At 70.0% G+C, this 111,481-nt stretch carries 103 protein-coding genes, 1 tRNA gene and 2 riboswitches (2 of these 106 cut by a window edge); of the genes, 69 read left to right on the top strand and 35 right to left on the bottom strand.

Features of this window, described 5'->3' with window-relative positions:
* From ubiH to PC39_RS07110, 9 genes are all read left to right on the top strand, one after another.
* Window positions 1-316, top strand: partial view of a 2-octaprenyl-6-methoxyphenyl hydroxylase gene (gene ubiH / locus PC39_RS07150; protein WP_353252682.1) — the end only. Its footprint begins 917 nt before the window's first position; 316 of the gene's 1,233 nt are visible here — the last part of the coding sequence; its start codon lies beyond the left edge, outside the window; it ends in the stop codon at window positions 314-316.
* Between the two features lie 236 nt (window positions 317-552).
* A complete protein-coding gene (locus PC39_RS07145; protein ID WP_353252681.1) occupies window positions 553-1,743 on the top strand; it encodes a UbiH/UbiF/VisC/COQ6 family ubiquinone biosynthesis hydroxylase in 1,191 nt (396 codons plus the stop codon).
* 60 nt (window positions 1,744-1,803) lie between these two features.
* Window positions 1,804-1,903, top strand: a riboswitch (glycine riboswitch).
* A 17-nt stretch (window positions 1,904-1,920) separates the two neighbouring features.
* A riboswitch (glycine riboswitch) is annotated at window positions 1,921-2,003 on the top strand.
* Between the two features lie 41 nt (window positions 2,004-2,044).
* Entirely contained in the window at window positions 2,045-3,133 is a 1,089-nt protein-coding gene (gene gcvT / locus PC39_RS07140) for a glycine cleavage system aminomethyltransferase GcvT (protein ID WP_353252680.1), read from the top strand.
* 43 nt (window positions 3,134-3,176) lie between these two features.
* Window positions 3,177-3,572 (top strand): glycine cleavage system protein GcvH, encoded by a 396-nt coding sequence (gcvH, locus tag PC39_RS07135; RefSeq protein WP_353252679.1) that lies wholly within the window; start codon window positions 3,177-3,179, stop codon window positions 3,570-3,572.
* Between the two features lie 102 nt (window positions 3,573-3,674).
* A complete protein-coding gene (gene gcvPA / locus PC39_RS07130) occupies window positions 3,675-5,060 on the top strand; it encodes an aminomethyl-transferring glycine dehydrogenase subunit GcvPA (RefSeq protein WP_353252678.1) in 1,386 nt (461 codons plus the stop codon).
* A gap of 19 nt (window positions 5,061-5,079) precedes the next feature.
* Entirely contained in the window at window positions 5,080-5,580 is a 501-nt protein-coding gene (tpx, locus tag PC39_RS07125) for a thiol peroxidase (RefSeq protein ID WP_353252677.1), read from the top strand.
* A 197-nt stretch (window positions 5,581-5,777) separates the two neighbouring features.
* On the top strand, window positions 5,778-7,241 hold the full coding sequence (gene gcvPB, locus PC39_RS07120; protein WP_502950860.1) for an aminomethyl-transferring glycine dehydrogenase subunit GcvPB: 1,464 nt from the start codon (window positions 5,778-5,780) through the stop codon (window positions 7,239-7,241).
* Between the two features lie 26 nt (window positions 7,242-7,267).
* A complete protein-coding gene (locus PC39_RS07115) occupies window positions 7,268-7,627 on the top strand; it encodes a diacylglycerol kinase (protein WP_353252676.1) in 360 nt (119 codons plus the stop codon).
* A gap of 65 nt (window positions 7,628-7,692) precedes the next feature.
* Window positions 7,693-8,625 (top strand): carbohydrate kinase family protein, encoded by a 933-nt coding sequence (locus tag PC39_RS07110; RefSeq protein ID WP_353252675.1) that lies wholly within the window; start codon window positions 7,693-7,695, stop codon window positions 8,623-8,625.
* 153 nt (window positions 8,626-8,778) lie between these two features.
* Here PC39_RS07110 and PC39_RS07105 read toward each other — a convergent pair whose 3' ends face one another.
* On the bottom strand, window positions 8,779-10,749 hold the full coding sequence (locus PC39_RS07105) for a thioredoxin domain-containing protein (RefSeq protein WP_353252674.1): 1,971 nt from the start codon (window positions 10,747-10,749) through the stop codon (window positions 8,779-8,781).
* Window positions 10,750-10,867: 118 nt separating this feature from the next.
* On the opposite strand from PC39_RS07105, the gene PC39_RS07100 reads away from it, so the two are divergent.
* The 6 genes from PC39_RS07100 to PC39_RS07075 all read left to right on the top strand — a co-directional run bounded on the left by PC39_RS07100 (window position 10,868) and on the right by PC39_RS07075 (window position 15,332).
* Window positions 10,868-11,869: a Vgb family protein gene (locus tag PC39_RS07100; protein ID WP_353252673.1), complete on the top strand. Its 1,002-nt coding sequence runs from the start codon at window positions 10,868-10,870 to the stop codon at window positions 11,867-11,869.
* Window positions 11,870-11,905: 36 nt separating this feature from the next.
* A complete protein-coding gene (gene lgt / locus PC39_RS07095) occupies window positions 11,906-12,706 on the top strand; it encodes a prolipoprotein diacylglyceryl transferase (protein ID WP_353252672.1) in 801 nt (266 codons plus the stop codon).
* Complete coding sequence (locus tag PC39_RS07090; RefSeq protein ID WP_353252671.1) at window positions 12,703-13,497, top strand: thymidylate synthase; 795 nt, start codon at window positions 12,703-12,705, stop codon at window positions 13,495-13,497. The genes lgt and PC39_RS07090 overlap by 4 nt, the downstream gene beginning before the upstream one ends.
* Window positions 13,498-13,524: 27 nt before the next feature.
* Window positions 13,525-14,019 carry a dihydrofolate reductase gene (locus PC39_RS07085; RefSeq protein WP_353252670.1) on the top strand — a complete coding sequence of 165 codons (495 nt, stop codon included), beginning with the start codon at window positions 13,525-13,527 and terminating at the stop codon, window positions 14,017-14,019.
* 44 nt (window positions 14,020-14,063) lie between these two features.
* Complete coding sequence (locus PC39_RS07080; protein ID WP_353252669.1) at window positions 14,064-14,333, top strand: acyl-CoA-binding protein; 270 nt, start codon at window positions 14,064-14,066, stop codon at window positions 14,331-14,333.
* Between the two features lie 165 nt (window positions 14,334-14,498).
* Window positions 14,499-15,332 carry an NAD-dependent protein deacetylase gene (locus PC39_RS07075; protein ID WP_502950863.1) on the top strand — a complete coding sequence of 278 codons (834 nt, stop codon included), beginning with the start codon at window positions 14,499-14,501 and terminating at the stop codon, window positions 15,330-15,332.
* 1 nt (window position 15,333) lies between these two features.
* Here the strand turns inward: PC39_RS07075 and PC39_RS07070 are convergent, their stop codons facing one another.
* Both PC39_RS07070 and PC39_RS07065 read right to left on the bottom strand, forming a co-directional pair.
* Complete coding sequence (locus PC39_RS07070; protein WP_353252667.1) at window positions 15,334-15,471, bottom strand: hypothetical protein; 138 nt, start codon at window positions 15,469-15,471, stop codon at window positions 15,334-15,336.
* A gap of 71 nt (window positions 15,472-15,542) precedes the next feature.
* On the bottom strand, window positions 15,543-16,178 hold the full coding sequence (locus PC39_RS07065) for an ABC transporter substrate-binding protein (protein WP_353252666.1): 636 nt from the start codon (window positions 16,176-16,178) through the stop codon (window positions 15,543-15,545).
* Between the two features lie 89 nt (window positions 16,179-16,267).
* On the opposite strand from PC39_RS07065, the gene PC39_RS07060 reads away from it, so the two are divergent.
* From PC39_RS07060 to PC39_RS07050, 3 genes are all read left to right on the top strand, one after another.
* Window positions 16,268-17,194 carry an ROK family protein gene (locus PC39_RS07060; protein WP_353252665.1) on the top strand — a complete coding sequence of 309 codons (927 nt, stop codon included), beginning with the start codon at window positions 16,268-16,270 and terminating at the stop codon, window positions 17,192-17,194.
* A 72-nt stretch (window positions 17,195-17,266) separates the two neighbouring features.
* A complete protein-coding gene (gene maiA / locus PC39_RS07055; RefSeq protein WP_353252664.1) occupies window positions 17,267-17,926 on the top strand; it encodes a maleylacetoacetate isomerase in 660 nt (219 codons plus the stop codon).
* A gap of 92 nt (window positions 17,927-18,018) precedes the next feature.
* Window positions 18,019-22,815 carry an NAD-glutamate dehydrogenase gene (locus PC39_RS07050; protein WP_353252663.1) on the top strand — a complete coding sequence of 1,599 codons (4,797 nt, stop codon included), beginning with the start codon at window positions 18,019-18,021 and terminating at the stop codon, window positions 22,813-22,815.
* A gap of 574 nt (window positions 22,816-23,389) precedes the next feature.
* Here the strand turns inward: PC39_RS07050 and PC39_RS07045 are convergent.
* Window positions 23,390-24,409: an AraC family transcriptional regulator gene (locus PC39_RS07045; protein ID WP_353252662.1), complete on the bottom strand. Its 1,020-nt coding sequence runs from the start codon at window positions 24,407-24,409 to the stop codon at window positions 23,390-23,392.
* Window positions 24,410-24,592: 183 nt separating this feature from the next.
* Here PC39_RS07045 and PC39_RS07040 point away from each other — a divergent pair, with 183 nt between their 5' ends.
* The 3 genes from PC39_RS07040 to PC39_RS07030 all read left to right on the top strand — a co-directional run bounded on the left by PC39_RS07040 (window position 24,593) and on the right by PC39_RS07030 (window position 29,537).
* Entirely contained in the window at window positions 24,593-26,185 is a 1,593-nt protein-coding gene (locus tag PC39_RS07040) for an FAD-binding oxidoreductase (RefSeq protein WP_353252661.1), read from the top strand.
* A gap of 234 nt (window positions 26,186-26,419) precedes the next feature.
* Window positions 26,420-27,988, top strand: a complete 1,569-nt coding sequence (locus PC39_RS07035) for a glycerol-3-phosphate dehydrogenase/oxidase (protein WP_353252660.1) — start codon at window positions 26,420-26,422, stop codon at window positions 27,986-27,988.
* On the top strand, window positions 27,978-29,537 hold the full coding sequence (locus PC39_RS07030) for an FGGY-family carbohydrate kinase (protein WP_353252659.1): 1,560 nt from the start codon (window positions 27,978-27,980) through the stop codon (window positions 29,535-29,537). The genes PC39_RS07035 and PC39_RS07030 overlap by 11 nt, the downstream gene beginning before the upstream one ends.
* A gap of 18 nt (window positions 29,538-29,555) precedes the next feature.
* Here the strand turns inward: PC39_RS07030 and PC39_RS07025 are convergent, their stop codons facing one another.
* Window positions 29,556-31,031 (bottom strand): pyridoxal-phosphate dependent enzyme, encoded by a 1,476-nt coding sequence (locus PC39_RS07025; RefSeq protein WP_353252658.1) that lies wholly within the window; start codon window positions 31,029-31,031, stop codon window positions 29,556-29,558.
* A gap of 94 nt (window positions 31,032-31,125) precedes the next feature.
* Window positions 31,126-32,235, bottom strand: coding sequence for a cell division protein ZapE (gene zapE, locus PC39_RS07020; protein WP_353252657.1), 1,110 nt, complete (start codon window positions 32,233-32,235; stop codon window positions 31,126-31,128).
* 25 nt (window positions 32,236-32,260) lie between these two features.
* Between zapE and xerD the strand changes: the two genes are divergently transcribed.
* Both xerD and PC39_RS07010 read left to right on the top strand, forming a co-directional pair.
* Window positions 32,261-33,172, top strand: coding sequence for a site-specific tyrosine recombinase XerD (xerD, locus tag PC39_RS07015; protein WP_353252656.1), 912 nt, complete (start codon window positions 32,261-32,263; stop codon window positions 33,170-33,172).
* A complete protein-coding gene (locus tag PC39_RS07010; protein ID WP_353252655.1) occupies window positions 33,165-33,920 on the top strand; it encodes a DsbC family protein in 756 nt (251 codons plus the stop codon). The genes xerD and PC39_RS07010 overlap by 8 nt, the downstream gene beginning before the upstream one ends.
* Here PC39_RS07010 and fdxA read toward each other — a convergent pair.
* The gene (gene fdxA, locus PC39_RS07005) at window positions 33,917-34,240 is read right to left on the bottom strand and encodes a ferredoxin FdxA (RefSeq protein ID WP_353252654.1); all 324 of its coding nucleotides are present in this window, start codon (window positions 34,238-34,240) and stop codon (window positions 33,917-33,919) included. The genes PC39_RS07010 and fdxA overlap by 4 nt on opposite strands.
* 94 nt (window positions 34,241-34,334) lie before the next feature.
* Window positions 34,335-34,934, bottom strand: coding sequence for an NUDIX hydrolase (locus PC39_RS07000; protein WP_353252653.1), 600 nt, complete (start codon window positions 34,932-34,934; stop codon window positions 34,335-34,337).
* Between the two features lie 68 nt (window positions 34,935-35,002).
* On the opposite strand from PC39_RS07000, the gene ppc reads away from it, so the two are divergent.
* Window positions 35,003-37,789: a phosphoenolpyruvate carboxylase gene (gene ppc, locus PC39_RS06995; RefSeq protein ID WP_353252652.1), complete on the top strand. Its 2,787-nt coding sequence runs from the start codon at window positions 35,003-35,005 to the stop codon at window positions 37,787-37,789.
* Between the two features lie 36 nt (window positions 37,790-37,825).
* Here ppc and PC39_RS06990 read toward each other — a convergent pair whose 3' ends face one another.
* Window positions 37,826-38,743, bottom strand: coding sequence for a LysR family transcriptional regulator (locus PC39_RS06990; protein WP_353252651.1), 918 nt, complete (start codon window positions 38,741-38,743; stop codon window positions 37,826-37,828).
* Between the two features lie 106 nt (window positions 38,744-38,849).
* Between PC39_RS06990 and metE the strand changes: the two genes are divergently transcribed.
* The 5 genes from metE (at window position 38,850) to PC39_RS06965 (ending at window position 44,282) form a co-directional block, all read left to right on the top strand.
* Window positions 38,850-41,129, top strand: a complete 2,280-nt coding sequence (metE, locus tag PC39_RS06985; protein ID WP_353252697.1) for a 5-methyltetrahydropteroyltriglutamate--homocysteine S-methyltransferase — start codon at window positions 38,850-38,852, stop codon at window positions 41,127-41,129.
* Window positions 41,130-41,231: 102 nt separating this feature from the next.
* On the top strand, window positions 41,232-41,798 hold the full coding sequence (locus PC39_RS06980) for an RNA polymerase sigma factor (RefSeq protein ID WP_353252650.1): 567 nt from the start codon (window positions 41,232-41,234) through the stop codon (window positions 41,796-41,798).
* Window positions 41,799-41,834: 36 nt separating this feature from the next.
* On the top strand, window positions 41,835-42,512 hold the full coding sequence (locus tag PC39_RS06975; RefSeq protein ID WP_353252649.1) for an anti-sigma factor family protein: 678 nt from the start codon (window positions 41,835-41,837) through the stop codon (window positions 42,510-42,512).
* Window positions 42,513-42,528: 16 nt separating this feature from the next.
* On the top strand, window positions 42,529-42,936 hold the full coding sequence (locus tag PC39_RS06970) for a hypothetical protein (protein ID WP_353252648.1): 408 nt from the start codon (window positions 42,529-42,531) through the stop codon (window positions 42,934-42,936).
* 50 nt (window positions 42,937-42,986) lie between these two features.
* Window positions 42,987-44,282 (top strand): tetratricopeptide repeat protein, encoded by a 1,296-nt coding sequence (locus PC39_RS06965; RefSeq protein WP_353252647.1) that lies wholly within the window; start codon window positions 42,987-42,989, stop codon window positions 44,280-44,282.
* 204 nt (window positions 44,283-44,486) lie between these two features.
* Here PC39_RS06965 and PC39_RS06960 read toward each other — a convergent pair whose 3' ends face one another.
* Together PC39_RS06960 and PC39_RS06955 are read right to left on the bottom strand one after the other, a co-directional pair.
* Complete coding sequence (locus PC39_RS06960; RefSeq protein ID WP_353252646.1) at window positions 44,487-45,545, bottom strand: DUF4382 domain-containing protein; 1,059 nt, start codon at window positions 45,543-45,545, stop codon at window positions 44,487-44,489.
* A 214-nt stretch (window positions 45,546-45,759) separates the two neighbouring features.
* Window positions 45,760-45,846 (bottom strand) — tRNA-Leu (locus PC39_RS06955).
* Between the two features lie 90 nt (window positions 45,847-45,936).
* On the opposite strand from PC39_RS06955, the gene tgt reads away from it, so the two are divergent.
* From tgt to secF, 4 genes are all read left to right on the top strand, one after another.
* Window positions 45,937-47,028, top strand: coding sequence for a tRNA guanosine(34) transglycosylase Tgt (tgt, locus tag PC39_RS06950; protein WP_353252645.1), 1,092 nt, complete (start codon window positions 45,937-45,939; stop codon window positions 47,026-47,028).
* Window positions 47,029-47,154: 126 nt separating this feature from the next.
* Complete coding sequence (gene yajC, locus PC39_RS06945; RefSeq protein WP_353252696.1) at window positions 47,155-47,487, top strand: preprotein translocase subunit YajC; 333 nt, start codon at window positions 47,155-47,157, stop codon at window positions 47,485-47,487.
* 7 nt (window positions 47,488-47,494) lie between these two features.
* The gene (gene secD, locus PC39_RS06940; protein WP_353252644.1) at window positions 47,495-49,348 is read left to right on the top strand and encodes a protein translocase subunit SecD; all 1,854 of its coding nucleotides are present in this window, start codon (window positions 47,495-47,497) and stop codon (window positions 49,346-49,348) included.
* Window positions 49,348-50,286: a protein translocase subunit SecF gene (gene secF, locus PC39_RS06935; protein WP_353252643.1), complete on the top strand. Its 939-nt coding sequence runs from the start codon at window positions 49,348-49,350 to the stop codon at window positions 50,284-50,286. The genes secD and secF overlap by 1 nt, the downstream gene beginning before the upstream one ends.
* 84 nt (window positions 50,287-50,370) lie before the next feature.
* Here the strand turns inward: secF and PC39_RS06930 are convergent, their stop codons facing one another.
* Window positions 50,371-51,165 carry an inositol monophosphatase family protein gene (locus PC39_RS06930; protein WP_353252642.1) on the bottom strand — a complete coding sequence of 265 codons (795 nt, stop codon included), beginning with the start codon at window positions 51,163-51,165 and terminating at the stop codon, window positions 50,371-50,373.
* A 145-nt stretch (window positions 51,166-51,310) separates the two neighbouring features.
* Here PC39_RS06930 and PC39_RS06925 point away from each other — a divergent pair, with 145 nt between their 5' ends.
* From PC39_RS06925 to der, 15 genes are all read left to right on the top strand, one after another.
* On the top strand, window positions 51,311-52,039 hold the full coding sequence (locus PC39_RS06925; protein WP_353252641.1) for an RNA methyltransferase: 729 nt from the start codon (window positions 51,311-51,313) through the stop codon (window positions 52,037-52,039).
* Between the two features lie 113 nt (window positions 52,040-52,152).
* Window positions 52,153-52,896 carry a serine O-acetyltransferase gene (cysE, locus tag PC39_RS06920; RefSeq protein ID WP_353252640.1) on the top strand — a complete coding sequence of 248 codons (744 nt, stop codon included), beginning with the start codon at window positions 52,153-52,155 and terminating at the stop codon, window positions 52,894-52,896.
* Entirely contained in the window at window positions 52,893-53,315 is a 423-nt protein-coding gene (locus PC39_RS06915; protein WP_353252639.1) for an Rrf2 family transcriptional regulator, read from the top strand. The genes cysE and PC39_RS06915 overlap by 4 nt, the downstream gene beginning before the upstream one ends.
* Complete coding sequence (locus PC39_RS06910) at window positions 53,312-54,475, top strand: cysteine desulfurase family protein (RefSeq protein WP_353252638.1); 1,164 nt, start codon at window positions 53,312-53,314, stop codon at window positions 54,473-54,475. The genes PC39_RS06915 and PC39_RS06910 overlap by 4 nt, the downstream gene beginning before the upstream one ends.
* Before the next feature lie 21 nt (window positions 54,476-54,496).
* Window positions 54,497-55,684, top strand: coding sequence for a cysteine desulfurase family protein (locus PC39_RS06905; RefSeq protein ID WP_353252637.1), 1,188 nt, complete (start codon window positions 54,497-54,499; stop codon window positions 55,682-55,684).
* Between the two features lie 220 nt (window positions 55,685-55,904).
* Window positions 55,905-56,285, top strand: a complete 381-nt coding sequence (locus PC39_RS06900) for an iron-sulfur cluster assembly scaffold protein (protein ID WP_353252636.1) — start codon at window positions 55,905-55,907, stop codon at window positions 56,283-56,285.
* A 44-nt stretch (window positions 56,286-56,329) separates the two neighbouring features.
* Window positions 56,330-56,653, top strand: coding sequence for a HesB/IscA family protein (locus PC39_RS06895; RefSeq protein WP_353252635.1), 324 nt, complete (start codon window positions 56,330-56,332; stop codon window positions 56,651-56,653).
* Window positions 56,654-56,783: 130 nt separating this feature from the next.
* On the top strand, window positions 56,784-57,209 hold the full coding sequence (gene ndk / locus PC39_RS06890) for a nucleoside-diphosphate kinase (protein ID WP_353252634.1): 426 nt from the start codon (window positions 56,784-56,786) through the stop codon (window positions 57,207-57,209).
* Window positions 57,210-57,216: 7 nt separating this feature from the next.
* Window positions 57,217-58,350, top strand: coding sequence for a dual-specificity RNA methyltransferase RlmN (rlmN, locus tag PC39_RS06885; RefSeq protein WP_353252633.1), 1,134 nt, complete (start codon window positions 57,217-57,219; stop codon window positions 58,348-58,350).
* Window positions 58,347-59,108 carry a type IV pilus biogenesis/stability protein PilW gene (pilW, locus tag PC39_RS06880; protein WP_353252632.1) on the top strand — a complete coding sequence of 254 codons (762 nt, stop codon included), beginning with the start codon at window positions 58,347-58,349 and terminating at the stop codon, window positions 59,106-59,108. The genes rlmN and pilW overlap by 4 nt, the downstream gene beginning before the upstream one ends.
* Window positions 59,105-60,022, top strand: coding sequence for a RodZ domain-containing protein (locus PC39_RS06875; RefSeq protein ID WP_353252631.1), 918 nt, complete (start codon window positions 59,105-59,107; stop codon window positions 60,020-60,022). Before pilW ends, PC39_RS06875 begins: the two co-directional genes overlap by 4 nt.
* Complete coding sequence (hisS, locus tag PC39_RS06870) at window positions 60,019-61,311, top strand: histidine--tRNA ligase (RefSeq protein WP_353252630.1); 1,293 nt, start codon at window positions 60,019-60,021, stop codon at window positions 61,309-61,311. The genes PC39_RS06875 and hisS overlap by 4 nt, the downstream gene beginning before the upstream one ends.
* A 16-nt stretch (window positions 61,312-61,327) precedes the next feature.
* The gene (locus PC39_RS06865) at window positions 61,328-61,987 is read left to right on the top strand and encodes a YfgM family protein (RefSeq protein ID WP_353252629.1); all 660 of its coding nucleotides are present in this window, start codon (window positions 61,328-61,330) and stop codon (window positions 61,985-61,987) included.
* Window positions 61,984-63,162 carry an outer membrane protein assembly factor BamB gene (gene bamB / locus PC39_RS06860; RefSeq protein WP_353252628.1) on the top strand — a complete coding sequence of 393 codons (1,179 nt, stop codon included), beginning with the start codon at window positions 61,984-61,986 and terminating at the stop codon, window positions 63,160-63,162. The genes PC39_RS06865 and bamB overlap by 4 nt, the downstream gene beginning before the upstream one ends.
* Window positions 63,163-63,205: 43 nt before the next feature.
* A complete protein-coding gene (gene der / locus PC39_RS06855; protein WP_353252627.1) occupies window positions 63,206-64,549 on the top strand; it encodes a ribosome biogenesis GTPase Der in 1,344 nt (447 codons plus the stop codon).
* Window positions 64,550-64,565: 16 nt separating this feature from the next.
* Here the strand turns inward: der and PC39_RS06850 are convergent, their stop codons facing one another.
* Both PC39_RS06850 and xseA read right to left on the bottom strand, forming a co-directional pair.
* A complete protein-coding gene (locus PC39_RS06850) occupies window positions 64,566-65,180 on the bottom strand; it encodes a hypothetical protein (RefSeq protein ID WP_353252626.1) in 615 nt (204 codons plus the stop codon).
* 97 nt (window positions 65,181-65,277) lie between these two features.
* On the bottom strand, window positions 65,278-66,660 hold the full coding sequence (xseA, locus tag PC39_RS06845) for an exodeoxyribonuclease VII large subunit (RefSeq protein ID WP_353252625.1): 1,383 nt from the start codon (window positions 66,658-66,660) through the stop codon (window positions 65,278-65,280).
* Window positions 66,661-66,803: 143 nt separating this feature from the next.
* Here xseA and guaB point away from each other — a divergent pair, with 143 nt between their 5' ends.
* Both guaB and guaA read left to right on the top strand, forming a co-directional pair.
* Window positions 66,804-68,270, top strand: coding sequence for an IMP dehydrogenase (gene guaB, locus PC39_RS06840; RefSeq protein WP_353252624.1), 1,467 nt, complete (start codon window positions 66,804-66,806; stop codon window positions 68,268-68,270).
* Window positions 68,271-68,352: 82 nt separating this feature from the next.
* Entirely contained in the window at window positions 68,353-69,927 is a 1,575-nt protein-coding gene (guaA, locus tag PC39_RS06835; RefSeq protein ID WP_353252623.1) for a glutamine-hydrolyzing GMP synthase, read from the top strand.
* Here guaA and trhA read toward each other — a convergent pair.
* Entirely contained in the window at window positions 69,882-70,580 is a 699-nt protein-coding gene (gene trhA / locus PC39_RS06830) for a PAQR family membrane homeostasis protein TrhA (protein ID WP_353252622.1), read from the bottom strand. The two genes, guaA and trhA, sit on opposite strands and share 46 nt — an antisense overlap.
* Before the next feature lie 151 nt (window positions 70,581-70,731).
* Between trhA and PC39_RS06825 the strand changes: the two genes are divergently transcribed.
* The 6 genes from PC39_RS06825 (at window position 70,732) to PC39_RS06800 (ending at window position 75,473) form a co-directional block, all read left to right on the top strand.
* Window positions 70,732-71,982, top strand: coding sequence for an FAD binding domain-containing protein (locus PC39_RS06825; protein ID WP_353252621.1), 1,251 nt, complete (start codon window positions 70,732-70,734; stop codon window positions 71,980-71,982).
* 57 nt (window positions 71,983-72,039) lie between these two features.
* On the top strand, window positions 72,040-72,783 hold the full coding sequence (locus tag PC39_RS06820; protein WP_353252620.1) for an MBL fold metallo-hydrolase: 744 nt from the start codon (window positions 72,040-72,042) through the stop codon (window positions 72,781-72,783).
* A complete protein-coding gene (locus PC39_RS06815; protein ID WP_353252619.1) occupies window positions 72,780-73,412 on the top strand; it encodes a hypothetical protein in 633 nt (210 codons plus the stop codon). Before PC39_RS06820 ends, PC39_RS06815 begins: the two co-directional genes overlap by 4 nt.
* Before the next feature lie 101 nt (window positions 73,413-73,513).
* A complete protein-coding gene (locus PC39_RS06810) occupies window positions 73,514-74,482 on the top strand; it encodes a zinc-binding metallopeptidase family protein (RefSeq protein ID WP_353252618.1) in 969 nt (322 codons plus the stop codon).
* A 98-nt stretch (window positions 74,483-74,580) separates the two neighbouring features.
* On the top strand, window positions 74,581-75,039 hold the full coding sequence (locus PC39_RS06805) for a YybH family protein (protein WP_353252617.1): 459 nt from the start codon (window positions 74,581-74,583) through the stop codon (window positions 75,037-75,039).
* Between the two features lie 47 nt (window positions 75,040-75,086).
* Window positions 75,087-75,473, top strand: a complete 387-nt coding sequence (locus PC39_RS06800; protein WP_353252616.1) for a DUF6632 domain-containing protein — start codon at window positions 75,087-75,089, stop codon at window positions 75,471-75,473.
* Window positions 75,474-75,805: 332 nt separating this feature from the next.
* Here PC39_RS06800 and PC39_RS06795 read toward each other — a convergent pair whose 3' ends face one another.
* Entirely contained in the window at window positions 75,806-77,218 is a 1,413-nt protein-coding gene (locus tag PC39_RS06795; RefSeq protein WP_353252615.1) for a DUF1329 domain-containing protein, read from the bottom strand.
* Between the two features lie 661 nt (window positions 77,219-77,879).
* Here PC39_RS06795 and PC39_RS06790 point away from each other — a divergent pair.
* The 4 genes from PC39_RS06790 to PC39_RS06775 all read left to right on the top strand — a co-directional run bounded on the left by PC39_RS06790 (window position 77,880) and on the right by PC39_RS06775 (window position 81,346).
* The gene (locus PC39_RS06790) at window positions 77,880-78,524 is read left to right on the top strand and encodes an outer membrane beta-barrel protein (RefSeq protein WP_353252614.1); all 645 of its coding nucleotides are present in this window, start codon (window positions 77,880-77,882) and stop codon (window positions 78,522-78,524) included.
* A gap of 115 nt (window positions 78,525-78,639) precedes the next feature.
* Entirely contained in the window at window positions 78,640-78,819 is a 180-nt protein-coding gene (hemP, locus tag PC39_RS06785; protein WP_353252613.1) for a hemin uptake protein HemP, read from the top strand.
* Between the two features lie 48 nt (window positions 78,820-78,867).
* Window positions 78,868-80,016 carry an isocitrate/isopropylmalate dehydrogenase family protein gene (locus PC39_RS06780; RefSeq protein ID WP_353252612.1) on the top strand — a complete coding sequence of 383 codons (1,149 nt, stop codon included), beginning with the start codon at window positions 78,868-78,870 and terminating at the stop codon, window positions 80,014-80,016.
* 61 nt (window positions 80,017-80,077) lie between these two features.
* Window positions 80,078-81,346, top strand: coding sequence for an aspartate aminotransferase family protein (locus PC39_RS06775; RefSeq protein WP_353252611.1), 1,269 nt, complete (start codon window positions 80,078-80,080; stop codon window positions 81,344-81,346).
* Between the two features lie 19 nt (window positions 81,347-81,365).
* Here PC39_RS06775 and PC39_RS06770 read toward each other — a convergent pair whose 3' ends face one another.
* The 6 genes from PC39_RS06770 to PC39_RS06745 form a co-directional block, all read right to left on the bottom strand.
* Window positions 81,366-81,566, bottom strand: coding sequence for a DUF2905 domain-containing protein (locus tag PC39_RS06770; protein ID WP_353252610.1), 201 nt, complete (start codon window positions 81,564-81,566; stop codon window positions 81,366-81,368).
* A gap of 8 nt (window positions 81,567-81,574) precedes the next feature.
* The gene (locus PC39_RS06765; RefSeq protein ID WP_353252609.1) at window positions 81,575-82,264 is read right to left on the bottom strand and encodes a TetR/AcrR family transcriptional regulator; all 690 of its coding nucleotides are present in this window, start codon (window positions 82,262-82,264) and stop codon (window positions 81,575-81,577) included.
* A 101-nt stretch (window positions 82,265-82,365) separates the two neighbouring features.
* A complete protein-coding gene (locus tag PC39_RS06760) occupies window positions 82,366-83,112 on the bottom strand; it encodes a DsbC family protein (protein ID WP_353252608.1) in 747 nt (248 codons plus the stop codon).
* 71 nt (window positions 83,113-83,183) lie between these two features.
* Window positions 83,184-84,641 (bottom strand): aldehyde dehydrogenase family protein, encoded by a 1,458-nt coding sequence (locus PC39_RS06755; RefSeq protein ID WP_353252607.1) that lies wholly within the window; start codon window positions 84,639-84,641, stop codon window positions 83,184-83,186.
* Window positions 84,638-86,080: an amidase gene (locus PC39_RS06750; protein ID WP_353252606.1), complete on the bottom strand. Its 1,443-nt coding sequence runs from the start codon at window positions 86,078-86,080 to the stop codon at window positions 84,638-84,640. The genes PC39_RS06755 and PC39_RS06750 overlap by 4 nt, the downstream gene beginning before the upstream one ends.
* 48 nt (window positions 86,081-86,128) lie before the next feature.
* Entirely contained in the window at window positions 86,129-87,109 is a 981-nt protein-coding gene (locus tag PC39_RS06745; RefSeq protein ID WP_353252605.1) for a D-2-hydroxyacid dehydrogenase, read from the bottom strand.
* 187 nt (window positions 87,110-87,296) lie between these two features.
* Here PC39_RS06745 and PC39_RS06740 point away from each other — a divergent pair, with 187 nt between their 5' ends.
* Entirely contained in the window at window positions 87,297-88,550 is a 1,254-nt protein-coding gene (locus PC39_RS06740) for a pyridoxal phosphate-dependent aminotransferase (RefSeq protein WP_502950858.1), read from the top strand.
* A 1,379-nt stretch (window positions 88,551-89,929) separates the two neighbouring features.
* Here the strand turns inward: PC39_RS06740 and PC39_RS06735 are convergent.
* The 5 genes from PC39_RS06735 to PC39_RS06715 all read right to left on the bottom strand — a co-directional run bounded on the left by PC39_RS06735 (window position 89,930) and on the right by PC39_RS06715 (window position 94,294).
* Entirely contained in the window at window positions 89,930-90,697 is a 768-nt protein-coding gene (locus PC39_RS06735) for a hypothetical protein (protein WP_353252604.1), read from the bottom strand.
* Between the two features lie 21 nt (window positions 90,698-90,718).
* Window positions 90,719-91,762, bottom strand: a complete 1,044-nt coding sequence (locus tag PC39_RS06730) for an SAM-dependent methyltransferase (protein ID WP_353252603.1) — start codon at window positions 91,760-91,762, stop codon at window positions 90,719-90,721.
* Window positions 91,763-91,765: 3 nt separating this feature from the next.
* On the bottom strand, window positions 91,766-92,548 hold the full coding sequence (locus tag PC39_RS06725; RefSeq protein ID WP_353252602.1) for a DUF1295 domain-containing protein: 783 nt from the start codon (window positions 92,546-92,548) through the stop codon (window positions 91,766-91,768).
* A gap of 80 nt (window positions 92,549-92,628) precedes the next feature.
* Entirely contained in the window at window positions 92,629-93,468 is an 840-nt protein-coding gene (locus PC39_RS06720) for an MmyB family transcriptional regulator (protein WP_353252601.1), read from the bottom strand.
* Window positions 93,461-94,294, bottom strand: a complete 834-nt coding sequence (locus tag PC39_RS06715; protein ID WP_353252600.1) for an alpha/beta hydrolase family protein — start codon at window positions 94,292-94,294, stop codon at window positions 93,461-93,463. Before PC39_RS06715 ends, PC39_RS06720 begins: the two co-directional genes overlap by 8 nt.
* Before the next feature lie 140 nt (window positions 94,295-94,434).
* Between PC39_RS06715 and PC39_RS06710 the strand changes: the two genes are divergently transcribed.
* Window positions 94,435-94,758: a DUF2834 domain-containing protein gene (locus PC39_RS06710; RefSeq protein WP_353252599.1), complete on the top strand. Its 324-nt coding sequence runs from the start codon at window positions 94,435-94,437 to the stop codon at window positions 94,756-94,758.
* Window positions 94,759-94,839: 81 nt separating this feature from the next.
* The gene (locus PC39_RS06705) at window positions 94,840-95,838 is read left to right on the top strand and encodes a hypothetical protein (protein ID WP_353252598.1); all 999 of its coding nucleotides are present in this window, start codon (window positions 94,840-94,842) and stop codon (window positions 95,836-95,838) included.
* Between the two features lie 5 nt (window positions 95,839-95,843).
* Here the strand turns inward: PC39_RS06705 and PC39_RS06700 are convergent, their stop codons facing one another.
* A complete protein-coding gene (locus PC39_RS06700; RefSeq protein ID WP_353252597.1) occupies window positions 95,844-96,512 on the bottom strand; it encodes a lysophospholipid acyltransferase family protein in 669 nt (222 codons plus the stop codon).
* A 146-nt stretch (window positions 96,513-96,658) separates the two neighbouring features.
* On the opposite strand from PC39_RS06700, the gene PC39_RS06695 reads away from it, so the two are divergent.
* Window positions 96,659-97,873: a DNA polymerase Y family protein gene (locus tag PC39_RS06695; RefSeq protein WP_353252596.1), complete on the top strand. Its 1,215-nt coding sequence runs from the start codon at window positions 96,659-96,661 to the stop codon at window positions 97,871-97,873.
* A 163-nt stretch (window positions 97,874-98,036) separates the two neighbouring features.
* On the opposite strand, the gene PC39_RS06690 is transcribed toward PC39_RS06695, so the two are convergent.
* The 7 genes from PC39_RS06690 to ilvB form a co-directional block, all read right to left on the bottom strand.
* A complete protein-coding gene (locus PC39_RS06690; protein ID WP_353252595.1) occupies window positions 98,037-98,474 on the bottom strand; it encodes an acyl-CoA thioesterase in 438 nt (145 codons plus the stop codon).
* A gap of 153 nt (window positions 98,475-98,627) precedes the next feature.
* Window positions 98,628-99,935 carry a hydroxyacid-oxoacid transhydrogenase gene (locus PC39_RS06685; RefSeq protein ID WP_353252594.1) on the bottom strand — a complete coding sequence of 436 codons (1,308 nt, stop codon included), beginning with the start codon at window positions 99,933-99,935 and terminating at the stop codon, window positions 98,628-98,630.
* 45 nt (window positions 99,936-99,980) lie between these two features.
* The gene (locus PC39_RS06680) at window positions 99,981-101,195 is read right to left on the bottom strand and encodes a class I SAM-dependent rRNA methyltransferase (protein ID WP_353252593.1); all 1,215 of its coding nucleotides are present in this window, start codon (window positions 101,193-101,195) and stop codon (window positions 99,981-99,983) included.
* Between the two features lie 52 nt (window positions 101,196-101,247).
* Window positions 101,248-102,033: an alpha/beta hydrolase gene (locus PC39_RS06675; protein ID WP_353252592.1), complete on the bottom strand. Its 786-nt coding sequence runs from the start codon at window positions 102,031-102,033 to the stop codon at window positions 101,248-101,250.
* Between the two features lie 61 nt (window positions 102,034-102,094).
* Window positions 102,095-103,513, bottom strand: coding sequence for a pyruvate kinase (gene pyk, locus PC39_RS06670; protein WP_353252591.1), 1,419 nt, complete (start codon window positions 103,511-103,513; stop codon window positions 102,095-102,097).
* A 145-nt stretch (window positions 103,514-103,658) separates the two neighbouring features.
* On the bottom strand, window positions 103,659-104,642 hold the full coding sequence (locus tag PC39_RS06665) for a cyclodeaminase (protein ID WP_353252590.1): 984 nt from the start codon (window positions 104,640-104,642) through the stop codon (window positions 103,659-103,661).
* A 54-nt stretch (window positions 104,643-104,696) separates the two neighbouring features.
* Entirely contained in the window at window positions 104,697-106,538 is a 1,842-nt protein-coding gene (ilvB, locus tag PC39_RS06660; protein ID WP_353252589.1) for a biosynthetic-type acetolactate synthase large subunit, read from the bottom strand.
* A gap of 346 nt (window positions 106,539-106,884) precedes the next feature.
* Between ilvB and ilvN the strand changes: the two genes are divergently transcribed.
* The 5 genes from ilvN to leuA form a co-directional block, all read left to right on the top strand.
* Window positions 106,885-107,394, top strand: a complete 510-nt coding sequence (gene ilvN / locus PC39_RS06655; RefSeq protein ID WP_353252588.1) for an acetolactate synthase small subunit — start codon at window positions 106,885-106,887, stop codon at window positions 107,392-107,394.
* Window positions 107,395-107,396: 2 nt separating this feature from the next.
* On the top strand, window positions 107,397-108,413 hold the full coding sequence (gene ilvC / locus PC39_RS06650; RefSeq protein ID WP_353252694.1) for a ketol-acid reductoisomerase: 1,017 nt from the start codon (window positions 107,397-107,399) through the stop codon (window positions 108,411-108,413).
* A 48-nt stretch (window positions 108,414-108,461) separates the two neighbouring features.
* The gene (locus tag PC39_RS06645) at window positions 108,462-109,115 is read left to right on the top strand and encodes a phosphatidylserine decarboxylase (protein WP_353252587.1); all 654 of its coding nucleotides are present in this window, start codon (window positions 108,462-108,464) and stop codon (window positions 109,113-109,115) included.
* Window positions 109,116-109,143: 28 nt separating this feature from the next.
* Window positions 109,144-109,911: a CDP-diacylglycerol--serine O-phosphatidyltransferase gene (gene pssA / locus PC39_RS06640; protein WP_353252586.1), complete on the top strand. Its 768-nt coding sequence runs from the start codon at window positions 109,144-109,146 to the stop codon at window positions 109,909-109,911.
* A gap of 302 nt (window positions 109,912-110,213) precedes the next feature.
* Window positions 110,214-111,481, top strand: partial view of a 2-isopropylmalate synthase gene (leuA, locus tag PC39_RS06635; RefSeq protein WP_353252585.1) — the 5' portion only. 448 nt of this gene lie beyond the right edge of the window; 1,268 of the gene's 1,716 nt are visible here — the first part of the coding sequence; its start codon is at window positions 110,214-110,216; its stop codon lies beyond the right edge, outside the window.

Raw genomic sequence — 111,481 nt, 5'->3', positions numbered from 1 at the left:
GGCGATGCGGGATGTCGCGGTATTGGCGCGCGAGCTGCGCCACGCGGCCGCCGCCGGCATCGACCCCGGCGACGCCGACGTGCTGACAGTGTGGCGCGAGGCCCGGGCCGCCGACCAGCGCCGCGTGAGCGATTTCACCGATCGCATCGTGCGCCTGTTCTCCAACCGGGTGCCGGGTCTCGGCGCCGCACGCTCGCTGGGCCTGGTGGGTCTGGAGCTATTGCCGGCGGTCAAGGACGATATGGCGCGGCGGAGCATGGGCCTGGCGGCGGCGGGGACGTTGTCGGCGGGGCAGGGTGCGGGGTCATCGAAATGAATGATCATTTCGATGTATTGGTCGGGCCCTCATCCGGCTTCTCCCACAGGGCGGGAGAAGGGACGGAGTCATCGAAATGAGTGATCATTTCGATGTATTGGTTGGGGCCCTCATCCGGCTTCTCCCGCTCGCGGGAGAAGGGACGGGGTCATCGAAATGACGGATCATTTCGATGTATTGGTTGGGCCCTCATCCGGCTTCTCCCACAGGGCGGGAGAAGGGACGGAGTCATCGAAATGAGTGATCATTTCGATGTATTGGTTATTGGTGGCGGCATGGTGGGGGCGGTGCTTGCCGTGGCCCTGGAGCGTGCGGGTTTCCGCATCGGTCTGGTCGAGGCCCGGCGGCCGCCGCCGTTCGACGCCACCGGCGACTACGATCTGCGGGTCTCGGCCGTGGCGCCGGGGCCGCGGACCCTTCTGGACGAGTTGGGTCTGTGGGAGCGTATCGCCGCGCGCCGGGTCAGCCCCTACCGGGGGATGCGGGTCTGGGACGCCGGCGGCCGCTCGCTGCTGGAGTTCGAGCACACCGCGCTGGGTCTGCCGGAGCTGGGCCATATCGTCGAGAACAACCTGATCGTGGACGAGGCCTGGGCGGCGCTGGGCAGCGTGCGGGTGTTCTGCCCCGCGATGCTGACCTCGCTGGACGTGGATGCGGAGGCCGCGAGGGTCGAGCTGGACGACGGCCGCAGCCTGTCGGCCTCGCTGGTGATCGGGGCGGAGGGCGCCAACTCGCCGGTACGGCGGATGGCTGGCATCCGTACGGTCGGCTGGCCCTATCACCAGCGCTGCACGGTGGGCACGGTCACCCCCGAGAAGCCTCACCAGGCGGTGGCGTGGCAACGTTTTACGCCTACCGGACCGGTGGCCTTCCTGCCCCTGGCGGACGGACGCTGCTCCCTTGCCTGGCACGCGGACGAACCGTTGGCCGACACCCTCGCGGACCTGGACGACGAGACCTTCTGCGAGCGTCTGACCGAGGCCTCCGGCGGGGTGCTCGGCCGGATCCGCGCGGTGGGCAGGCGCGGGGCCTTCCCCCTGCGGTTGCTGCATGCCGTGGACTACGTTCGCGAACGCGTGGCCCTGGTCGGCGACGCCGCGCACGTGGTGCACCCGATGGCGGGGCAGGGCGTGAACCTGGGCCTGCTGGACGCCGCCTCGCTGTCGCGGGTGCTGGCCGAGGGGCGTGACGCCGGCCGCGATCCGGGCGACGCCGCGCTGTTGCGGCGCTACCAGCGCAGCCGCAAGACCGAGAACCTGGCGATGCTGGCCGCGACCGATACCTTCAAGCACGTGTTCGGCAGCCGCCATCCCGTGCTCGCCCGCCTGCGGGACCGCGCCATCGCCGCCGCCGACGGCATCGGTCCCGTCAAGCGCCTCATGATCCGGCACGCCACCGGCGTGGGGAAGACCGGCCGTAGGGACTAGGGCCCGGTAACCCGGCTTTTATCTTTGTCCGCTTCTTCGGTATAGTCGGACCCTCAACCGAAAGCGTGCGTGGGAGAGCGCGGCCGGCAAACGCCGGGTCCGCCGCCGAAGACGCAACATCCGCCCGGAAACGCTCAGGCACCAGGACCGCGCGCGCAGGACGGCCGATCGGCCGCCCCGGTTGACTCTGGAGAGAAGTCGGTACGCCGACTCACCGACGGGGCTTCAAATCTCTCAGGTGTCCGGACAGAGGGGCGGCGGGGCAATAGCCCGGCCACCTTTTTTGGAAACGGACAACGCGATGGGAAAGAGAACGCCCCTGTACGCCGAACACGAGGCGCTCGGTGCGCGAATGGTCGATTTCGCGGGCTGGGACATGCCCGTGAACTACGGCTCCCAGATCGACGAGCACCACGCCGTGCGCCGCGCCGCGGGCATGTTCGACGTCTCGCACATGTCCGTCGTGGACTTTGGCGGCCCCGGCGCCCGCGATTTCCTGCGCCGCCTGCTGGCCAACGACGTCGCCAAGACCGACGGCAAGCCCGGCAAGGCCATCTATACCTGCATGCTCAACACCCGCGGCGGCGTGGTCGACGACCTGATCGTCTATCACCTGGACGACGGTGATTACCGTGCCGTGGTCAACGCCGGCACCACCGACAAGGACCTGGCCTGGATGCGCGGGCAGTCCGAGGGCTTCGACGTCGCCATCGAGCCGCGTGCCGACCTGGGCATCATCGCCGTCCAGGGGCCCAAGGCGCGTGCCAGCGCCAGCGCCGCGCTCGATCCCGACCTGGCGGAAAGCGCCCGCCAACTCAAGCCCTTCAACGCCGCCGTCCAGGGCGACTGGATGGTCGGCCGCACCGGCTATACCGGCGAGGACGGCTACGAGCTGGTCCTGCCCCACGACGCCATGGTCGAGACCTGGCGCTCGCTGCGCGAGTCCGGGGTCGCGCCCTGCGGCCTGGGGGCGCGCGACACGCTGCGCCTGGAGGCCGGCCTGAACCTGTACGGCCAGGACATGGACGAGGATACCCACCCGCTGGAGTCGGGGCTGGGCTGGACGGTTGCCTGGAAGCCCGAGGACCGCGATTTCGTGGGCCGCGAGGCCCTGGAGGCCGTGCGCGGCCGGGTCGAGCGCAAGATGGTCGGCCTGTTGCTGGAGGATCGCGGCGTCATGCGGACGGGCCAGACCCTGCGGCACCCGGAGGCCGGCGGCGAGGGCGTGATCACCAGCGGCGGCTACGCGCCGACCCTGGAGCGTTCCATCGCGCTGGCGCGGGTGCCCGCGGATTGGGAGGGAACGGTGGAGGTCGCGGTGCGCAAGCGCTGGCTGCGCGCGCGCATCGTCGGCTACCCGTTCGTGCGTAACGGTGAGAGCGCCCTGTGAGGCGCCGCCGTATCGAGGTGGATCAGCAAGGGGAGAGAGGTCGATGAGCGACGTGCCGAGCGAACTGAAATACACCAAGTCCCACGAGTGGGTCGACGCGGCCGGCGACGGCACCGTGACCATCGGCGTCACGGACTACGCCCAGCAGGCCCTTGGCGACCTGGTGTTCGTGGAACTGCCGGAGGCCGGCGAGACCCTCGACGCGGGCGACGCCTGCGCGGTGGTCGAGTCGGTGAAGGCCGCATCCGATGTCTACGCCCCGCTGGCCGGGGAAGTGGTCGAGGTCAACGAGCAACTGGCGGAGTCCCCGGAGCTCGTGAACGAGGACCCGTACGGCCAGGGTTGGCTGTTCAAGCTGTCCCTGACCGACGAGGGTGCCCTGGACGACCTCCTGGACGCCGAGGCCTACCAGGCCGTGGTGGACGAGGAGGAGGGCTAGCGCCCGCGCGCCGCGTTTCGCAGGGCGCGCACCGTGCCCGTGGCCGCGGCGGCCGGGACGCGTGGCCGGGCCGGAACCTGACACTCGAAACCGAGGACGATCATGCCATTCATTCCGCATACCGAGGACGACGTCCGCGTGATGCTCGACGCCATCGGCGTCGACTCCGTCGAGTCGCTGTTCGACGAGATTCCGTCGAGCCTGCGCGGCGTGGACCTGTCGTCGATCCCGGAGGGCGCCTCCGAGATGGCCGTGACCCGCCTGATGCGCGAGCGCGCGGCGCGGGACGAGGGCGGTCTCTGCTTCATCGGCGCCGGGGCCTACGAACACCACATCCCCGCCGCGGTATGGGAACTGACCACCCGCGGCGAGTATTACAGCGCGTACACGCCATACCAGGCCGAGGCCAGCCAGGGCACGCTGCAGCTCATCTACGAATACCAGACCATGATGTGCGGTCTCACCGGCATGGACGTGGCCAACGCCTCGCTTTACGACGGCGCGTCCGCGTTGGCCGAATCGGTGCTGATGGCGGTGCGCGGCAATCGCAAGTCCAAGTCCGGCCGCATCCTGATGCCGGCCACCGTGCATCCGGAGTACCGCGCGGTGGTGGACGCCATCTGCAGCAACCAGGGCATCGCCGCCGAGTCCGTGGCCTACGACCCCGATACCGGCACGATCTCGCCGGAGTCCCTGGCACCCTGGCGCGGTGAGGACGTCACCGCCGTGGTGATCCCCCAGCCCAACTTCTTCGGCCGCCTCGAGGACGTGGACGCCCTGACCGACTGGGCGCACGAACAGGGCGCCCAGGTGATCGCGGTGGTCAATCCGCTCAGCCTCGCCCTGGTCAAGCCGCCGGGCGAATGGGGCGGGCAGGGCGCGGACATCGTCTGCGGCGAGGGCCAGCCCCTGGGTGCGCCGTTGTCCTCGGGCGGTCCGTACTTCGGGATCATGGCCTGCCGCCAGAAGCACGTGCGGCAGATGCCGGGCCGCATCGTCGGACGCACGTTCGACCTCGACGGCCGGCCGGGCTACACCCTGACCCTGCAGCCGCGCGAGCAGCACATCCGCCGTTCCAAGGCGACCTCCAACATCTGCACCAACCAGGGGCTGCTGGTCACGGCCGCGACCATCCACATGAGCCTGCTGGGACCCGAGGGCCTGGCGCGCACGGCCGCCGCCTGCGCCGCCAACACCCGTGCCCTGGTGGACAAGCTGACCGCGTTGCACGACGTGAACGAGGTGTTCGCGGGCGCCGGCTTCCACGAGGCCGTCATCCGTCTGCCCCAGCCGGTGCAGCCGGTGCTGAAGGGACTGGCCGAGCGCGGCATCCTCGGCGGCTACGACCTGGGTGCGCGCTATCCCGAGCTGTCCGATTGCATCCTGGTTTGCGCCACCGAGACCAAGACCGAGGCCGACATCGACGCCTACGCCGACGCCCTCGCCGAGGTGCTGGAGCGCCTGGGCAGCACGTCGGCGGTGGCCTGATATCCGAAAGGAGGACGAGATGGCCGAGATCACACTGCAAGGCAACCCGGTACATACCAGCGGCGATATTCCCGCTCCGGGGGACAAGGCGCCGGACTTCAAGCTGACCACCGGTGACCTCCAGGACAAGAGCCTGGCCGACTACACCGGCCGCAAGAAGCTGCTCAACATCTTCCCGAGCGTCGATACCGGTGTGTGCGCGACGTCGGTGCGCAAGTTCAACGACTACGCCGGCAAGCACCCGGACGTGGTGATGCTGCAGGTCTCCGCGGACCTGCCGTTCGCGCACGGCCGCTTCTGCAGCCAGGAGGGGCTGGACAACGTCGAGACCCTGTCCATGCTTCGGGACAAGTCGTTCGCCGAGGACTACGGCCTGCTCATGGTCGACGGGCCGCTGGCCGGGCTCTGCGCCCGCGCCGTGGTGGTGCTGGACGAGGACGGCAAGGTCGTCCACAGCCAGCTCGTGCCCGAGATCGCCGAGGAGCCGGACTACGACGCGGCCCTGGCGGCGCTCTCGTAGGCGAACCTACAAAGCCCCCAAGAAGGGCATAACCACAGAGACACAGAGCGCACAGAGAATATGAGCTAAAACACGAGTAGCCGGACCGAGCATCAAGGCAATAAACGACGATGCGTCGTCTTTCCCGTGCTTTGTAGTGTTCTGCTCTGTGTCCTTTGTGTCTCTGTGGTTCGTATTCTTCCCGAGGGAAAATACTCATGACCGAGAAACTGATCTTCGAGCACAGCCGTCCCGGCCGCCGCGCCGCCGCGCAGGCGCCGCGCGAGATGGCGACGGTGGCGGGTATTCCCGACCACCTGCGGCGCAGCAGCCCCACCGGTCTGCCCGAGGTGTCGGAGTTGGACGTGGTGCGCCACTACACGCGGCTGTCGCAGACCAACTTCGCGATCGACACCCACTTCTACCCGCTGGGGTCGTGCACCATGAAGTACAACCCGCGGGCCTGCAATTCGTTGGCGATGCTGCCGGGTTTCCTCGGCCGCCACCCGCTGGCCCCGGTCTCGCACAGCCAGGGGTTCCTGAGCTGCGCCCACGACCTGCAGGAGATGCTCAAGGCCGTCACCGGCATGCGCGCGGTGTCGCTCACGCCCATGGCCGGGGCCCAGGGCGAATTCGCCGGCGTGGCCATGATCAAGGCCTATCACGAGTCCCGCGGCGATCACGATCGCGACGAGATCCTGGTGCCGGACGCGGCCCACGGCACCAACCCGGCGACCGCCACCATGTGCGGCTGCAAGGTGCGCGAGCTGCCCACCGACGCCGACGGCGACGTCGATATCGAGGCCCTGAAGGAGGCCGTCGGGCCGAAGACCGCGGGCATCATGCTCACCAACCCGTCCACCCTGGGCGTGTTCGAGCAGGACATCCTGGACATCGCGCGGATCGTGCACGAGGCGGGCGGCCTGCTGTATTACGATGGCGCCAACCTCAACGCCATCCTCGGCAAGGTCCGGCCGGGCGACATGGGCTTCGACGTCATCCACATGAACCTGCACAAGACCTTCTCCACGCCGCACGGCGGCGGTGGCCCCGGCTCCGGCGCGGTGGGCGTCGGCGAGCGGCTGCAGCCGTTCCTGCCGGTGCCCTACGTGGTCGCGGACGGCGACGGCGGCTACCGCTGGGCCGACGAGGACGACGTGCCGCAGACCATCGGCCGGTTGTCGGCGTTCATGGGCAACGCCGGGGTGCTGTTGCGCGCCTATGTCTATGCCCGCCTGCTGGGCCGCGAGGGCATGGAGCGTGTGGCCGAATACGCCACCCTCAACGCCAACTACCTGATGCGGCGCCTGGAGGCCAAGGGCTTCGAGCTGGCCTTCCCGGAGCGCCGGGCCGGCCACGAGTTCATCGTCACCCTCAAGCGCCAGAAGAAGGAGCTGGAGGTGACCGCCGCGGATTTCGCCAAGCGTCTGCTGGACTACGGCATGCACGCGCCCACCATCTATTTCCCGATGCTGGTGCCGGAGTGCTTCCTGATCGAGCCGACGGAGACCGAGTCCCGGGAGACCCTGGACGCCTTCGCCGACGTGATGGAGACCATCTGGAATGAGGCCCGGGAGGACGCGGCGATGGTGCGGGGCGCGCCCCACACCACGCCGGTGCGGCGCCTGGACGAGGTGCGGGCGGCCAAGGAGCTGGACCTGCGCTGGCAGGGCGCCGCCTGACGGCCGTCGGCTGAGACGGGGCGGCCATGGCGGACGGTCTCCGGGGCTGGCCGCGCCTGTGGCGCGCCACGCGGGTCTCCTACCAGGGGCTCGCCTGGGTGCTCCGCCACGAAGAGGCGTTCCGCATCGAGGCCGCGCTGTTCTGCCTGCTCCTGCCGGCCGCGTTCTGGTGGGGGCAGACCGGCGCCGAGCGGGCGCTGTGCGTGCTGTCGCTGGTGCTGGTGCTGGTGGTCGAGCTGCTCAATACCGGCATCGAGGTGGCGATCGACCGGATCGGCACCGAGCGTCACGAGCTGTCGGGGGTGGCCAAGGACGTCGCCTCGGCGGCGGTGCACCTGTCGTTGCTGCAGGTGCCCCTGGTCTGGGCGATCGTTCGCTTCGCCTGACCCCGGCCGCCTGGCGGCGGCCGGCAGCAACGGATCGATACTGGGTTTGAACGGATAGGAGACACATGTCTGCACTCATCTGCGGTTCCTTCGCGTACGACACCATCATGGTCTTCCAGGGCCAGTTCCGGAACGAGATCCTCCCGGACAAGGTGCACATGCTCAACGTCGCCTTCCTGGTGCCGGACATGCGCCGCGAGTTCGGCGGCACCGCCGGCAACATCGCCTACAACCTGAAGCTGCTGGGCGGTGACGGCAAGCCCATGGGCACGGTCGGCAGCGACTTCGACGATTACGCCGCCTGGATGGACGAGCTGGGCATCACGCGCGAGCACCTCAAGCGCATCGATAGCGCCTACACGGCCCAGGCCTACATCACCACCGATCTGGAGGACAACCAGATCACGGCCTTCCATCCCGGCGCCATGAACCACGCCCACGAGCAGTCCGTGCCCGACGACGGCGTCACCCTGGGCATCGTCGCCCCGGACGGCCGCGACGGCATGATCCAGCATGCCGAGGAATTCGCGGAGAAGGGCATCCCCTTCATCTTCGATCCGGGCCAGGGCCTGCCGATGTTCGACGGCGACGACCTCAACCACTTCCTGGACCTGGCGACCTACGTCACCGTCAACGACTACGAGTCCGAGTTGATGCGCGACCGCACCGGCCTGAGCGTCGACGAAGTCGCCGACCGGGTCGAGGCCTACATCGTCACCCGCGGCGGGGAAGGCTCGCGCATCCGCACCAAGGGCAAGACCTACGAGGTGCCCGCGGCCCGGCCGCAGAGCCTGTCCGATCCCACCGGCTGCGGTGACGCCTACCGCGCCGGCCTGATCTTCGCCCTGCAGCGGGGCATGGACTGGGAGACCGCCGGGCGCGTGGCTGCGCTGATGGGCGGGATCAAGATCGAGCACCACGGCACCCAGAACCACCGCTTCACGCTCGACGAGTTCAAGAACCGCTTCAAGGACGAATTCGGCTACGGGCTCGATTAAGAAAATCTAACCACAGAGGCACAGAGGACACAGAGAAAGCACAGGGGTTGTGAACAGTGTGTGTTCACCAGGCTTCATGTACGGCTTGGAGCACGCAATCAAAACCCACTCTTCGCTCTGTGGTCTCTGTGTCTCTGTGGTTGATTTCCGGGGTCAGTCGAAGGCGGTGATTGGCTCCGAGCAGGTCATGCCGCGGCAGCGGTAGGCCACGATATCGCCTCGGGGCGTCTTCGCCGCCAGTGCCGGCGGCAGGTCGGCGTCCGCGGGGATCGCGTAGACCGCCGTGCCCGCCGCGGCGAACCGCTCGCGGGCGTCCGCCATCGCGCCGGGCTCGCCGCGGAGAATCACGATCTCCGGCGGCTCGTGGTAGTCCGCCAGGGTGGCGAGCAAGCCGGCGTGGGCCATCGGGTACTGGCGCATGGGCTCGGCGGCCAAGCACAGGGTACGTTCCGCCGCCCGCAGGTAGCGCGGCTCCCCCGCCAGCCAGCCCAGGTGCAGCAGGGCGTGCGCGGCGACGCCGTTGCCGGCGGGTGTGGACTCGTCGGCCAGTGGCTTGGGCCGGTGCAGCAGCGTCTCGTGATCATGGGCGGTGAGATAGAAGCCGCCGCGTTCCCCGTCCTCGAAATCCGCGAGCAGGGTGTCGGCCAGCGTCAGCGCCCAGGCCAGGTCGGCGTCCCGCCACTCGTCTTCCAATGCGGTCAACAGGGCACGCAGCACCAGGGCGTGGTCGTCCAGGTAGCCACCGATGCGGGCGCGCTCGCCATCGTGCACGGCGCACAGGCGACGGCCGTCCCACAGGGCATCGCGGATGAAGTCCAGGCACTCGCGCGCCGCGCTGGTCGCGTCGGCGCGGCCGAGGTGGCGGCCGGCGGCCAGCAGGCCCTCCGCCATCAGGGCGTTCCAGGCGGTCAGCCGCTTGTGGTCGAGCCCCGGCCGCGGCCGCGCGCGCCGGATCGTCAGCAGGGTCTCGCGGGCGCGGGCGATCGCCGCCGGCTCCTCGTCGGCCGCGTCGCGGGCCAGGCGCAGGTGCCAGCGCGCGGCCCCGTCGGCCCGGAAATTGGGCGGGCTATCCAGGCCGAAGCGCGCCGCGAAAACGTCGAAGTCCCCGCCCAGGGCGGCGCGCACCTCGTCGGCATCCCAGATGTAATAGCCGCCCTCGACGCCGCCGCTGTCGGCGTCCAGGCTGGCGTAAAAACCGCCCTCCGGGGACCGCATCTCCGCCAGGGCCCAATCCACCGTGGCCGTCGCGGCGCGGTGCATCAGGGCGTCGCCGTGATCGACGGCGGCCGGCGCGTACAGCGCGAGCAGGGCGCCGTTGTCGTAGAGCATCTTCTCGAAGTGCGGGATTTCCCAGCGCTCGTCCACGCAATAGCGGAAGAAACCGCCCCCGAGATGATCGAATAGGCCGCCGGCGGCCATGCCGCGGAGTGTGAACCGTGCCATTTCCCCGGTGCCGCCGCCGCGCGTCGCGAGCCGGCGCGCCAGCGCCAGGCTGCCGGGGTGCGGGAACTTGGGGGCGCCGGTGAAGCCGCCGTGCTCGGCGTCGAACGAGACGGCAAGGGCCTCGGCGGCGCGGTCCAGGGCGTCACCTTCCGGCGGTGTCGCCGCCGGGTCCGGCGCCAGGCGGGCGAAGACTTCGTCCAGGCGCGCCTTCTGGTCGCGGAGCTTGTGGCTGTTGCCGGCATACCACTCGGCCACCTGGGTGAGCACGTCGCGGAACGCCGGCAGCCCGTGCGCGGCCTCGCCCGGGAAATAGGTGCCGGCCATGAACGGCGCCAGGCTGTGCGGGTCCAGCACCACGGTCAGGGGCCAGCCGCCGGGGCGACGGGTCAGGATCTGGTGGGCGAGCTGGTAGACCTGGTCCAGGTCGGGACGCTCCTCGCGGTCCACCTTGATGTTCACGAAGGCGGCGTTCATGCGCGCCGCCGTGTCCTCGTCCTCGAAGGACTCGTGGGCCATCACGTGGCACCAGTGGCAGGCGGCATAGCCGATCGACAGCAGGATCGGCTTGTCCGCCGCGCGCGCGGCCGCCAGGGCCTCGTCGCACCACGGCCACCAGTCGACGGGGTTGTCGGCGTGCTGGCGCAGGTAGGGACTGGTCTCGTCGGCGAGTCGATTGCTCATGCGGCCATTCTAGGGGACGCGGCGGGGTGTGCCCCAACCGCGGCCGGGTGAATCACGTCCTCGGCCTGCGCTATGGTCGGGGCTCACAGACGGCTATCCGATATCCGGAGGCGCGGCGATGCGCGTATTGACGGCAATCCTGCTGGGGCTGATTACGGCGCCGCTCTGGGCCGGCGACGGTCGTGGCGTCGAGGTCACGATCCACGAATGGAACGTGCCCTGGCCGCACTCACGGCCGCGCGACCCGGCGGTCGCGGCGGACGGGCGTGTCTGGTTCGTTGGGCAGGGCGACGACTACCTGGCCGTGATGATGCCCGGCGAGGGCGGGGACCGCGAGGCCCGGTTCCGCCGCCACGACCTGCCGGAGGGCACGGGGCCGCACAACGTCGTGGTCGGGCCCGAGGGCGATCTCTGGGTGGCGGGCAACCGCAACCAGCGTCTGATCCGGGTGTCCCCGGCGTCGGGCGACATGACGCACCACGCCATCGAGCGCGAGGGGGCCGATCCCCATACCCAGCAGTTCGGGTCCGACGGCGATCTCTGGTTCACGCTCCAGCACTACAACGCCATCGGCCGCCTGGCGCCCGACAGCGGCGATATCCGCCTGATCCGGCTGCCGACCGACAACGCCCGGCCCTACGGCCTGGACATCGGGCCGGCCGGCGATATCTGGTTCACCGAGTTCGGCAGCAACAAGCTGGCGCGGCTGGACCGGGAGACCCGCGAGGTCACGGAATATATCCTGCCGCGCGAGGAGGCACGGCCGCGGCGGCTCGAGGTCGCCGCGGACGGGCGTGTCTGGTACGTCGACTACACCGGCGGCTACCTGGGGCGCCTGGAACCCGACGAGGTGGCGTTCGAGGAGTGGCCGGCGCCCGCCGGCGAGGACGCCCTGCCGTACGCCATGGGCCTGGACGGCCAGGGCCGACCCTGGTTCGTCCAGACCGGCCCCGATTCCAACACCCTGGTGGGCTTCGATCCGGGCACCGGCGAATACATCGCGACCATGGCGATTCCCAGCGGCGGCGGCGCCGCGCGCAACATGGTCTGGGACCCGGCGCGCGCCAGCTTCTGGTTCGGTACCGACGCCAATACGATGGTGCGGGCGCATATCGAGTAGCGCGGCGGTACCGCGCCTCCTGCTAGAATCCGCGGCATGTTCACGCACCCGCAGTTCGACCCGGTCGCCATCTCGCTGGGGCCGGTGGCCATCCATTGGTACGGCCTGATGTACCTGCTGTCCTTCGTGCTCGGCTGGGCCGCCGCGGTGTGGCGCACGCGCCTGCCGCACGTCGACTGGGGGCGCGAGGAAGTGGGGGATTTCCTGTTCTACGTCGTGCTCGGCGTGATCGTGGGCGGGCGCGTCGGCTACCTGCTCTTCTATCAGCCGCGGATGCTGGCGGCGGATCCGTTGCAACTCTTCTACATCTGGCAGGGCGGCATGTCCTTCCACGGCGGCATGCTGGGCGTGTTCGCGGCCGCGGCCTGGTTCGCGCGCAAGACCGGACGCGGCTTCTTCGACGTCACCGACTTCGTCGCCCCGATGGTGCCCATCGGCCTGTTCTTCGGCCGCATCGCCAATTTCGTGAACGCCGAGCTGGTGGGGCGGACCGCGGATGTGCCCTGGGCCATGGTCTACCCGCAGGTGGACCTGTCGCCGCGGCATCCCTCGCAACTCTACGAGGCCGGTCTCGAAGGGTTGGTGCTGCTGGCCGTGCTGTGGTGGTTCGCGCGGCGGCCGCGGCCGCGGATGGCCGTGTCCGGCGTGTTCCTGCTGGGCTACGGTGCGCTGCGCTTCCTGGCGGAATTCTATCGCCAGCCGGACGCCCATCTGGGGTTCATCGCCTTCGACTGGCTGACCATGGGCCAGCTCCTGTGCACACCCATGATCGCCGGCGGCGTGCTGTTGCTGGCCCTGGCGTACGCCGGCATCGGACAGAAGGAGGCGCGGGCATGAGGCAGTACCTGGACCTGATGCGCCACGTGCGCGAGAACGGCACCCGCAAGGGCGACCGCACCGGCACCGGCACGCTCTCCGTGTTCGGCTGGCAGATGCGCTTCGATCTCCAAGACGGTTTCCCCGCGGTGACCACCAAGAAACTGCACCTGCGCTCGATCGTCCATGAGCTGCTCTGGTTCATCGCCGGCGATACCAACATCAAGTACCTCAAGGACAACGGCGTCTCGATCTGGGACGAGTGGGCCGACGAGAACGGCGACCTGGGGCCGGTGTACGGCCACCAGTGGCGCTCCTGGCCGGCGCCGGACGGCCGCGCCATCGACCAGCTCGCCGGGGTGCTGCATTCGATCCGGCACCACCCGGACTCGCGGCGCCACATCGTCAGCGCCTGGAACCCGGCCGAGGTCGACGACATGGCGCTGCCGCCGTGCCATACCATGTTCCAGTTCTACGTCGCCGAGGGCCGGCTCTCCTGCCAGCTCTACCAGCGCAGCGCCGACATCTTCCTGGGCGTGCCCTTCAACATCGCCTCGTATGCGCTGCTCACGCACATGGTGGCCCAGGTCTGCGGCCTGGAGGCGGGCGATTTCGTGCACACCTTCGGCGACGCGCACCTGTACCTGAACCACCTGGAGCAGGCCGACCGCCAGCTCGCGCGCGAGCCGCTGCCGCTGCCGCGCCTGGAGCTCAACCCCGCGGTCGACGACCTGTTCGCCTTCACCTACGACGACATACGGCTGGTCGGGTACGAGTGCCATCCCCACATCAAGGCACCCGTGGCCGTCTGATATCCCATCCAAGGTAACCAGATCCCGATGCGTATCTCACTGATCGTCGCGATGGACGAGAACGGCCTGATCGGCGCCGCCGGCGGTCTGCCGTGGCGGCTGCCGGCCGATCTGCGCCACTTCAAGCAGACCACGCTGGGCAAGCCGATCCTGATGGGCCGGCGTACGCATGAGTCCATCGGCCGGCCGCTGCCGGAGCGCGACAACATCGTGCTCTCGCGCGATCCGGACTACCGTGCCGAGGGGTGCCGGACGGTGACCAGCTTCGCCGAAGCGCGCGGGGCGGCGCGCGAGGCCGGGGCGCCGGAGCTCATGGTGATCGGCGGCGCGCAGGTTTACGCCATGGCGCTGCCCAAGGCCGGACGCATCTATCTGACACGCGTGCACGACGCCTTCGACGGCGATACCCATTTCCCCGACATCGATTTCGAGGAATGGGAGCAGATCGAGCGCCATCGCTACGCCGCCAATGAGCGCAATCCGTATCCTTACAGTTTCATAACGCTGCGCCGCCGGGATTGAATGGCGGCGAACGCAAATAGAACCGGAGTAGGGGAGAGAGAACGATGTCGGATCTGAAAGGGAAGTTCGAGCAGGCCCAGGCGGACGTCAAGACGCTGTCCGAGCGCCCGAGCAACGACGACCTGCTGTCGCTGTACGCGCATTTCAAGCAGGCCTCCGAGGGCGATGTCCAGGGCAAGCGTCCCGGTTTCACCAACATGGTGGGCCGTGCCAAGTACGACGCCTGGGCCAAGCTCAAGGGCCTGTCCGCCGAGGACGCCATGCAGGCCTACGTGGATAAAGTGAACTCGTTACTTGCCGCTGACGGCAAGTAACGAGTTCATCCCGGATGCGCGTAGCGCAATCCGGGATCCAGACCGGTCGAACGCCGCCGACGGCAAGTAGGGCATTCATCCCGGAGGCGTAAAGCGCGATCCGGGGTCCGGGATTCGCGGCCCCGACGGCATCCCGCGCCGCGCGGCAGCCGTATACTGGCCATGATGCAGGACACGGCGATTCAACACGGCGATGCGGGCACGGCCGAGCTGGCCGCGTTCGTGAAAGCGCATCCGCGGTTGTTCGTGCTCACCGGCGCCGGCTGCAGCACCGATTCCGGGATCCCCGACTACCGCGACGGTGCCGGCGCCTGGAAGCGCCGCCAGCCCATGACCTACCAGGAATTCCGCCGCAGCGAGGCGGCGCGCCGGCGCTACTGGGCGCGCAGCATGCGCGGCTGGCCGGCGGTGGCCGCGGCGCGGCCGAACGCCGCCCACGAGGCACTGGCGTCCCTGGAACGCCGGGGGCGGGTCGGGATGCTGGTGACCCAGAACGTCGACGGTCTCCACCAGGCCGCGGGTAGCCGCCGCGTGATCGATCTGCACGGCCGGCTCGACCGCGTGATCTGTCTCGAATGCGGCAGCGCGGTCGACCGCGGCGACTGGCAGCGGACGCTGCGGCGGGCGAACCCCGAGGCGGACGTCGACGGCGAGATCGCGCCGGACGGCGACGCCGATGTCGACGCGGCCGCGGTCGCGGACTTTCGGGTGCCGCCCTGCGCCGTGTGTGGCGGCGTGCTCAAGCCGGACGTCGTGTTCTTCGGCGAGAACGTGCCCAAGACGCGGGTGGCACGCGTGCGCCGTCATCTCGATGCCGCGGACGCGGTACTGGTGGTGGGCTCTTCCCTGATGGTCTGGTCGGGTTATCGCTTCGTGCGCGCGGCCGCCGAGCGCGGTCTGCCGGTGGCGGCCGTCAACATCGGCCGCACGCGGGCCGACGACCTCCTGGACCTCAAGGTCGCGCTGCCCGCGGGCGCCGCGCTGGCGGCGCTGGGCTGATTCAGGCCTCGGGGCCGATCGATTCCGCGGCCGGGTGCTCGCGGTCGACCAGGCCGAAGGGCACGCCGCCGGGCACCAGGAGGCCGGCCAGGGCATAGAGGGCGGAGCGGGCGTGGCGGTTCAGTTTGCTGCGGGGCATGGCGGACTCCTCGCTGGATTGCGGGAGCCACCGTGGCACGAGGGGATTGCGTTTCCGTGACCGGCCGGTGTTCAGCAGTCGGCGCCGAAACGCGACGCCTCGGCGCGCAGATACTCGCGGAGGGCGTCGAATCCGCCCCAGCGCAGGTTCTCCTCGTTGTAGCGGGCGCGGTGAACCAACTCGTTGCCGCCGCGCGGGAAGAACAGGTTGATCACCTTCCAGTCCCCGCCGTCGTCGGTCCGGTGCAGCAGATAGCGGCGTTGCGCCACTTCCTTGCCCGACTGCTGGATAAGCACGCCGACGGAGCGCCGGTAGCGATCTTCGTAGGCGGCGTCGCCGATCCGTACCGACAGGTCCTCCGGCGACGCGAAATTGGCGGCGTAGGTGGTCGCAATCAAGTGCCGGAGTCCGCGCTGGAGCGCATCCACGTCCTCGCCGGCAAGTTCTTGCCAGTGGCCACGGAGACTCTCACGCAGGTAGTTGGGGATGTCGTAGGTCGAATCGACCGCGGATTCCAGGAAGGCCGCGCGTTCGGCGCAGCTATCCAGGCGGGTCATGCGCTCGACCCGTTCATAGAAATCCCGAACCGTGTCCGCGGCCGCAGCGGCCTCGGACGGTGCGGCATGCACCGGCGTTCCGGGCAACATCAGCGCCGCAACAAGCCCGACTATCGCGCGGGCCGCCGCCCGCTGCCTAGCATGTGCCATAACCGTATTCCTCGACCTCGATGGCCGCCGAATCCAGTGTACCGTTTCTCCGGCATCCGTCCAGCGTGTCGGGACGATAGAATCCGCCCATGGCAGGGAAGAACGCAACCGCCGCTCTGCGCATCGGAATCGACCTGGGCGGCACCAAGATCGCCGGGATCGTGCTCGGTGCGGACGACGCGGTGCTGGCCGAGCGGCGCATGCCGACGCCGGCGGGGGACTACGACGGTACCGTGGCCGCCGTGGCGCGGCTGGTCGTCGAGCTGGAACAGGAGGTCGGCGCGACCGGCCTGTGCGTGGGTATCGGTACCCCCGGCTCGATCTCGCCGGCGGACGGGCGGCTGCGCAACGCCAACTCCACCTGCCTCAACGGGCGTCGGCTCGACGCCGACTTCGCGGCCGTCCTGGGCCGGGAGATCCGCATGGCGAACGACGCCGACTGCCTGGCGGCATCCGAGGCGGCGGACGGGGCCGGCGTCGGGGCGAGCGGGCTGTTCGCGGCGATCCTGGGCACCGGGGTCGGCGGCGGTCTCGCCTGGCGTGGCGAGCTCGTGCGCGGCCCCAATGCCGTCGCCGGCGAGTGGGGCCATAACCCGCTGCCCTGGCCGGATCCGGAAACCGAGTTGCCGGGCCCGGCCTGCTGGTGTGGCCGGCGTGGCTGCATCGAGACTTGGCTGTCCGGGCCGGGCCTGGCCGCGGACTGCCGGGCACGCGGCGGCGCGGCCGCGGACGGCGAGGCGGTGGCATCGGCCGCCGCGCGTGGCGATCCGGTCGCCATGGCGGCGCTGGCCGCCTACGAGGATCGTCTGGCGCGGTCGCTGGCGACGGTGATCAACATCCTCGATCCCGAGACGATCGTGCTCGGGGGCGGCCTGTCGCGGGTCCGGCGGCTGTACGACAACGTGCCCGCGCTGTGGGGGCGCCATGTGTTTTCCGACAATGTGCGCACGCGCCTGCTGCCGGCCCGCCACGGCGACGCCAGCGGGGTGCGCGGTGCCGCCCGGCTCTGGGACTGACGGGAGCGGATTCGGGACAGGTCGCGACCCAGGCGCTAAACTGGACGGTCATCAATCGAAGCCGGCAGCGACATGCTTCAGCTCTATACCCACTACCGCAGCGTTTCCGCGCACCGGGTGCGTATCGCCCTCAACTACAAGGGCGTCAGTTACAAGTCCATGTTCACGGACCTGGGCAACGCCGCGGCGGACCGCCTGACCTACCTCAATCTCAACCCCCAGGGCCTGGTGCCGGCGCTGGTGGTCGACGAGTCGCTGGTGATCGCCCAGTCGGCGGCGATCATGGAGTACCTGGAGGAGCGCTATCCGGAGCGGCCGCTGCTGCCCGGCGATATCGAGATGCGGGCGCGCATCCGTTCGTTCTCGCAGATCGCGGTGGCCGACACGCACCCGCTGAACAACCTGCGCGTGCTGCGCTACCTGCGCGACAAGATGGACGTGCCCTGGGAGAAGCGGCGCGCCTGGTTCGAGCACTGGTTGCACACCGGCTTCGTGGCCATGGAGTCGATCCTGGCCAATAACGAGGACACCGGCACCTATTGCTTCGGCGACAAGCCGACCCTGGCCGATGTCTGTCTGGTCCCGCAGGTGTACCTCGCGGACAAGTACGATGTCGACCTGAGCGACTATCCCACGCTGCGGCGCATCTATCGCACCTGCCTGACCCTGGCGGCCTTCCAGGCCGCCGCCCCGGAGACCCAGCCGGACCAGCGGAGCAAGGACGACGCTTGACGCGTCGATCCCCCGCGTTCGTCCGGCCCGGCTTGGCGGGGCGCATCCCCCACGTTAGGCTCGCCCGAGGTGCCTGACGGAAGGGGTAGTGCATGCCGGCGTCCGCCAACGAGACGCTGATCGATCGACTCAAGGGGCTGGTCCGCGAGCGACCGGAAAGCGACGACCCGTCGGACCTGGACGCGTTCCTGCGGGCCTACTTCATCGCCGCCTTCCCGGAGCAGATCGAGGGGCGCTCGGACACCGAGCTGCTGGCCCTGGCCCGTTGCCACTATCGTCTCGCCGCGCAGCGCCCGCCCGAGAACGCGTGCGTGCGGGTGACCGCGCCCGGCGAGATCCTCGCGGACGGCGCGCTGCTGGCGACGGTGGACGCCGACAAACCCTTCCTGGTGGATACCCTGGCCATGGCCGTGCGCGAGGCGGGCGGCGGGGTGGACTGGCTGATGCATCCGGTGATGCGCATCCGGCGGGATGCCGGGGGCGCCGTCGCCGGCATCGAGGGGCCCGCCGACGCCTCGGTGCACGGCGACGAGGAGTCGCTGGTCGCGATCCAGTTCAGCGGCGGCGACCGCGACACGCGCGCGCGCCTGGCCGAACGCGTGGCCCGCCACCTGGACGACCTCCGGGTGGTGGTCGCGGACTACGGCGCGATGCGCCGCCGCCTGCAGGAGGTCATCTCGGGCCTGGACCGTTCCCCCGGCTGCGTCGATCCCGACGAATGCGCCGAGGTGCGGGCCTTCCTGCGCTGGCTGGCCGGCGACCATTTCACCTTCCTCGGCTATTGCGAGCGCAGTGTCGAGGAGGCCGGCGACGACGTGATGCGCGCGGTCCCGGGCTCCGGCCTGGGTCTGCTGCGCGAGGACCGGCCGGAGCGGGACCCGGACGGCTACGTGGCGCCGGCGGCGGAGCTGGACAAGTACGCCCTGTCGCCGCGGCTGGTGGTGGTGACCAAGGCCAACCGCCGTTCCTGGATCCACCACCCGGACACCATGGACGTGATCGCGGTCAAGCGCATGGACGATGCCGGCAACGTGGTCGGCATCGACCGTTTCCTGGGTCTGTTCTCGGGCGACGCCTACGCCGCGAGCCCGCGCGATATCCCGTTGCTGCGGCGCAAGGTGGCGCACATCAAGGCCCGTGCCGCGCTGCGTCCCGGCAGCCACGCCGCCAAGACCCTCAATTACATCCTCGAGAGCTTCCCCCGAGACGAGCTGTTCCAGAGCTCGGAGGAAGAACTCTACGACACCGCCATGGGCATCCTCGCGCTGCGCGAGTCGCAGCGCCTGCGGCTGTTCCTGCGGCGCGACCGCTATGGCCGCTTCTTCTCCTGCCTGGTGTACCTGCCGCGAGAGCGGCACACGCCGGCCCTGCGGCGGCGCGTCGGCGAACTGCTGGCGGAGAGTCTGAACGGCCGGTTGCAGGAGGCGATGGTCCAGTTCCTGCGCGGTGGTCTGGTGCGCTGGCATTACATCGTCGCCACCGAGCCGGGCAGCGAGCCGGTGCAGGACGTGGCCTCGATCGAGGCCCGGCTGGTCGCCGCCACGCGCACCTGGCGCGACGATTTCGAGGACGCATTGACCGGACTCGGCGACGCCGATCTCGCGGCCCGCCTGCTGGACGTGTACGCCGACGCCTTCCCGGCGGCCTACACCGAGCGCTACGACGCCGCCCGGGCCGTCGCCGACGCCCGCGTGCTGGCCGCCCTGGATGCCGACGATCCGCCGGCGATGCGCCTGGGGCCGGAGACGGTGGCCGCCGAGGGCGGGTTGCTGCGGTTGAAACTGTACGGGCGCGGCCCGGCGCCGGCGCTCGCGGACATGCTGCCGCTGCTGGAGAACTTCGGACTGCATGTCCGCACGCAGCGGCCCTTCGCGATCGCGCCCGCGGACGGCGGCGATGCCTGGATCCACGAATTCGAGGCCGGACATGCCTGCGCGGAAGCGGTGGACAGCGATGCCGCCCGCCGCGTCGAGACCGCTTTCTCGCGCACCTGGGCGGGCGCGGCCGAGAACGACGGCCTCAACCGGCTGGTGCTGGGCGCCGGCCTCGATTGGCGCGAGATCGTGCTGGTGCGCGCGGTCGCCCGCTACCTGCTGCAGACGCGGCTGCCCTACAGCCGGCCCTACGTGGAAAGCCTGCTCGCGGAGCACCCGGCGCTGGTACGGACGCTGGTACGGCTGTTCGCGGCCCGGCTGGACCCGGACCGCGACGACGACCGCACGGCCGCCGCCGAGGCCGAGCTGGACGCGGTGCATGCCGGCCTCGACCGGGTGACCGGGCTGGACGCGGACCGGGTCCTGCGGGGCGCGGCCGGGGTGATCGCGGCGGTGCTGCGCACGAACTACTATCAGATCGGCGCCGACGGTCGGCCCAAGCCCTGCGTCAGTCTCAAGCTGGATGCCGGCCGGGTTCCCGAGCTGCCGGCGCCGCTGCCGATGTACGAGACCTTCGTGTATGCGCCGCGGGTCGAGGGCGTGCATCTGCGGGGCGGGCCGGTGGCCCGCGGCGGCCTGCGCTGGTCGGATCGGCGCGAGGATTTCCGCACCGAGGTCCTGGGCCTGATGAAGGCGCAGACGGTCAAGAACGCGGTGATCGTGCCCGTGGGCGCCAAGGGCGGTTTCGTGGTGAAGGCGCCGCCGCCGGACGCCGATCCCGAGTCCTGGCGACAGTTGGGCGTCGAGTGCTACAAGACCTTCGTGCGCGGCCTGCTCGACGTGACCGACAACCGCCGCGGCGACGAGGTCGTGAAGCCGCCGCGCACCGTCTGCCACGACGGCGACGATCCCTATCTCGTGGTGGCCGCCGACAAGGGCACGGCGGCGTTCTCCGACATCGCCAACGGCCTGGCCCGCGAGTACGGCTTCTGGCTGGACGACGCCTTCGCCTCGGGCGGCTCCGCCGGTTACGACCACAAGGCCATGGGCATTACCGCGCGCGGTGCCTGGGAATCGGTCAAGCGCCATTTCCGCGAACTGGGGCGGGATGTCCAGCAAGAGGACTTCACCGTGGTCGGCATCGGCGACATGGGCGGCGACGTGTTCGGCAACGGCATGCTGTTGTCGCGCCACATCCGGCTGCTGGCGGCGTTCAACCACCGCCACATCTTCATCGACCCGGATCCCGACCCGGCGATCGCCTTCGCCGAGCGCGAGCGGTTGTTCCGGGGCGGGCGATCCGGCTGGGACGCCTATGATCCCTCGCTGCTGTCCGAGGGCGGGGGCGTCTACGAGCGCAGCGCCAAGTCCGTCGAGCTGTCCGATGCGGCCCGTCACGCGCTTGGCGTCCAGGGGCGGACGTTCACCCCGAACGGCCTCATCCACGAGCTGCTCAAGGCGCCGGTGGACCTGCTCTGGAACGGTGGCATCGGCACCTACGTGAAGGCCGCGCACGAAAGTGACGCCGATGTCGGCGACCGCGCCAACGATGCCGTCCGGGTCGACGGCCGCGACCTGCGCTGCCGGGCGGTGGGCGAGGGCGGCAACCTCGGCTTCACCCAGGCCGGCCGCGTCGAGTACGCGCGCCGCGGCGGCCGCATCAACACCGACGCCATCGACAACTCCGGCGGCGTGGACTCCTCCGACCTGGAGGTCAACATCAAGATCGCCCTCGGTCTGGCGGAGGCCGAGGGGGCGCTCGACCGCCCGCAGCGCGATCGCCTGCTCGCCGACATGACCGAGGATGTCGCGGCCCAGGTCCTGCGCAGCAACTACCTGCAGACCCAGGTGATCAGCGTGCTCGAATCGGACGCCGCCCTGCGCCTGGAGGCGCACGTCGACTTCATGCGCACCCTGGAACGCGACGGTCTGCTCGATCGCCGCCTGGAGGACCTGCCCGACGACGAGGGCATCGAGGAGCGGCGGCGATCCGGCGAGGGACTGACACGCCCGGAGCTGGCGGTGCTGGTGTCCTACGCCAAGATTTCGCTGTACCAGGCCACGCTGGTGTCGGGCCTGCCGGACGAGCCGTTCCTGGAACGGGCACTGGCCGACTACTTCCCGCCGTCCATGCGCGAGCCCTATGCCGGCGCCCTGCGCCGTCACCGGTTGCGGCGCGAGATCGTCGCCACCGTGATCACCAACCAGATGGTCGATCGCATGGGGGTGACCCTGGCCCATCGGCTGGCCGCGGAGCACGGCGCCCATCGCGCCGACGCCGTGCGTGCCTACGTGCTGGCCGCGGCCCTGTTCGGCACCGAGGACACGCTCGCGGAGATCGAGGCCCTGGACAATCGCGTGGCGTCCGGCATGCAGTACCGGCTGTACAAGCGCGTGGCACGGCTGACCGAGCACGCCATCGGCTGGCTGGTCACGCGCGCGCCGGCCGAATGTCCGTTGCACGAATGGATCGAGTCGCACCGCGATCGGGTGCGGCGGCTGCTGGAAAGCCTGCCCGAGGATATCGCGGGCACCTACCGCAAGCGCTGGAACGCCGACGCCCGCGAGCTGGGACGGGCGGGCGTGCCGGAGGCGTTGGCGACACGGCTGGCGACGCTGCAACTGGCCGGCGGCGCGTTGGACATCGTCGAGCTGGCCGCCGGTTGCGGCGTGGCCCAGGACAAGGCCGCGCGCCTGTATTTCGGCGTCGGCGACTGGCTGGGTCTGCCCTGGCTCACGGACGCCATCCGCGGCCTGCCTGCCGGTGGCCGCTGGGAGGTGCTGGCACGGGCGAGCCTGCTCGACGACACCTACGACGCCCATCGCCGGATCGCGGCCCAGGTCATCGAGCGGGGCGGCACCGACGTCAAGCACGGTATCGCGGCCTGGCGCGATGCCGGGGGCGAGCGGGTGACCTTCGTGCGCGACCGGCTCGCCGAGCTGCGCGCGGGCGACAGCGCCGATTTTGCCCGCCTGTCGGTGGCGGTCCGCGATCTCGACCGCCTCGGCGGCTAAGGCCTGCTCTCGGAGGGTGTCTACAAAATCAACCGGTATGAGTGAGCCGTCTGGCCGGTAGCCGAGGCCCCGCCGGCCGGGCCCAGGCTTTGGTTGGCGGGACCATGAAACCACAGAGGCGCACGGAGGCGCGCAGAGGTTTTTGATGGGCGCTTGCCGGAAGAAAGCATCCACAGATTACGCCGATGGACGCAGATTAAAGAGCAGTCTCGGCCAATCTGCGTTAATCGGCGTAATCTGCGGATAAACAAATGCCCTGACTCGGCACGGCACCGACCGCGTAGCGCCCCGGCGACTGAACTGCCGGGTTGGCAACGGACCTTGGCGGGCTATCCGCCTCTTCCGCTTGAAAACCGTGATCGTGTCCGGGACAGGCTTTCGTGCCGGATTCCGTCTCCAGATAACCCCTGGCCTGAAAAACATTTCCCTGGGTCCCGGATAGCCGCTGCCGCGGCTTCCGTGACAACAGTCAGTTTCCTCTGTGTCCCTCTGTGCGCCTCTGTGGTCCCTGTTCTTGCCGGCCGCTTGTCGAGGCGTTTTCCGCTGTCGTGATCCTCGGCGGGGGTAGGGGTCTTCAGGCCCGTTTTCGGCGAATCGCCGGGGAGGCCGGGAACGGTCGCAGGCTTGCGCGGTAGGCGCCGGGCGTGCGTCCGGTCCAGCGCCGGAAGGCGCGGTTGAAGGCGGATTGCTCGGAGTAGCCCAGCAGCAGCGCCACGTCCGCCAGCCGCAGGCCGGGATCGGCGAGGTAGTCCTCGGCGGCGCGGCGCAGGGTCTCGTCCCGCAGCCGGCGGAAATTGATCCCGCGCCCGGCCAGCCGCCGGTGCAGGGTACGTTCGCTCAGCCCCAGGGCGGCGGCGACCGCGGGCAGGTCCGGACGCCCCTCCCGGGCCAGTCGCAGCACGGCGCGGCGCACGTCCCGGCGCAGGTCGTCGCCGTCGGGCAGGGCCGACAGCCGCTCGCGAGCCTCCCGTTCCAGCAGTTCGCGCAGGGCCGGGTCCGGCCGCCGCAACGGCAGTGCCAGCAGAGGCGTCGGCAGGACCACGCGCGTGACGTCGCGACCGAAGGCGACCGGACAGCCGAAGTAGGCTTCGTAGGGGGCGGTGTCCGCGGGCCGGGGATTGATGAAATCCACCGCCGCCGGCGCGATCCGGGTGCCGGTCATGTCACGCGCGAACTGCACCAGCGCGGTGACCGCGGCTTCATCTACCAGCGGCCCGGGGCGGCCGCGCGATTGTCCCCAGCACAGGCAGGTGTGCGCGCCCTCGACGGCCACGCCCATGGGATTCACATCATAGACCAGCCGCTGGTAGGTGTGCAGGCGCTCGAGGGCGGCGCCGAGATCGTCGCAGGCGAAGAACACGTAGCCCAGCGGGCCGAAGTGCGCCGGCGTGATCTCGCGCCCGAGGTGCAATCCCAGCAGCGGGTCCGACAGCCGCTCCGAGGCGCGCGACAGCATGTCGCGCCACACGGCCACCGGCACCCGTGCCCGCGCATCCGGCACAGCCATCCCCAGGAAATCGTGGCCGTCGAAGCCGCGCTCGGCCAGGTAATCGAACAATAACCGGACGTAGGTCGCCGGCACCGCGCCCTGCATCGGAGAGGCTCCGAATCGTCGAGAATGGCGAAAAATGTCAAATGTTTGTCCGCGGATGTCAATCCGGCGGGACGTAAATGGGGCAAGCTGACGGTCCGGAATGCCATGGTGCTGGCCGGGTGCCCCTCGCGCAGGCGACACTGGCCGCCGGGACCGGCCCGGACAGCCGCGAGGAAAAGATCGATGCGACGATGGAACGGATGGGGCGATGACACGGTGCCGGCGGCACTGCCGGCGCAAGGCCTGCGTTATATCGAATCGCGCATCGGCCACGGCACGCCTTCGCGTGACGCCGGCCTGGAGCACGCCTTGGCCGCCGTGCCGGCCTCGCGCCTGGTCGATCTGCCGGGCGCATCCGACGATCCCGGGGCGCGGCTGCGTCACGCCCGCGGTCAGAGCTTCCCGGATTGGCTGGCAATGCGCCACGGCCGGATGGGGCCGTTCCCGGACGCGGTGGCCACACCGCGCAGCCACGAGGAAGCCGCCGACGTGCTGCGGCGCGCGCTCGCCGCCGGCGCGGCCGTGATCCCCTACGGCGGCGGCACCAGCGTGGTCGGGCACCTCGATGCCGACGCCGGCGGCCGGCCGGTGCTGTCCCTGGACATGGGTCTGATGGCGCGCCTGCAGGATCTGGACGAGACGGCGCGCCTCGCCCGCTTCGGCGCGGGGGTGCCGGGCCCGCACCTGGAATCGCAGTTGCGCGCGCATGGCTACGTGCTGGGTCATTACCCGCAATCCTTCGAATACTCGACCCTGGGCGGGTGGGTCGTGACCCGCTCGTCCGGCCAGCAGTCGCTGCGCTACGGCCGCATCGAAGGGTTGTTCGCCGGCGGCCGGCTGGCGACGCCGGTCGGCGATATGTCCCTGCCCACGGTGCCCGCGTCCTCGGCGGGGCCCGATCTGCGCGAACTGGTGCTGGGCTCCGAGGGTCGACTCGGATTGCTGACCGAGGCTGCGGTCCGGGTGCGGCCGATACCCGAGCGGGAGGCCTTCCACGCTGTGTTCTTCGGCGACTGGGAGGCGGCCGTTTCGGCGGTGCGTGCGATGGCCCAGGAACGGCTGCCGCTGTCCATGCTGCGGCTGTCGAACCCGCGCGAGACCGCGACCCAGCTCGAATTGGCGGGACACCCGCGGTTAATCGGGGCGTTGCGCCGCTATCTGGGCTGGCGCCGCCTCGGCGACGCGCCCTGCATGTTGCTGGTGGGGGTCACGGGCAGTGCCCGCGAATACCGCTACGGCCGCGGCGGCGCGCTGGCGATCGCGCGCGCTCACGGCGGAGTGCACGTCGGTCGCGGTATCGGCGAGGCCTGGGCGAAATCGCGTTTCGCCGGGCCCTACATGCGCAATGGTCTCTGGGATGCCGGCTACGGCGTGGACACCGCCGAGACCGCGGTCGATTGGCCGCGGGTCTCCGCCACCGTCGCCGCGATGGAACGGGCCGCGGAGACGGCCCTGTCTGCGGAGGGCGAGCGCGCGCACGTGTTCACCCACCTGTCGCACGTGTATCCGCAGGGATCGAGCATCTACTCGACCTTCGTGTTCCGCGTCACCGGCGACCACGACGCCGACCTCGCGCGCTGGCGGCGGTTGAAGAACGCCGTCAGCGAGGCCGTGGTCGCCGCCGGCGGGACCATCAGCCACCAGCACGGCGTGGGCGTGGACCACAAGCCCTGGCTGGCGGCCGAGAAGGGCGACACGGGACTGGACGCCCTGCGGGCGGCGTTCGAACACTTCGATCCGCAGGGGTTGATGAACCCCGGAAAACTATTGGATTGATGCTTATGCCGAGTCGCGAGCACAAGGCGCAACCACAGAGACACAGAGTGCACGGAGCAGCAGCTTGCTATCCCGCCTTCCGCCGTAAGGGCAGGTCCGGTACAGGTCCGTATCCGGCTTTGCCCGCACGGTTACTTGCGCCCTTCCTTTTCACGCATTTTTCCCTTGCTGTGTGCTCTGTGTCTCTGTGGTTCATTTTCTTGGCGGCTTTGCGAGGAGTGCCGGGGATTTCGCATGTTTGAACGCGACGGGCGGGAGCGGTTCTGGGCGGAAGGCGAGGACACCTGGGACCTGATCGTGGTCGGCGGCGGCATCACCGGCGCCGGCATCCTGCGCGAGGCCGCCCGCGCCGGCATCCGGGCCCTGCTGCTGGAGCGCGGCGATTTCGCCGGCGGCACGTCGAGTTGGTCCTCCAAGCTGGTGCACGGCGGGCTGCGTTACCTGGCCTCCGGCGACTGGCGCCTGACCCGGGAATCGGTGCGCGAGCGTCAGGCCCTGATGCGGGCCGCGCCCGGGCTGGTGGAGCCGCTGACCTTCCTGCTGCCGATGTATGCCGGCGCCCGGCCCGGCCGGCTGGCCATGGGGGCCGCCCTCAAGGTCTACGACTGGATGGCCGGCCTGCATTATTCGCACTACCTCGACCGCGAGTCGGCCCGCTGGCGCGTGCCCTCGCTGGCGGACGACGACCTGAACGGCGCCTATGCCTATCTCGACGCCCGCACCGACGATGTGCGGCTGGTGCTGCGGGTCCTGGCCGAGGCGGTCGCCGACGGTGCCACCGCGCTGAACCGGGTGTCGGCCGAGTCGCTGCTGGTCGAGGGCGATAAGGTGACGGGTGTGCGCGCCCGCGACGGCGTGACCGGGGCCGCGGCCGAACTGCGCGCGCCGGTGGTGATCAATGCCACCGGCCCCTGGGCCGACGGCCTGCGCGCCGGTGTCGAGGCGCCGCCGCGGCTGCGGCCGCTGCGCGGCAGCCATTTCGTGTTCGATTTCGCGCGCCTGCCGATGGCCCAGGCCCTGACGCTGTTCCACCCGCGCGACCGGCGGCCGCTGTTCGCCTTTCCCTGGGAGGGCACGACCGTGTTCGGCACCACCGACCTGGACCACGAGGGCTGGCCGGACCGGCCCGCGTGCATGACCCCGGAGGAGGCCGATTACCTGGTCGAGGGGCTGACGCACTATTTCCCGTCGCTGGGGCTCGGACGGGAGCACGCCCTGTGCAGCTATTCCGGGGTGCGGCCGGTGGTCGGGGGCGGCGCCGAGAATCCCTCGGACGAGTCGCGCGAGTCGGCGATCTGGGACGAGCGCGGCCTGCTCACGGTCACCGGCGGCAAGCTCACGACCTATCGCGTGACCGCCCTGGAGGCCCTGGCCGCGGCGCGCGACCGCCTGCCGGGAACGCCGCGTCTCGACGGCCGCGCGCCCATCCTCCGGCCGGCCCCGCCGGCCCGGCCGGGCGAGGCGCGCCTGGCGGGCCGCTACGGCGACGACTACACCCGCATGCGCGAGACCCTGCCGGCGACCGATTTCGCCGCCGTGCCGGGCAGCGTGTCGGTCTGGGCCGAGTTGCGCTGGGCGCTGCGGCACGAGGCGGTGGTCGGTCTCGACGATCTGTTGCTGCGGCGCACGCGGCTCGGCCTGCTCCTGCCGCGCGGCGGTGCCGCGCTGCTGGACGACATCGGCGCGCTGTGCCGCGCGGAGCTGGGTTGGGACGCGGCACGCCGGGAACGCGAGCGCGAGGCCTATCTGGCGCATTGGCGGTCGGCGCATGCCGTGCCGGCGGGGACCGGCGATGCCGTCTGAGCGGCTGCTCGCGCTGGACGTGGGCACCCAGAGCGTGCGCGCGTTGCTGTTCGACCGCGAGGGCGAGTTGCATGCCCGCGCCCAGGTGCCGATCGAGCCCTATGTCTCCCCCGTGCCGGGCTGGGCCGAGCAGGACCCGGCGGTGTACTGGCAGGCGCTCGGCGAGGCCTGCGGCGCCCTCTGGGCGCAATCCGGCGCCGAGCCGGGCGACGTCGCGGGCGTCGCGCTGACCACACAGCGCGCCACTACCGTGGTCGTGGATGCCGAAGGCCGTCCCCTGCGCGATGCCATTGTCTGGACCGACAAGCGGCGGGCCCCCTCGGTGCCGGGCATGGGGCCGCTCTGGAACGCCCTGTTCGCCCTGGCGGGGGCGCGCGACGTGATCCGCGAGTTCCAGGTCCGCTGCCACGCCAACTGGCTGGCCGCGCAGGCGCCGGAGGTCTGGAGCCGCACCCACAAGTGCCTGCTGCTGTCGGGCTGGCTGACGCACCGCCTGTGCGGCCGTTTCGTGGATGCCGCCGCGGCCCAGGTGGGCTACATCCCGTTCGATTTCAAGCGCCGCGACTGGCCGCGCAAGGGCGACTGGAAATGGCGGGCCACGGCCATGGAGCCGCGTCACCTGCCGGATTTGGCCGCGCCCGGACAACGGCTCGGCGATCTCACGGCGGAGGCCGCGGCCCATCTGGGGCTGGCGGCCGGCCTGCCGCTGATCGCCGCCGGCGCCGACAAGGCCTGCGAGGTGCTGGGCGCCGGCGGGGTGTCGCCGGAGACGGGGGTGCTGAGTTTCGGCACCACCGCCACGGTGAACACCTGCCGCGAGCGTTATCTGGAGGTCACCCGCTTCGCGCCGCCGTATCCGGCGGCGGTGCCCGGCGCCTACAACGACGAGGTCCAGATCAACCACGGCTTCTGGCTGGTGTCCTGGTTCAAGCGCCAGTTCGCGGCGCGCGAGCGGGAGATCGCCGAGGTCCGGGGGATCGCGCCGGAGGCCCTGTTCGACGAGATGATCGCCGACATCCCGCCCGGCTGCCTCGGGCTGACCCTGCAGCCCTACTGGTCGGGGGCGGTGCGCGATCCGGGGCCGGAGGCCAAGGGCGCGATCATCGGTTTCGGCGACGTCCACACCCGCGCCCACATCTATCGCGCGATCCTGGAGGGCCTGGCCTACGCCCTGCGTGCGGGCAAGGAGCGCATCGAGCGCCGCTCGCGGGTGCCGATCCGGCGCCTGCGCGTGGCCGGTGGCGGTTCCCAGTCGGACGCCGCCATGCAGATCACGGCCGATATCTTCGGCGTCACGGCGGAGCGTCCGCACGTGTACGAGGCCTCGGGGCTGGGCGCGGCGATCAATGCCGCCGTGGGGCTCGGCTGGTACCCGGACCATGGCGCGGCCGTGGCGGCGATGGTCCGTGCCGGCGCGGCCTTCGAGCCGGACCCGGAGGCCGGTGAAATCTACGATCGGCTCTACAACCGGGTCTACCGCCGCATGTACGAACGGCTCAAGCCGCTGTACGAGGATATCCGCGAGATCACGGGCTACCCGCCGCGCTGACCGTCGGCGGCCGGCGGATCACGCCAGCGCGCTGGGACGCGACTCGTCGATGTGCTCGATCAGGATCACCACCGCCTCGTCCGGGTCCAGGGACGAGGCGAACTGCATGCCGTGGGCGAGGGCGTGGCCGCTGGCATCGTTCACCAGCAGCCCCTCCGTCCGGGCGAGCGCCTCGACCGCGCGCTCGGCCTGGGCGTGGGCGCTCTCCACGTAGGTCACGCGCCCGGTCTCCCGCAGCCAGGCATGTTCGCGCCGGGTGCTGGGAAAGCCCTGGGCGTGCAGGATCACGTCCGCCGCGGCCACCTGGTTCTCGGAGAAGAACAGGGAGCGGGCGTCCTGGAACCGGTTGCGCTGGCGCCGGCGCTCGTGCGCCCGCATCTCCTCGCTTTCCACGCCGATCAGGCGCGTGCTGCGATAGGCCAGGAACGGGTGAAAGAAATTCAGCGGGTCAAGGCTGCCGTCGAGCACCGCCACCGCCGCCGCCGGCAGCTTGCGGTGTTCGGCCACCAGTCGTTGCCGCACGTCGCGCCCGGTCCCGGCGTGGAAGTCGCGCAGCATGGTCGGATAGGGCTCGGGTCCGGCGGCGAGGCCGTTCACGAACAGGGCTGTCGCCCGGTTGTCCAGCCAGTCCTTGAGGGCGGCGTCGCGGACGGTGTTCAGAACCTGGGCGTATTGGGCCTCGTCGCGGATGAACGGGGTCTTGCGGTCCTCCGGCAATGTCTTGATCTCGGCGCCGAGCTGGCGGATCAGGTCGCTGCGCGAAGCCTGGCTGCGCGCCTCCTCGGCACGCATGTACACCGTGCATTGCAGGCCCAGGTTGGCGGCGGCCATGGCGGCCGCCACGCCCTGTTGGCCCGAGGTGCTTGCCGCGATCAGGCGCCGCCGGCCGAGACGCTGCGCCACCAGCCCCTGGCCGAGGGCGTTGGCGAGCTTGTAGGCGAGTACGTCGTGCGGCTCTTCGCGCGCCAGGTAAATCCGGGCGCCCCCGTTCTGTCGGCCCAGGCGGGTGGCGTGGTAGAGCGGCGCGGGCGGATGTCCCGTGATCATGGCCACCTTGCGGTCGACCTCGGCGAGGAATTGGGCGTCGCGATGCAGGGCGGCGTAGCTGTCCGCGAGCTCGGCAAGGGCGTCGTTCAGGGGCTCGTCGCCCGGCCGGTCGCCGAGGCGCTTGCGTCCCGGCTCGCCGTCCGTCTTGTCCTGCTTGGACGAACCGTCGATCTGGCCCTTCTCCACGAACAGGGCCCGTCCCAGCGTCACCACCTTTTCCCAGTCGCCGTAGCCGCCTTCCCGCTGGTGCTTGCGATACTCGTGGGCGGTGGCCACGAACGGCTCGCGCCGTCCCTGGGCCGCATAGACCTCGAGCAGCTTGAAGCGCAGGTCCTGGCGCTGCGGTTGGCGCTCCAGCGCGTCCTCCAGGACCGAGGCCACGTCCGCGTAGAAATCCTCGGACGTGAAGTCGGGCTGCTCTTCGGCTTGGCCGCGGCTCGCGCTCACGATACCTCCTCCTTTCGCCTGACAACCCATAGTGTCGCATGACACCGGCCTCTGACCAGCCTGCGGGGTGTCGTGGCGGGTATTCCGGGGCGTCTCACGGCAGATGCGGCAGGGCCAGGTATTCGTGGCTGGCCATCTCGTGCAGCCGGCTGAGCGTGCGCCGATACTCGAAACTCAGGCGTTTGCCGGCATACAGGGATTCCGGGGCGTCCTCGGCCGACACGATGAGCTTGACCTGGCGATCGTAGAACTCGTCCACCAGATGGATGAAGCGGCGCGCGGCATCGTCGGCGTCCGCGTCCATGACCGGCACCCGGCCCAGCAGCACGGTGTGGAAGTAACGCGCCAGCTCAGCGTAGTCGGCGGTCGAACGGGCGGAGGCGCACAGGTCCTCGAAATCGAACCAGGCGACCCCGTCGGCCAGGCGCCGCGCCGGGATCTCGCGGCCGTTGACCTCGAGGGCGGTGTCGGGTTCGCCGGGCTCGGGCGCGATATCGCGGAAGCAGTTTTCCATGTTGCGGCGCGCGCCCTCGTCGAGCGGCCAGTGATAGATCTCGGCGCGCTCCAGCGCACGCAGGCGGTAGTCGGTATCGCTGTCCAGGTGCATCACCCGGCAATGTCGCTTGATGCGGTCGATCGCGGGCAGGAAGCGCTCGCGCTGCAGGCCGCCTTCGTACAGCCGGTCGGGCGGGATGTTGGAAGTGGCGACCAGGGTCACCCCGCGCGCGAACAGTTTCTCGGTAAGCCGACCCAGGATCATGGCGTCGGCGATGTCGGAGACGAAGAACTCGTCGAAGCACAGCACCCGCTCGCGGGCCATGTCGCGGGCGATCAGCGCCAGCGGGTCGCGGCGGTTGCGGTAGTGCCGGCGGCGCGTGTGCACCTCCTGCATGAAACGGTGGAAGTGGGTGCGCCGCTTGGCCTCGATCGGCAGGGTCTCGTAGAAGCAGTCCATCAGGTAGGTCTTGCCGCGGCCGACGCCGCCCCAGAGATAGAGGCCCGTGACCGGGCGCCAGCGCCGCTGGAACCAGCGCGGCGGCGTGGCCAGGAGCCGGTCGTGGATGGCCTGCAGGGCATCGACCACGGCCGCCTGGGCCGGATCGTCGCTGAAGCCGGGTTGCTGGAGGTCGGCCGCGTAACGGTCTCGTGGCGACGCGATGGCCGGCGTGTCGATGGCGGTCTCCGGATGGCTGGCGTGGGTCACCGGCGGTGTATTATAGGGATTAAGTATGGGTGACGCCGCACCACTGTCCGCCGCCGACCGCGACACGATCGAGGCCTTCCTCGACGCGGTCTGGAGCGAGCACGGACTGGCCGACGCCACGCTCGCCGCCTACCGCAGCGATCTGGTCCAGGTGGCGCGCTGGCTGCCGGAGGACGTGTCCCTGCTCGCGGCCGAGCGTATGCACCTGCTCGATTATCTCGCCCATCGCAACGCGCCCGGCAGCAGCCCGCGCAGTGCCGCCCGGCTGTTGTCGAGCCTGCGGCGTTTCTACCGCTGGGCCGTGCGCGACGGCCGCCGCCGCGACGATCCCACCGCCCTGATCGAGATGCCGCGCCAGGGCCGGCCCCTGCCCAAGACCCTGAGCGAGCGCGATGTCGAGGCCCTGCTGGCCGCGCCGGACACCGACACCGACCTGGGCCTGCGCGACCGCGCCATGCTCGAGCTGCTGTACGCCACGGGCCTGCGGGTGTCGGAGTTGGTGCGCCTGCAGGTCCACCAGGTGAATCGCCGGCAGGGCGTGGTGCAGGTGGTCGGCAAGGGCGGCCGCGAGCGCCTGGTACCCGTCGGCGACGCCGCCCTGGATTGGCTGGGTACCTATCTGCGCCGCGCGCGGCCCGCGCTGCTGGACGGCCGCGAGGCCGACGCCCTGTTTCCGACCCGGCGGGGCACGGCCATGACCCGTCAGAACTTCTGGCACCTGATCCGGCGCTACGCCGCGGCGGCCGGCATCCGGGCCGAGCTGTCGCCGCACGGCCTGCGGCACGCCTTCGCCACCCATCTGCTCAACCACGGTGCCGACCTGCGGGTGGTGCAGATGCTGCTGGGGCATGCCGACCTGTCCACGACCCAGATCTACACCCACGTCGCGCGCGCCCGGCTGCAGGCGCTGCACGCGGCGCATCATCCCCGTGGCTGAGCGTCCGCGCCTGGCCGCCCTGGCACTGACGCTGTTCGCCGCCGCCGGGACGGCGGCGGACCTGTTGGATCCGGCCTTCCGCGACGAGGTCGCGGCCCGCATTCCGGGCGTGTCGGGGGAGGACATCGCGCCCTCGCCGGTGCCCGGCATCTATCGGGTGCGGCGGGGCGAATCCATCGGCTACCTGACCGCCGACGGGCGCTACCTGTTCGACGGCGACCTGATCGAGCTGGGCTCGGGCGAGAACCTGTCGGATACCGCCCGGCGCGAATGGCGGCGGGAGATCCTGGCCGGCGTGCCCGAGTCCTCGATGCTGGTGTACGAGCCGGCGGACGGGGCGAGCCATACCCTCACGGTGTTCACCGACGTCGACTGCCGGTACTGCCGACGGTTGCACGCCGATATCGACACGCTGCTGGCGGCGGGTATCCGGGTGCGCTATCTGTTCTACCCGCTGGCGGGGCCCGAATCGAGCTCGTTCGAGCAGGCCCGGGCCGTCTGGTGCGCGGACGAGCCGCGGCGCGCACTCGGGCGCGCGATGGCGGGGGAAACGCTGGCGAGTGCGGGTGCGGCCTGCGACGACCCGGTCATGGACCATCTGCGATTGGCGGCGGAGACCCTGGGCCTGGACGGCACGCCCGGCCTGATCGCCGGAGACGGGCGGCTATTGCCGCCGCGTTCGTCCGCGCGCGAGCTGGCGGACCTGCTGGGGCGCGGCCCGGACGGTGATCGGCAGTCCGGGCGCTAGCGCTCCAGATACTTGAGCTTGTCGGGCACGTCCTCCCACTCCTTGGCGTCCTCCGGCGGATCCTTGATCTCGGTGATCACCGGCCACTTCTTGGACAGTTCGGCGTTCAGCTCGAGGAACTCCTTCTGGTCCTCGGGCAGGTCATCCTCGGACACGATCGCGTCCACCGGGCACTCCGGCTCGCATAGCGTGCAGTCGATGCATTCCTCGGGATCGATCACCAGGAAGTTGGGACCCTCGTGGAAGCAGTCGACCGGGCAGACCTCGACGCAGTCGGTGTATTTGCACTTGATGCAGTTCTCGGTGACGACGAAGGTCATCGTCGCTCTCTCCATGTCGGGAATACGGCCGGCATTTTAACACCCGCGACGGCCGGTCCCGCCCACCAATCACCAATCACCAATCACGGTCACATCAGCCCCACTCGATCGGCTGCTCGGGCTCGCGGTCGAGGATCCCGTGCCAGGACTCCCGCCCCAGGTCGTCGGTGTGCAGGCCGAATTCGCCGCGTTCCCGGTCCGCCAGGTAGCGCTCCAGCGCCCGGTGGATGGTCGGGAAGGCGAGCTGGCGCCAGGGGATGTCGCCGGGCGCCACGAGGGCGGTCTCGGCGCTCTCGGGGCCCGCCGCGTGGCCGTCGGCGCGGGGCAGGGTGGCGCGGTAGAACATGTGGACCTGGCCGATGTGGGCGACGTTGAACAGGGCGAACAGGGGGCCCAGCTCGACCTCGGCCAGGGCCTCCTCGCGGGTCTCGCGCAGGCCGGCCTCCGCCGTGGTCTCGCCCAGTTCCAGGAAACCCGCCGGCAGGGTCCAGAAGCCGGCGCGCGGCTCGATCGCCCGGCGGCAGAGCAGGATGCGGCCGTCGTGCTCGGTGACCGTGCCCACCACCACTAGGGGGTTCTGGTAGAAGATCTCGCCGTCGCGCGAGCAGACATAGCGTTCGCGGTCGTCCCCGGGCGGGATCTCGCGCGACATCGGCGCGCCGCAAGTGGGGCAATAGTGGAGTTCGCGTTGCATGATGCGGGAGCCTAGCAGAAACGGGTGGGGTGGGAGATTCGCGCGGGCGCGGTGCTATCCTCGGTGCCATGACCGATCATAGATTGACCGCGACCGCCGCGGACGACGCCGCCCTGCGCGCCCAGGTCCGGCGTGCCGGCGAGCTGTTGGGCGAGGTGCTGCGTTCCCAGGCCGGCCCCGGGATTTTCGGTTACGTCGAGGAGTTCCGTCAGGGCTATATCAGCCTGCGCGAGCGCGACGATCCCGAGTTGCGCGCGAGCCTGCACCGCCGCGCCGCCAGCCTGCCGGCCACCGCCCTGACCGAGGTGGTGCGCGCCTTCGCCATCTACTTCAATCTCGCCAACCTGCTGGAGGAGCTGCACGCCCACCGCAGCCGGCGCCAGCAGGTGCGTTCCGGCGAGGAACTCTGGGTCGGCTCCTTCGAGCGAACCCTGCAGGAATTGCGCGCGGAGGGCATGGACGCGGGCGATCTCGACAGCCTGCTGCGGCGCCTGTCGTACACGCCGGTGTTCACCGCCCATCCCACCGAGGCCAAGCCGCGGGCGGTGCTGGAGGCGTTGCGGCGGCTGTTCACCCTGTTCGAGGAACTGGCCGGGCCGGACCTGGACGAGGAGCGCCGCGAGGCGCTGGAATCGGCCGCGCGCCGCGATATCCAGACCCTCTGGAAGACCGAGGAGCTGCGCCGCAAGCGGCCCACGGTCGAGGACGAGATCCGCAACGGCCTGTATTACTTCCGGGAATCGCTGTTCGCGGCCGTGCCGCGCGTCTACCGCAACCTGGAGCGCGCCATGCATCGTGTCTACGGCCACGATGTCGAGGTGCCGCCGGTCGTGTCGTTCGGTACCTGGATCGGCGGCGACCGCGACGGCAACCCCGGGGTCACCGCGCGCGAGACCCGTTACGCCCTGCGCATGGGCGCCCGCGAGATCCTCGCCGAGTACCTGCGTCGCACCGAGCGCCTGATGCGGGAGCTGTCGTTCTCCAGCCATTGGTGCACGCCCAGCGCGGAATTGATCGAAAGCCTGGAGACCGACGCCGCGGCCCTGGCGGCGCACACCGGCGAGCAGCCCGAGCGCTTCGTGGAGGAGCCCTACCGGCGCAAGCTCTACCTGATGCGCGGCCGGCTGATGGCGATGCACGAGCAGCTCCAGACCGAGTTGCGGCTGCGCGCCGAGCGCAGCGAGCGGCCGGCGCTGGCCTATCGCGATGCCGACGCCTTCATCGCGGATATCGAGCTGATCCGGCGTTCCCTGGCCGGCCACGGCGACGCCGCGGTGGCGGATGCCGGTCTCAAGGACCTGCTGCGCCTGGCCCAGACGTTCGGTTTCCAGGCCGCGCGGCTCGATCTGCGCGAGGAATCCAGCCGTCACGAGGCCTGTCTCGCCAGCCTGATGGCCGAGGCCCGCATCGCCGACGACTACACTGCGCTGGACGAGGCGGCGCGCGTCGAACTGCTCAACCGCCAGCTCGCCGAGCCGGAGCGGTTGCAGGCGGCCGCGGCCGCGGTCCAGACCCTGCCGGCGGAGACCGTGACCACCCTGGACAGCCTGCGCGTGGTCGCGGAGATGCAGCGCATCCTGGGCGCCGAGGCCTTCGGCAGCTACGTGATCTCCATGACCCACGCCGTCAGCGATGTGCTGGAGGTGCTGCTGCTGATGCGGCTGACCGGGGTCTTCCCCAAGACCACGGGCGTCTGCCCGCTGCGGGTGGCGCCGCTGTTCGAGACCGTGGCCGACCTCGAGCATATCGAGCCGGTGCTGGAGGGGTTGTTCGAGCAGCCGGTCTACCGCGAGTTCCTGGAGCGCGCCGGCGGTGGTCAGGAGGTGATGCTGGGCTACTCCGACTCCTGCAAGGACGGCGGCATCCTGGCCTCGCGCTGGCAGCTCTACCGCGCTCAGCAGCGGGTGGTGGCCCTGTGCGATCGCCACGGCATCGACTGTGTGCTCTTCCACGGCCGCGGGGGCACCGTCGGCCGCGGCGGCGGCCCGACGCACGCCGCCATCCTGTCGCAGCCGGCGGACACCGTGCGCGGCCGGATCAAGTTCACCGAGCAGGGCGAGATGATCTTCGCCAAGTACAGCAATCCCGAGACCGCCGTGCACGAGCTGGCGCTGGGGATCACCGGCACCCTCAAGGCCAGCGGCAAGGGCACGCCGGTGCCGGACGCGTACGCCGACACCGCCGCGCGGTTGGCGGCCGACGGCGAGCGCTTCTATCGCGACGTCACCGAGAACACCGACGGTTTCTTCGACTATTTCTACGAGGCCACGCCCATCGCCGAGATCGGCGAGCTCAACATCGGTTCGCGGCCCAGCCACCGCCGGCCCCAGGACCGCAGCAAGGATTCCATCCGCGCGATCCCCTGGGTGTTCGCCTGGGCCCAGTCGCGGCACACGCTGCCCGGCTGGCTGGGTGTGGGTGCGGCGCTGGCGCCGGCCTGCGAGGACCCGGACACCCTCGCGCGGCTGCGCGAGATGTACCAGGAGTGGCCGCATTTCGCCGTGTTCCTGGACTCGGTGCAGATGTCGCTGTGCAAGGCCGACATGGGCATCGCCCGGGCCTATGCCGATCTCTGCGCCGATGCCGAGCTGGCCGACCGGGTCTACGGCATCATCCGCGAGGAGCACGAACGGGCCGTCGCCGCGGTGCTCACGGTGATCGGCGGCGAGGAGCCGCTGGATGACAACCCGGTGCTCAAGCGCTCCCTGGCGCGCCGCCGTCCCTACCTGGATCCGCTCAACCACATCCAGACCGTCGCCGTCGAGCGCCACCGCCGCGATGTCGAGACCGACTGGCTGGATCCGCTGCTGCGGACCATCAACGCGATCGCGGCGGGGATGCGGAATACGGGATAGCGTCGCGTCGGCGCCGTTTAGCGACCCGGTTTCCCGTCAGGGCGGTCCCCCGACCGGAAACGATATCGACCGCCCGCTCTCCTTCGCCAGATCCAGGAACGCCGCGATGTGGCGTTCCCCGCGGTCGGCCTCGCGCACGCCCAGGTGGATCTGCTTGGGAATGCCGTCGGGGCCGAGGCGGACCGGCGCGATCGGCAGCTCGTCCGCGTATTCGTCCACCAGCCAGCGGGGCAGGGCGGCCACGCCGCGCCCGGCGGCCACGAGCTGCAGCATGATGTCGGTGGACTCCACGGTCTTGTGCTTGCGCGGACTGCAGCGGGCCGGGCCCAGCAGCCGCGTGAAGATATCCAGGCGGTCGGGATCGACCGGATAGGAGAACAGCACCTGGTCGGTCAGATCCTCGGCCTCGACATGGTCGCGATCCGCCAGGGGATGCCCGCGGGCGACCGCCAGCACCTGCTCGTAGTCGAACACCGGCTCGAACGCGACTCCGGGCCTGTTAAGGGGGTCCGGGGTCACCAGGATATCGATGTCGTGATTGAACAGGGCCGCCATGCCCCCGAACTGGAACTGCTGCATCACGTCGATGTCGATGCCCGGCCAGCGAGCCAGGTAGGGCTCGACCACCTTGAGCAGCCAGCGGTAGCAGGGGTGGCATTCCATGCCGATGCGCAGCGAGCCCTGCTCGCCGGCGGCATAGCCCGCGAGCACCTCGTCCACCCGCTCCAGTTGCGGCAGCAGGCGCTTGGCCGCGCCCAGCAGGTACTCCCCGGCGGGCGTCAGCCGCACGCGACGGCCCTCGCGGGTCCAGAGCCGCACGCCCGCCTGGTCTTCCAGCTTGCGGATGGCGTGGCTCAGGGCCGGCTGCGTCAGGTGCAGGGAGCGTGCGGCGGCCGTTAGCGAACCCTCGCGGTCGATTCGGCGGAGGATATCGAGGTGGATGCGCTCGATCATTCAATACATGAATTAAATTGATTGATAGATAAAAACATAACATTTTTATTCATGGAATGGCCGCCATAGACTGCCCGCACCGAAGCCAACGACCACGAGGTGAATGATGGCGGTGACGCACAATCTCGGCTTCCCGCGGATCGGCGGCAAGCGTGAGCTCAAGTTCGCGGAAGAGGCCTACTGGAAGGGCGAATCCAGTGCCGACGAGTTGCTGTCCAAGGGGGCGGCCCTGCGCCGGCAGAACTGGCGCAGCCAGTCGCAGCTCGACTACGTCCCGGTGGGCGACTTCTCGTTCTACGATCACGTGCTGGACATGAGCTTCATGCTGGGCAACGTGCCCGAGCGGGTCGCCGGTCTGGACGGCGACCGGCTGGACAACAGTTTCCGGGTGGCCCGCGGACGCTCCGCCGGCGACGACGACCGCAACGCCGTGCGCGCCGGCGAGATGACCAAGTGGTTCGATACCAATTACCACTACATCGTGCCGGAGGTTTCGGCGGATACCCGCTTCGCGCTCGATGCCGGCGAGCTCCTGGCACGGATCGACGAGGCGCGCGCCGAAGGCGTGACGCCCAAGCCCGTGCTCGTGGGGCCGGTCACCTATCTCTGGCTGGCCAAGGCCGGCGACGGCAGCGACCGGCTGGCGCTGCTGGAGCGTCTGCTGCCGGTCTATCGCGAGCTGCTGGACGCGCTCGGCGAGAAGGGCGTCGAATGGGTCCAGGTGGACGAGCCGGTACTGGTCCACGACCTCGACGACGACTGGAAGCGGGCGCTCCGGACCGCGTACGACGCCCTGTCCGGCGTCGCGCCCAAGCTGCTGGTGACCAGCTATTTCGGCCAGTTGCGCGACAATATCGATCTGGCCTGCGGCCTGCCCGTGGCCGGCCTGCACGTGGACGCCGTCAAGGCCCGCGACGAGGTCGAGGCCATCGTCGCGGCGCTGCCGGCGGACAAGGTGCTGTCGCTGGGCGTGATCGACGGCCGCAACGTCTGGAAGGCCGATCTGGCCGGGCTGCTGGACTGGCTGGAGCCGCTTGCGGACAAGCTCGGCGAGTGCCTGTGGCTGGCGCCGTCCTGCTCGCTGCTGCATGTCCCGGTGGACCTGAACAGCGAGAAGAAGATGGATCCCGAGATCAAGAGCTGGCTGGCCTTCGCCCTGCAGAAGCTGGGCGAGATCGAGGTGCTGGCCAAGGCGCTCAACGAAGGCCGGGACGCCGTCGCGCAGCCGCTGGCGCGCAACGCCGAGGCCATCGCCAGCCGGCGGGCGTCGGCGCGTGTGGACGATCCCGGCGTCAAGCAGGCCGTGCACGCGATCACGCCCGACATGGGCAAGCGCCGCAGCCCGTACGCCGAGCGCGCCGCCAAGCAACACGCCCACCTGACGCTGCCGGCGTATCCGACCACCACGATCGGCTCCTTCCCGCAGACCAAGGAAATCCGCAAGGCGCGCCTCGCCCACAAGAAGGGCGACCTGTCGCGGGCGGAATATGTCACCCGCATGCAGGCCGAGATCGAGCGCTCCATCCGCGAGCAGGAGGCGCTGGGCCTGGACGTGCTGGTGCATGGCGAGCCCGAACGCAACGACATGGTGGAGTACTTCGGGGAACAGCTCGAGGGCTACGTGTTCAGCCAGCACGGTTGGGTGCAGTCCTTCGGCTCGCGCTGCGTGAAGCCACCGATCCTGTTCGGCGACATCAAGCGCCCGTATCCGATGACCGTGGCTTGGATCAAGTACGCCCAGTCGCTGACCGACAAGCCGGTCAAGGGTATGCTCACCGGGCCGGTCACCATGCTCAACTGGTCCTTCGTGCGTGACGATCAGTCGCGCAGCGAGAGCTGCAAGCAGCTCGCCCTGGCGATCCGCGAGGAGGTGCTGGACCTGGAGGCCGCCGGTGTCGACGTCATCCAGATCGACGAGGCCGCGCTGCGCGAGGGTCTGCCCCTGCGGCGTTCCCAGTGGCAGGACTACCTGGACTGGGCGGTCGAATGCTTCCGGATCACGGCCAACGGGGTACGCGACGAGACCCAGATCCACACCCACATGTGTTACTCGGAGTTCAACGATATCATCGAGTCCATCGCGCACATGGACGCGGACGTGATCACCATCGAGACCTCGCGCTCCAACATGGAACTGCTGGACGTCTTCGACCGATTCCAGTACCCCAACGAGATCGGGCCGGGGGTGTACGACATCCATTCGCCCAACATCCCGCCCCGGGACCAGGTGATCACCCTCATGACCAAGGCGGCCGAGCGCATCCCGGCCGAGCGTCTCTGGGTGAACCCGGACTGCGGCCTCAAGACCCGGAACTGGGACGAGGTGGTTCCGGCGCTGGAGAACATGGTCGAGGCCGCCAGGGACCTGCGCCGACGGGCCGCGTAGCCCGGCCGATATGCCGTCCGGCCCCGGGACGGGCCGGACGGCGCGGGCCGCGCGCCATGCCGCCCCTTGCAACGGGGGGCGGTTTCCGGCCGTAATCGCGCCATGGCCGGAATACTCGACATCTGGCGGCACGGCCGCCGGCGCGACGCCCTGGTGCGGGTCCTGCGGCCCGCGATGCCGGCGCTCTATCGCTTGGCCTACCGGCTGACCGGCCAGGAGGCGGACGCCGAGGACCTGCTCCAGGATCTGGTCGTGCGTCTGTACGACCGCGCCGACGAGATCGCGCGCCTCGACCGGCCGGAGATCTGGCTGAGCCGTGTCCTGTACCGGCTCTACCTGGACGACCGCCGCCGGCGCGGCCGGCGGCCCGTCCCCGTCGGCGAACTCGCCGCCAATGACGACGATGCCGACCCGGTTGCCGATCATCCCGACGATCCCGGACTGGCCCCGGAGGCCCTGCATGAACGCGGCGCCCTGGGCGAGCGCCTGACCCGCGCCCTCGCACGGTTGCCGGAGGCGCAGCGCATTGCCGTGATCCTGCACGATGTCGAGGGCTACCGTCTTGCCGAGATCGCCGCCATCACCGGCGCGGCCGAGGGCACGGTCAAATCCCGGCTGCACCGCGCCCGGCGCGAGTTGCGGGGGCTGCTCTCGGATGGAACCCTTTGACGCGTTCGCGCGTGTCCCTACATGGAAGGTGAAGCCATGCGATGCGACGATTTCAGGGAACGGGTACAGGACTGGCTGGACGGGGCGTTGCCCGCGGCCGAGGCCGCGCGTCTGCGCGACCATGCCGCCGCCTGCCCGCGCTGTGCCGCCATCGAGCGCGACTATCGCCTGCTCACCGAGGCCTTGGGCGGCCTGCCCGCGCCCGAGCCGCCTCCGCGGCTCACCGAGCGTCTCGTCCGGGGCGCGGCGCCGGCCCCGTCGCGCGGGTGGCGGGCCGCCGCCGTGGCCGCCACGGTCGTGCTGGCCATTGCCGCGCTGCCCTGGCTCGGCCGCCAGGCGCCGGTCGGCGCCGGCGACCCGGCGGCGGTGCGCCTGGTCGTGGACGGCGACAAGACCGTGTCGCTGTCCCTGGCTTCCGAGAAGCGTCTGGACGGCGTCACCCTGACCCTGGTTCTGCCCGAACATGTCGAGCTCCAGGGCTATCCCCACGAGCGCCGCCTGAGCTGGCGGACCGACCTGAGCGCGGGCGAGAATCGCCTGCGCCTGCCGCTGCACGCCCGTCGCGCGGGTAGCGGCGAACTGGTCGCGCGTATCGAGCACGGCGGCAAGAGCCGCGAATTGCGGTTGCGGCTCGATAGCGTGACCCCCGACCACGGCCGTCGGCACACGAACCCGACGACCCGGCTCGCCGCCGCCCGTGCGTCGCGGGCGTAGAATGGGAGGCATGCCCATGCCAGATCGAGTCCGGAAACCCAGGCGTAGCAATCCACCGGGCTGCCTGTCGGCGCGTGCGCGCGTCGCCGTGGCCCTGTTGCTGTCGGTGGCGGTAGGGCCGGCGCTGGCGCAGCCGGAATCGGACATGGGCGTTACGATGTCGGTCATCGAGGACGAGGAACCGTCGAGCGAGGCCGATGTCGTCAACGAGTTGCGATTGCCCGAGCGCGCCCCCGCGCGTCCGGATGCCGCCGGCCCCGGCAAGGAGGCAGGGGGCCCGCCCCCGGATGTTCCCGGCCGGGAGGCGGCCGAGCAGGCCCGCGAGAACGGCCGTCAGCTCGGGCGCGAGGGTGCCGGACGGCCCGAGAACGCGGGTCCGCCCGAGGCCGGCGGTCCCCCGTCCGGCACGCCCGGCGGCTCCTGAACGTGCGACCGTCACTGGTCGGCCGTCCGACGACGGCCCCGCGCTAGCGTATGCCCGGATCCTTCGCTAGCCCGGGCCCGCTCGCCTGGATCGCCGGCCTGTGCCTGCTGGCGTCCGGCGCATCCGCCGATCAAGGGTCGGCGGATGCGGCCTATCGTGCCGGCATCGCGGCCGCGCGCGACTCGGATTACGTCCGGGCCCTGCGGCATTTCCGGGACGCGCGCGACCACGGCAAGAATTCCGCGACTCTGTATTTCAATATCGGTGTGGCCCGCTATCGGCTGGGCCGCTACCCGGCCGCGCGCGAGGCCTTCCTGACATCGTCGGAATCGGCGCCCTTGCGGGCGATCAGTCTCTACAACCTGGGTCTGGTGGCCCGGACCGAGGGGCGTTCGGCCGCCGCGCGGGCGCGATTCCGCGAGGCCTACGACACCGCACGCACGGACAAGCTCCGCGACCTGGCGGCCGCGGCGCTGGACGGGTTGCCACGGCGCCATTCCTTCTACATCGAGGGCTTCGCCGGCTACGACAGCAATCCGCGTCTGGCCGGCAACGAGGGTGACGAGGTGTTGCAGGCCGGGCGCGAGGGGGACGCCGTGGCCGGGGTCTTCGCCGCCGGACAATACCTGCTCGCCGGCGACTGGGACGACGGCCTGCGGCTGCGCGGTCACGCCTACAACGAGTCCCATCCCGATCTCGACAGCGAGGACATCACCTCGCTGCGGGCCGGTCTGGGCGTGTACCGGACCCACGGTTGGCGCTACCGCGTCGAGGCGGGTCATATCCGGCTCGGCGACGATACGCTCCAGGACAGCGTCGGTGTCCGGGTCGCTCGCCGGTATCGTCTGGGGGACGGACGGCGCCTGGCGCTGGCGCTCGAGGGCGAGCGTATCGCGGGCGGTGACCGCTACGCCTATCTCGACGGCTGGCGCGTCTCGCCACGCGCGGGGCTCCGGGGCGATGCCGGTCCCTGGTCCTGGTCGCTGCGTTATCGCCTCGAGTACAACGACCGGGACGACCTGTCCGAGGGCGGCGACTTCTTCAGCGTCTCACCCTGGCGCCACGAGATCGGTGCCGGCGTACGCCGACCGCTGGGCGGCGGTTTCGCGGGCCGGGCCGGGGTGGCTTACCGGGTGAGTCTGTATACCGATCCGGAGATCCGGGAAGATGCTGTCCTGGACGAGCGCGAGGACGACCGCGTCGAATTCCGGCTGGGCCTGTCGCGTCCGCTGACCGAGCGCTGGACCGCGCGGTTGGAGGCCACCCACTGGGACAACGACTCCAACTTCGACCGCTACGACTACGAGCGTACCGACGTCCGGCTGTCGCTGGGCGCTTCTTTCTGAGCGGCCGAATCGGGCGCCCATAAAAAAGGCGGGCCTTAGCCCGCCTGAAAGCCCTAGCACGGTTTTTATCAGGTGCCGCTGGGAGAAAGTTCACCTCGGCGGTCTCGCTCTCCTGCGCGGCGTCAATTCGATGCAGACGTACGTGAAGGGGGCATCCGGGGCGGCGCGCACGCGTGCCGCCCCGGATGCCGTGTCGGACCGGCCTCAGGTGGCCGGTTCCTCGGCGACGGTCTCGAAGTTCACGACCTCGGGATCGTCGTCCGCGTCCACGGTGACGTTGGTCGGCTGCTCGAAGATCATGTCCTCGTCGGTCTCGGACATGTCGCGGTCCGCCTCGCAGGTAAAGGCGATGGTGTAGTCACCCTCGGCCACGAAGCCGATGGTGTACTCCAGCATCGTGTCCTCGTCCTGTTGCGAGACGGTCGCCGTGGTGACGGGGTTCACCTCGGTGGTGTCGCCGTCGGAGTCGTCCGTGTCGTGGTCGGGCTGGGGATCGTCCTGCTCGTTGCCCGTCGAGGCGGTCACATTCACATCGCCCGGCGTCTGGTCGAATCCCTCGTAGAGATAGACGGCATTGCCGGTCTCGGCGGGGGTGGTGCAGTTCTCCGCCAGCGTCAGCTCCGGGCTGACCTCGCCCTGGATGGTGTCCACCTCGACATTGTTAACCAGACGCAGGGCCGGGCGCAGCAGGTAATACGCCTCCTGGTTCTCCGGCTTGGTCAGGGCCTTGCGCAGGTCGAAATCGATGGTGAAGTCGACGTTGCCGCCCGCGGGCACCACGAGCTGGTCGTCGGCGGCGTTGAGCTGCAGGAAGCGCGGCTGGCCCTGGCTCTGTTCCGGACGGTTCTGCTGACCGGGGATATAGAGATCGAATACGCCGCCGCCGTCTTCCTCGACCTCCGAACCGTTGGCGGTGCCGCCGAGCACGAACAGACGCACGAAGCTGTATTCGCCGGCCGGGACCTCGGTATCGCCCAGGATCGTGGCCGATTCCTCGCCGGTCAGCGACAGCAGGTCGATTGTCACCGGCTGGTCGAACTCATAGGTCTCCATCGGGCCGTCGGCCGGCTTCAGTGCGATCGACCCGAAGGTCACGTCCACCCGCGCGAGACTGTCCACGGGCGCGTCAGTGGCCGAGAACGAGGCCGTGCCCGTGTCGCTCGACGAGTCGCCGCCCCCGCTGCTGCCCCCGCAGCCCGCCAGCATGACAGCCGCGAGGGCTCCCACGGTCCCGACCGCGAAACGCTTCCCAATACCTAGCATCGTTATGCTCCTTTTACGTTGGCCTTACATGGGGAACACGCAGGGCAACGGCGAAAGGTTCCATGGAGAGGGATAGCCCGGGACGGCCGCCCTTGGCGGGGTCGGAGGGTGATTGCAGCGGGACTCGCCCGATCCGGGGACAGCGGATCGGCGCGAACGGCGGTGCCCGAAGGGCTTGGCGCAGGGAGGCGCCAAGCAACTCGCACCCCGGTTTTGGTGCCCGGGGTGGGACTCGAACCCACACGGTATTTCTACCATCGGATTTTGAGTCCGACGCGTCTACCAGTTCCGCCACCCGGGCAGGGCGGCGCATTATAGCCGGCTCGGCGCCGTATCTCTAACACGGCGGCCAATCGACGGCGGCGGCCGGCGCGGCTACACTCCCGCGCCCATGCGCTTCGAACTCCTCGCCACCAGCGATCGCGCCCGGCGCGGGCGCCTGCACCTGCCGCACGGCACGGTCGAGACACCGGCGTTCATGCCGGTGGGGACCTACGGCACGGTGAAGGGCATGCTGCCCGAGGAACTGCGGGATCTCGGCGCCGACATCGTGCTCGGCAACACCTATCACCTGATGCTGCGGCCGGGCACCGAGGTGATCGCCGCCCACGGCGGCCTGCACGGGTTCATGCACTGGGAGCGGCCGATCCTGACCGACTCCGGCGGCTTCCAGGTGTGGAGCCTGTCGCCGATGCGCAAGCTGACGGAGGAGGGCGCCGAGTTCCGCTCGCCGATCGACGGCAGCAAGCATTTCCTGACCCCCGAGCGGGCGGTCGAGGTCCAGCATGCGCTGAATTCCGATGTGGTCATGGTGCTGGACGAATGCACCGACTACCCGGTGCCCGAGCACGAGGCGGCCGAGTCGATGCGTCGCTCGATGCGCTGGGCGGCGCGCTGCCGCGAGGCCCACGGCGACTCGGAGAACGCCCTGTTCGGGATCAACCAGGGCAGCGTCTACCCGGCGCTGCGGCGCGAATCCATGGAGCGGCTGCTGGAGATCGGCTTCGACGGCTATGCCATCGGCGGGGTGTCGGTGGGCGAATCCTGGGACGACAAGGCGCTGGTGCTGGACACGGTGATGCCGCTGGCGCCGGCCGACGCCCCGCGCTACCTGATGGGGGTGGGCACGCCCGCCGACATCGTGGCGGCCGTGGCCGCGGGCGTGGACATGTTCGATTGCGTGCTGCCGACCCGCAACGCCCGCAACGGTTACCTGTTCACCTCCGAGGGCACGATCAAGATCAAGCACGCCGCCCACCGTCACGATACCGGCCCGCTGGATCCGGCCTGCGATTGCTATGTCTGCCGCAACTATAGCCGGGCCTATCTGCACCATCTCTACCGCTGTGGCGAGATCCTCGCCGCGCGCCTGCACACTTGGCACAATTTGCATTTCTATCTGCGGCTTATGCGCGACATCCGGGCCGCGATCGCCGAGGACCGGTTCGAAGCCTTTGCCCGAGGGGCCGTGATTGGTGACTAGTGATTGGTGATTGGCGCAGGGGTGTCTTGACGAATCACCAATCACCAATCACGAATCACACTCGTTCTGGCATAATGCCGCGCTTCGCTTCGGGTATCGTCCCGCCGGGAAACAGAAAGGGTGACCATGGACTTCTTCATCTCTTCCGCCTGGGCCCAGAACGGGGCGCCGCCGCCCGGCGGCGGCATCATGCCGACCCTGATCATGGTCGGCCTGTTCTTCGCCTTCATGTACTTCCTGATCATCCGGCCGCAGATGAAGCGGCAGAAGGAGCACCGCCAGCTCATCGACGGGCTGGAGAAGGGCAACGAGGTGATCACCTCGGGCGGCCTCGCGGGCAAGGTCCGCGAGATCGGCGAGAACTTCATCGTCCTCGAGGTCTCGGACGACGTCCGGATCAAGGTGCAGAAGCAATCGGTCTCCAGCGTCGTGCCCAAGGGCACGCTGGATTCCAACTGATCCCGCGATGAACCGCTACCCGCTCTGGAAGTATCTGTTGCTGGGCGTGGTGCTGGCGATCGGCACCCTGTACGCGCTGCCCAATCTCTACGGCGAGCAGCCCGCGGTCCAGATCTCCGCCGAGGACGGCGGGGCCGTGAGCCAGTCGTTGCGGCAGCGGGTGGTCGCGCACCTGCAGTCGAACGGGATCGACGTCGGCAAGTCCTCGATCAACGAGGACCGCCTTTTGGTCCGGGTGCAAAGCTCCGAGGCGCAGTTGCGTACCGCGGACCTGCTGCGACGCGAATTGGGCAACGACTACGTGGTGGCCCTGAACCTGGCCTCCACCACGCCGGCGTGGCTGCGCGCGATCAACGCCAAGCCCATGAACCTGGGCCTGGACCTGCGCGGCGGCGTCCACTTCCTGCTGGAAGTGGACATGCAGACGGTGATGGACGAGACCTATGACCGCCTGGCGCGGGATATCCCGCGCATGCTGCGCAAGGAGGACATCCGCTACACCCGGGCCGCCCGCGACGGCGAGTCGGTGCGGGTGCGCTTCGCCAACGCCGAGCACATGGACCGCGGCCTCAAGCTGCTGCGTTCGGAGTTCGACAATCTCCGGTTCACGACCGCCGAGGGCGAGGCCGACACCGTCGTGGCCCGACCCACCGAGCAGGAGATCGCCCGGATCAAGGAACTCGCGCTCGAACAGAACCTGACCACGCTGCGCAACCGGGTCAACGAGCTGGGCGTGGCCGAGCCGCTGGTGCAGCGCCAGGGCGAGGACCGGATCGTGGTCGAGTTGCCGGGCGTGCAGGATACGGCCGAGGCCAAGCGGCTGCTGGGCAAGACCGCGACCCTGGAGTATCGCCTGGTGGCCCAGGGGCAGGACGCCGAGGCCGCCGCCAGCCGCGGCGTGGCGCCGCCCGGCACCGATCTTTACCGCACCCGCGACGGGCGCCCGATCCTGCTGGAGGAAGACGTGATCGCCTCCGGCGACCAGCTCGTGGACGCCTCCGCCGGCTTCGACCAGCAATCCGGCAGCCCGGCGGTGTTCGTGACCCTGGACGGGGCCGCCGCCAGCAAGATGTTCGATACCACCCAGCAGCACGTGGGTGATCCCATGGCGGTGCTGTTCGTGGAGAACAAGATCGAGACCCGCTACGAGGACGGCAAGGAAATCCGCGAGCGGGTGAAGGTGGAGGAGGTGATCAACGTCGCCACCATCCGCGGCACCTTCGGCAAGCGTTTCCAGACCACCGGCCTGAGCAGCCAGGAGGCCCACGACCTCGCGCTGCTGCTGCGGGCGGGCGCGCTCGCGGCGCCGGTGAACATCGTCGAGGAGCGTACCGTCGGTCCCTCGCTCGGTCAGGACAACATCGAGCAGGGCCGGTTGGCCGTGGTGCTGGGCTTCCTGCTGGTGGTGGTGTTCATGGCGATCTACTACCGGGGTTTCGGCCTGTTCGCCAACGCCGCGCTATTCCTGAACCTGATCCTGATCGTGGCGGTGCTGTCGATGCTCCAGGCCACGCTCACGCTGCCCGGCATCGCCGGCATCGTGCTCACCGTGGGCATGGCGGTGGACGCCAACGTGCTGATCTTCGAGCGCATCCGCGAGGAACTGGACGCCGGCAACTCGCCGCAATCCGCGATCGCCTCGGGCTATGACAAGGCGTTCTCCTCGATCGCCGACGCCCAGGTGACCACGCTGATCGCGGCGGTGGTGCTGTTCGGCTTCGGTACCGGCCCGATCAAGGGCTTCGCCGTGACCCTGTCGATCGGCATCCTGACCTCGATGTTCACCGCCATCGTCGGTACGCGGGCCCTGGCGAACCTGACCTACGGCCGCAAGCGCCGCCTGCAGAGCGTGTCCATCTGATGAGATTGATCAAGCCCGACACCCGCATCGACTTCATCGGCCGGCGCCGTTTCGGCTACATGCTGTCGGCCGTGCTGCTGCTGGTCTCGATCGGCTCGCTGGCCGTGCAGCAGCTCGAGCTGGGCATCGACTTCACCGGCGGCGTCGTGGTCGAGGTCGGCTACCCCGAGGCAGTCGAGTTGAACGGGGTGCGCAACGCCCTTGCCGAGGGCGGTTTCCCGGACGCGGTCGTGACCAACTACGGCAGCGCCTCGGACGTACTGATCCGTCTGCCGGCGCCCGAGGGCGAGGACGCGGCGATGACCAGCGACCGTATCCTCGCGGCCCTGGAGGACGCCAACCCCGACGCCGAGATGCGCCGCATCGAGTTCGTGGGGCCGCAGGTGGGCGAGGAGCTGACCAACAAGGGTGGCCTGGCCCTGCTGTACGCGCTGATCGGCATCCTGATCTACGTGATGATCCGCTTCCACTGGAAGTTCTCGGTGGGCGCGGTCGCGGCCCTGGCGCACGACGTGATCATCACGCTGGGCGTGTTCTCGCTGTTCCGGTTCGAGTTCGACCTGACCGTGCTGGCGGCGTTGCTGGCGGTGATCGGCTACTCGCTGAACGACACCATCGTCATCTTCGACCGTATCCGCGAGAACTTCCGCCGCATGCGCAAGGTCGAGGCCATCGAGGTCATGAACGCCTCCATCAACCAGACCCTGGCCCGGACCCTCATGACCGGCCTGACCACGCTGCTGGTGCTGCTGTCGCTGCTGCTGGTCGGCGGCGAGGCCATGCAGGGCTTCGCCATCGCGCTGATCGCGGGCGTGACGATCGGTACCTTCTCGTCGATCTACACCGCCAGCGCCCTGGCCCTGGCCCTGGACGTCACCAAGGAAGACCTGTTCCCGCCCAAGGACGACGAGGAAGGCGCCAAGTCCTCCGAGGTCTGATTTTTATACGAACCACAGAGACACAGAGCGCACAGAACGAAAAAACAAGTACATGAATCCTCTGTGTTCTCTGTGCCCCTGTGGTTAGTTCTTCCTGGTCACGACCTCTTTCAGCGACGTGTAAATCTTGGGGCTGCCGGCGATGACGGCGCCGGTGTCCATGGGGTCGTTGTCGTCGGGCTTGTCGGGGTCGGTGGCGATGCCGCCGGCCTCGCGTACCAGCAGCAGACCGGCCGAGATATCCCAGGGCGCCAGGCCCCGCTCCCAGTAGCCGTCCAGCCGCCCCTTGGCGACGTAGGCCAGGTCCAGGGCCGCGGACCCGGCCCGCCGGATATCGCCGGCCGTTTCCAGGACCCGCGTGAAGGCCGCCAGATGGTCGGCGACGTCGCCGTCGCGCCGGTAGGCGAAGCCGGTGGCGACCAGCGCGCGCTCCAGTTGCGTGGCGCGAGAGACACGGATGCGGCGGCCGTCGAGTTGCGCGCCGTCGCCGCGGCTGGCGGTGAACAGCTCGTCCTTGACCGGATCGTAGATCACGCCGTGCGCCAGTTCGCCGCGGACCCGACAACCGATGGAGACCGCGAAGTGGGGCAGGCCGCGGATGAAATTGGCGGTGCCGTCGATGGGATCGATGATCCACTCCACCTCGCTGCGCCGACGGCCCTCGCTGGCGCCGCTCTCTTCGGCGAGGATCGCGTGATCGGGATGGGCGCGGCGGATGGTGGCGATGATCGCCGCCTCGGCGGCGTGGTCGATCTCGCTGACGAAGTCGTTGCGCGACTTGTCGCGGATCTGGCCGACGTCGCCGCGACGGTAGGCCTTCATGATCTCGCGCGCGGCGGAACGCGCGGCGGATACCGCGATATTCACCAGGGGCTGCATCGGGTCGTGCGTCTTCGGGTGGTTGAGGGCGGCGTAGAATAGCAAAGCGCGGCGAGGCCGCGCTTGTCTCCGGTTTCCCGTTTCGTGTTTCATGCACGTTTTATCCGGGCTCGGGCGTCGCCGAGGCCAACACGAAACCTGACACATGAAACCCGAAACAGCGCTGAGCGCCGTCCGCATCGTCCTGGTCGAACCCCAGCACCCCGGCAATATCGGCGCCGCGGCGCGGGCGATGAAGGCCATGGGCCTGTCCGATCTGGCCCTGGTGGCACCGGCCTCGTATCCGCACGCCGACGCCACCGCCCGCGCGGCGGGCGCCGACGATATCCTGGCCGCCGCGCCGGTGCACGCCGCGTTGCCGGAGGCGGTGGCGGACTGCCGGCTGGTACTCGGCACCAGCGCCCGTTCGCGGCGCCTGCCCTGGCCGCTGGTCGATGCGCGCGAGGCCGCCGGCCGGGCGCTGGCGGCCGTCGGCGACGGGCCGGTGGCCCTGGTGTTCGGGCGCGAGCGCAGCGGCCTGAGCAACGCCGAGCTGGATCGCTGCGATCTCCACGTGCAGATTCCCTGCAACCCCGAATTCTCGTCGCTGAACCTGGCCGCGGCGGTGCAGGTGCTGTGCTACGAGCTGCGGCTGGCCGCCGGCGCGGGCATCGAGCCGGCCGGGGAATACGATCCGCCCGCCACCGCCGCCGAACTGGAAGGGTTCTACACGCACCTGGAAGAGGTGATGGTCGCCGGCGGGTTCCTCGATCCCGAACGGCCGAAATGGCTGATGCGCCGCCTGCGCCGGCTTTTCACCCGCGCCGCGCCGGAGTCGGCCGAGATCAATATCTTGCGGGGCCTGCTCAAGGCACTGGACCCGCGCCGGCGCTGACAGCCTTTCGGCCGCTCCGGCCGGGACTGGAAACCCGCGACGGCTCGTGCGTATAATCCCGACCGAATAGGTTGGGTATTGCGGCCGGCGCGGCCGTGGCGAGAGGACGGGCCATGCTGAAACGAATGCGCGAGGACGTCGCGGTCATCTTCGAACGCGACCCGGCGGTGCGGGGCACCTGGGAGGCCATCACCACCTATCCGGGGCTGCACGCCCTGTGGTGGCACCGGGTCAGTCACTGGTGCTGGAATCACGGCCTGCTCTGGCTGGGCCGCTTCCTGTCGCACCTGGCGCGCTGGTTCACGGGTATCGAGATCCATCCCGGCGCCAAGATCGGCCGGCGGTTCTTCATCGACCACGGCATGGGCGTGGTGATCGGCGAGACCACCGAGATCGGCGACGACTGCACCATCTACCAGGGCGTGACCCTGGGCGGCACGAGCTGGAATCCCGGCAAGCGCCACCCGACCCTGGAGAACAACGTCGTGGTCGGTGCCGGGGCCAAGGTCCTGGGACCGTTCACCGTGGGCGACGGTGCCCGCATCGGGTCCAACGCCGTGGTGGTCAAGGAGGTGCCGGCCGGCTGCACCGTGGTCGGCGTGCCCGGCAAGCTGGTGAAGTGCAAGGAGGCCACCGCCGGCGGCGATCACCGCGCGGCCCTGGCCGAGCGCATCGGCTTCGATCTCTACGGCGTCACCCAGGACATGCCCGACCCGGTGTCGCGCGGTATCGACGCGATGCTGGATCACATCCACACGCTGGAGCAGCGCCAGGCGCAGCTCCAGGCGCTGGCCGAACGTCTCGAGGCGCGGATGCCCGCCCGGGATGCCGGCGAGCGGGAGACCGGCACGGGATGAGACTGACCACGCGCGGCCGCTACGCGGTCACGGCCATGCTCGACCTCGCCATGCACGGCGGCGAAGGCCCCGTGTGCCTGAACGAGATCGCCCGCCGCCGGGACATCTCGCCGGCCTACCTGGAGCGGTTGTTCCGCAACCTGCGTCGCCGCGGACTCGTATGCAGCACCCGCGGCGCCCATGGCGGCTATCAGCTCTGCCGCTGCGCCGGCGAGATCAGCGTCGCCGAGGTCATCGCGGCGGTCGACGAGTCCCTGGACGCGACCGCCTGCGACGGCGACTGCGGCGGCCTCACACACGATCTCTGGGAGGAGCTGACGCAGCATGTGCGCCGCTTCCTGGAGACCAAGACCCTGGCCGAGCTTTGCGAGGCCCGGCAGCGCGAGGATGCCGCGCGAGAACTGCGGGAGGAAGCATGAGCCTGTATTTCGATCACAACGCCACCACGCCCCTGGACGAACGCGTCCTGGAGACGATGTTGCCGTGGCTGCGCGAGGGCTATGCCAATGCCGCCAGCCTGCACCGCGGCGGTCGCGAGGCGCGGGCGGCCATCGACCATGCCCGTGAGCAGGTCGCGGCGCTCGCCGGCGCCCATCCCGGCCAGGTGGTGTTCACCGCCGGCGGCACCGAGGCCGACAACCTGGCGGTCAAGGGCCTGGCCGCGCGGCTGCCGCGCGGCCGGGTGCTGGTCGGGTCGATGGAGCATCCGGCGGTCCTGGAAGCCGCCCAGGCGCTGGCGCCGCACGGCTGGCAGGTGGACGAGATTCCGGCCGGCGCCGACGGCCGCTACGACCTGACGGGGCTGCGCGAGCAGCTCGCCGCCGGGGACGTGCGGCTGGTGGCGGCGATGGCCGCGAACAACGAGACCGGGGCGCTCCAGGACACCGCCGCCATCGCCGAGGCCGCGCGCGAGGCCGGGGCGCTGTTCCACTGCGACGCCGTGCAGCTCGCCGGCAAGGGCATGCTGCGCTATCCGGAGACGGGGGCGCACACGCTGGCGCTGTCGGCCCACAAGATCTACGGACCCAAGGGCGTGGGCGCGCTGATCCTGGACAAGGGTGTTGACATCGAGCCGCAGCTCCACGGCGGCGGCCACGAGGGCGGCCTGCGCGCCGGCACCGAGAACACGGCGGGCATCGTGGGTTTCGGGGCCGCCGCCGAACTCGCCGCGGCCGAGCTGGAAGAGCGCTACGCCGGGCTTTTGACCCTGCGCGACCGCCTGGAGGGCGGGCTTTCCGGCATGCCCGGCGTCACCGTGTTCGCCGAGCACGTGGCGCGTCTGCCCAATACGGTGCAGTTCGCGGTGCCGGGCTATGAAGGCGAGGGCCTGCTGATGTCGCTGGATCGCCACGGCATCGCGGTGTCCTCGGGCTCGGCTTGCGCCTCGGGGCGCGGCGAGCCCAGCCACGTGCTGTTGGCCATGGGTATCGATCCCACGGTGGCCTATGGTGCGGTGCGGGTCTCGCTCGGACGCGACAACAGCGCGGAGGATGTCGACAGCTTCCTGGCGACCCTGCGCGAGCTGACCAGTGCGGGCGCCGCCATGCCCAGCCTCAACCCCGCGGTGCTCGCGGGCTGATCGTCCGGCCCGGCAAGGATCGTGGACGCCATCTATCTCGACAACGCCGCCAGCGCGCCGCTTGATCCGGCGGTGCGGGAGGCGATGCTGCCGTACCTGGCGGGCGTCGCCAATCCGGCCTCCGGCCACGGGCCCGGCCGGCGGGCGGGCGCGGCGGTGGAAACGGCGCGCGAGCGGGTGGCGGCGCTGATCGGCGCCGCGCCGGACGAGATCGTCTGGACCTCGGGCGCCACCGAGGCCGACAATCTGGCGATCGCCGGGCCCGCCGCCTTCGCTGGCGGGCCCGGCCACATCGTGACCACGGCGATCGAGCACAAGGCCGTGCTCGACCCGGTCCGGCGCCTCGCGCGGGCCGGCTGGCGCGTGACCGAACTGGGCGTGGACGCCGGCGGCCGGGTGGATCCGGCGGAACTGGCGGCGGCCCTGGCGGACGACACCGTGCTGGTCTCGGTGATGCACGTGAACAACGAGACCGGGACGATCCAGGATCTGGCCGCGATCGGCGAGCACGTGCGCGCCCATGGGGCCGTGTTCCACGTCGACGCGGCACAGTCGCTGGGCAAGCTGCCGTTGTCGGCGGATGCCGTCGGCGCCGACCTGATCAGTCTCTCGGCCCACAAGCTGCACGGGCCGCAGGGGGTGGGGGCGTTGTACGTGCGCCGCCGGCCGCGGGCGCGGCTCGCGCCGATCCTGCATGGCGGCGGTCACGAGCAGGGCCTGCGGCCGGGTACCCTGCCGGTGCACCAGGTCGTGGGCATGGGCGCCGCCTGTGCCCTGGCCGGCGAGCGCATGGCCGCCGAGCGGGCCGCGATCGCGCGCCGCCGCGACCGGCTGTGGACCCGGCTGGCCGGGCTCGGCGGCGTCCGTCGCCACGGCGATGCGGACCACACCGTTTCCGGCATCCTCAATGTCGGCGTGGCGGGCGTCCACGGCGAGGCGCTGCTGGCCGGGCTGACGCTGGGCGAGCCGGCGCTGGCGGTGTCCTCGGGCGCCGCCTGCAGCGACGCCCGGGCCGGTTCCTCCTACGTGCTGCGCGCCATGGGTCTGACGCCGGTACAGGCCGCGGCCAGCCTGCGCTTCTCGCTGGGGCGGTTCACCACCGACGACGACATCGAGCGCGCCGCCGATCGTGTGATCGAAGAGGTAACCCGGCTGCGTGCCCTGGCTCCGTCCGCGGCGGATCCGGACGCGATCGCGGGGGCGGCATGATCAGGCTTGGATTGAAACCACAGAGGCGCGCAGAGGCGCGCAGAGGGACGTTGAATATCGCTACCGCAACCGCTGCGGCGCACTCCACCCGTCACGGACACGGGCACGCCGGCGGGTTTCGTTCCCTGGATGCCGGACTGGCGCGAAGCGCCGTCCGGCATGACATAAAAATGAAAATCCTCCGTGCGCCTCTGTGCGCCTCTGTGGTTAATGTTCTCGAATGAGAACGCAGGATTACAGCGAGACGGTCGTGCGGCGTTTCCTGGCGCCGTCACACGCCGGGCCGCCGCCCGATGGCGGCCGGGTGCTGACCGGCCGGGCCAGCGCGCCCGGCGATCTGGACCTGGCGTTGTACCTGTCGCTGGCGCCCGATGACGTTACCATTGTAGGGGCGACATTCCTGGCGCGGGCCTGTCCCGCCGGCATCGCCGCCGCGGACTGGGCCTGCGAATGGCTGCGCGGCCGAACCCTTGAGGAAGCGCGCGGTCTAACCGTGGCACATATCGAGGCCGGCGCCGGATTGGCGCCGGACCGGCGGGATCGGGGGCTGCTGGTCGAGGACGCCCTCGCCGCGGCCCTGGCTCGGGCGCGGGACGCCTGAATCCCGCCGTGGGAATGGACTGCTGCAACGACACTGAGAGCGTTATGGGTATCGAACTGACCGAAGCCGCCGCCGAGCGGGTGAAGTCGCAGCTTGCCAAGCGCGGATCGGGCGTCGGCCTGCGCGTCGGCGTCCGCAAGTCCGGCTGCAGCGGCTACATGTACACCATGGATTACGCCGACGAGATCGGCGAGGACGACGCCGTGTTCGAGGAGCACGGCGCCAAGGTGGTGGTCGCGCGCAAGCATCTGGACCTGCTCGACGGCACCACCCTGGATTTCCGTTCCGAAGGCCTCAACCGGATGTTCCGCTTCGACAACCCCCGGGCCAAGCACGCCTGCGGCTGCGGCGAATCGTTCACCGTCTGAGCCGCGCCGCGGGGCGGCATGCATTGCCGGGGCGCGCCGCCGCCCGCTAAACTTACGCGCTTTTGTCGGCCTTGGGCGCGAACCGCCGCCCGGGGCGGTTCTTCAATCCAAAGAAAGGTAGGGAGTAGGAATGGCCGTCGAGAGGACCCTGTCCATCATCAAGCCCGATGCCGTCGCCAAGAACGCCATCGGCGAGATTTACCGCCGGTTCGAGGCCGCCGGCCTGAAGATCGTCGCCGCCCGCATGCTGCAGCTCTCGCGCGAGCAGGCGGAAGGGTTCTACGACGTGCACCGCGAGCGGCCGTTCTTCAACGACCTGGTCGAGTTCATGATCTCCGGGCCGGTCATGGTCCAGGTGCTCGAGGGCGAGGACGCCATCGCCAAGAACCGCGAGCTGATGGGCGCCACCAACCCCGAGGAGGCCGCGCCCGGCACCATCCGCGCCGATTTCGCCGAGACCATCGACGCCAACGCCGTGCACGGCTCCGATGCGCCCGAGACCGCGGCCAACGAGGTGGCGTTCTTCTTCGAGGAAGGGGAGATCCTGTCCCGCTGAGGCTGCCATGAGCGACACGCGCGTCAATCTGTTCGGACTGGACCGGGAAGGCCTGGCGGCGTTCTTCGCCGAGCGGGGCGAGTCCGCGTTCCGCGCCAAGCAGGTGATGCGCTGGATCTATGGCCGCGGGGTCACCGACTTCGCGGCCATGACCGACCTGTCCAAGGACCTGCGGTCGCGGCTGCCCGACATGGCCGAGGTGCGGCCGCCGGTGGCCATCGACGACCGCCTGTCCGGCGACGGCACGCGCAAGTGGCTGCTGGCCCCGGACGAGGACCCGAGCGCGGCGAACGCGGTCGAGGCGGTCTATATCCCCGAGACCGATCGCGCCACGCTGTGCGTGTCCTCGCAGATCGGCTGTGCCCTGGACTGCAGTTTCTGCGCCACCGGCAAGCAGGGCCTGAACCGCAACCTCGGCGTGGCCGAGATCGTCGGCCAGGTATGGCTCGCCGAGCACCGGCTGCGCGGGGAGGGCCGGCTGTACGGCAACCGCGCCCTGACCAACATCGTGTTCATGGGCATGGGCGAGCCACTGGCCAACTATCGCAACCTGGTGCCGGCCTTGCGCATCCTGCTGGACGACTACGGCTTCGGCCTGTCCAAGCGCCGGGTCACGGTCTCCACGTCGGGCCTGGTGCCGTTCATGGACCGGTTGCGCGAGGAGGTGGACGTGGCCCTGGCGGTGTCGCTGCACGCGCCGGACGACACCCTGCGCGACGAGCTGGTGCCGATCAACCGCAAGTATCCCCTCGCCGAGCTGATGGCCGCCTGCGACCGCTATACCGGCGGCAAGGATCGGCGCGCGCACGTGGTCTACGAATACGTCCTGCTGGCCGGCGTCAACGACGACGAGCGCCATGCCCGGGCCCTGGCGGGCCTGCTCCGCAACCGGCCGGCCAAACTCAACCTGATCCCGTTCAATCCGTTCCCGGGCAGCGGCTACGAGCGTCCCGACGAGGGCCGGATACGCCGCTTCCAGGACCGGCTCTACGAGCGCGGTATCCGCACCACCGTGCGCCGCACGCGCGGCGACGACATCGACGCCGCATGCGGTCAGTTGGTCGGCCGCGTGCGTGATCGTCAGAAGCGGCATTTCCGGGAGGTCCCGATCAAGGTCGAGCCGTCCACGGTGGGTGCATGAGAACGACTCGCCCCTGGGCGTCGCTGGCGCTCGCGGCGGTCCTGGCGGCCGGCTGCGCCGGCACCCCCGACAGCGTCCCGGACCCCGAACGCGCGGCCGCCGCCAATGCCGACCTGGGCATCGAGTACCTGCGCAACGGCGACGAGGCGCGTGCGATCCGGACCCTGGAGAAGGCCCTGGATTACGACCCGCGGCACGTGGACGCCCACTGGGCCCTGGCGATCGCCCACGGGCGGCTCAACGAGAACGATGCCGCCGACCGCCACTACCGGCGGGCGCTCGACCTGCAGCCCCGGCCCGAGATACGCAACGGCTACGGCGTCTTCCTGTGCCGCACCGGGCGCGTGGACGAGGCCCTGGCGCAGCTCGAGGACGCCGCCGACAATCCCCGCTACCCGGACGCGGCGGATGCCCTGGCGAATGCCGGCCTGTGCCTCGCCCGGGCGGGCGAGGCGGAACGCGCCGACGGTTACTTCCGGCGGGCCCTGGAGCGCAATCCGCGGCACCGGCCCACGCTGGCGGCGCTGGCCGAGCAGAGCCTGGAGCGTGGTGATAACCTGCGCGCCCGCGGCTTCTTCCAGCGCCTGGAAGACACGGCCGGCCCGAAGACACCGCTGGCCGACGAATGGCTGCTGCTGGGCGCCCGCATCGAGTCGGCCCTGGGCGAGCGCGAGGCGGCCGAGGCCTATCTCCAGCGCTACAACGACCGCAACCCCGGGGACCGGCGTACCCTGGACCAGCTGGACGACGACGCATGAGTGACGACACGCACGATCAGCGCGACGGGGAGGGCGACGCCGGGGATGCCCCGGATCCGCGCCTGTCGCCCGGCGAGCGCCTGCGCCGCGCACGCGAGGACAAGGGTCTGTCGCTGGACGAGCTGGCGGCCCAGACCCTGCTGTCGCGGTCCACGCTCGTCGCCCTGGAGGAGAACGACTTCGAGCGGCTCTCGCAGCCCGTGTTCGTACGCGGCTATTACCGCAAGTGCGCGAAAGTGCTGGACCTGCCCGAGGACGAGTTGATGACGGCTTACGCCGAGTATACCGGCGTGCCCGGACCGCGGCCCGCCTCGCCCGGCCAGGTCGACGTGATCCCGCAGGACGTGACCCCGCGTAGCTGGCGGGCCCTGAGCCTGCTGTTGACGGTGGCGTTCGTGGTGGCGGCCCTGGCCGTGGTCTGGTGGCTGGTGCCGCGTCTGACCGGCGGGCTGGGCGACGACGGCACCACCCCGGCGGTCGACCGCGGGGCTTTCGAGCGCTCCGCGCTGCAGCCGCCGGCCGGCGGCGAAGCGTCCGGACAGGAGACTCAGGCCGCCGGCGCGAACGCGCCCGATACCACCGGCGCGTCGAGCGAGACACCGCCCGCGCGGACGTCGGAACCGGCGGCGCCGGAGACGGAAACGACCACCGCGGCCGGATCCGCCCGTCTGGAGCTGCGTTTCGAGGCCCGCTCCTGGGTCGAGGTGCGCGACGCCACCGGCGCGCGTCTGCTCGACGGCATCCTGCCCGCCGGCAGCGAGCGCATGCTCGAGGGCGAGCCGCCCTACCAGGTGTCGCTGGGCAATGCCCCGGCCGTCGAGCTGCGCCTGGGCGGCCGGCCGGTGGACTTCAGCGACCGCATACGGGACAACAACACCGTCCGCCTGACCCTGCCCGCGGAGGGCGCGGAATGAGCCGGGCCATCCAGTCCGTGCGCGGGATGAACGATATCCTGCCGGACGAGGGGGCGCTCTGGCGCACGCTCGAGGACGCGGTGGCGTCGGTGTTCGAGGCCTACGGCTACGATCGCATCCGGCTGCCGCTGCTGGAGCGCACCGAGCTGTTCAAGCGCGCCGTCGGCGAGGTCACCGACATCGTCGAGAAGGAGATGTACACCTTCGAGGACCGCGGCGGCGACAGCGTCAGCCTGCGTCCCGAGGGCACGGCCGGCTGCGTGCGCGCCGGCATCGAGCACGGCCTGCTCCACAACCGGGTGCAGCGGCTCTGGTACGCCGGTCCGATGTTCCGCTACGAGCGGCCGCAGAAGGGCCGCTACCGGCAGTTCCACCAGTTCGGCGTGGAGGCCTTCGGTCTGACCGGGCCGGACGTGGACGCCGAGCAGATCGCGATGTGCGCGCGTCTTTGGCGTCGCCTGGGCCTGACCGGGCTGCGCCTGGAGATCAATTCCCTGGGCACGCCCGCCGAGCGGGCCGGATACCGCGACCTTCTGGTGGATTACCTGCGGGGACGCGAGGACGAGCTGGACGACGACAGCCGCCGCCGCCTGGAGACCAACCCGCTGCGCATCCTGGACAGCAAGAATCCGGCGATGGCGGAGCTGCTGGCGGCGGCGCCCAGCGTCCTCGACGCCCTGGGGCCGGAGTCGCGCGAGCACTTCGAGACCCTGTGCGCCACGCTCGACGGCCTGGGTATCGCCTACCGGGTGAATCCGCGGCTGGTGCGCGGCCTGGACTACTACACCCGGACGGTGTTCGAATGGCTCACCGACGAACTCGGGGCCCAGGACGCGGTCTGTTCCGGGGGACGCTACGACGGCCTGGTGGGGCAGCTCGGCGGCAGCGACACGCCGGCGTTCGGTTTCGCCCTGGGCGTCGAGCGGCTGATCGCGCTGATGGCGGCGCAATCGGTGCCGCTGGCCGACGTGTCGCCGCACGTGTATCTGGTGTATCAGGGCGAGGCCGCGGCGCGTACCGCGCCCGGACTCGCCGAGGACCTGCGCGACGCCGTGCCCGGCCTGCGCCTGCTGGCGCACGCCGGCGGCGGCAGCTTCAAGAGCCAGTTCAAGCGTGCCGACCGCAGTGGCGCGGCGGTGGCGCTGGTGCTGGGGGAGGCCGAGGCCGAGGCCGGCGAGGCGCGGCTCAAGCCGCTGCGGGATCAAGGGGATCAGGAGACGGTCGCCCTGGCGGACCTGCCGCGGCGCCTGGCCGGGGACTTCGGTCTGCCGCTGGCCGACAACGCATAGAACGGAACCGGGAATCATGGCGGACAGCTACAACGAAGACGACGAGCTGCAGAAGCTCAAGGATTGGTGGCGTCAGAACGGCCTCGCCCTCGTGCTGGGGGTGGGCGCCGGTCTGGGCGCGATCCTGGCCTGGCAGGGCTGGGATGCCTACGTCGACAACCGCGCCCGCGAGGCCGCGTCGCAGTACGCCGAGCTGCGCGGGCTGCTGGCCGAGGGCGAGCTGGGCGATCCCGCCCGCGCGGCGGTGCAGAGCCTGCGCGAGGACTACGCGGCCACGCCGTATGCCGCGCAGGGTGCATTGATGTACGCCCAGCGCCTGGTCGAGGCCGAGCGTTACGACGATGCCCTGGCCCAGTTGACCTGGGTCGTCGACTACGCCGACCAGACCGCGTTCCGGCACATCGCGCGCGTGCGCCGGGCGCGACTGCTGTGGGCCCAGGACAAGGCCGAGGAGGCGCTGGCCCTGCTCGAAGGCGACCGGCCGGACGCATTCGTCTCGCTGTACGGCGAGTTGGCCGGCGACATCCATGCCGCCGCCGGCGACCGTGAAGCGGCCCGCGACGCCTACCGGCGGGCCCTGGCGCACCTGCCCGAGGATGCCGACGCGGCGCCGTTGCAGCGCAAGCTGGACGCCGTGGCGGTCGAGGAGAGCGCGACGGACGAGGAGGCGGCATGACCGCAACGACGATGCCGCGGCCGGGCGCCGCCTGGCTGCTCGTGTCCCTGGCGGCCCTCGCCGGCTGCGCCGGCGGCGGCCAGCCTCTGCCCGAGCCGGCCCCGCTGCCCGAGATCGGCCAGCAGACCATCGAGGTCGAGCGCGTCTGGCGGCGCGGCACCGGTGACGGCGGGGCGTCGTTCCAGAACGGCCTGGTGGCCGCGATCGACGGCCGCAATGTCTATACCGCGCACGCCGACGGCCTGGTGTCCGCGCACGAGCTGGAGAAGGGCAAGCGCGTCTGGCGCGTCGAGACCGAGCTGGCGCTGAGCGCCGGCCCGACCGTGGCCGATGGCCGGGTGTTCGTGGGCAGCCGCGACGGCCAGTTGCTGTCGCTGTCCGCCGAGGACGGCAGCGAGCTGTGGCGCCGCCCGGTGTCGAGCGAGATGCTGTCGGCGCCGACCGTGGCCGAGGGCACCGTGCTGGTGCGCACCCTGGACGGCCACCTCTCGGCGTTCGAGATCGCGGACGGCGCCCGCCGCTGGACCGTGACCCACAACGTCCCCACGCTGACCTCGCGCGGGACGTCCAGCCCCGTGGTCGCCGACGGCACGGTGTTCGCCGGCCTCGACAACGGCAAGGTGGTGGCCTACGACGTGACCACCGGCGAGCGCGTCTGGGAGCAGACGGTGGCCGCGCCCACCGGTCGCTCGGAGCTGGAGCGCATCGCCGATATCGACGCCGGCCTGCTGGTCGCCCAGAACGAGATCTACGCCGCCAGCATCGGCGGCAAGACCGCCTCGCTGTCGCGCACCAGCGGCCGCATCCGCTGGCGGCGGGACATCGCCAGCCGCAGCGGTCTGACCTTCCGCGGCGGCGACGTGTTCCTCAGCGACCTCGACGGCAGCGTCTGGGCGCTGGAGCGCACCAGCGGCGCGGCCCTCTGGGAGCAGGATGCCCTCGCGCATCGTGGCCTGAGCGCGCCGGCGGTGCACCGCGGCTACGTGCTGGTGGGCGATTTCGAGGGCTACCTGCACTGGCTGATCCCGGAGGACGGCACCGTTGTGGCGCGCGCCCATCCCGTGGGCGACGCCATCGTGCGTGCGCCCATCGTGATCGGCGACCGTATCCTGGTGCTGTCCGCGGGCGGCGATGTCGCCCTGCTGGAGACGTCCTTCGTCCAGGACGAGGAATAGCCGTCCGCCGGGATCGACCGGCGGGACCGCACCGGAACCGAACATGTCGTCACAGCTTCCCGTCGTCGTCCTCGTGGGCCGGCCCAACGTCGGCAAGTCCACCCTGTTCAATCGCCTGACCGGCAGCCGGGACGCCCTGGTGGCGGACCGGCCGGGCGTCACCCGCGACCGGCACTACGGTTTCGGCAACGCCGCCGGACGCCGCTTCCTGGTGGTGGATACCGGCGGGCTGGGCGTGGACGACGCCGCCATCGACGAATTGTCGCGGCGTCAGACCGAGATCGCGCTGGCCGAGGCGGACGCGGTGCTGTTCGTCCTGGATGCCGCCGAGGGCGCGACCCCGGGCGACGAGACCATCGCCGAGTGCCTGCGCCGGCTGGACGTGCCGGTGTACGCCGTGGTCAACAAGAGCGAGGGCCGCGACGCCGACGTCGCCACCGCCGAGTTCCATGCCCTCGGCCTGGGGCCGCCCCGGGCCATCTCGGCGCGCCACGGCGACCGCGTGGGTGCGCTGATGGAGACGGTGCTGGCGACCCTGCCGGAAGCGGACGAGACCGGCCCGGCGGCGGACGCCGAGGCGCCCCTGCGCATGGCGGTGCTGGGACGCCCCAACGCCGGCAAGTCGACACTCGTGAACCGCCTGCTGGGCGAGGAGCGGATGCTGGCCCTGGACGAGCCGGGCACCACGCGTGACGCGGTCGCCGCCGATTTCGAGTTCGACGGCCGCGCTTTCACCGTAGTCGATACCGCCGGCATCCGGCGTCGATCCCGGATCGAGGATCCCCTGGAGAAATTCAGCGTGATCAAGGCGCTCCAGGCCGCGGAGGCGGCGGACGTCGTGGTCCTCATGATCGATGCCCGCAGCGGGGTGGGGGCGCAGGACGCCCGCTTGCTGGGTCTGGTCACCGAGCGTGGCCGGGCCGCGGTGATCGCGGTGAACAAGTGGGACGGCCTGGACCCCGACGCCCGCGACATGGTGCGGCGGGAACTGGAGGTACGGCTGCCGTTCCTGGACGTGTTGCCGGTGTGCTTCATCTCGGCCAGGCACGGCTCCGGCCTGCGGGAGCTGATGCAGTCAGCGGTGCGGGCGCGCACGGCGGCCGCCGCCGACCTGTCGACCTCGGAGTTGAGCCGGGTGCTGGAGCGCGCGGTGGCGGCGCACGCCCCGCCGGCGGTGCAGGGGCGCCGGATCAAGCTCCGTTACGCCCATCAGGGCGGACGGTTCCCGCCGCGGATCGTGATCCACGGCAACCGCACCGAGCACCTGGGCCCGGAGTACAAGCGCTACCTGATGCGCCGCTTCCGCGAGGCGTTCGACCTCTACGGCACCCCCATCGAACTGGTCTTCCGCACGGGCGATAACCCCTACGAGAAGAAGCGCCGCTGACCGCGGCGGCCGCGGCTCAGTAGCCCGAGCGCATGGGCGCCTGGCGCACGTCCACAAGGTGGTCCTTGGCGCCGGGCATGTAGGACGGCTTCTCGCCGTCGATATAGAACTGCCAGACCTCGACCTGCAGGGTCTCGCCCTTGCGCTTCCAGCCGACCACCAGGCCGTCGCTGGTATGCACGTAGTGCAGGCGCCGGATCTGCATCCAGATCTTGGCGTCCGACAGGTTGTCGAAATGGTGCTGGCCTTCCTCGACGTCGACCCGGTAGATGCCGTTGTGCGGCTCCCAGCCGGTGGGCACGCCCTCGTAGTAGATACCCAGGCTGCCGGCGTAGCGCTCGCTGCGCGGCTTCATCACGACGGCGCGGGTGGCGCCGTCCCAGGTGAAGCGCCGCAGCAGGCCCGGACCCGCATCGACCCGGATCCGTCCCTGGGGCGTGGTGGCCGCCACGCGCATGCCGTTCTCGAGCACGACCTCGTTGCGGGCGGGCACCGGCGGCGCGGAGGGCAGGGACGCCTTCTTGGGCTCGGGCTTGGCCGCCGGCGGCGGCGCGGTGGCGCAGCCGGTTGCCAGCAGGGTCGCGGCGACCAGGGTCAACAATCCGTTGCGGCGAGCGGTCAACTGATTCATCCGGTGGTTCCTCTCATGTGCCGGCCGGCTTTATCGTGTGTGCCGGCCTCCCGTCACGGTGGCCGTGGCCGTTCCGGCGGGAATCGGCCACGCCTGGTCAAACCTTATCACGGTCCCCGCCGGTGCCGGGGTGCACCGCCGTGATGCGGCAGTCGAGCGCGCCCCGATGCAGGCGCAGGTGCAGATCGTCGCCGGCGCGTGCCGTGCCGGCGTCGGTCAGCACGCGACGGTCCGCGGTCTCGGCGATGGCGTAACCGCGCTCCAGGGTGCGCAGCGGGCTGACCGCGTCGAGCGCGCGGCAAAGCACGCGCAGACGGCCGTCGAGGGTGTTGCGGTACGCGGCGTGTGCCGCGCGCAATCGATCCTCCAGGCGTTGCAGCGCGGCCGTCTCCCGAGGCAGACGGCGTGCCGGCGAGGCGCCGCGCAACCGGGACGTGGCGGCGTCCAGGCGGCCCCGGCCGTGGCGCAGCGACCAGTGCACCGCGCGCCGCAGCCGGGCTTCCAGCTCGTCGGCGCGCTGCATGCCCTGCTGGATGCGGCGCTCGGGGTGCAGCCGCTCGAGCCGGGCGTGCCGCTGGGCCAGCTCGCGGCCGGCATTGGTCAGGCGCAGACGTGCGGATGCGTCCAGGCGCCGCCGCAGCCCGTCGATATCGCGCAGCCAGGCCCCCTGGTCGGGGCAGACCAGCTCGGCGGCGGCCGAGGGGGTCGGCGCGCGCACGTCGGCGGCGAAGTCGGCGATGGTCACGTCGACCTCGTGGCCCACACCCGCCACGACCGGAATCGGGCAGGCGCGGATGGCGCGGGCCACGGCCTCGTCGTTGAAGGACCACAGGTCTTCCAGGGAGCCGCCGCCGCGTACCAGCAGCAGGACATCGCAGTCGCCGCGTTCGCCGGCGCGCCGCAGGGCGCGCACGATCGCCGCCGGGGCGGCTTCGCCCTGCACGGGCACCGGGTGCAGCAGGACCTCGCCCAGCGGGTAGCGCCGGCGCAGCACCGCGAGCACGTCCCGGATCGCGGCGCCGGTGGGCGAGGTGATCACGCCGATGCGTCGCGGCCGGGCGGGCGGCCCGCGTTTGATCGTCGTGTCGAACAGGCCCTCGCCGGCCAGCTTGCGCTTGAGCTGCTCGAAGGCCCGCTGCAGGGCGCCGTCGCCGGCGTCCTCCAGGTGTTCGGCGATGAGCTGGAAGTCGCCGCGCGCCGGATATAGCGACACGCGGGCGCGCACGCGCACGAGCTGGCCGTCCCGGGGCGCGAAGTCCACCAGCCGGTTGCGGTTGCGGAACATCGCGCAACGTACCTGCGCGGCCTCGTCCTTGAGACTGAAATACCAGTGTCCCGAGCGCGGTCGCGCGAGGTTGGACAATTCGCCCTCGACCCAGAGCAGCGGGAAGCTGTGCTCCAGCAGCTCGCGCACGGCGGCGTTCAGCTCGGAGACCGAGTAGACGGGGGTGCCGTCGGCGGTGGCGGGGCTCTCGGGCATGGTCAAGGGGGTGGCCTCTCTTTTATAATCGCCGGCTTCCTGGCACCCGCCGTGACCGCCCAGCGCAGCCGGCGGATGCCGATCGACATCCAGGGGATACGGCCGATTTCCGGTGCCGGTCCCCGACGCGGGACGGTAAGCGCATGCGTATCAGCGAGCAAGCCCTGACTTTCGACGACGTCCTGCTCCAGCCCGCCTATTCCGACATATTGCCGCGCGAGGTCGACCTGCGCACCGACCTGACCCGCGAGATCCGCCTCAATATCCCGCTGGTCTCCTCGGCCATGGACACGGTCACCGAGGCGCGCCTGGCGATCGCGCTCGCCCAGGAGGGCGGCCTCGGCGTGATCCACAAGAGCATGACCCCCGAGGCGCAGGCCTCGCACGTGCGTACGGTCAAGAAGTTCGAGTCCGGCGTGATCTCGGACCCGATCAGCGTGGGCCCGGACACCACCATCCGCGAGGTCCTGGAGCTGACCCGCGACAAGAAGATCTCCGGCGTGCCGGTGATCGACGGCCGCCGCCCGGTCGGCATCGTCACCAGCCGCGATCTGCGCTTCGAGACCCATCACGACGCGCCGGTGACCTCGGTGATGACGCCGCGCGAGAAACTGGTGACGGTCGAGGAGGGCGCGAGCAAGGAGGAAGTCCAGTCGTTGCTGCACAAGCACCGTATCGAGAAGGTGCTGGTGGTGAGCAAGGATTTCGAGCTGCGCGGGATGATCACGGTCAAGGACATCCAGAAGTCGTCCGATTTCCCCAACGCCTGCAAGGACGACGGCGGCAGCCTGCGCGTGGGCGCCGCGGTGGGCACCGGCGGCGATACCGAGGAGCGGGTCGAGGCCCTGGTCTCGGCCGGCGTGGACGTGATCGTGATCGATACCGCCCACGGCCACTCCCGGGGCGTGCTCGAGCGCGTGCGCGTGCTCAAGTCCCGCTTCCCGGACCTGCAGATCATCGGCGGCAACGTGGGCACGGCCGAGGGCGCCAGCGCGCTGGTCGAGGCCGGCGTGGACGCGGTCAAGGTGGGTATCGGCCCCGGTTCCATCTGCACCACCCGGATCGTCGCCGGCATCGGCGTACCCCAGATATCCGCCGTCGCCAACGTCGCCGCGGCCCTGGAGGGCACCGGCGTGCCGTTCATCGCCGACGGCGGCATCCGCTACTCGGGCGACCTGGCCAAGGCCCTGGCCGCCGGCGCCTACGTCGCCATGATCGGCGGCATGTTCGCGGGCACCGACGAGGCGCCGGGCGAGATCGAGCTCTACCAGGGGCGTTCCTACAAGTCCTACCGCGGCATGGGTTCGCTCGGGGCGATGAGCGGCGACAGCGGCTCCGCCGACCGCTACTTCCAGGATCCCAGCGAGGAGATCCAGAAGCTGGTGCCGGAGGGTATCGAGGGCCGGGTGCCCTACAAGGGGCCGCTCGCCACCATCGTCCACCAACTCGTGGGCGGGCTGCGCGCGGCCATGGGCTACACCGGCTGCCGCGACATCCAGGAGATGCGCACCAAGACCAACTTCGTGCAGATTACCTCGGCCGGCGTCCGCGAGTCGCACGTGCACGACGTGAACATCGTCAAGGAAGCGCCCAACTACCGTGTCGACTGACACGACGCCGGAGGTCGCTGACCGTTGATGCCCGATCCCTCCGGTCGCCCGGCCACGATCCGCCAACCACGGCTCCGCTAGCATGGACATCCACGCCGAACGCATCCTGATCCTGGACTTCGGGTCCCAGTACACCCAGCTCATCGCGCGCCGGGTGCGCGAGGCCGGGGTCTATTGCGAGATCTACGCCTGGGACGCGGGCGATGACGCCATCCGTGCCTTCGCCCCCAAGGGGGTGATCCTCTCCGGCGGCCCCGAGTCCGTGACCGGCGGCGAGAGTGCGCCGCGGATCGCGGAGGCGGTGTTCGAGCTGGGCGTGCCGCTGCTCGGGATCTGCTACGGCATGCAGGCGATGGCGGCGCGCCTGGGCGGCGAGGTGGCCGGCAGCGGTCACCGCGAGTTCGGCTACGCGCGGGTGCGCGCCCGCGGCCACTCGGCCCTGCTGACCGATATCGAGGATCACGTCGACGAGGACGGCGCGGCCTGGCTGGACGTGTGGATGAGCCACGGCGACCGGGTGGAGCGCCTGCCCGAGGGCTTCCGTGTCATCGCCGAGACCGAGGGCGCGCCACTCGCCGGCATGGCCGACGACACGCGCGGCTACTTCGGCGTGCAGTTCCACCCCGAGGTCACGCACACCGCCCAGGGCAAGCGCATCCTGGAGCGTTTCGTGCTCGATATCTGCGGTTGCCGCGGCCTCTGGCGGGCGGACGCGATCATCGATGATCTGGTCGCCCGGATCCGCGATCAGGTCGGCGAGGGGCGGGTGTTGCTCGGCCTCTCCGGCGGCGTGGATTCCTCGGTGACCGCCGCGCTGTTGCACCGGGCGATCGGCGAGCGGTTGGTGTGCGTGTTCGTCGACAACGGCCTGCTGCGGCTGCACGAGGGCGACGAGGTGATGGCTACCTTCGCCGAGCACATGGGCGTCAACGTGATTCGGGTCGACGCCGAGGATCGGTTCCTGGGCCGGCTGGCCGGAGTCGAGGACCCCGAGGACAAGCGCAAGATCATCGGCAACACCTTCATCGACGTCTTCGACGAGAAGGCCGCCGAGCTGACCGGCATCGAGTGGCTCGCCCAGGGCACGATCTATCCGGACGTGATCGAGTCCGCCGGCGCGAGCACCGGCAAGGCGCACGTGATCAAGTCGCACCACAACGTCGGCGGCCTGCCCGAGCACATGAAGCTCAAGCTGGTGGAGCCGCTGCGCGAGCTGTTCAAGGACGAGGTCCGGACCATCGGTCTGGAACTGGGCCTGCCGCGCGACATGCTGATGCGTCATCCCTTTCCGGGGCCGGGTCTGGGCGTGCGCATCCTGGGCGAGGTCCGGAAATCCTACGCCGACAAGCTGCGCGAGGCCGACGCCATCTTCATTCGCGCCCTGCGCGAGGCCGGCCAGTACGACAAGGTGAGCCAGGCCTTCGCCGTGTACCTGCCGGTGTCCTCCGTCGGGGTGATGGGCGACGGCCGCCGCTACGAGCACGTGATCGCGCTGCGCGCGGTGGAGACCGTGGATTTCATGACCGCCCGCTGGGCCCGGTTGCCCTACGATTTCCTGGACGAGGTCTCCCGCCGGATCATCAACGAGGTCGACGGCATCTCGCGCGTGGTCTACGACATCTCCGGCAAGCCGCCCGCGACCATCGAGTGGGAGTGAGGCCGCGGCCGGGCGGCGTAACCGTGGACCGCCGCGAAATGGCAGGCGGTGCCCAGGATCACGAACAGGTGCCAGACGAGATGGCCGTAGGCCAGCCGGTCGTCGAGCACGAAGAAGATCACGCCCACCGAGTAGGCCAGTCCCCCGGCGACCAGCCATAGCACCCCCCGGCGCGGCACCCGCGTCAGCACCGCCGGCAGCGCCCCGAGCGCGACCCAGCCCATGGCCAGGTAGAGGGCGGTGGACAGGGCCGGATGGGCGAGGCCGTTCACGGCCTTGAGCACCGTGCCGGCGAGGGCGAGGCTCCACACCAGCGCGAACAGGGTCCAGCCGACCGGTCCCCGGAGCACGCCGAGCGTGAAGGGGGAATAGGTGCCCGCGATCAGGACGTAGATCGCGGAGTGCTCGATCACCTGGAAGACCCCCTTGCCGGCGCCGGGTGGCAGGGCATGGAACAGGGTGGAGGCCAGGTAGAGCAGGGTCACGCTGACAGAGAACAGGGTGGCGCCCACCACCGTGCCCGCGTCGCCGCGCCGTGCCGCCGACGCCAGCAGGAAGGGGATGGCGGCCAGCGCCAGGATCAGCCCGACGCCGTGACTGACACTGTTGGCGATCTCCTCGCCCAGGGGTGCCCAGTTGCCGGGGTCGTCCAAATCCGCCTCCTTCGCGGCGTATCGGTATCGCGGCGAATCGAGCGGCGTATTCTACGTCGCTGACGGGGCGGTGTCCCGGCCCCGGCCGGCCGCCGGTCCTGGACACCGCCCGCCGCGCCGGGTAGCGTCCGGGCGCGAACCGGGAGCGGATATGACATCGAACACATTGCGCGTCGCGGTGGTCGGCGGCTCGATCGCCGGCTGCACCGCGGCCGTGGCCCTGCGCCGGCAGGGGCACGCGGTACGGGTCTTCGAGCGCAGTCCCGGCGGCCTGGTCGGTCGCGGCGCCGGCATCATCGCGCCGGAGCCCGTGATCGAGGCGATGCAGGGGCGCGACCTGCTGGACGCGGACCTGCCCGGCTTCCGCGCCGAGCGGCTCGTGAACAGCGCCCGCGCCGACGACGGCGGCCGGCTGGGGCGTTCGCCCTGGGCGGCGCCGGTGGCGATCCGGCTGCTGCGCTGGCAGGACCTGTATGCCTCGCTGCGCCGGCGTCTGCCGGATGCCGACATCGAGTACGGTCGCCCGGTCACGGATGCCCGGCACGTCGGCGACGGGCGCGAGGTCGAGCTGGCGGTCGACGGCTCCCCCGCCGGCCGCTTCGACCTGGTGGTGTTCGCCGACGGCTACCGTTCGCTCGGGCGCGGCCTGATGTTTCCCGGGGCGCGGCTCGAATACACCGGCATCGCCGGTCTGCGCGGGCTGCTGCCGGAACGATACCTGACCGACACCGCGCCGCTGGAGGGCGCGCTGCATCGGGTGCGGTATCCCGAGGGGCATTTCGTGTTCTACCTGGTGCCCGGCGAGGGCGGCGCCATGGCACCGGGCGAGCGTGTCGTGAACTGGGGCGTCTACCTGCGGGTGCCGGCGGCGGAGCTGGACGATCTGCTTACCGACGATGCCGGCGAACGCGGCTTCGGCTCGGTACCCTTCGGGGCGGTGCCGCGGGATCGCGTCGAGCGCCTGCGCCGTTTCCTGGCGCCGCACCTGCCGCCGTACTTCGCCGATATCGCCCTGTCCGGGCACAACAGCCATGCCCTCCAGGCCATGTTCACCATGACGCTGCCGGGTTACCGCCGCGGCCGGATGTGCCTGGCCGGCGATGCCGGCATGATCGCGCCGCCGTTCACCGGCAGCGGCGTGTTCAAGGGCATGACCAACGCCGTGGCGCTGGCCGATGCCCTGGCGGCGACGGACGATACCGATGCCGCATTGGCCGGGTGGGACCGTGAACAGACCGCCACGGGGCTATCGCAACTGCGCCTGGGCGAGCGCCTGGCGGACGCCCTGATCTGGCATATCCCGGATTTCGCCGCCATGAGCGAGGCCGACATGGTGGACTGGTGGGAGCGGGCCTCGAAGTTTCCCGAGGCGGTCTGGGGTGGCGGCGACCGGCCGGCGTGACCGGCGGCGCGGCCTTGCCGCTATCATGACCGGTTTCCGGTCCCTGTTGGAGTGGTGATGACGTCGGGCGCGGCATTGGCGTTGTATTGTCTCGGCACGGGCCGCGGCGCGACCGCGGTCCACGGCGACGGCGCCAGCAGCGCGTTCCTGCTGCTGGTCGACGACTCGCCGGTGCTGCTGGTGGATATCGGTTTCGGGGTCGTGCGTGCCTGCCGGGACGCGTTCGGCGCGTTGCCGGCGCAGATCCTGGTGACCCACAACCACAGCGATCATGCCGCCGAACTGCCGGTGACCCTGGCCGAGGCGGCCGCGGCGGGACGACGCCCGCGGGTGATCGCCGGCCCCGAGGTCGCGCCGCGGCTGCGCGAGCACCGTCTTCATGAACTGCGCAGCACGGGCCGCCCGCTGTCCGCCTTCTGCGACCTGGTCGTGCCCGACGGCCCGTGCGAGCTGGGGCAGGGGCTGCGTCTGACGCTGCTGCGTGCCCGGCATGCCGAGCCGTGTTACGGCTTCCTCCTGAGCCGTCACGACCGGCCGGTGCTCGGCTACGGCGGCGATTCGGGAGTCTGCGAGTCCCTGTACGGCCAGGTGTTCCGTGCCCCGACCGTGGTGCTGGACGCACGCGAACGCGGCTCCCCGGAGCATGCCGGCTTCGCCGAGGTGGCGGCTTTCGCGCGCGGATATCCGGACCGCAGGGTCTACGTCACGGGATACGGCACGGCCGCGCAGGCGCCCGGCAACGGGCTCGCATCGCTGCGGCCGGGCATGCGCCTGCCCCTCGCCGCGGGAGTGGCGGCATGATCGCGGCGACGCTCGTGGAGCGCTTCCTGGTGGGATGCTTCTGGCTGTCGCCGTACAAGTGGGCGGATGCCGTGCTGGCGCGCCTGGAGGCTGCCCGGCGGGGCCGAGGCGCGGATTGGGAGGCCGTGCGACGCGTGCGCTACGCCGTGTCCGAGGCGTATATCACCCTCTGGCTGGTCGCCGCCGTCGCCCTTTGGTTCGGCGCCGCCCTCGTGCCCGTCTGGGTGGCCTGGCTGGCCTTGCTCCGGGTTTTCGGCATCCTCGCCAAGGAACTGGGGGTGATCCTGTTCGGCAAGTGCAAGATCACCGAGGGACACATGGTCGCCGCCAGCGGGCGGGCGATCGTTCTCGCCCTGGTCAACTACGCCACCGCCGGCTTCCTGTTCGGGTTCGTCTACGCACGGCTCGGCCGTTTCGCGGTCGGCGACCGGCCGGCGGCATCGCTCGATACGCCGGACGCGCTGGTCCAGGCGCTGACCATCCACTTCTCGCTGGGGCCGGCCTACACGCCCGCGGACACGGCCTCGTGGGCGCTGGTGGTCGGGCAGATGGGCTTCGCCTTCCTGTTCAGCGTGATCGTGATCTCGCTGTTCATTTCCCTGCTCAACATCGGCGCGAAGCGGGTCTGAGGCCGGTACCGCAGCGGTGTCGGCCACCGGCACGGGCTGGTCGTGACCTCCGCTGTGCTCCAGACTGGTCGCCCCTATCACGTCGCCGGAGTCCTTGCGGTATGCGCGTTTTCTCCAACCCGGTCGGTTCCGGTCAGCTCTGGTTCGACAATCTGGCCACCGCGGACGGCACTCCCGTGGCCTATGATCCGCAGGCACGGGCTTTCCTGCCCACGCCGCCGTTCTGCGTCAACCGGGACATCATCGGCTGCAACTGGATCGCGCCCGAACAGGGCGCCTTCTGCCGGTCCTGCGCCATGACCGCGCTGGCGCCGGACCCCGAGATACCCGACGCCATCCCCAACTGGGCACATACCGAGGCCGCCAAGCGCTGGGTACTGGACAACCTGGGCCGTTGGCACTGGTTCCGGCCGGAGGATCCGGGCACGCGCCCTGTGTTCCACATGCTCGCCGAGGGACCGACGCCGGTACCCATGGGCCATGCCCAGGGCGTCGTGACCATCAGCGTGGCCGAGGCGGACCCGGTCCTGCGCACCACACGGCGCCAGGCCCTGGACGAACCCTACCGCACCATGATCGGCCACATGCGCCACGAGATCGCGCACATGCTCTGGTGGCGGCTGAGCCTGCGCGAGGATTTCCTGGAGGCCTTCCGCGCCGTGTTCGGCGACGAGCGCGCGGATTATGCCGCCGCGCTCCAGCGCCACTACAACGACGGGCCGCCGCCCGACTGGAAGCAGCGCTTCCTGACTACCTATGCCTCCGCGCATCCGCACGAGGACTGGGCCGAGACCGCGGCGCACCTGATGCATCTGACCGATATCACCGACAGTTTCGTCGCGGCGGGCCTGTCCTCGCCGGAGTTGCCGAGCCGCGGCTGGTGGGATCCGTACGCGGAGCCCGATCCGGGCTATCTGATCCATGTCGCGGCGTCCCTGGCCGTGGGCGTGAACCACGTCAACCGTTCCATGGGGCTGTCGGACATCTATCCGTTCGTGCTCTCCGATGCCGCGCACCGCAAGCTCGCCTTCGTGCACGACTGGCTGCGGCGCGGCGCCCAGGGACGCTGACCCGCCGGCGGGTCCCCGTCCGTGCCGGGGCGGCACGGTTGATGTGCCACCGGCTCGGGATCGATCATCGGGGGGCATCCGAACGGGGGAGGGCGGCCATGACGCGCAACCTGCGGATAGCGATCGTCGCCTCGCTCCTGCTCCTGGCTTGCGATGCCCTCGCGGCCACCCCCGAGGGCGAAGTCCGCGCCCGGATCGAGGCGCTGCAGCGGCAATGGGTCGAGGCGGTGAACCGGGGCGACGTGGACACGATCCTGGATCTGTATGCCGAGGACGCCTGGTTCCTGCCCGCCGGCTCGCCGCCCCTGCACGGACGCGATGAGATCCGCGACTGGTGGCAGCGGACGCTCTCGGATCCGCCGTGGCGGACATTGCGTTTCTATCCGGTCGCTGTGCGCCTGGCCGACGGCGGCGACCTCGCCTACGACATCGGCGTTTCACGTACCACCCGGTCCGGTCCCGACGGCGAGACGGTCGAGCGCGGCAAGTACCTGATCGTCTGGGAGCGCATCGACGGCGAGTGGAAGGTCGCGGCGGACGCTTTCAATTCCGATTGAGATTCGGCTACGGTTCCCGCCGATAACCATAACGATGGGAGAAAGGCATGCGTGACGAGGCGAAACTCCGGTACCTGGCCGTGGCACTGCGCGTGTTCGGCGTCGTATTCATCTTCGGTCTGCTCCCCATGATGATGTGGATATGGCCGGCGGGTTGGGCCTGGGAACCCCGCCAGCCCGAATACGAGCAGATGATCATGGGGGTCTACGCCACCCTGGGCGTCTTCCTGATCCTGGCCGCGCGCGATCCGATGGCCAATCTCAGCCTGATCCGGTTCACCATCTGGTCGAGCATCGTCCACGGCGGGATCATGCTGGTCCAGGCCGTGGCCGACGAGACCGAACGGGCCAATCTGCTGGGCGATATCCCGGCGCTGTTCCTGGTCGCACTCGTCCTGTGGTACCTGGTGCCGAAACAGGCCAAGTCGTCGTGATCGGGGTCATCGGAGCCGGAGATCCTGGCTAGCGGATTGGATTCAGCCGTAGATTAGTTGGCGCGCCAGGGAGGACTCGATAAATCCGGCAGGAGAGCCGGATTGACGATGCGTCGGCATCGCCCGAAGGGCGAGCGCCATGGAAGGCGCGAGTCAACTCCCGACTCCCGGGTTCGAAGCCTGGTGCTCTATCCGGCTGAGCTACTGGCGCCCGAATCCATTGTACGATCGGCGTCCAGGCCCGCATACTGCAGAGTGTCACGGACAAAAAAAGCCCGCGGTGGGGCCGCGGGCAGGGTCAACGCAGGCCCTATCGGGCCGTGCGGGAGGACTCAGAAGGTCCGGCCCATGCGCTTGAGGTTGCTGGGCTGGAAGTGGGAGCGGGAGAACTCGACGTCGAAGTCGTTCGCCCGGTCCTCGTTGATCATGGCGGTCATGAAGTAGCGGCCGCTCTGCAGGTCGTAGATCACCTCCGGGACCGTGGTCGCCGTCGGAATGTACGGCGCGGTGATCAGGTGGCCTTCCTGGAATTTCCAGAGCTGGTCGCGATTGTCATAGCAGTCGACCATGGTCACGCCCCAGGAATCCTCGTGCAGGTAGAACACCCGCTTCTTGAACTGGTGGCGCGTGCCCTCGCGCAGGTTGGCCTCGACCACCCAGACCCGTTGCAGCTCGTAGCGCGGCAGGTTCTGGTTGATGTGGCCCTTCTGAATGATCTCGTCGTACGAGTGCCGCACGCTGTTGATCTCGTAGGAGTTGTGCGGGACGAACATCTCCTTCTTGCCGACCAGCTTCCAGTTGTAGCGGGCGAGCGAGCCGTTGAACATGTTGATCTGGTCGTTGAACTGGAGGCCGTCGGAGCCCAGTGAGGGATTGTCGTAGCCGACCTCGGGCGCGCGGTTCACCCGGCCCAGGCCGGGGTTGTAGATCCAGGCGTTGCGGCCGGAGGTGCCCTTGCCGAAGATCTCGTGCACCAGGGTGATCTGGCCGGCGACGCGGGCCGGGGACAGGGTGCGCTGGAGGTAGTAGGCCAGCACGTGGTTCTCGGGATCCTCGACCTCGAGGTTGGCGTACTCGAAGCGCACGTCCTCGATCAGCTTGGTGATCTGGTAGCTGCCGTCGGCGTCGACGATGGCCTGGTTGTTGTAGCGCTTCACCGCCGAGCCGCGGAAGCGCAGCTTGTGGTTCCAGATCGCCTGGGCCCCGTTCTGCGGGATCGGGAAAGGGAATCCGAGCCGCGCGCCGTAGACGTCGTTCACGCCCTCCAGGCCGGCGCGCTCGGCGTTCTTGCGGGTGGCCTCGTTGATCTCGTCCGGGAAGTAGGTGCCGCGTACGCTCGGGTAGACCCGCATCTTGTACGTTTCGGGGTACAACTCGAACAGGCGCTTGTGGCCCGCGGTGAGCTTGTCGGCGTACTGCTGGTAGTTGTCGGCCGTGATCGTGAAGCGGGGCTTCAGGGCCTCCGGACGCTGGGTCTTGATGAAGTTGAGCTTGTCCGGGTCGTTCTTGCGCAGGTGCTCGACCTCTTCGTAGTCGTAGTTGCGCTGCGCCTCGGTGAACAGCGACGGGCCGCGCCAGGGCGGGATGGTGCCTTCCTCGTTGCCGTTCGGATTGGCGCCGATCGGCGTGAGCTGGTCACCGAGCTTGGCGGCCTCCTCCGGGCTGACGCCGGCCGCGCCGATGCCGGGTGCGACGAGCAGGCACCCCGCGAGAAGCCCGATGAAGGGATTGGTCGATACACGCATTGCGAACACTCCTTGTCCTCACCGCCGCGACGGCCGTCACGGTCGTCCGGCCAGGGTTTGCGGCAGAACGCTCTGCCGTCTGCGGCGAAAGATTAGCACAACAGTTTGGGAATTCGAAAACGATCCTTTCTTGAATAATGGTTCGATTTATCTGTGACATTACTTAATGTCACATTACAGGGAAATTATCGATTGTCGCGGAGGGACATGAAAGAGGGGAGCCGCGGACGCGGCTCCCCCTGACGCCTCCCTGCGCACCGCTCCCCCGACTTTCCCTCGCCGAGTCGCGGCCCGTAACGACCTCCCCCAGACCCTTTCAGTCCGCATACCTGTAGCGACGGGCGCTTGGCAGGCAGCCGTGTACGGTACGTGATTGGATAGCGCGGCGCGGCATATATGTCAAGACCTCTTGTCGGATTTCGCGGTGCGGTTCCGGAAGCGTCTGAAATGGAAAATAAAATTATGCTGCGGCGCACATGATAATGCCCTGAATTGTCTTTGCTGCGCCTGTAAGCGGGCCCGGTCACAATCGATCGTGTCAATGTGAATCGGGGGCGAGAGCGGATTAAGACAAGGGCTCTTGCATGTTTGTCGCGCGACCGCTAAGTTGCCCCTGTGCGGTATCCCGCAACACAGAGCTGCCTCAACAGGGAGAACAATCATGCAAGGAAGCTTAAGACTTGCCGCGACCGTCCTGTTCGTCTTGCCCGCCTGCGCGTTGGCGGCGCCCAACTACGACTACGTCCAGGCTACCGCCGCCGTGATCAAGGGCGACGCGGAGGTCGACGATCTGGCCGGTGTCGACGAGGACTTCGGCACCGACGGTTACGCCGGCGAAATCTCCGCGGCCCTCGGCGAGCATGCCTTTTTCCAGGTCGATCACAAGATCGTGTCCTCGGATGACGACGACGTGGATCTGGATGTCGATCGCACCGGGATGGGCATCGGTTTGATCCGACGTTCCAGCGAGCATGTCCACTTGTACGGCCTGGCCTCGTTCGAGCGTATCGACCTCGACGACGAGGATGGCGACGGCTACAGCCTCAATCTGGGCATGCGCCTGACACCGTCGCGTTCGATCGAGATCAATCCCAGTATCGGCTACGTGGACTACGGCGAAATCGGCGATTACGACGTGAGCGGCATGGAGTACGCGATGCGCGTGATCCTCCAGTTCACCGACGCCTTCGGCCTCGTCGCCGCCTACGAGGGGGTGGACTACAAGATCGACGAGCAGGGCGTGAACGACGATCCCGACTTCGATCTCAAGGGTCAGTGGCACCTCGGGGCACGACTGAGTTTCTGACGCTTCCGCGCTGCGCCCGATCCCGTTCGGGGCCGGGCGCAGGGCGGCTTTCCCGGCGGCTTGCAATATAATTGATAATCGTTATCATTCGCATAAAAGGCCAACGGAGATGCGAATGAGTGGGCGTCGGGAAGATCGCACGGACGGTGCCGATGGCGCGGGCGCGGTGCGGCCGTTGCCCGCCGTGAACAGCGAAACGCTGTTCGCCGGATGCAACGAGGTGGTCATCGTCCACGAGAACGAGCGTTATCGCCTGCGTCGCACGCGCAGCGGCAAGCTTTTGCTCAACAAGTAACCCTCGCGGCGTATGCCGGGCCCCACCGGCTTTGCTATGGTGCCGGGCATGAATGCGCGTACCACATGGCGCGTCGCCGTCCTGCCCGGCGACGGTATCGGCCCGGAAGTGATGCGGCAGGCCGGCAAGGTGCTGGATGCCCTGTGTGCCGGCGACGGGCCGGAGATCGAGCGCGTGGAATTCGGCTGGCCCTCGCACGCCTGGCATCGCGAGCACGGCCGGATGGCGCCGCCGGATTACCTGGCGACGCTGGGCGAGTTCGACGCCATCCTGCTGGGCGCGCTCGGCGACCCGGGACCGGGGGACGATCCCGACCGTTTCGTGCTCTCCGACGCCGAATCCCTGGCGCCGCTGCTGGAGATCCGCAAGCATTTCGACCAGTGGGCCTGCGAGCGCCCCTGCCGCCCGCTGCCGGGCGCGCCCCGACACTTGGCCGACCCCCGCGCGGCGGACATCGACATGCTCGTGATCCGCGAGAACAGCGAGGGCGAATACGTGGGCCAGGGCGGGCGGTTGGCCCCCGGTACCCCACACGAGATCGCCACCCAGACGTCGGTGTTCACGCGGCGCGGCACCGAGCGCATCGTCCGGCACGCCTTTGCCGCCGCCCGCGAGCGGGCCGCCACCCGGGCCCGCGAGGGTCGCGAGCGGGATTTCGGCGGCCGGCCGTCGCAGGTCTGCCTGGTGACCAAGCGCAACGCCCTCAAGCACTGGGGCGAGCTCTACACCGAGACCTTCGCCGCGCTGGCGCGCGACTACCCCGACGTGGCGACCCATCACGAGTTGGTGGATGCCGCCTGCATGAAGTTCGTCACCTCGCCCTGGGCGTTCGATGTCGTGGTGGCGTCGAACCTGCACGGCGACATCCTGACCGACCTCGCCGCGGTCCTGAACGGCGGCATGGGCGTGGCGCCGTCCTGCAACCTGAACCCGGCCGAGCGCGGCCGTCCGCCGATGTTCGAGCCCACCCACGGCAGCGCGCCCGACATCGCCGGCAAGGGGTTGGCGGGTCCGACGGCCATGCTGCTGACAACGGCGATGATGCTGGACTGGATGGGCACGGAGGACGCCGCCGCGGCCGCCGCCGGCGACCGGTTGCGCGCCGCGGTCGCGGCGGACCTGTCGGAGCACGGCGACGAGCGCCGCGGCACCGACGCCGTCGGCGATGCCGTGGTGCATCGCCTGCGCGCGGATTGATTGAAGGGCTGACCCCGAGCCCGGACAATCGGGACCAAGCAAGTCACCAGGAGCCGAGAACATGAGCCACGACCGCCACGGATCCCTGTCCCCGCTGCTCAAGCAGTCGAGCGGTGTCGTCGCCTCGCACGGCGAGGGGGCCTATATCTTCGACGAGGGCGGTGACCGCTACCTGGATTTCACCTCCGGGATCGGCGTGTTGAGCACCGGCCATTGCCACCCGCACGTGGTCGAGGCCGCGCGCGAGCAGGTGGGCCGCCTGGTCCACGGCCAGTACGCGATCGTGAAGCATCCGCCGATCCTGAAGCTGGCGGAGAAGCTGGGCGGCATGACGCCGGGCGACATCGACAGCTTTTTCTTCTCCAACGCCGGCACCGAGGCGATCGAGGCCAGCATCCGCCTGGCCCGCCAGGCCACCGGCAAGCCCAACATCATTGCGTTCCGCGGCGGTTTCCACGGCCGCACCATGGGCTCGCTGTCCCTGACGACCTCCAGTTCGCCGATCCGCCAGGGTATCCAGCCGATGATGGGCGGCGCCATCGTCGCGCCGTACCCGGATACCTACTGGTACGGCTGGGACGAAGAGACCACCAACCGGTTCTGCCTGCGCGAGTTCGACCACATCCTGCGCACCTACAGCACGCCGGCCGAGACCGCGGCGGTGCTGGTGGAGCCGGTGCAGGGCGAGTCGGGCTACGTGGCGGCCAATAGCGGCTTCCTGCAGGGGATCGAGGCCCGTTGCCGGGAGCACGGCTTGCTGTTCATGGTGGACGAGGTGCAGTCCGGCAACGGCCGCACCGGCCGCTACTGGGCGCTGGAGCACTTCGGCGTCACGCCGGACGTGCTGATCACCGCCAAGGGCATCGCCAGCGGTTTTCCGCTGTCGATCATGGGCGCCTCCGAGGCGCTCATGGCCAAGGGCTGGCTGGGCTCCCAGGGCGGCACCTACGGCGGCAACGCCGTGGCCTGCGCGGCGGCCCTGGCCACCATCGAGGTGATCGAGAAGGAAGGCCTGGTGGCGAACGCCGAGGCCCGCGGCGAGCAGCTCCGGGCCGGCCTCGAACGTCTCGCCGGCAAGGACGGCGGCATCGGCGACATTCGCGGCAAGGGTCTGATGCTCGGCACCTACATGGTGGACGGCGAGGGCGGTCCGGACGGCGAGCGCGTGGCCCGCATCGTCAAGGAATGCGAGAAGCGCGGTCTGCTGTTGATCAAGTGCGGCGCCTACGGCGGCCAGGTGGTTCGCTGGCTGCCGCCGCTGATCGTCGACGAGGCCCAGGTGGACGAGGCCCTGGGCATCTTCGAGGCGGCGCTGGAGGCGACCCGATAGCTGCCGGTCGTCGGTCGATCTAGCGCCGGAAGAGCCAGAGCAGCAGGCTGCCGAGCACGCTCACCAGGATCATGGTGGTGAGCGGGATATAGACGGTGAGGTTCTCGCGTTCGATCACGATGTCGCCCGGCAGGCGTCCGAGGGGCAGTTTCGACAGCCAGGGCCAGAGCAGGCCCGCCAGCGCGATCAGCAGGCCGACGACGATCAGCGTGCGGGACATGCCCGGCCTCAGCCGCGGATGCCGGCGACCAGGTAGTCCATGAACAGCCGTTCCAGCTCGGGGCCGCGCTCGGGCGCCGCGATCCCCATGGGTCCGAAGGGCGAGCGCCAGAGATAGCTGCGGTAGGCGAGTCCGTAGTAGACGTTGTTCATGTTCAGCAGCAGCCGGAACTTCAGGGTTTCGCCCGGCAGATCCGGCAACAGCCGCTGCAGCAGGCGGTAGCCGCGGTTCAGGCTCTCGGCGTGCATCTGCGCCGACAGTTCCTGGCCCTTGGGGCCGAAGTCCCAGCCCAGGCGCGCGATGAAGCGGATCGCGTCCATGCCGTAACCGGGCTCGGTCAGCATCTGCATGATCGGCCGGAACAGGGCCTCCAGCACGTCGCGCACGCTGTAGTCGCCGCTCTCCAGGTGCGCCTCCAGCGGCGCCAGGCCCGCGAGGCAGCGCGGCTCCAGCCAGGCCTGCAGGCTGCGGGTGATCTCTTCGATCAGGGCCTCGCGGCTGCCGAAGTGATAGTGCAGGGCGGACGGGTTGCTGGCGCCCGCGGCGGTCACGATCCGGCGCAGGGAGACGCCGCGCAGCCCCTCGCGCGAGAGCAGGGTGATCGCCTCGCGCATGAGACGGTCCCGCGTCTGGTTCGAGACCGTTTCGCGCGGGGTCGGGGTCGGAATCGCGTCTTCCAGGGGTTTCGAGGCTGTCATGCCCTGATCCGTTTGTTCCCGGCCGTCCCTCGCGACGGCGCCGCCGGAAATGGCCCTACAGATTAATCCGGCCGCCGGCGCACGGGAAGTCCCGGGCGTTCTCAGCCTTGCCCGTCGAGCCGCTTGGCGAGGTCGGCCGGCGACACGTAACCGCCGTAGACCCGCCCGTCGACGCCCACGATCATGGGGGTGCCGCGCAAGCCCACCGCCTGGCCGAGCGCGTAATGCTCGGCCACCAGGTCGGTGCTGCAGTCGCCGCCGTCGACCGCGGCGCCGGATTTGGCGCGGGTGAGGGCCCGCTTGCGGTCCTCGGCGCACCAGACCGCCTCGGTTCGCCGCCAGGATTCGCTGCCCGGTCCCTGGCGGGGATAGGCCAGGTAGCGCACCTCGATGCCGCGCGCGGTGTAATCCCCGATCTGCTCGTGGAATTTGCGGCAGTAGGGGCAGTCCACGTCGGTGAACACCCAGACCGTGCCGATTCGCGCCACGTCGGCGGCCGGCTCGTAGACGACGGCGTCCGAGGCCTCGACCTCGGCCAGGCGCTCGCGCCGGGTGTCGCTCTGTGCCCGGCGGGTGAGGTTCTCGCGGGTCTCCAGATCGTACAGGTCGCCGGCCAGCAGGTAGCGGGCGTCCTCGGTCACGTACAGGCTCTCGCCGCCGATGCGCACCCGGTAGAGACCGGCCTCGGGGACGTGGGTCACCTCCTGGATGTCGCCGAAGTCGGCCAGGCGCTCGCGCACCGCCTCGGCGTCGGCGGCCGGCGCGGGTGCCGCATCGTCGTCGCTCGCCTGCCAGACGACCACGCCCGCGAGGACGACGACGGCGGCGAGCAGCAGCTTGTTCAGCATCACGGGGCTCGAAGGGGTTTTGCGGGAAGTCTACACCGGGCGGGCGGCGCCGTGTGCGCCGCCCCGGCCGATCAGCCGCCGCGCGGCACGGTCTGCGGCTCGACGTACTCCATCAGGCCTTCCTCGCCGCCCTCGCGGCCGATGCCGGACAGCTTCATGCCGCCGAAGGGGGCCTCCGGCGTCGGCCCGGTGCCGGTGTTCCAGCCGACGTGACCGAAGCGCAGGCCGGCGATCACGCGCGCGGCACGCTCGTCGTCGCCGGTGAACACGTAGGCGGCCAGGCCGAATTCGGTGTCGTTGCCGGCGGTCACGGCCTCGTCCTCGTCGTCGAACGTGATCATGGGCACGAAGGGGCCGAAGGTCTCCTCGCGGGTGCATTCCATCTCCGGCGTCACGCCCGCGACCACGGTCGGCGGATAGAACAGGCCGCGGTCCGGGTCGAGGTCGTCGGGATGCTTGCCCGCCAGGAGAGTGCCGCCCTTGGCCAGGGCGTCGGCAACGTGGCGACGCACCTTCTCGAAACCGGCGCGGTTGATCAGCGGGCCGATGTCGATGTCGTCGTCCATGCCGTCGCCGACCCGCAGCGCCTTGACCCGCTCCACCAGCTTGTCGGCGAAGGCCTCGGCGATCCCTGCCTGGACGTAGATACGGTTGGCGCAGACGCAGGTCTGGCCGCCGCCGCGGAATTTGTTGCCGATCAGGTTGTCGGCCGCGGCATCCAGGTCGGCGTCGTCGAACACGATGAAGGGGGCGTTGCCGCCCAGTTCCAGCGCCAGTTTCTTGACCTGGTCGCGGCTCTTGTCGATCAGGCCCTTGCCGACCTCGGTGGAGCCGGTGAAGCTCAGCATGGGGACGTCCGGGTGGGCGCAGAGCAGGTCGCCGATGGGGCCGGCGCGGCCCATCACCAGGTTCACCATGCCGGGCGGCAGGTCGACCCGCTCGTGCATCAGCGTGAAGGCCGCGATCATGGTCAGCGGCGTCTCGCTGGCCGGCTTGATCACGGTCGGGCAGCCGGCGGCCAGCGCCGCGGACAGTTTCTTGGCGATCATGCCGATGGGGAAGTTCCAGGGCGTGATCAGCGCGGCCACGCCGATCGGCCGGAAGTGCACCTCCCAGTCGCAGCCCTTGGGGCGTTCCTCCAGCTTGCGGCTGGCCAGCAGATCCAGATGGCGGGCGCAGTAGTCGAAGAAGCCGGCGGCGTACTCGACCTCGCCCTGGGCCTCCTTCCAGGGCTTGCCGTGCTCCAGGCAGAGGATGCGGCCGATCTCCTCCTTCTCGTCCAGCAGCGCGTCGCGGATGTCGGTCAGCCACTCGCGGCGCCGCGCCAGGGAGTAGGGCGGCGCCAGGCGCAGCGCCCGCTTGGCGGCGGCGATCGCGCGCCGGGTCTCGCCATCGCCCATGGCGGGGACCTCGGCCAGCGCCTTGCAGTTGGCCGGATTGAGCACCTCGAACGTGCCGCCGTCGTCGGCCGCGGTCCACTGGCCGTCGATGTAGCCCTCGGGGCGCTTGAGCAGCGTGGAGTCGATCATTTCGAACCCTCGGTTGGCGATTCCTCGATCCAGTCCGGCCGTAGCCCGCTCAAATCGTGCGCCTGCTGGTAGGCGTGCGCCGCGCGCAGCACCAGGGCGTCGGCGTGGCGCGGGCCCACGATCTGCAGGCCGGCGGGCAGGCCCGCGGCGGTGAAGCCGCAGGGCACGGACGCGGCCGGCTGGCCGGTCATGTTGAACGGGTAGGTGAACGGCGTCCAGGTCGGCCAGCGTTCGTGCGGCCAGTCCTCGGGCACTTCCAGGCCCTTGCGGAAGGCCGGGATCGGCAGTGTCGGCGTGACCAGCAGGTCGTAGCGCTCGTGGAACAGGCTCATGGCCTCGATCCAACTGGCGCGGACATTCATCGCTCCCTGGTAGTCCAGCAGCGACAGTTTCTCGGCCCAGGCCGCCACCGCGGCCAAGCCCGGATCCATGCGCTCGCGGTCGGCGGCGCCGATCTCGCGCATGGCGTTGGCCGCGCCGCCGTAGAACAGGATGTCGAACGCCGCCCGCGGATCGTCCAGGCCGGGATCGACCTCCTCCACGCGGGCACCCAGGTCCGCCAGCCGGCGAACGGCGTCGGCGACCGCGGCGGCGATCTCCGGGTCCACCTCGGTGCCGAAGCCCAGCGAGGGGCTGTACGCGATGCGCAGGCCCTCGATCCCGCCTTCCAGTTCGGCGAGGAAGTCGGTGCGGTTGCCGGGCAGGGAGGGGTCGCGCGGGTCCGGCTCGGCGAGCACGTTCATCAGCAGCGCCGAGTCGGCCACCGTCTTGGTCATCGGCCCGACGTGGGCCAGCGGCCAGAAGGCGCTCGGCGGCCACATCGGGCACAGGCCGTGGGTGGGCTTGTGGCCGAACAGGCCCGAGAACGCCGCGGGGATGCGGATCGAGCCGCCGGCGTCGGTGCCCAGGGCCAGCGGGCCCATGCCCAGCACCACGGCGCTGGCGCTGCCGCCGGACGAGCCGCCCGCCGTGAGTTCCGGCGCCCAGGGATTGCCGGTCGGCCCCTCCAGCGGGCTGTCGGTGACGCCCTTCCAGCCGAATTCCGGCGTGGTGGTGCGGCCCACGGTGACCATGCCGTGGCGCCGCAGCGCCGCCACCGCCGGGCTATCCACGTCGCAGGGGTTGTTCGGGTCGATCAGGCGCGAGCCCTTGAGATTGGGCCAGCCCTCGGCCATGAAGATGTCCTTGACCGCCACCGGCACGCCGTCCACCAGACCGTCGGCGCGACCCTCGCGGTAGCGGGTCTCCGCGGCGCGCGCCTCGGCCAGGGTGATTTCCTCGTTCACCTGGGAATAGGCGTGGATCCGATCGTCCAGGGCGCGGATGCGGGCCAGGCAGGCCTCGGCGGCCTCGACCGGCGACAATTCGCCGGCGGCGAAGGCGTCCCGCATCTGCAGGGCGGTCAGGTCGGCGATGTCGGAGGCCATCTCGTTACTCACGTCTCGTTACTCACGTTGCGGGTCGGTGTTGCGTGGCCGCGGCGGGGCTCATCGCGGCGGCACGTAGCCGCGCCCCTTGTCGACGATGTTGTGCAGGGGTTCCCCCGCCTGCCAGCAGGCGAGATTGTCCAGGAACTGGCGCGACAGCGCCTCGCGCCAGCCGACGAAATCGCCGGCCATGTGCGCGGAGATCAGGACATTGTCCATTCCCCACAGCGGGTGGTCCGCCGGCAGCGGTTCCTCCTCGAAGACGTCCAGGGCGGCACCGGCGATCCGGTTCTCGCGCAGGGCCCGGACCAGGGCATCGGTGTCCACGATCGGGCCGCGGCCGATGTTGATGAAGCGGGCCGAGCGCCGCATGGCCGCGAACTGGGGCGTGGAGAACAGGTGCTGGGTGTCTGGTGTCAGCGGCGCGGCCACGACCACGTAGTCGGCCTGGGGCAATTGGGCCCCGAGCGTGTCGATGGCGTAGACGCTCTCGAAGTCTTCGTCCTCGTCGCGCGCGCGCCGGGCCACGCCCTGGACGCGCATGCCCGCGGCCCGGCACAGGCGGGCGATGCTGCGGCCGATGGCACCCGCGCCCACCACCAGGAGCTGTTTGCCGGCGATGCGCTCGGTATCGCGGTGGCGCCATTCGCGGCGTTGCTGGAGCGCGATGTTGGTGTGCGTGTCCTTGGCGAACATCAGGATCGCGCCCAGCACGTATTCGGCGATGGCACCGTCGAAGATGCCCCGGGCGTTGGTGACCGTGACGTCCGATGCCAGCACGTCGTCGGTCAGCACCGCGTCCACGCCGGCGCTGGTGGCGTGGATCCAGCGCAGGCGGTCGGCCTGCGGCCAGGCGCGCGCCAGCGCGTCCGTGCGGAAGTCGGTCACGAGCAGGATCTCGCTGCCGGGCAGGTGCTCGGACAGGCTGTCGGCGTCGTCGGCATGGCGGACCTCGGCCCGTCTGGGCAGGGGGTCCAGGCCCGGCGGCAGCGGCTCGCCGCTGCCCGTGAGGATGGTGACGGTCGGCTTGCGCGCTGCCATCAGCGGGGCGTCGGCACCGGGTGTCTGCGTGCGGTCATGGGATTCCGTGGGTTTCGGAGCGAATCCTGCCGGAAGTTACCCGCGCGATTCAGCCATCGTCAACTCGCCGCCTGCCGCTGTCTTGACCCCCCGCGGCGCTCGCCATAGCCTCGACGCTGTCACACACACACAGCAGGCGGGTCAGGCAATGGCGACGACGGCCGAGGAACGCGAGGAGACCGAACGGCGGGTGCTCGCCGCCGATCCGGAGGACCGGTACGTCCGCGGCCGGCTCACCTGGAACCCGGCCATGCAGGCGATCCCGATCTCGGGGATCCGCCGGATGGTCAATCGGGCGGCCGAGCTCGAGGACGTCATCCACCTGTCCATCGGCCAGCCGGACTTCCCGACGCCGCGCCACATCATCGACGCCCACATCCATGCGCTGGAGGCCGGGCAGACCGGCTACACCATGGATGCCGGCCTGCCGGAGCTGCTGGAGGCGCTCTCGGAGTACTACAGCGCCCGCTATCGCAGCACCCTGTCGCCGGACAACTTCCTGGTGACCACCGGGGCGACCGAGGGCATCTACCTGCTGCTCACCGCCATGGCGGCGCCCGGCCGGGAGTTCATCCTCGCCGATCCCACCTTCCTGCTGTACGCGCCGCTGATCCGGATGCTCGGCGGCCAGGTGCGCACCGTGCCGACCTTCGCCCAGCACGGCCACCAGCTCGACCCCGAACGGGTGATCCGCGCGATCGGTCCCAATACCCACGCCATCGTGCTCAATTCGCCCAGCAACCCCACGGGCACGGTCTATCCGCGCGAGACCGTCGAGTGGATCTGCCAGGAGGCGGCCTACCGTGGCGTGCAGGTGATCTCCGACGAGGTTTACGACCACCTGGTGCTCGACGACATCGAGTACCCGAGCGTGCTCACCTGCGCCATGGACCTGGACCACGTCGCCGTGGTTTCCAGCTTCTCCAAGACCTTTTCCATGCCGGGGCTGCGCGTGGGCTGGGTGGTCGCCGACCAGAACACCATCCGCATGCTGCGGCGCTACCACATGTTCACCACCACGGTCGCGAACACACCCGCCCAGTGGGCCGGGGTGGCGGCGCTGCTGGGCGACCGCACCTGCATCGACGAGATGGTGACCGAGTACCGCCGGCGCCGGGACCGGGTCGTGGAACTCGTCGCCGAGACGCACGGCCTGACCGGTTACTGGCCGCAGGGGGCCTTCTACATCGCGCCGTCGCTGCCGGCGGGCGTGGATGCCGGCAACCTGGCGATGCGCATGCTGGAGGAGACCGGGGTCTGCGTGATCCCGGGCGACGCCTTCGGCGAGGGGTCCGGCGATATCCTGCGGATCAGCTATTCCACGTCCATGGACAACATCGAGGCCGCCTTCGAGCGCATCCAGCCCTGGCTACAGCGCCAGCCGGAGTTGCAGAACTACTAGGCGGGAATCCGCGAAATCAACCGGTACGGGTGAGCCGTCTGGTCAGTAGCCGGGTTCCCGCCGGACCCGGGCTTTGGTTGGCGGGACATGAAACCACAGAGGCGCACGGAGGCGCGCAGAGGTTCTTGCTGGCCGCTTGCCAGAAGAAAGAATCCGCAGATTACGCCGATGTACGCATATTAAAGAACAGCCCTAACCAATCTGCGTTAATCGGTGTCATCTGTGGATAAAAACAAACGCCTTGGCTCGGCACGGCACCGACCGCGCAGCGCCCCGGCGATCGAACTGCCGGGTTTGCCACGGACCTTGGCGGGCGGTTCCCGAAAGAAATAATCCGCAGATTACGCAGATATACGCAGATTAAAGAATAGCCCTAACCAATCTGCGTTAATCGGTGTCATCTGTGGATAAAAACAAACGCCTTGGCTCGGCACGGCACCGACCGCGCAGCGCCCCGGCGACCGAATTGCCGGGTTGGCAACGGACCTTGGCGGGCGCTTCCCGGAAGAAATAATCCACAGATGACACCGATGGACGCAGATTAAAGAACAGCCCTAACCAATCTGCGTTAATCGGTGTCATCTGTGGATAAAAACAAACGCCTTGGCTCGGCACGGCACCGACCGCGCAGCGCCCCGGCGACCGAATTGCCGGGGTGGCAACGGACCTTGGCGGGCGCTTCCCGGAAGAAATGATCCGCAGATTACGCCGATGGACGCAGATTAAAGAACAGCCCTAACCAATCTGCGTTAATCGGTGTCATCTGTGGATAAAAACAAACGCCTTGGCTCGGCACGGCACCGACCGCGCAGCGCCCCGGCGACCGAATTGCCGGGGTGGCAACGGACCTTGGCGGGCGCTTCCCGGAAGAAATGATCCGCAGATTACGCCGATGGACGCAGATTAAAGAACAGCCCTAACCAATCTGCGTTAATCGGTGTCATCTGTGGATAAAAACAAACGCCTTGGCTCGGCACGGCACCGACCGCGCAGCGCCCCGGCGACCGAATTGCCGGGGTGGCAACGGACCTTGGCGGGCGCTTCCCGGAAGAAATGATCCGCAGATTACGCCGATGGACGCAGATTAAAGAACAGCCCTAACCAATCTGCGTTAATCGGTGTCAATCTGTGGATAAAACAAGCGCCTTGACTCGGCACGGCGCCGATCGCGCAGCGCCCCGGCGACCGAATTGCCGGGTTGGTAACGGACCTTGGCGGGCTATCCGCCTCTTCCGCTTGAAAACCGTGATCGTGTCCGGGACAACAGTCATTTCCCTCTGTGCGCCTCTGTGGTTAATTTTCTGGCTGGCTGCTTGCCGAGGGTGATTACCGCCATTGCGACCTTCCAGCGCGCCGCACGCGGGAAGGGTTAACAGGCCCTATCGGCCGCCGCAGGCGGTGGTCACCGCGTCCGCCTCGGGCGGCTTCTCGCGGTAGTAGCTCACCCGCACCGGGAAGCGTTCGCCCTCGGCGTTCTGCATGTTGGAGATGCCGCGGTATTCCAGCAGCCGCTTGTCGTCCGGGTCGTAGGTCAGGACCAGCCCGTCCACGAACCAGTTGATCAGGAACATGTCCAGCTCGGCGCGGAAGCGCGCGGCGGGCTCGCCCTCGAACTCGGTGTCGTCGACGCGCCGGGCGCGCATGTCGAGCACTTGCCGGCTGCCGGCCACGGCGAAGCGGAAGCGCACCGTGTCGCCGGCCATCAGGCGCGCGAAGTGGGCCTTCACGAAGGGATGGAAACCGGAATCGGCCGCGGTGTCCGCGGTCACCTCGAACGGCTCCGTCAGGCGCTCGCCGTCGGGGCCGTCGCGTTCCACCATGCGCCAGCCGGGGTTGCCGTCCCCGCCGTCGCGCCGGATGCCCTCCATGTCGCCGGTGCGCTCGTGTACGAGGGTGAACACCGGCACGAAGCGGTTGTGGCTGAAATCCATGGTCTTGTCGGCGATCACCTCGCCGTCGGGACCGCGATAGGTGATGCGCCAGTCGGTGGCGCGGCCCTGTGCGTCGCGCACGCGGTCGTGGTGCTCGGTATAGACGAGCTCGCCGTTGTCGGGGTGGTAGGCGTAGCCGGTGAAGCACTCGCGCTCGAGCTGCGCCGACGCGCCGGTGGCGAGGGTCAGCGCCGCCAGGGCCCATAGATGCCGCATGAGTGTGTCTCTCCTCTCCTGTCAGGTCGCGCGCGGGCCGAACAGGTAATGGCCCACGCCCCACTGGTTGCCGTCCTCGAAGCCGAACAGCTCCGAGACCGCCATGAAGAACATCCGCCAGCGGTGACGCTGCCGGTCCGCCAGGGCCGCGCCGTAGGCGTCCGCGAACAGCGCCCGCACCGCGTCGCGGCGGGCGTCCAGGTTCGCCAGCCAGGCGTCGGCGGTGGCCCGGTAGTGCCGGCCGGAGACCCACCAATGGTCGCGCACGGTCAGGTGTGTCTGAAACTCCAGCGGCCAGTTCTCGGAGGGCATCAGGCCGCCGGTGAAGAAATGCCGGCCCATCCAATCGTAGCGCCCGCCGGTGGCGAAGGGATAGGCCAGCAGCCGGTGGCAGAAGATGTGCAGGAAGAACCGGCCGTCCGGCGCCAGCCAGTCGGCGATGCGCGCCATCAGTGCCCGGTGGTTGCTCATGTGCTCGAACATCTCCACCGACACCACGCGGTCGAAGGGGGCGCCGGCGGGTTCGTAGCGGTTGATGTCGCAGGTCTCGACCCGGAGATTGCCGAGGCCGAGCGCCGCCGCGCGCGCCTCGATGTGCGCGCGCTGCCCGGCGGAATTGGAGACCGCGTGGACCTCGGCGTCCGGGTAGCGGGCCGCCGCCCACAGGCAGAAGGAGCCCCAGCCGCAGCCCAGGTCGAGGATGCGCTGGCCGTCCGCGAGGCCGGCGCGCTCGGCGTAGAGGCCGAGCATGGCCTCCTCGGCCGCGCCCAGGTCGGCGATGCCGTCCGCGAACAGGCAGCCGCTGTACTTGAGGCGCGGTCCCAGCACCAGCGTGAAGAAGTCCGCCGGCACCTCGTAATGCTGGTCGTTGGCCTCGTCCGTGTGGCGGGCGATGGGGCCGGTTCGCGCCGCCGCCACCAGCGCCCGATAGGCGGCGTTGCGGGCCTCGCCGTCCTCGGCCTCGGGGCCGGTCAGGCGGCTCGCGATCAGGCGCCGCATGCCGGCGCGGGCCAGCGCGTCGGGCACCAGGCCCCGCTCGCAGAGCTCGATGGGCAGGGTTTCCATGGGTCAGTTCCGTTTCGGCGGCAAGGGGATGAAGGCGCTGGTGCGGCGCACGTAGTCGTCGTAGCCGATGCGCCGGGACTTGCCCTCGGCCGATTCCACCGTGGGGATACCGGAGACCCGCAGCAGCAGCCAGGCCATGATCGCGGGGCTGGCCAGGGTCGCCCACCAGTAGGGCGCGCCGGCGGCGAGCAGCGGGTAGGCCAGCCAGTGCAGGCACTCGAAGAAATAGTTCGGGTGCCGGGAATAGCGCCACAGCCCCCGGTCGCAGACCCGGCCGGCGTTGGCCGGATCGCGCCGGAAGCGTTCGAGCTGACGGTCGGCCAGGGCCTCGCCGGCGACCGAGACCAGCCAGACGATGCCGGCGGCGGCCAGCCAGCCGGCGGCCGGCATGTCCGGACGGTAGGCGATCACCAGGAACGGCAGCGACAGCACCCAGGCCACGACCGCCTGGAACCAGAAGAACAGCAGCATGTAGAGGTCGGCGCGCCGGCCCCAGGCACGGCGGGCGGCGGCGTAGCGGGCATCCTCGGGACGGCCGCGCATGCGCAGGGCGAGGTGTGCCGCCAGCCGGAAGGCCCACGCGCCGGCCATCACGGCCAGCAGCAGGCGGACCGGCGCCGGGGCGTCGCCGACCGCCGCGTAGAGCAGGCCCAGGAGCCCGAGCGTGGCCGACCAGACCGCGTCCACCACGCCCGCGTCGTGGGTCGCGAGCTGTACCAGCCAGGTGGCCGTGACCAGGGCGACGGCGACGGCCAGGCCCAGGAGATAGGCGATCAGGGGTTCCATGCCGAGAGTTTCCGTGGATGTTCCTGCGGGACAATAACGCAGGAAGGCCGCGTCCGGATGCGGCGGCGTCGCCGCCGGGTTCAGTCGGCGGCCGCCAGGGCCCGCAGGAGGGCCGCGGAGGCGTCGTCCGCGGGAAAGAAGGTCTCGATCCGGATCTCCTCCGCGGTCACATCCTGGGCGGTGCCGAAGCCCGACAGCATCGAGAACAGGCTCAGAACCTGACCGCCCAGCTCGTACTCCAGGGGCAGGATCGGCGGGGGCGGGCCGTCGGGATGCGTGGGCAGCCGCCAGCGGCGGGGGATACCCTCGTAGTCCAGGATCTCGTCGATCACCGCGTGCAGGGTATCGTTGGCGTCGGCCTCCGCCTCGCGGCGTCCGCGCCAGAGCAGCAGGCCGGCCACTTCCTCCCAGTTGCGGATGAACGGCCGCGCGCCGGCGGGGTGGAAGGTGAACTTGAGCAGGTTGCGGGGACCGTCGCCGCAGACCCGCGCCCAGAGCGCCTCGGGGTCGCCGAGCGCGGCGAAGGCGCGGTCCATGGCGCGGTTGTGTCGGAGCATGTTCCAGTTGCGGTCGAGCACCAGTACCGGGTTGGGCTCGAGATGGGACAGCATCAGGTCCAGGGCGTGGCGCACCGGGGCCATGTCGGCGTCGTCCAGGTCGCGGGTCGCGTAGACCGGGGCGAAGCCGGCCGCCACCAGGAGCCGGTTGCGCTCGCGCAGCGGCAGGTCCAGTGCCTCCGCCAGTTGCAGGGTCATGGCGCGGCTGGGCCGGGCACGTCCGGACTCCAGGAAGCTCAGGTGCCGCTGGGAGACATCCGCGGCCAGCGCCAGGTCGAGCTGCGACAGCCGCCGCTCGCGCCGCCAGCGGCGCAGGGCGTCGCCGAAGCCCGTGTTCTCCGCCGCCGTGGCGACGCTAGCCATGCCGACTCTCCGTTTCTCGCGCGGCGGTCAGGAGCCAGTCCGCGGTCGGTTGCCACAGGGCTTCCCGTGCGCCCTCGCGGAAAAATCCCATGTGGCCGATGGCGTCGAGCCCGGCGTCGGCCGGCGTCACCTGCCGTCGCTCGACGGTCAATCGCGGATACTCGGCAAGCAGGGCGTCGATCGCGGGCGCCGGGGCATAGCCGTCGTCGGCGAAGCCGTAGGCCAGCGCCGGCACCGCGAGCTCGCGGTAGAGCGCCGTATCCAGCCCCGGCGAGGGCTCGAACAGGTAGCGCCGCCGTCGGCCCCACTGCGCCCATTGCCGCGCCACGCCCGCCGGCACGTCCCGGCCGAACATCCCCAGGCGCCGCGCGGGGAAGCGCCGCCCGTGTGCCAGCAGGGGGATCAGGACGTGCCACAGAAGCCACATGCCGAGCCGGCCGCGGCCGTGCCAGTGCCGCCAGTGGCCGCTCTGGGCCGCGACCAGCACGAGGCCGGACAGGCGGCGCGCGCTCGGCGCCAGGCCCGCGAGCTGGCCGCCGCAGCTATGGCCGACCAGGAACAGGGGTAGGTCCGCGGGCTGGGCCGCGAGCACCGTTTCCAGGTCGCGGCGACCCCAGTCGGACATGCGGGTCCCGGGGCGATCGCCGTAATCGAAGGTGACGGTGGCGATGCCGCGTCCGGCCAGATAGGCCGCGAAGCGCCGGTAGAAGCCGCGCGGGATGCCCATGCCCGGCGCCAGCACCGCCCGCGCGAGGGGTACGTCCGCCTCGAATACATCGCCCTGCAGCCGGCCGCCGTCGGGGCATTGCCATGTGGTCGCGGTCATCGCGGCTCTCCGGTCCTCCCTGTGACGCCGTCGACAATAGCCTAGCGGGGAGTGTACGTCCGGCAATTACGTCCGGGGTAATTGCCGCGCCGCCGCCGGCCCGGAACATGGAGGCCGCGACACGACGCAAGGAGACGGACATGACGTTTGACTGGAAGAAACTGCTGGTGGCCCTGGTGTTGCTCGATTTCGCGGCGCTGTCCGCGTACGCGATGTTCCAGGTGGGCTACCTGGGCATCTGGCGGGCGGGGCTCGCGGACTGGGGCGCGATCCAGATCCTGGCCGACCTGGCCATCGCCTGCGGGTTGATCCTGGTCTGGCTGGTGGCGGATGCCCGCCGGCGCGGCGCGAACCCCTGGCCTTATGTCGGGCTCACGCTGGTGGGCGGCTCCATCGGACCGCTGCTCTACCTGCTGCTGCGCCGCGAGCGCGGTGCCGAAGGTCTCGCGGCCGGCACGGTCTGACGCGACCCGGCAGGCGGCCGCCCGCGGCGCCGCGGGCGGCCGCCGCTTGCCCCGCGGCGGGCGAGCGGTTATGACGGAGGGATGAACGGGGGATCGATCCGTCGCACCGCACTGGCGCTTGTCGCCGCCTGGCTGCCGTTCCTGGCGGCCGGCGCCGAGGATGCGGCCGCGCCGGAAGCGTCGCCCGCGGACCCCGGCAGCGGTTACCTCGACTATCTGAACGCGCCGCACGCCTGGTTCTCGCGGCGCGTGGGCAACTTGTCCCGCCAGATCGACAGCTATTTCGGCTCCAGCGATGTCTACGACGAGGTCTCGGGCAGCTATGTCGAGATCGAGCTGGAGCAGCAGTTCGCGGAGGCCGGCGACAACGAGACGGGCGCCGACTTCCGCGTGAAAGTCGACCTGCCGCGTACCGAGCACCGCTTCAAGCTCCTGCTGGAAAGCGCGGCCGCCGAGCTCGATCCCCGCAGCGACGGCCCGGCCAACGCACGCCGCGAGGGCGAGGACGACGATGCCTCGGGGCTGTTCGCCGGCCTGCGGCGGGTCTTCACGGAAACCGCGGGTTTCCAGCTCAGCACGGACGCCGGCATCAAGGTGCGCACGCCGCCGGAAGCGTTCGCGCGCGCCCGCGCGCGTCGTGCCTGGTCGCTGGGCGATTGGCGGCTGCGTTTCAAGGAGACCCTTTACTGGTTCGACGCGGACGGCGCCGGCCAGACCGCGGAGGTCGATCTCGACCGGCGCCTGGACGAGCGCTTCGCCCTGCGCGCCAGCACGCGCTACCGCTGGCTGGACGAGACCGACGAGTGGACCCTGGGTCACGGCGTCGCCCTGTATCAGATCCTGGATGCCCGCAATTCCCTGGCCTACGAGATCGGCATGGAAGCGGTCAGCCGCCCGGTGCTGCGCAGCGAACGCTACCGCGTGGGCGTGCGCTTCCGGCGCCGCGTGCATCAGGACTGGATGTTCCTGTCGGTGGTGCCCGACGTGATCTGGCAGCGCCAGGAGGGTTTCCGAGCGGAGCCGGGCTTGTCCCTGCAGCTCGAGATGTTGTTCGGGGAGCGCTACCTGGCGGCGCGTTGAGAGGGTCAGTCGCCGGCCCGCGGAACGGCATGCTCGCCGAGGCTGCGGCGGGCGTCGGCGCTCGCGGCATGGATGGCGTCCGCCAGCTCGCGGGCCGCCTCGTCGTAGCCGTTCTCGACGCAGCGTTCGGCCGGCTCCATCGCCGGGCCGAAGACGGTCACGACCCGGGCGCAGGGCCAGGGGAACTGCGCCTTGTTCCAGGACTTGTGGAAGACGTGGGCGGCGCTGGCGGCGACGCCCACCGGCACCACCACGCCGCCAGCCAGACGCGCGAGCTGGAACACGCCGGGCTTGACCTCGTGCAGCGGCCCGCGCGGACCGTCGACCGCCAGGGAGGCGTTGTGGCCGTTCCGGCATAGCCGCACCAGGCCCTTGAGCGCGCCCATGCCGCCGCGCGAGGAACTGCCGCGGCAACTGGTGCCGCCGAGCAGCCGCAGCACCCGGTCCATGACCTGCCCGTCGCGGCTGGTGGAGGTCATGGTGGCGATCCGGTAGGGGCCGACCAGGCGCAGTATGGCGAGCTCGTCGCCGTGCCAGTGGGCGTAGATGCACGGCCGCCCCTCGCGGCGGGCGCTGGCCACGCTCGGGTGCTCCACCGATGCCGATCGCCAGGACAGCGACCACAGGCGGTAGACCAGCCAGATCAGGTACGGCAGGACGTGCCGGCGCAACATCGTTTCCTCGATCCCTCGCGGTTCGGCCCCGTCCATACGGGGCCGGGTGCCGGACGCGCAGATTGACCGAGATCGCGCGCCCACGCAAACTGTATAAAAATACAGTCATGCCGTGCCCGGTCCGGGCCGCGGGAGGAATGCCGCCGATGATCCTCAACGCCCTGTTCGTGGATTTCGATTCCTTCTTCGCCTCGGTGGAGCAGGCGGAGGATCCGGACAACCTGGCCGGCCGGCCGGTGGCGGTGGTGCCGCTGCAGGCGGACACGACCTGCTGTATCGCCGCCAGCTACGAGGCCAAGGCCTTCGGCGTGAAGACCGGCACGGGCGTGGCGGAAGCCCGCCGCCTGTGCCCGGACATCGCCTTCGTCCAGGCCCGGCACGAGGTCTACATCGCTTATCATCACAAGCTCCTGCGCGCCATCGAGAGCTGCATCCCGATCGACGAGGTCGCCTCCATCGACGAGGTGGCGTGCCGTCTCACCGGCACCTGGCGGCAGCGGGACCGGGCCGAGGGGGTCGCCGCCGCGATCAAGGCGGCCGTGCGGCGAAAGGCGGCGGTGACCTGCTCGATCGGCATCGCGCCCAACCGTTTCCTGGCCAAGACCGCCTCCAAGATGGACAAACCGGACGGCATCACCGTGCTGGAGGCGGCGGACCTGCCCGACGCCCTGTACCGCCTGGAACTGGGCGAGCTGCACGGCGTGGGGCCGCGCATGCTGGCCCGGCTGCGGGCGGCCGGCATCCGCGATGTGCGGACCCTGTGCGCGGCCGGCCCGGCGGAGCTGGCGGCGATCTGGGGCGGCGTCGGCGGCGAGCGCATGCACGCGGCGCTGCGCGGCGCGCCCTCGTTCGAGCGGCCGTCGGCGCGCGCCACCGTCGGTCATTCGCACGTGCTGCCGCCGGACATGCGCCGCGACGCGCTCGCGGTGCGCGTCGCCCATCGGCTGCTGCAGAAGGCGGCCTGGCGGCTGCGCGGCCAGGGTCTGGTCGCCGGCGGGATGACACTGGATCTGGGCTATGTCGACGGCCGCCGCTGGCACGGCAAGCGGCGCCTGGACGCCAGCGACGACACCCTGGCCCTGTCGCGGGTCCTGCGGGCGCTGTGGGACGATCGTCCGCGCCGCCGGGCCGGTCTGCTCAAGGTCGGCGTGACCCTGACCCACCTGAGCGCGGCGCGCGGCCGGTCGCTGGATCTGTTCGGCGACGGTCGCCAGCGCAGCCGCCTGAATGCCGCGGTGGACGCCCTCAACGGCCGCTTCGGCAAGCAGGCGGTCTACCTCGGCGGCGCCCACGGGGCCATGGACGCGGCCCCCATGCGCATCGCCTTCACCCGGATTCCTGACCCGGTTGTTGAAGATTAACCACAGAGACACGGAGAACACAGAGGTTTGAAGATGAAAGCCATGAAAGGGCTTGGTAATACGCAGCGCTTTGCCCTTTTACCCCCGGTCTCTTTGTCTTTTCATGATTATGTTGAATTCCTTTTCTCTGTGTCCTCTGTGCCTCTGTGGTTAGTCTTGAGTTCTAGACATCCACACGGATCGCTTCCAGCGCCCGGCGGATCTTGTCGGGGATGGGGGTCGGCCGGCGGCTGTCGCGTTCCACGAAGACGTGCACGAAGTGGCCGTGGGCCGCGGCGGTGTCCTCGCCCTCGCGGAAGATGCCGATGCCATAGGTGACGGCGCGGTTGCCCAGGCGGTCGACGCGCACGCCCGCCTCCAGCGCCTCGGGAAAGGCCACCGCGGCGTGGTACCGGCACTGGGATTCGACCACGATGCCGAACACGGGATCCGCGTGGATGTCGAGGCCGCCGGCGTCGATCAGGTAGCGGTTGGCGGCGGTGTCGAAGTAGGCGTAGTAGGTGACATTGTTGACGTGCCCGTAGACATCGTTGTCCGCCCAGCGCGTGGTGATGGGCACGAAGTGCCGGTAGTCGGCCCGACTCGGAATTTCGTCTTTCATATTACTAACCACAGAGACACAGAGACACAGAGAAAAGAAATATATAAATAACTAGAAAATGCAAGAAATAGCACGAAGATTAAGAGGAAAAATTATTTTTATTCTTTGTGGCTCTTGCCTCTGTGTCTCTGTGCCTCTGTGGTTCATTTCTCTTTACCAATATTGGACGGCGTCGGTGAACAGCTCGCCGAGGAGGTCTTCGGTGATGTCCACCGGCGCGTTCTTGAGCAGCCGCTGCTGGGGGTAGGCGCCCTTGGTGAGCGCGGCGATGTCGGCCTCGCCGTAGCCGACGCCGGACAGCCCGTTGGGCATGTCCGTCTCGCGCATCATGCCGATCAGGCGCTTGGCCAGGACCTCGCCGGCGTCGGCGGGGGTCGCGCCGGCGGCATCGGCGCCCAGCCAGCGGGCACCGTCCAGGTGGCGCTCGGGCGCCTGCGCGGCGAGGTGCCGGAACACGGCGGGGGCGTTGACGATCACCGACATGCCGTGCGGCACCATCGCGTGGTCGGCGTCGTAGCCGGGCGGCATGTAATCGCGCACCAGGCCGGCGACCGCGTAGGACATGCCGTGCGGGGCGTGCACGCCCGCGTTGCCGAACGCGATGCCCGCCAGGGTCGCCGCCCACATCATCTGTTCGCGGGCCTCGGCGTCCGCCGCGTCGCGCACCGCCCGCACCAGGTACTCGCCGGTCAGGCGCAGGGCCTCGGCGCAGCCGAGGTCGCTCCAGGGGTTGGCGCCCTGGCTCATGGGACGCTGGGCGAAGTTGTCCGGCGCCGGGCGTCGGGTGTAGGGCCGGGCGGTGTAGGACTCCAGGGCGTGCGAGAGCACGTCGAAGCCGCTGGCCGCCACCACCGCGCCCGGCAGGGTGGCGGTGACCTCGGGGTCCACCAGGGCCTGGCTCGGACGCAGCGCGCGCGAGGCGATGCCGGTCTTGGCCCGCATCGATTCGAAATCGAAGATGGTGATGCCGGTGCACTCGCTGCCCGTGCCACTGGTGGTGGGGCAGGCGATGTGCGGGGCGAGCGGCCCCGGCACGGGGGCGCCGTCGCCGATGGGCGCGTTCACGTAGGTCAGGAAGTCCGCGGGATGGCTGGCGTAGAGGTTGGCCGCCTTGCAGGTATCGATCACCGAGCCGCCGCCGACCGAGACGTAGCCGTCGGGCCGCGCTTCGCGGGCGAAGCGCGCGGCGTTCCGGAACGAGCCGTCGGTGGGTTCCACCCGGACCTCGTCGTAGACCACCACGTCGAGACCCGCCTTGCGGAGCGATTCCCGCACGGTCTCGACATGGGGCAGGGCCGCCAGGTGCGGGTCGGTGAACAGGGCCACCCGGCGCATGCCCAGGGCGGCCGCGCGGTCGCCGGCCTCGCGCAGGCAGCCGCGGCCGAAGGTCAGGGTGGAGGCGTCGACGGTGAAGGCGTTGTCGCCGCCCTCGACGAACTCGTAGTGATGGCAGCAGCTCATGGATATCCTCCCGGTCGCGGGTGCCGGTGATGCTCCGGTTCGGGTTTAATCGAGTTGTATCACAAGTGTCTTCAGGTAGGCGCTCTCGGGCAACCGCGGATGTACCGGGTGGTCGGCGTCGGCGCCGGCGCGGCGCAGCACGCGCGCCGCGCGGCCGGCGTCGCGCAGGCCGCGGCCCGCGGCCTCCAGCAGGGCGTTGCCGTCCACGTGATGGCTGCAGGACGCCAATATCAGGAAGCCGCCCGGCGCCACGGCGGCCGCCGCCAGGCGGGTCAGCTTGCGATAGCCCTTGAGCGCCGGCTTGATATCGCGCCGCGCCTTCGCGAAGGCCGGCGGATCGGCGATCACGAGGTCGAACTGCGTGCCGGCCTCGGTCAGCTCGGTGAGGGTGGCGAAGGCCTCGCCGCGCCGGAAGCGGCAGCGGTCGCCGACATCGTTGGCGGCGGCCGCTCGCTCGGCGAGCGCGAGGGCCGCCTCGGAGCGGTCGACGGCCAGGACCTCGGCCGCGCCCGCCGCGGCGCAAGCCACCGCGAAGCCGCCGGCATAGGCGTAGCAATCCAGCACGCGGGGACCGTTCAGCCGTCGCGCCAGGGCGGCCGCGTACGCCCGATTGGCGCGGTGATCGTAGAACCAGCCGGTCTTCTGGCCGGACAGCGGGTCGGCGTAGAAGGTTAGGCCGTTCTCCACCAGGGGCAGGGGCGAGGCCGGCTCGCCGCGCAGCACGCGCACGTCGTCGTCGAGCCCCTCCAGCCGCCGCGCCGGGGCGTCGTTCTTGAGCACGATCTTGATGCCCGGAAGCACCTGTTCCAGGGTGGCGACGAGCATGTCGGTCAGTGACTGCATGCCGGCGGTGTTGGCCTGGAGCACGACGGTGTCGCCGTAGCGGTCGACGATCAGTCCCGGCAGGCCGTCGGCCTCGGCGTGCACCAGCCGGTAGTGCGGGGTATCGAACAGGGTCTCGCGCAACGCCAAGGCCGAGTGCAGGCGCGCGGCCAGGAAATCCGCGTCCACCGGCACGCCGGTCTCCTCGGCCAGGATGCGCGCGGCGATCAGGGTGTGCGGATTGAAATAGGCCGTGGCCAGCGCGCCGCCGTCCGCCCTCAGGAGGTCGACGATGCCGCCCGCCGGCAGGGCGCGGGCCGCGGCATCCATCTCGATCTCGTTGGAGAACACCCAGGGGTGGCCGGCGGCGGCGCGCTTATGGCGGCCGGGCCGGAGACGGATACGGGGACGGCGGTCGGTATCGGTGGCGTCGGTCATAGCGCATGCGGTCGGGTGGGGCGCGCCATTCTCTCACCGTGGCCGTGACGCGTCAGCGGTATCCTTGCAGCCAGGTCGCGATGCGTTCGGCACCCGCCTCCCAGCGGGGCTCCAGCATCACGTCGTGGGCGGTGTCCGCCAGGATCTCGCACTCGGCGCCGTAGGCGCGGGCGGTGGCGCGCATCTCGTGCGGCGGAAAGATGGCGTCGTTGTCGGCGCCCAGCACCAGGATCGGCGTCGAGATCCGCTTCGGGCGGGGCAGGTCCAGCACGCCGGCGTCCAGGATCATGCGGAAGGACTCTTCCACCAACCGATCGTGGTAGGCCCGGCGGGTCGTCTCCGGCAGGCTTTCCGAGAAGAAGGCCGCCGTGGACAGCTCGGGCGTGGCGACCAGCCGGTACGGACTGAGATGCAGCAGGCTCGACGCCAGGGTCAGCGGCCGGTGCAGGCCCAGCCGGGTCACGAACGGCAGCACCCCGCGGGTGGGGATGGTGGCCAGCAGCACCGCCGCCGGCGCCGGGTGCCGCTCCAGGTATTTCTGGGTGATCAGGCCGCCCATGGAGTGGCCGATCACCACCGGCGGCCGGTCCAGCGTCGCGGCGGCCTCGGCCACGTCGTCGACGTAATCCGCGATCCGGTGCCAGCGGATGCCCTCGCGGCCGGGACTGTCGCCGTGCCCGCGCAGGGACACGGCGTGGGCCTCGAAGCCCCGCGCCGCGAACCAGGGCAGGAAGTGCTCGTCCCAGCACCAGGCACCGTGCCACGCGCCGTGCACGAACAGCAGGGGATGCGGGAACCGTCGCTCCGACGGCCGCTGGCTGATGATCTCGAGCGTCATGTCCGTTCTCCGTTGTCGACGCGGTTGCCGCTCGCAACATACCGGAAACGCGGCACGGCTCCTACACGGTGACGATCTTCATGGCGTTGGTGCCGCCGGGGCCGGTGAAATCCCCCTTGGTGACCAGCACGCGCTGGCCCTCGCGCACGGCGCCCATCTCCCGCAGGCGGGCGATGGCCTCGCGGATGGGGGTCGGGCCCTCGATCGCGCTGGGCTCGAAGTCCACCGGGTAGACGCCCCGGCACAGGGCCAGGAAACGCCGGGTCTCGGGATAGGCCGTGAGGGCATAGATCGGCACCGGCACGTCCTGGCGCGACATCAGCAGCGCGGTGGTGCCGGAGTCGGTCAGCGCGACGATGGCGTCCGCGTGCATGTGGGTGGCGGTGTAGACGGTGGCCATGGCGATGGCCTCGTCGGTGCGCCGGAAGTGTGTCTCCACGTGGGCGGCCGAGCGGGGCGCCGCCTGCTCGCGCTCGGCGCCGGCGCAGATACGCGCCATCGCGGCCACGGCCTGCACCGGGTAGGCGCCCACCGCGCTCTCGGCCGAGAGCATCACCGCGTCGGTGCCGTCGAGCACGGCGTTGGCCACGTCCAGCACCTCGGCCCGGGTGGGCCGGGGGCTGTCGACCATGGACTCCATCATCTGGGTCGCCGTGATGACGGGACGGTTCATCTCCCGGGCCTGCGAGATGATGCGCTTCTGGACCGCCGGCAGCTCGGCGTCGCCGATCTCCACGCCGAGATCGCCGCGCGCCACCATCACCGCGTCCGCGGCCCCGATCACGGCCTCCAGGTCCGCCACCGCCTCGGCGCGTTCGATCTTGGCCACCAGCCGGGCCCGGCCGCCGGCCGCGTGCAACAGGCCGCGTGCCTCTTCCAGGTCCGTCGCCGAACGCGGGAAGGACACCGCCAGGAAATCCACCTCCAGTTCGGCGGCCAGGCGGATGTCGGCGGCGTCCTTGTCGCCCAGGCCGCCGGCGGACAGGCCGCCGCCGCGCAGGTTCAAGCCTTTCCGGTCACCCAGGCGGCCGCCGGTACGCACCCGGCAGTCGATGCGGGTGCCGGTCACGCGCTCGACCACCAGCTCGATGGCGCCGTCGTCCAGCAGCAGTTCGGCGCCGGGGGCGACATCCCGGGGCAGGTCGGGATAGGCCACGCCCACGACCTCGTCGTTGCCGGCGTCCGCGGGCAGGGCGGCGTCGAGGGCGAAGGCGCGGCCCTCGACGAGGTCGACGGCGCCGCCGGCGAAGGATTCGATGCGGATCTTGGGCCCCTGGAGGTCACCGAGGACGGCGACCGGCCGCCGCTTTTCCGCGGCGAGCGCACGCACCCGCGCCGCCCGCTCGCGGTGCGACCCCGGGTCGCCGTGCGAGAAGTTCAGCCGCACGACGTCCACGCCCGCGTCGAGCAAAGCGGCGAGCACGTCCGGCCCGTCGGTGGCCGGCCCCAGGGTGGCGACGATCTTGGTTCGGCGCGGCATGCGGCGAAAGTATCATGAGGCGATGGCGCGCGGTATGACGGCATGACGGCGTCGTTGCGCATCCGCGGCGGTCGCATACGGGGTTCGTGGCAAGCGACGGGGTCTGCCGCGAGGGCTGGATGCCTTCCTGACGAGTTCGCCGGCTTCAGTCGAGGACCGTGCCCAGGCCCCGCGCCTCGGCGCGATCCAGCGCGAGCCGGGCGATGGCGGTGTCCTGGACACCGACCCCCGTCAGGTCGGCGACGGTGAGCTGGTCCTGGTTCTCGCGGCCCGGCACGGCGCCGGCGACGATCGCCCCCAGTTCGCGGACATTGTCGGTATCGGGCAGGGTGCCGCCGGCGAGGGCGTGGCGCAGCTCGCCGCGTTCCCGGCACTGGGCCACGGCATCGCAGACCAGGACGTCGGCGGCGGCCAGGGCGGCCGGATCGAGCTCGTTCTTGTGGCCGGCGTCCGAGCCCATCGCGGTGATGTGCTGGCCGGGGCCGAGCCATTCGGCCCGCACCAGCGGCGCGGTCGCGGGCGTGGTGGTGACCACCACATCGGCGCCGCGCACCGCGGCCTCGGCGGATTCGGCGGCCGTCACGTCGCGATCGAGTTCGCCGGCCATCTCGCGCGCGCAGGCCTTGGCGCGCTCCGGGTCCCGGCCGTACACGAACACGCGCCGGAAATCGCGCACCAGCCGCAGGGCGCGGAGCTGCCAGCGGGCCTGGCCGCCGGCGCCGAGGACGCCGACGGTGGCCACCCGCTCGGGCGCCAGGTGGCGCGCCGCCAGGGCGCCGGCCAGGGCGGTGCGCACGGTGGTGAGGTAACCGTTGTCCAGCAGCACCGCCTCGACCCGGCCGGTGCCGGCGTCGAGCACCGCCATCATGCCGCCGGCGCTGGGCAGGCCGATGCGGGGGTTGTCGAAGAAGCGGGTCGAGACCTTGATCGCGAAGCGGTCCCAGCCGCGCACGTAGGCGGCCTTGGCGTCGGCGGCGCCGTTGGCGTCCGGGATCTCCAGGCCCAGGATCGGCGGCAACGTCACCTCGCCGCGACCGAGCCGGGCGAAGCCGTCCGCCACCGCGTCCAGGCCGTCGGCGTCCGCGGCGACGTGGCCGGTCAGTTCCTTTTCCGTGACGATCCGGGTCATGGGCCCTCCGGATACGCACGGGAACGCGACCGCGGGGCGTTTGCCCCGCGGCCGTCAGAAGGCTTCCGACTGATCCACTTCCGCGTCCCCGGCGTTGTCGTAGCGGTTGGGGATGTGGTCGCCGGTGATCATCTCGCGGTAGCTCATGCCGGGGCCCACCATGGGGTAGACGCCGGCGTCCGGGTCGATGATCACCTCCAGGAACGCCGGTCCCTGGAATTCGATGAACTCCTTGATCACGGCCGGCACGTCCGCCTTGCGGTCCAGGCGCCGGGCGAACTCGAAGCCGTCGGCCTCGGCGGCCTTGACGAAGTCCTTCTTGTGCAGCGACTTGTCCGAGGCGGACAGCCGGCCCTTGAAGAAGAGCTTCTGCCACTGCTTGACCATGCCGTCGCCGAAATTGTTCAGCACCACGATCTTCAGCGGCAGGTCGTAGGTGGTCACCGTCTCCAGCTCGCCCAGGTTCATGCGAATCGAGGCATCGCCGTCGATATCGATCACCAGCCGGTCGCGCTGCGCGAACTGGGCGCCGATGGCCGCCGGCAGGCCGAAGCCCATGGTGCCCATGGAGCCGGAGGTCAGCCACAGGCGCGGGTGCCGGAAATCGAAGTACTGGGCGGCCCACATCTGGTGCTGGCCGACGCCGGTGGCGATCACGGCCTCGCCGCCGGTCAGGCGGTTGATCTCCTCGACCACGTAGTAGGGCTGGATCAGCTCCGACTCACGGTCGTAGTTCATCGCGTAGCGGGCCTTGAGGTCGGCCACGTGCGCGTGCCAGTCGCTGAAGTCGCGGCTGAAACCGATCTCGCGGCCATAGGCCAGCAGGCGCTGCAGGCTCTCGGCGAGCACGCCCACGTGCTGCCAGTCCACCGCCTTGACCTTGTTGATCTCGGAGGCGTCGGTGTCGAAGTGGGCGATGTGCTTGGCCTGCGGCGCGAACTTGTCCGGCACGGCCGCCACGCGATCGTCGAAGCGCGCGCCCATGGCGATCAGGAAGTCGCAGTCGTCCACCGCGTAGTTGGCGTAGGCGGTGCCGTGCATGCCCAGCATGTGCAGGGACAGGGGATCGGTGGTATCGAAGGCGCCGATGCCCATCAGCGTGGTCACCACCGGGATGCCGAAGGCCTGCGCCAGGTCGCGCATGGGCTGCGCGGCGTCGCCGTTGATCACGCCGCCGCCGGCGTAGATCAGCGGCCGCTCCGCCTGGCTGAGCATGCGGAAGAAGTCGGCGCACTCGGCGTCGTCGATGTGGTTGGCGGCGAGCGCGTTCATGCGCTGGCGGTAGCCGGGGATCGGCAGCACGCCCTCGCCGCGGAACTCGCCCTCCCAGTTCTGGACGTCCTTGGGCACGTCGATGACCACCGGGCCCGGACGGCCGGAGCGCGCGATCTCGAACGCCGTGCGCACGGTCGCCTCCAGCTTCTCCGGCTCGGTGACCAGGAACACGTGCTTGGCCGCCGAGCTCATGATGTTGGACACCGGCGCCTCCTGGAAGGCGTCGGTACCGACCGCGGCGCGGGCGACCTGGCCGCAGATCAGGACCATGGGCACGGAATCGGCCATGCAGTCGCGCACCGGGGTGACGGTGTTGGTGGCGCCGGGGCCGGAAGTGACCACGGCCACGCCCACCTTGCCGGAGGCGCGCGCGTAGCCGGCCGCCATGAAGCCGGCGCCCTGCTCGTTGGCGGGCACGATCAGCGGCAGGCGGTCGTGGTGCTCCCGGTTGAACCGGAAGATGGCGTCGTAGGTCGGCAGGATGGCGCCGCCGGAGTAACCGAATACCGTGTCCACGCCCTCGTCGGCCAGTACCTGCACGATCATCTCCGCGCCGGAGAGGCGGGTACCGGCCAGCGGGTGCCGGGGGTGGTCGGTGGGTTCGGTTCGGGCCTGGGCCATCGTGTTGCCTGAAATCGGTGTCGGGAAACCCGATAGTTTATCGCATGGCGGCGCGGTGGGGGTAATGGGCGGCGCTGGCCGGGCGATGCCGTCGGGCGTGATCCTGGCTCCAGGTCCGCGGTGGGCGTCGGCAGTCGGCGTGTCTCAATCCGCTGGGTTACGGAACGCGTTTTCGCTTGGATTGTGAGTCGAAGGCTTCCCGGGTCCCGGATCGCGCTTTTGCGCGTCCGGGACAACCGTGCGGACCGCGGCACGGTCCGCACGGTTGATTTTCTCCCCCGTTGGGATTAGGGTGCGCGCTTTCTTTTCAGGGGGTCGGGCGGGCAAAACCCGCGATTTGGCGCCCATGCGGCATATCATCTCCATCCTGATGCAGAACGAGGCGGGCGCGCTGGTGCGCGTCGCCGGCATGTTCTCGCAGCGCGGTTTCAATATCGAGTCGCTGAACGTGGCGCCGACCGACGACGTCACCGTGTCGCGGCTCACGCTGGTCACCACCGGCACCGACGACGTGGTCGAGCAGATCAACCGGCAACTGCTGAAGCTGGTCGACGTGATCGACGTGCTCGACATGACCGGCGGCGAGCACATCGAGAGCGAGCTGTTGTTCGCCAAGGCCGCGGCCGATAAGTCGGTGGACGACTGCATCGCGCGCGCGGGCGCGGAGGTGATAGATGACCGCGACGGTATCCGGACGATCCGGTTCCTCGGCACCGGGGAGGCCGTCGGCGAGCTGGTCTCGGCCCTCGGGGCCACCGGCCGGCTACGGGAGGTGATCCGCAGCGGCGCCATGGCGGTGACGCCCGGCGAGATCGGTTTACGCTACGAACATACGGGCTCGGAGACGATAACGTGAGCATGAACGTCTACTACGACAAGGATGGCGATCTCTCGATCATCCAGGGCAAGAAGGTCGCGATCATCGGCTACGGTTCGCAGGGCCACGCCCACGCGAACAACCTCAAGGAATCCGGGGTCGATGTCACCGTGGGCCTGCGCAAGGGCTCCGGGTCCCGGAAGAAGGCCGAGGAGGCCGGTCTCGCGGTCGCCGAGATCGAGTCCGCCGTGGCCGCCGCCGACGTGGTCATGATCCTGGCCCCGGACGAGCACCAGGTCGCGCTCTACAACGAGCTGATCGAGCCCAATATCCGCCAGGGTGCGGCGATCGCGTTCGCGCACGGCTTCAACGTGCATTTCGAGCTGATCGAGCCGCGCGCCGACCTGGACGTGTTCATGGTCGCGCCCAAGGGCCCCGGCCATCTGGTGCGCACCACCTACGTCAAGGGCGGCGGCGTGCCCAGCCTGATCGCGGTGGCCCAGGACGCCTCCGGCCAGGCCAAGGACATCGCCCTGTCCTATGCCGTGGCCAACGGCGGCGGCCGTGCCGGCGTCATCGAGACCAGCTTCCGCGAGGAGACCGAGACCGACCTGTTCGGCGAGCAGGCGGTGCTCTGCGGCGGCATGACCGCCCTGATCCAGGCCGGTTTCGAGACCCTGGTCGAGGCCGGCTACGAGCCGGAGATGGCCTACTTCGAGTGCCTGCACGAGGTGAAGCTGATCGTGGACCTGATCTACGAGGGCGGTATCGCCAACATGCGCTACTCGATCTCCAACACGGCCGAGTACGGCGACTTCACCCGCGGTCCCCGGATCATCACCGAGGACACCAAGGCGGAGATGCGTCGCATCCTCGGCGAGATCCAGACCGGCAAGTTCGCCCGCGAGTTCATCAACGAGAACCAGGCGGGCACGCCCACGCTCAAGGCCGGCCGCCGGCTGTCCCGCGAGCATCCGATCGAGAAGGTCGGCGCCAAGCTGCGGGGCATGATGCCCTGGATCAGCAAGGACAAGATCGTCGACAAGTCCAAGAACTGATCCGGCGCGTATACGTAAGCACGACACTTCCGGCAGGCCGTTTCCGGCATGCGCAACGTCACCTTCCTGCACGTGGCCCGCGAGGGTTGGCCGCTGATCGCGCTCGCCGCGGTCGGCGGCCTGCTGGCCTACAGCTTCCTCGCCTGGTGGGCCCTGCTGCCGTTCCTGGGGCTCGCGGGCCTGCTGGTCGGGTATTTCCACGACGCCGACCGGCGCGCCCTGGCCGAGCCCCTGGCCGTGGTCACGCCAGCGGACGGCCGGGTGATCCACCGCCGCGAATGCTACGACCCGTTCCTGGATCGCGAAGCGGTGCGCGTGAGCCTCGACGTGGCCCGCTTCGGCTCGTATTTCCTGCGGGCGCCGGTGGAGGGCACCGTGCTGGAGCTGGCGTCGGATGCCTGGCCGGAGTTCCGCGGCACCGCCTCGTGGATCCGCACGGACGAGGGCGACGATGTCGTGATCGCGGTGTCGGAGGGCGCCATGTTCGGCGCGCGTCCCTGCCAGGCCCGCTACGGCGAGCGCGTGGGCCAGGGCCGGCGCTGCGGCATGCGCCGGCTGGCGCGCCGCATCGATCTCTACCTGCCGGTGGACACCCGGCTGGAAGTCGACCTGGACCAGCGGGTGACCGCCGGCTGCTGCGCGCTGGCAAAGCTGATGCACAAGAAGAACGGTAACGGCAGCGGTCAGGGGCAGGCGGCCTGACGTCGCCGCCTCGGGTACACTCACCGTCATGTCCGAAGAGCCCGGCAACCCCGAGAGCGAGCGCCAGCGTCGGCGCGGCATCTACCTGCTGCCCAACCTGTTCACCACGGGCACGCTGTTCGCCGGCTTCTACGCCATCATCGCCGCGACCCAGGGGCGCTTCAACGCCGCGGCCGTGGCGATCTTCGCGGCCATGCTCACCGACATGCTCGACGGGCGCGTGGCCCGGCTCACCAATACCCAGAGCGATTTCGGCATCCAGTACGACAGCCTCGCCGACCTCGTGGCCTTCGGCCTCGCGGCGGGCCTGATCGCCTACCTGTTCAGCCTGCAGAGCTTCGAGGCCATCAACCTCATCGGCGGCAAGCTGGGCTGGCTCGCCGCCTTCTTCTACATGGCCTCGGCGGCGCTGCGCCTGGCCCGCTTCAACGTCACCCGCGGCGGCCTCAGCGAGAAGAAGGTCTTCCTGGGCCTGCCGAGTCCCGCGGCGGCCGGTCTGCTGGTGGGCTTCGTCTGGGTCGCGCACGACTTCGGTCTCGACGGCGCCGACCTGCTGTTGCCGGTGTTCGCGCTCACGGTGGCCGCCGGTGCGCTCATGGTCAGCAACATCCGCTACCAGAGCTTCAAGGACCTCAACCTGCGGGAGCGGGTGCCGTTCACCTATATCCTCGTGGTGCTGCTGGCCTTCGTGCTGGTGACCCTGGATCCGCCCCGCGTGCTGTTCGGCGCCTTCCTGGTGTACGCCGCGTCCGGTCCGGCCCTGGCGGTGGCCCGCTGGTGGCGCCGCCGGCGTTGACCGGGGCGCCGGGCCTTGCCGCTCCGGGGCCCCTGCGTTATAGTCGGCATCGCCTCAAGGCGATACGTCACACGATGAAGATTCGGGCCCGACAAAGCGATTCCCGCGCGACCGCTCCCCGCGGCCGCCATGTCGCCGTGCCCGCCCGCCTGCTTCCGCTCGCCCTCGCGCTACGACTTCTGCCGTAAGGCAGAAGTGACGCACATGGCCAGGGCGAGGCCGACAACCGCCCGTTCCGAGAACACCCTTGATGGATTCCAGGCCGCCGCGCATGCCGCGGCGCCCGTGATGGGAGCATCGCGATGAGCGACAACGACAGACAGCATCCCGCGACCAAGTACCGACCCTTTCCCCAGGTCGGCCTGAACGACCGGACCTGGCCCGGACGCACGCTCGACCGGCCGCCGATCTGGTGCAGCGTCGACCTGCGCGACGGCAACCAGGCCCTGATCGAGCCCATGGGCCTGGAGCGCAAGCTGCGCATGTTCCACGCCCTCATCGAGATCGGCTTCAAGCAGATCGAGATCGGCTTCCCGGCCGCGTCCCAGACCGACTACGACTTCTGCCGGCACATCATCGACAACGACCTGATCCCGGCGGACGTCAGCGTGCAGGTGTTGACGCAGTGCCGCGACGAGCTGATCGAGCGCACCTTCGAGGCGCTGGAGGGCGTGCCCCGCGCCATCGTCCACATCTACAACTCGACCTCGGTGGCGCAGCGCCGGATCGTGTTCCGCATGGACAAGGCCGGGATCATCGACATCGCCCGGCGCGGGGCACAGCGGACCAAGACCCTGGCCGCGGCCTATCCGGACACCGAGTGGACCTTCCAGTACTCGCCGGAGAGCTTCACCGGCACCGAGCTGGAGTTCGCCGCCGAGATCTGCAACGAGGTGCTGGACATCTGGCGCCCGACGCCGGACAACCGCGCGATCATCAACCTGCCGGCGACGGTGGAGATGGCCACGCCCAACGTCTACGCCGACCAGATCGAGTGGATGCACCGGCACCTGGTGCCGCGCGACGGCGTGATCCTGTCGCTGCATCCGCACAACGACCGCGGCTGCGCCATCGCCGCCGCCGAGCTGGGCCAGATGGCCGGGGCCGACCGCGTCGAGGGCACCCTGTTCGGCAACGGTGAGCGCACCGGCAACGTCGACGTGGTGACCCTGGCCATGAACCTGTACAGCCAGGGCGTGGAGCCCGGGCTGGATTTCTCGCGCATCAACGATGTCGTGCGCATGGCCGAGTACTGCAACCAGTTGCCGGTGCATCCGCGTCATCCGTACGCGGGCGAGTTGGTGTTCACCGCCTTCTCGGGATCGCACCAGGACGCGATCAACAAGGGCCTGAAGGACCGCGCCGCCCATCCCGACGGGGTCTGGGAGGTACCGTACCTGCCCATCGATCCCAAGGACCTGGGCCGCACCTACGAGGCCGTGATCCGGGTCAACAGCCAGTCGGGCAAGGGCGGCATCTCCTATGTGCTGGAGAGCGAGTTCGGGCTGGTGCTGCCGCGCCGCATGCAGATCGAGTTCTCCAAGGCGGTGCAGGCGGTGGCCGACGAGAC

The organism is Salinisphaera sp. PC39, from assembly GCF_040361335.1.
Taxonomy (GTDB): domain Bacteria; phylum Pseudomonadota; class Gammaproteobacteria; order Nevskiales; family Salinisphaeraceae; genus APNM01.
Note: the sequence above shows the minus strand (reverse complement) of the source record. Positions and strands in the feature narration are given on the sequence as shown.

What these genes read in the sequence shown, in the direction of transcription:
- guaB (WP_353252624.1), top strand. Translation starts at nt 66,804, where the DNA reads ATGCGTATCAGCGAGCAAGCCCTGACTTTCGACGACGTCCTGCTCCAG.
- PC39_RS06820 (WP_353252620.1), top strand. Translation starts at nt 72,040, where the DNA reads ATGACGTCGGGCGCGGCATTGGCGTTGTATTGTCTCGGCACGGGCCGC.
- PC39_RS06810 (WP_353252618.1), top strand. Translation starts at nt 73,514, where the DNA reads ATGCGCGTTTTCTCCAACCCGGTCGGTTCCGGTCAGCTCTGGTTCGAC.
- hisS (WP_353252630.1), top strand. Translation starts at nt 60,019, where the DNA reads ATGAGCCGGGCCATCCAGTCCGTGCGCGGGATGAACGATATCCTGCCG.
- PC39_RS06715 (WP_353252600.1), bottom strand. Translation starts at nt 94,294, where the DNA reads ATGACCGCGACCACATGGCAATGCCCCGACGGCGGCCGGCTGCAGGGC.
- der (WP_353252627.1), top strand. Translation starts at nt 63,206, where the DNA reads ATGTCGTCACAGCTTCCCGTCGTCGTCCTCGTGGGCCGGCCCAACGTC.
- PC39_RS07035 (WP_353252660.1), top strand. Translation starts at nt 26,420, where the DNA reads ATGTTTGAACGCGACGGGCGGGAGCGGTTCTGGGCGGAAGGCGAGGAC.
- PC39_RS06665 (WP_353252590.1), bottom strand. Translation starts at nt 104,642, where the DNA reads ATGACCCGGATCGTCACGGAAAAGGAACTGACCGGCCACGTCGCCGCG.
- PC39_RS07065 (WP_353252666.1), bottom strand. Translation starts at nt 16,178, where the DNA reads ATGGCACATGCTAGGCAGCGGGCGGCGGCCCGCGCGATAGTCGGGCTT.
- PC39_RS06895 (WP_353252635.1), top strand. Translation starts at nt 56,330, where the DNA reads ATGGGTATCGAACTGACCGAAGCCGCCGCCGAGCGGGTGAAGTCGCAG.
- PC39_RS06690 (WP_353252595.1), bottom strand. Translation starts at nt 98,474, where the DNA reads ATGAAAGACGAAATTCCGAGTCGGGCCGACTACCGGCACTTCGTGCCC.
- maiA (WP_353252664.1), top strand. Translation starts at nt 17,267, where the DNA reads ATGCTTCAGCTCTATACCCACTACCGCAGCGTTTCCGCGCACCGGGTG.
- PC39_RS07145 (WP_353252681.1), top strand. Translation starts at nt 553, where the DNA reads ATGAGTGATCATTTCGATGTATTGGTTATTGGTGGCGGCATGGTGGGG.
- ilvC (WP_353252694.1), top strand. Translation starts at nt 107,397, where the DNA reads ATGAACGTCTACTACGACAAGGATGGCGATCTCTCGATCATCCAGGGC.
- PC39_RS06760 (WP_353252608.1), bottom strand. Translation starts at nt 83,112, where the DNA reads ATGCTGAACAAGCTGCTGCTCGCCGCCGTCGTCGTCCTCGCGGGCGTG.
- PC39_RS06745 (WP_353252605.1), bottom strand. Translation starts at nt 87,109, where the DNA reads ATGGCAGCGCGCAAGCCGACCGTCACCATCCTCACGGGCAGCGGCGAG.
- PC39_RS06685 (WP_353252594.1), bottom strand. Translation starts at nt 99,935, where the DNA reads ATGAGCTGCTGCCATCACTACGAGTTCGTCGAGGGCGGCGACAACGCC.
- yajC (WP_353252696.1), top strand. Translation starts at nt 47,155, where the DNA reads ATGGACTTCTTCATCTCTTCCGCCTGGGCCCAGAACGGGGCGCCGCCG.
- PC39_RS06795 (WP_353252615.1), bottom strand. Translation starts at nt 77,218, where the DNA reads ATGCGTGTATCGACCAATCCCTTCATCGGGCTTCTCGCGGGGTGCCTG.
- pssA (WP_353252586.1), top strand. Translation starts at nt 109,144, where the DNA reads ATGTCCGAAGAGCCCGGCAACCCCGAGAGCGAGCGCCAGCGTCGGCGC.
- PC39_RS06680 (WP_353252593.1), bottom strand. Translation starts at nt 101,195, where the DNA reads ATGACCGACGCCACCGATACCGACCGCCGTCCCCGTATCCGTCTCCGG.
- PC39_RS06975 (WP_353252649.1), top strand. Translation starts at nt 41,835, where the DNA reads ATGCGATGCGACGATTTCAGGGAACGGGTACAGGACTGGCTGGACGGG.
- ndk (WP_353252634.1), top strand. Translation starts at nt 56,784, where the DNA reads ATGGCCGTCGAGAGGACCCTGTCCATCATCAAGCCCGATGCCGTCGCC.
- PC39_RS06875 (WP_353252631.1), top strand. Translation starts at nt 59,105, where the DNA reads ATGAGTGACGACACGCACGATCAGCGCGACGGGGAGGGCGACGCCGGG.
- cysE (WP_353252640.1), top strand. Translation starts at nt 52,153, where the DNA reads ATGCTGAAACGAATGCGCGAGGACGTCGCGGTCATCTTCGAACGCGAC.
- PC39_RS06980 (WP_353252650.1), top strand. Translation starts at nt 41,232, where the DNA reads ATGGCCGGAATACTCGACATCTGGCGGCACGGCCGCCGGCGCGACGCC.
- PC39_RS07075 (WP_502950863.1), top strand. Translation starts at nt 14,499, where the DNA reads ATGCAGGACACGGCGATTCAACACGGCGATGCGGGCACGGCCGAGCTG.
- bamB (WP_353252628.1), top strand. Translation starts at nt 61,984, where the DNA reads ATGACCGCAACGACGATGCCGCGGCCGGGCGCCGCCTGGCTGCTCGTG.
- PC39_RS06770 (WP_353252610.1), bottom strand. Translation starts at nt 81,566, where the DNA reads ATGTCCCGCACGCTGATCGTCGTCGGCCTGCTGATCGCGCTGGCGGGC.
- PC39_RS06645 (WP_353252587.1), top strand. Translation starts at nt 108,462, where the DNA reads ATGCGCAACGTCACCTTCCTGCACGTGGCCCGCGAGGGTTGGCCGCTG.
- xseA (WP_353252625.1), bottom strand. Translation starts at nt 66,660, where the DNA reads ATGCCCGAGAGCCCCGCCACCGCCGACGGCACCCCCGTCTACTCGGTC.
- PC39_RS06755 (WP_353252607.1), bottom strand. Translation starts at nt 84,641, where the DNA reads ATGATCGACTCCACGCTGCTCAAGCGCCCCGAGGGCTACATCGACGGC.
- PC39_RS07110 (WP_353252675.1), top strand. Translation starts at nt 7,693, where the DNA reads ATGTCTGCACTCATCTGCGGTTCCTTCGCGTACGACACCATCATGGTC.
- PC39_RS06780 (WP_353252612.1), top strand. Translation starts at nt 78,868, where the DNA reads ATGAATGCGCGTACCACATGGCGCGTCGCCGTCCTGCCCGGCGACGGT.
- PC39_RS06675 (WP_353252592.1), bottom strand. Translation starts at nt 102,033, where the DNA reads ATGACGCTCGAGATCATCAGCCAGCGGCCGTCGGAGCGACGGTTCCCG.
- PC39_RS06990 (WP_353252651.1), bottom strand. Translation starts at nt 38,743, where the DNA reads ATGATCGAGCGCATCCACCTCGATATCCTCCGCCGAATCGACCGCGAG.
- ilvB (WP_353252589.1), bottom strand. Translation starts at nt 106,538, where the DNA reads ATGGCCCAGGCCCGAACCGAACCCACCGACCACCCCCGGCACCCGCTG.
- secD (WP_353252644.1), top strand. Translation starts at nt 47,495, where the DNA reads ATGAACCGCTACCCGCTCTGGAAGTATCTGTTGCTGGGCGTGGTGCTG.
- PC39_RS07045 (WP_353252662.1), bottom strand. Translation starts at nt 24,409, where the DNA reads ATGCAGGGCGCGGTGCCGGCGACCTACGTCCGGTTATTGTTCGATTAC.
- gcvH (WP_353252679.1), top strand. Translation starts at nt 3,177, where the DNA reads ATGAGCGACGTGCCGAGCGAACTGAAATACACCAAGTCCCACGAGTGG.
- PC39_RS06700 (WP_353252597.1), bottom strand. Translation starts at nt 96,512, where the DNA reads ATGTTGCGCCGGCACGTCCTGCCGTACCTGATCTGGCTGGTCTACCGC.
- PC39_RS06730 (WP_353252603.1), bottom strand. Translation starts at nt 91,762, where the DNA reads ATGGAAACCCTGCCCATCGAGCTCTGCGAGCGGGGCCTGGTGCCCGAC.
- PC39_RS06815 (WP_353252619.1), top strand. Translation starts at nt 72,780, where the DNA reads ATGATCGCGGCGACGCTCGTGGAGCGCTTCCTGGTGGGATGCTTCTGG.
- gcvT (WP_353252680.1), top strand. Translation starts at nt 2,045, where the DNA reads ATGGGAAAGAGAACGCCCCTGTACGCCGAACACGAGGCGCTCGGTGCG.
- pilW (WP_353252632.1), top strand. Translation starts at nt 58,347, where the DNA reads ATGAGAACGACTCGCCCCTGGGCGTCGCTGGCGCTCGCGGCGGTCCTG.
- guaA (WP_353252623.1), top strand. Translation starts at nt 68,353, where the DNA reads ATGGACATCCACGCCGAACGCATCCTGATCCTGGACTTCGGGTCCCAG.
- PC39_RS06805 (WP_353252617.1), top strand. Translation starts at nt 74,581, where the DNA reads ATGACGCGCAACCTGCGGATAGCGATCGTCGCCTCGCTCCTGCTCCTG.
- PC39_RS07085 (WP_353252670.1), top strand. Translation starts at nt 13,525, where the DNA reads ATGCGTATCTCACTGATCGTCGCGATGGACGAGAACGGCCTGATCGGC.
- metE (WP_353252697.1), top strand. Translation starts at nt 38,850, where the DNA reads ATGGCGGTGACGCACAATCTCGGCTTCCCGCGGATCGGCGGCAAGCGT.
- PC39_RS06910 (WP_353252638.1), top strand. Translation starts at nt 53,312, where the DNA reads ATGAGCCTGTATTTCGATCACAACGCCACCACGCCCCTGGACGAACGC.
- PC39_RS06930 (WP_353252642.1), bottom strand. Translation starts at nt 51,165, where the DNA reads ATGCAGCCCCTGGTGAATATCGCGGTATCCGCCGCGCGTTCCGCCGCG.
- PC39_RS06865 (WP_353252629.1), top strand. Translation starts at nt 61,328, where the DNA reads ATGGCGGACAGCTACAACGAAGACGACGAGCTGCAGAAGCTCAAGGAT.
- PC39_RS06970 (WP_353252648.1), top strand. Translation starts at nt 42,529, where the DNA reads ATGCCAGATCGAGTCCGGAAACCCAGGCGTAGCAATCCACCGGGCTGC.
- secF (WP_353252643.1), top strand. Translation starts at nt 49,348, where the DNA reads ATGAGATTGATCAAGCCCGACACCCGCATCGACTTCATCGGCCGGCGC.
- PC39_RS07030 (WP_353252659.1), top strand. Translation starts at nt 27,978, where the DNA reads ATGCCGTCTGAGCGGCTGCTCGCGCTGGACGTGGGCACCCAGAGCGTG.
- gcvPA (WP_353252678.1), top strand. Translation starts at nt 3,675, where the DNA reads ATGCCATTCATTCCGCATACCGAGGACGACGTCCGCGTGATGCTCGAC.
- PC39_RS06900 (WP_353252636.1), top strand. Translation starts at nt 55,905, where the DNA reads ATGAGAACGCAGGATTACAGCGAGACGGTCGTGCGGCGTTTCCTGGCG.
- PC39_RS06720 (WP_353252601.1), bottom strand. Translation starts at nt 93,468, where the DNA reads ATGGCTAGCGTCGCCACGGCGGCGGAGAACACGGGCTTCGGCGACGCC.
- PC39_RS06735 (WP_353252604.1), bottom strand. Translation starts at nt 90,697, where the DNA reads ATGCGGCATCTATGGGCCCTGGCGGCGCTGACCCTCGCCACCGGCGCG.
- PC39_RS06850 (WP_353252626.1), bottom strand. Translation starts at nt 65,180, where the DNA reads ATGAATCAGTTGACCGCTCGCCGCAACGGATTGTTGACCCTGGTCGCC.
- PC39_RS06740 (WP_502950858.1), top strand. Translation starts at nt 87,297, where the DNA reads ATGGCGACGACGGCCGAGGAACGCGAGGAGACCGAACGGCGGGTGCTC.
- ppc (WP_353252652.1), top strand. Translation starts at nt 35,003, where the DNA reads ATGACCGATCATAGATTGACCGCGACCGCCGCGGACGACGCCGCCCTG.
- rlmN (WP_353252633.1), top strand. Translation starts at nt 57,217, where the DNA reads ATGAGCGACACGCGCGTCAATCTGTTCGGACTGGACCGGGAAGGCCTG.
- PC39_RS06965 (WP_353252647.1), top strand. Translation starts at nt 42,987, where the DNA reads ATGCCCGGATCCTTCGCTAGCCCGGGCCCGCTCGCCTGGATCGCCGGC.
- PC39_RS07070 (WP_353252667.1), bottom strand. Translation starts at nt 15,471, where the DNA reads ATGCCCCGCAGCAAACTGAACCGCCACGCCCGCTCCGCCCTCTATGCC.
- PC39_RS06825 (WP_353252621.1), top strand. Translation starts at nt 70,732, where the DNA reads ATGACATCGAACACATTGCGCGTCGCGGTGGTCGGCGGCTCGATCGCC.
- xerD (WP_353252656.1), top strand. Translation starts at nt 32,261, where the DNA reads ATGGGTGACGCCGCACCACTGTCCGCCGCCGACCGCGACACGATCGAG.
- PC39_RS07080 (WP_353252669.1), top strand. Translation starts at nt 14,064, where the DNA reads ATGTCGGATCTGAAAGGGAAGTTCGAGCAGGCCCAGGCGGACGTCAAG.
- PC39_RS06695 (WP_353252596.1), top strand. Translation starts at nt 96,659, where the DNA reads ATGATCCTCAACGCCCTGTTCGTGGATTTCGATTCCTTCTTCGCCTCG.
- fdxA (WP_353252654.1), bottom strand. Translation starts at nt 34,240, where the DNA reads ATGACCTTCGTCGTCACCGAGAACTGCATCAAGTGCAAATACACCGAC.
- PC39_RS06790 (WP_353252614.1), top strand. Translation starts at nt 77,880, where the DNA reads ATGCAAGGAAGCTTAAGACTTGCCGCGACCGTCCTGTTCGTCTTGCCC.
- gcvPB (WP_502950860.1), top strand. Translation starts at nt 5,778, where the DNA reads ATGACCGAGAAACTGATCTTCGAGCACAGCCGTCCCGGCCGCCGCGCC.
- PC39_RS07060 (WP_353252665.1), top strand. Translation starts at nt 16,268, where the DNA reads ATGGCAGGGAAGAACGCAACCGCCGCTCTGCGCATCGGAATCGACCTG.
- pyk (WP_353252591.1), bottom strand. Translation starts at nt 103,513, where the DNA reads ATGCCGCGCCGAACCAAGATCGTCGCCACCCTGGGGCCGGCCACCGAC.
- PC39_RS07090 (WP_353252671.1), top strand. Translation starts at nt 12,703, where the DNA reads ATGAGGCAGTACCTGGACCTGATGCGCCACGTGCGCGAGAACGGCACC.
- PC39_RS06710 (WP_353252599.1), top strand. Translation starts at nt 94,435, where the DNA reads ATGACGTTTGACTGGAAGAAACTGCTGGTGGCCCTGGTGTTGCTCGAT.
- PC39_RS06775 (WP_353252611.1), top strand. Translation starts at nt 80,078, where the DNA reads ATGAGCCACGACCGCCACGGATCCCTGTCCCCGCTGCTCAAGCAGTCG.
- PC39_RS06765 (WP_353252609.1), bottom strand. Translation starts at nt 82,264, where the DNA reads ATGACAGCCTCGAAACCCCTGGAAGACGCGATTCCGACCCCGACCCCG.
- PC39_RS07100 (WP_353252673.1), top strand. Translation starts at nt 10,868, where the DNA reads ATGCGCGTATTGACGGCAATCCTGCTGGGGCTGATTACGGCGCCGCTC.
- PC39_RS07000 (WP_353252653.1), bottom strand. Translation starts at nt 34,934, where the DNA reads ATGCAACGCGAACTCCACTATTGCCCCACTTGCGGCGCGCCGATGTCG.
- PC39_RS06960 (WP_353252646.1), bottom strand. Translation starts at nt 45,545, where the DNA reads ATGCTAGGTATTGGGAAGCGTTTCGCGGTCGGGACCGTGGGAGCCCTC.
- PC39_RS06925 (WP_353252641.1), top strand. Translation starts at nt 51,311, where the DNA reads ATGAAACCCGAAACAGCGCTGAGCGCCGTCCGCATCGTCCTGGTCGAA.
- tgt (WP_353252645.1), top strand. Translation starts at nt 45,937, where the DNA reads ATGCGCTTCGAACTCCTCGCCACCAGCGATCGCGCCCGGCGCGGGCGC.
- ilvN (WP_353252588.1), top strand. Translation starts at nt 106,885, where the DNA reads ATGCGGCATATCATCTCCATCCTGATGCAGAACGAGGCGGGCGCGCTG.
- PC39_RS06705 (WP_353252598.1), top strand. Translation starts at nt 94,840, where the DNA reads ATGAACGGGGGATCGATCCGTCGCACCGCACTGGCGCTTGTCGCCGCC.
- lgt (WP_353252672.1), top strand. Translation starts at nt 11,906, where the DNA reads ATGTTCACGCACCCGCAGTTCGACCCGGTCGCCATCTCGCTGGGGCCG.
- hemP (WP_353252613.1), top strand. Translation starts at nt 78,640, where the DNA reads ATGAGTGGGCGTCGGGAAGATCGCACGGACGGTGCCGATGGCGCGGGC.
- PC39_RS06725 (WP_353252602.1), bottom strand. Translation starts at nt 92,548, where the DNA reads ATGGAACCCCTGATCGCCTATCTCCTGGGCCTGGCCGTCGCCGTCGCC.
- PC39_RS06800 (WP_353252616.1), top strand. Translation starts at nt 75,087, where the DNA reads ATGCGTGACGAGGCGAAACTCCGGTACCTGGCCGTGGCACTGCGCGTG.
- PC39_RS07050 (WP_353252663.1), top strand. Translation starts at nt 18,019, where the DNA reads ATGCCGGCGTCCGCCAACGAGACGCTGATCGATCGACTCAAGGGGCTG.
- tpx (WP_353252677.1), top strand. Translation starts at nt 5,080, where the DNA reads ATGGCCGAGATCACACTGCAAGGCAACCCGGTACATACCAGCGGCGAT.
- PC39_RS07040 (WP_353252661.1), top strand. Translation starts at nt 24,593, where the DNA reads ATGCGACGATGGAACGGATGGGGCGATGACACGGTGCCGGCGGCACTG.
- PC39_RS06915 (WP_353252639.1), top strand. Translation starts at nt 52,893, where the DNA reads ATGAGACTGACCACGCGCGGCCGCTACGCGGTCACGGCCATGCTCGAC.
- PC39_RS07105 (WP_353252674.1), bottom strand. Translation starts at nt 10,749, where the DNA reads ATGAGCAATCGACTCGCCGACGAGACCAGTCCCTACCTGCGCCAGCAC.
- PC39_RS07115 (WP_353252676.1), top strand. Translation starts at nt 7,268, where the DNA reads ATGGCGGACGGTCTCCGGGGCTGGCCGCGCCTGTGGCGCGCCACGCGG.